The sequence below is a fragment of the Corynebacterium sp. HMSC077G07 genome (genome assembly GCF_001809225.1).
Classification (GTDB): domain Bacteria; phylum Actinomycetota; class Actinomycetes; order Mycobacteriales; family Mycobacteriaceae; genus Corynebacterium; species Corynebacterium jeikeium_D.
Map to the genome: position 1 here is coordinate 1 of NZ_KV796543.1, position 94,145 is coordinate 94,145.

Annotated in this window: 89 protein-coding genes, 2 tRNA genes and 1 other RNA gene; 50 read left to right on the forward strand and 42 right to left on the reverse strand. The window is 58.9% G+C overall.

What is annotated here, in order from left to right; genetic code table 11:
- Window positions 1–112 precede the first annotated feature (112 nt).
- On the forward strand, window positions 113–1,255 hold the full coding sequence (locus tag HMPREF2562_RS08630; protein ID WP_049171987.1) for an alpha/beta hydrolase: 1,143 nt from the start codon (window positions 113–115) through the stop codon (window positions 1,253–1,255).
- Window positions 1,256–1,387: 132 nt separating this feature from the next.
- Here HMPREF2562_RS08630 and HMPREF2562_RS08635 read toward each other — a convergent pair whose 3' ends face one another.
- From HMPREF2562_RS08635 to HMPREF2562_RS08645, 3 genes are all read right to left on the reverse strand, one after another.
- Window positions 1,388–2,029 (reverse strand): DUF3239 domain-containing protein, encoded by a 642-nt coding sequence (locus HMPREF2562_RS08635; protein ID WP_049171985.1) that lies wholly within the window; start codon window positions 2,027–2,029, stop codon window positions 1,388–1,390.
- 25 nt (window positions 2,030–2,054) lie between these two features.
- Window positions 2,055–3,758 carry a DNA repair helicase XPB gene (locus tag HMPREF2562_RS08640; RefSeq protein ID WP_070429506.1) on the reverse strand — a complete coding sequence of 568 codons (1,704 nt, stop codon included), beginning with the start codon at window positions 3,756–3,758 and terminating at the stop codon, window positions 2,055–2,057.
- Window positions 3,759–3,906: 148 nt separating this feature from the next.
- Window positions 3,907–6,423: a helicase-associated domain-containing protein gene (locus HMPREF2562_RS08645; protein WP_070549877.1), complete on the reverse strand. Its 2,517-nt coding sequence runs from the start codon at window positions 6,421–6,423 to the stop codon at window positions 3,907–3,909.
- Between the two features lie 74 nt (window positions 6,424–6,497).
- Between HMPREF2562_RS08645 and HMPREF2562_RS08650 the strand changes: the two genes are divergently transcribed.
- Window positions 6,498–6,686, forward strand: a complete 189-nt coding sequence (locus HMPREF2562_RS08650; RefSeq protein WP_016423317.1) for a hypothetical protein — start codon at window positions 6,498–6,500, stop codon at window positions 6,684–6,686.
- Window positions 6,687–7,125: 439 nt separating this feature from the next.
- On the opposite strand, the gene HMPREF2562_RS08655 is transcribed toward HMPREF2562_RS08650, so the two are convergent.
- Window positions 7,126–7,746, reverse strand: a complete 621-nt coding sequence (locus HMPREF2562_RS08655; RefSeq protein WP_016423316.1) for a transglycosylase family protein — start codon at window positions 7,744–7,746, stop codon at window positions 7,126–7,128.
- 870 nt (window positions 7,747–8,616) lie between these two features.
- Between HMPREF2562_RS08655 and HMPREF2562_RS08660 the strand changes: the two genes are divergently transcribed.
- On the forward strand, window positions 8,617–9,048 hold the full coding sequence (locus HMPREF2562_RS08660; RefSeq protein ID WP_070545904.1) for a cold-shock protein: 432 nt from the start codon (window positions 8,617–8,619) through the stop codon (window positions 9,046–9,048).
- Between the two features lie 72 nt (window positions 9,049–9,120).
- Here the strand turns inward: HMPREF2562_RS08660 and HMPREF2562_RS08665 are convergent, their stop codons facing one another.
- Window positions 9,121–9,615, reverse strand: coding sequence for a DUF2771 family protein (locus tag HMPREF2562_RS08665; protein WP_049193037.1), 495 nt, complete (start codon window positions 9,613–9,615; stop codon window positions 9,121–9,123).
- A 122-nt stretch (window positions 9,616–9,737) separates the two neighbouring features.
- Window positions 9,738–10,898 carry a glutaminyl-peptide cyclotransferase gene (locus HMPREF2562_RS08670; protein ID WP_070549878.1) on the reverse strand — a complete coding sequence of 387 codons (1,161 nt, stop codon included), beginning with the start codon at window positions 10,896–10,898 and terminating at the stop codon, window positions 9,738–9,740.
- Between the two features lie 23 nt (window positions 10,899–10,921).
- Here HMPREF2562_RS08670 and HMPREF2562_RS08675 point away from each other — a divergent pair, with 23 nt between their 5' ends.
- From HMPREF2562_RS08675 to HMPREF2562_RS08685, 3 genes are all read left to right on the forward strand, one after another.
- Complete coding sequence (locus HMPREF2562_RS08675) at window positions 10,922–11,614, forward strand: DUF3027 domain-containing protein (protein WP_224433761.1); 693 nt, start codon at window positions 10,922–10,924, stop codon at window positions 11,612–11,614.
- A gap of 158 nt (window positions 11,615–11,772) precedes the next feature.
- Window positions 11,773–13,287 (forward strand): NCS2 family permease, encoded by a 1,515-nt coding sequence (locus HMPREF2562_RS08680; RefSeq protein ID WP_016423312.1) that lies wholly within the window; start codon window positions 11,773–11,775, stop codon window positions 13,285–13,287.
- 9 nt (window positions 13,288–13,296) lie between these two features.
- A complete protein-coding gene (locus HMPREF2562_RS08685; RefSeq protein WP_070545908.1) occupies window positions 13,297–14,169 on the forward strand; it encodes a TrmH family RNA methyltransferase in 873 nt (290 codons plus the stop codon).
- Between the two features lie 3 nt (window positions 14,170–14,172).
- Here HMPREF2562_RS08685 and HMPREF2562_RS08690 read toward each other — a convergent pair whose 3' ends face one another.
- From HMPREF2562_RS08690 to serC, 3 genes are all read right to left on the reverse strand, one after another.
- Entirely contained in the window at window positions 14,173–15,069 is an 897-nt protein-coding gene (locus tag HMPREF2562_RS08690; protein WP_246815957.1) for a DUF6928 family protein, read from the reverse strand.
- Window positions 15,070–15,093: 24 nt separating this feature from the next.
- Entirely contained in the window at window positions 15,094–16,218 is a 1,125-nt protein-coding gene (gene sepH, locus HMPREF2562_RS08695) for a septation protein SepH (RefSeq protein WP_083295721.1), read from the reverse strand.
- 141 nt (window positions 16,219–16,359) lie between these two features.
- Window positions 16,360–17,496, reverse strand: a complete 1,137-nt coding sequence (gene serC, locus HMPREF2562_RS08700; RefSeq protein ID WP_070549879.1) for a phosphoserine transaminase — start codon at window positions 17,494–17,496, stop codon at window positions 16,360–16,362.
- Between the two features lie 725 nt (window positions 17,497–18,221).
- Here serC and HMPREF2562_RS08705 point away from each other — a divergent pair.
- Together HMPREF2562_RS08705 and HMPREF2562_RS08710 are read left to right on the forward strand one after the other, a co-directional pair.
- Window positions 18,222–19,517 carry a citrate synthase gene (locus tag HMPREF2562_RS08705; RefSeq protein ID WP_016423307.1) on the forward strand — a complete coding sequence of 432 codons (1,296 nt, stop codon included), beginning with the start codon at window positions 18,222–18,224 and terminating at the stop codon, window positions 19,515–19,517.
- Between the two features lie 215 nt (window positions 19,518–19,732).
- Window positions 19,733–20,092 (forward strand): FKBP-type peptidyl-prolyl cis-trans isomerase, encoded by a 360-nt coding sequence (locus HMPREF2562_RS08710; protein WP_005511805.1) that lies wholly within the window; start codon window positions 19,733–19,735, stop codon window positions 20,090–20,092.
- A gap of 249 nt (window positions 20,093–20,341) precedes the next feature.
- On the opposite strand, the gene HMPREF2562_RS08715 is transcribed toward HMPREF2562_RS08710, so the two are convergent.
- Window positions 20,342–21,823, reverse strand: a complete 1,482-nt coding sequence (locus tag HMPREF2562_RS08715) for a carboxyl transferase domain-containing protein (RefSeq protein ID WP_070429963.1) — start codon at window positions 21,821–21,823, stop codon at window positions 20,342–20,344.
- A gap of 108 nt (window positions 21,824–21,931) precedes the next feature.
- Between HMPREF2562_RS08715 and HMPREF2562_RS08720 the strand changes: the two genes are divergently transcribed.
- Window positions 21,932–22,918, forward strand: coding sequence for a ribokinase (locus HMPREF2562_RS08720; protein ID WP_070549880.1), 987 nt, complete (start codon window positions 21,932–21,934; stop codon window positions 22,916–22,918).
- 92 nt (window positions 22,919–23,010) lie between these two features.
- Here the strand turns inward: HMPREF2562_RS08720 and HMPREF2562_RS08725 are convergent, their stop codons facing one another.
- Genes HMPREF2562_RS08725 through HMPREF2562_RS08740 form a run of 4 tightly spaced genes read right to left on the reverse strand, consistent with a single transcriptional unit; the run spans window position 23,011 to window position 26,074 of the window.
- Window positions 23,011–24,276, reverse strand: a complete 1,266-nt coding sequence (locus HMPREF2562_RS08725) for an ABC transporter permease (protein WP_070549881.1) — start codon at window positions 24,274–24,276, stop codon at window positions 23,011–23,013.
- Complete coding sequence (locus HMPREF2562_RS08730; protein ID WP_070545916.1) at window positions 24,273–25,178, reverse strand: ABC transporter ATP-binding protein; 906 nt, start codon at window positions 25,176–25,178, stop codon at window positions 24,273–24,275. The genes HMPREF2562_RS08725 and HMPREF2562_RS08730 overlap by 4 nt, the downstream gene beginning before the upstream one ends.
- A 60-nt stretch (window positions 25,179–25,238) precedes the next feature.
- Window positions 25,239–25,808, reverse strand: a complete 570-nt coding sequence (locus HMPREF2562_RS08735; RefSeq protein WP_070545918.1) for a hypothetical protein — start codon at window positions 25,806–25,808, stop codon at window positions 25,239–25,241.
- 2 nt (window positions 25,809–25,810) lie between these two features.
- Window positions 25,811–26,074 (reverse strand): helix-turn-helix transcriptional regulator, encoded by a 264-nt coding sequence (locus HMPREF2562_RS08740; RefSeq protein ID WP_070549882.1) that lies wholly within the window; start codon window positions 26,072–26,074, stop codon window positions 25,811–25,813.
- A gap of 133 nt (window positions 26,075–26,207) precedes the next feature.
- On the opposite strand from HMPREF2562_RS08740, the gene HMPREF2562_RS08745 reads away from it, so the two are divergent.
- The 6 genes from HMPREF2562_RS08745 to gcvT all read left to right on the forward strand — a co-directional run bounded on the left by HMPREF2562_RS08745 (window position 26,208) and on the right by gcvT (window position 34,094).
- Complete coding sequence (locus HMPREF2562_RS08745; RefSeq protein ID WP_070549883.1) at window positions 26,208–27,074, forward strand: aldo/keto reductase; 867 nt, start codon at window positions 26,208–26,210, stop codon at window positions 27,072–27,074.
- A 61-nt stretch (window positions 27,075–27,135) separates the two neighbouring features.
- Complete coding sequence (locus HMPREF2562_RS08750; protein WP_048733677.1) at window positions 27,136–27,888, forward strand: enoyl-CoA hydratase; 753 nt, start codon at window positions 27,136–27,138, stop codon at window positions 27,886–27,888.
- A 41-nt stretch (window positions 27,889–27,929) separates the two neighbouring features.
- Window positions 27,930–30,383: an HAD-IC family P-type ATPase gene (locus tag HMPREF2562_RS08755; RefSeq protein ID WP_049171348.1), complete on the forward strand. Its 2,454-nt coding sequence runs from the start codon at window positions 27,930–27,932 to the stop codon at window positions 30,381–30,383.
- Between the two features lie 226 nt (window positions 30,384–30,609).
- A complete protein-coding gene (locus HMPREF2562_RS08760; RefSeq protein ID WP_016423298.1) occupies window positions 30,610–30,987 on the forward strand; it encodes a DUF485 domain-containing protein in 378 nt (125 codons plus the stop codon).
- A gap of 2 nt (window positions 30,988–30,989) precedes the next feature.
- Complete coding sequence (locus tag HMPREF2562_RS08765; RefSeq protein ID WP_070549884.1) at window positions 30,990–32,642, forward strand: solute symporter family protein; 1,653 nt, start codon at window positions 30,990–30,992, stop codon at window positions 32,640–32,642.
- Window positions 32,643–32,921: 279 nt separating this feature from the next.
- A complete protein-coding gene (gene gcvT, locus HMPREF2562_RS08770; protein WP_070549885.1) occupies window positions 32,922–34,094 on the forward strand; it encodes a glycine cleavage system aminomethyltransferase GcvT in 1,173 nt (390 codons plus the stop codon).
- A gap of 185 nt (window positions 34,095–34,279) precedes the next feature.
- On the opposite strand, the gene HMPREF2562_RS08775 is transcribed toward gcvT, so the two are convergent.
- Window positions 34,280–34,915, reverse strand: coding sequence for a hypothetical protein (locus tag HMPREF2562_RS08775; RefSeq protein WP_048733659.1), 636 nt, complete (start codon window positions 34,913–34,915; stop codon window positions 34,280–34,282).
- Window positions 34,916–35,196: 281 nt separating this feature from the next.
- Here HMPREF2562_RS08775 and HMPREF2562_RS08780 point away from each other — a divergent pair, with 281 nt between their 5' ends.
- The gene (locus tag HMPREF2562_RS08780) at window positions 35,197–35,772 is read left to right on the forward strand and encodes an RDD family protein (RefSeq protein ID WP_070545928.1); all 576 of its coding nucleotides are present in this window, start codon (window positions 35,197–35,199) and stop codon (window positions 35,770–35,772) included.
- A 14-nt stretch (window positions 35,773–35,786) separates the two neighbouring features.
- Here the strand turns inward: HMPREF2562_RS08780 and HMPREF2562_RS08785 are convergent, their stop codons facing one another.
- Both HMPREF2562_RS08785 and HMPREF2562_RS08790 read right to left on the reverse strand, forming a co-directional pair.
- Entirely contained in the window at window positions 35,787–36,647 is an 861-nt protein-coding gene (locus HMPREF2562_RS08785; RefSeq protein WP_016423293.1) for a siderophore-interacting protein, read from the reverse strand.
- 197 nt (window positions 36,648–36,844) lie between these two features.
- Window positions 36,845–36,917, reverse strand: a tRNA-Arg gene (locus HMPREF2562_RS08790).
- Between the two features lie 275 nt (window positions 36,918–37,192).
- Between HMPREF2562_RS08790 and HMPREF2562_RS08795 the strand changes: the two genes are divergently transcribed.
- Together HMPREF2562_RS08795 and cobF are read left to right on the forward strand one after the other, a co-directional pair.
- Window positions 37,193–37,474, forward strand: a complete 282-nt coding sequence (locus HMPREF2562_RS08795) for a cg0963 family protein (protein WP_016423292.1) — start codon at window positions 37,193–37,195, stop codon at window positions 37,472–37,474.
- On the forward strand, window positions 37,425–38,273 hold the full coding sequence (gene cobF, locus HMPREF2562_RS08800) for a precorrin-6A synthase (deacetylating) (RefSeq protein WP_016423291.1): 849 nt from the start codon (window positions 37,425–37,427) through the stop codon (window positions 38,271–38,273). The genes HMPREF2562_RS08795 and cobF overlap by 50 nt, the downstream gene beginning before the upstream one ends.
- Before the next feature lie 30 nt (window positions 38,274–38,303).
- Here the strand turns inward: cobF and HMPREF2562_RS08805 are convergent, their stop codons facing one another.
- From HMPREF2562_RS08805 to HMPREF2562_RS08815, 3 genes are all read right to left on the reverse strand, one after another.
- Entirely contained in the window at window positions 38,304–38,705 is a 402-nt protein-coding gene (locus tag HMPREF2562_RS08805) for a hypothetical protein (protein WP_042388876.1), read from the reverse strand.
- A gap of 117 nt (window positions 38,706–38,822) precedes the next feature.
- Entirely contained in the window at window positions 38,823–40,610 is a 1,788-nt protein-coding gene (locus tag HMPREF2562_RS08810) for an acetyl/propionyl/methylcrotonyl-CoA carboxylase subunit alpha (protein ID WP_042388874.1), read from the reverse strand.
- A 421-nt stretch (window positions 40,611–41,031) separates the two neighbouring features.
- Window positions 41,032–41,916 (reverse strand): sulfurtransferase, encoded by an 885-nt coding sequence (locus tag HMPREF2562_RS08815; protein ID WP_070549886.1) that lies wholly within the window; start codon window positions 41,914–41,916, stop codon window positions 41,032–41,034.
- Window positions 41,917–42,279: 363 nt separating this feature from the next.
- On the opposite strand from HMPREF2562_RS08815, the gene HMPREF2562_RS08820 reads away from it, so the two are divergent.
- Complete coding sequence (locus tag HMPREF2562_RS08820; protein WP_016423287.1) at window positions 42,280–43,338, forward strand: Cj0069 family protein; 1,059 nt, start codon at window positions 42,280–42,282, stop codon at window positions 43,336–43,338.
- 66 nt (window positions 43,339–43,404) lie between these two features.
- Here HMPREF2562_RS08820 and HMPREF2562_RS08825 read toward each other — a convergent pair whose 3' ends face one another.
- Entirely contained in the window at window positions 43,405–44,007 is a 603-nt protein-coding gene (locus HMPREF2562_RS08825; RefSeq protein ID WP_016423286.1) for a Maf family protein, read from the reverse strand.
- A 159-nt stretch (window positions 44,008–44,166) separates the two neighbouring features.
- On the opposite strand from HMPREF2562_RS08825, the gene HMPREF2562_RS08830 reads away from it, so the two are divergent.
- The gene (locus HMPREF2562_RS08830; RefSeq protein ID WP_042388872.1) at window positions 44,167–44,379 is read left to right on the forward strand and encodes a helix-turn-helix transcriptional regulator; all 213 of its coding nucleotides are present in this window, start codon (window positions 44,167–44,169) and stop codon (window positions 44,377–44,379) included.
- A gap of 2 nt (window positions 44,380–44,381) precedes the next feature.
- Entirely contained in the window at window positions 44,382–44,924 is a 543-nt protein-coding gene (locus tag HMPREF2562_RS08835; RefSeq protein ID WP_016423285.1) for a hypothetical protein, read from the forward strand.
- 136 nt (window positions 44,925–45,060) lie between these two features.
- On the opposite strand, the gene HMPREF2562_RS08840 is transcribed toward HMPREF2562_RS08835, so the two are convergent.
- The 3 genes from HMPREF2562_RS08840 to HMPREF2562_RS08850 form a co-directional block, all read right to left on the reverse strand.
- Window positions 45,061–45,321 (reverse strand): acyl-CoA carboxylase epsilon subunit, encoded by a 261-nt coding sequence (locus HMPREF2562_RS08840; protein ID WP_016423284.1) that lies wholly within the window; start codon window positions 45,319–45,321, stop codon window positions 45,061–45,063.
- Entirely contained in the window at window positions 45,318–46,946 is a 1,629-nt protein-coding gene (locus HMPREF2562_RS08845; RefSeq protein ID WP_016423283.1) for an acyl-CoA carboxylase subunit beta, read from the reverse strand. The genes HMPREF2562_RS08840 and HMPREF2562_RS08845 overlap by 4 nt, the downstream gene beginning before the upstream one ends.
- Window positions 46,947–47,051: 105 nt before the next feature.
- On the reverse strand, window positions 47,052–48,692 hold the full coding sequence (locus HMPREF2562_RS08850) for an acyl-CoA carboxylase subunit beta (RefSeq protein WP_049171320.1): 1,641 nt from the start codon (window positions 48,690–48,692) through the stop codon (window positions 47,052–47,054).
- A gap of 126 nt (window positions 48,693–48,818) precedes the next feature.
- On the opposite strand from HMPREF2562_RS08850, the gene HMPREF2562_RS08855 reads away from it, so the two are divergent.
- The 4 genes from HMPREF2562_RS08855 (at window position 48,819) to purE (ending at window position 52,058) form a co-directional block, all read left to right on the forward strand.
- The gene (locus HMPREF2562_RS08855) at window positions 48,819–49,676 is read left to right on the forward strand and encodes a biotin--[acetyl-CoA-carboxylase] ligase (protein ID WP_049171316.1); all 858 of its coding nucleotides are present in this window, start codon (window positions 48,819–48,821) and stop codon (window positions 49,674–49,676) included.
- Between the two features lie 6 nt (window positions 49,677–49,682).
- Entirely contained in the window at window positions 49,683–50,144 is a 462-nt protein-coding gene (locus HMPREF2562_RS08860) for a YdbT family protein (protein ID WP_049171313.1), read from the forward strand.
- 30 nt (window positions 50,145–50,174) lie between these two features.
- Entirely contained in the window at window positions 50,175–51,464 is a 1,290-nt protein-coding gene (locus HMPREF2562_RS08865; RefSeq protein ID WP_080969567.1) for a 5-(carboxyamino)imidazole ribonucleotide synthase, read from the forward strand.
- A 117-nt stretch (window positions 51,465–51,581) separates the two neighbouring features.
- Complete coding sequence (purE, locus tag HMPREF2562_RS08870) at window positions 51,582–52,058, forward strand: 5-(carboxyamino)imidazole ribonucleotide mutase (RefSeq protein WP_049171375.1); 477 nt, start codon at window positions 51,582–51,584, stop codon at window positions 52,056–52,058.
- Between the two features lie 20 nt (window positions 52,059–52,078).
- Here purE and HMPREF2562_RS08875 read toward each other — a convergent pair whose 3' ends face one another.
- The 7 genes from HMPREF2562_RS08875 to rpmB all read right to left on the reverse strand — a co-directional run bounded on the left by HMPREF2562_RS08875 (window position 52,079) and on the right by rpmB (window position 56,596).
- Window positions 52,079–53,689 (reverse strand): FMN-binding glutamate synthase family protein, encoded by a 1,611-nt coding sequence (locus HMPREF2562_RS08875; RefSeq protein WP_049171310.1) that lies wholly within the window; start codon window positions 53,687–53,689, stop codon window positions 52,079–52,081.
- A 53-nt stretch (window positions 53,690–53,742) separates the two neighbouring features.
- Complete coding sequence (locus tag HMPREF2562_RS08880; protein WP_049171307.1) at window positions 53,743–54,468, reverse strand: TIGR03089 family protein; 726 nt, start codon at window positions 54,466–54,468, stop codon at window positions 53,743–53,745.
- Between the two features lie 47 nt (window positions 54,469–54,515).
- Window positions 54,516–55,451 (reverse strand): AEC family transporter, encoded by a 936-nt coding sequence (locus HMPREF2562_RS08885; RefSeq protein ID WP_049189712.1) that lies wholly within the window; start codon window positions 55,449–55,451, stop codon window positions 54,516–54,518.
- A gap of 165 nt (window positions 55,452–55,616) precedes the next feature.
- Window positions 55,617–55,868: a 30S ribosomal protein S18 gene (gene rpsR, locus HMPREF2562_RS08890; protein WP_005511410.1), complete on the reverse strand. Its 252-nt coding sequence runs from the start codon at window positions 55,866–55,868 to the stop codon at window positions 55,617–55,619.
- A gap of 14 nt (window positions 55,869–55,882) precedes the next feature.
- Entirely contained in the window at window positions 55,883–56,188 is a 306-nt protein-coding gene (gene rpsN / locus HMPREF2562_RS08895; RefSeq protein WP_005511414.1) for a 30S ribosomal protein S14, read from the reverse strand.
- 3 nt (window positions 56,189–56,191) lie between these two features.
- A complete protein-coding gene (gene rpmG, locus HMPREF2562_RS08900; protein ID WP_005511413.1) occupies window positions 56,192–56,356 on the reverse strand; it encodes a 50S ribosomal protein L33 in 165 nt (54 codons plus the stop codon).
- A gap of 3 nt (window positions 56,357–56,359) precedes the next feature.
- Window positions 56,360–56,596, reverse strand: coding sequence for a 50S ribosomal protein L28 (gene rpmB / locus HMPREF2562_RS08905; protein ID WP_016423274.1), 237 nt, complete (start codon window positions 56,594–56,596; stop codon window positions 56,360–56,362).
- Between the two features lie 456 nt (window positions 56,597–57,052).
- On the opposite strand from rpmB, the gene HMPREF2562_RS08910 reads away from it, so the two are divergent.
- From HMPREF2562_RS08910 to HMPREF2562_RS10800, 7 genes are all read left to right on the forward strand, one after another.
- Window positions 57,053–57,319: a type B 50S ribosomal protein L31 gene (locus HMPREF2562_RS08910; protein WP_005511390.1), complete on the forward strand. Its 267-nt coding sequence runs from the start codon at window positions 57,053–57,055 to the stop codon at window positions 57,317–57,319.
- Between the two features lie 21 nt (window positions 57,320–57,340).
- On the forward strand, window positions 57,341–57,514 hold the full coding sequence (rpmF, locus tag HMPREF2562_RS08915) for a 50S ribosomal protein L32 (RefSeq protein WP_005511439.1): 174 nt from the start codon (window positions 57,341–57,343) through the stop codon (window positions 57,512–57,514).
- Window positions 57,515–57,756: 242 nt separating this feature from the next.
- Window positions 57,757–58,449 carry a response regulator transcription factor gene (locus HMPREF2562_RS08920; RefSeq protein WP_005511429.1) on the forward strand — a complete coding sequence of 231 codons (693 nt, stop codon included), beginning with the start codon at window positions 57,757–57,759 and terminating at the stop codon, window positions 58,447–58,449.
- Window positions 58,449–60,005 carry a sensor histidine kinase gene (locus HMPREF2562_RS08925; RefSeq protein WP_049189711.1) on the forward strand — a complete coding sequence of 519 codons (1,557 nt, stop codon included), beginning with the start codon at window positions 58,449–58,451 and terminating at the stop codon, window positions 60,003–60,005. Before HMPREF2562_RS08920 ends, HMPREF2562_RS08925 begins: the two co-directional genes overlap by 1 nt.
- A 158-nt stretch (window positions 60,006–60,163) precedes the next feature.
- A complete protein-coding gene (locus HMPREF2562_RS08930; RefSeq protein ID WP_070549887.1) occupies window positions 60,164–61,483 on the forward strand; it encodes a S1C family serine protease in 1,320 nt (439 codons plus the stop codon).
- 72 nt (window positions 61,484–61,555) lie between these two features.
- A complete protein-coding gene (locus tag HMPREF2562_RS08935) occupies window positions 61,556–62,125 on the forward strand; it encodes a MogA/MoaB family molybdenum cofactor biosynthesis protein (RefSeq protein ID WP_126108175.1) in 570 nt (189 codons plus the stop codon).
- 2 nt (window positions 62,126–62,127) lie between these two features.
- Entirely contained in the window at window positions 62,128–62,352 is a 225-nt protein-coding gene (locus HMPREF2562_RS10800; RefSeq protein WP_049189709.1) for a hypothetical protein, read from the forward strand.
- A 59-nt stretch (window positions 62,353–62,411) separates the two neighbouring features.
- Here the strand turns inward: HMPREF2562_RS10800 and mscL are convergent, their stop codons facing one another.
- The 3 genes from mscL to HMPREF2562_RS08950 form a co-directional block, all read right to left on the reverse strand.
- Window positions 62,412–62,828 carry a large-conductance mechanosensitive channel protein MscL gene (mscL, locus tag HMPREF2562_RS08940; RefSeq protein ID WP_049189708.1) on the reverse strand — a complete coding sequence of 139 codons (417 nt, stop codon included), beginning with the start codon at window positions 62,826–62,828 and terminating at the stop codon, window positions 62,412–62,414.
- Window positions 62,829–63,079: 251 nt separating this feature from the next.
- Window positions 63,080–63,625: an SAF domain-containing protein gene (locus tag HMPREF2562_RS08945; protein ID WP_224433571.1), complete on the reverse strand. Its 546-nt coding sequence runs from the start codon at window positions 63,623–63,625 to the stop codon at window positions 63,080–63,082.
- A gap of 105 nt (window positions 63,626–63,730) precedes the next feature.
- Complete coding sequence (locus HMPREF2562_RS08950; RefSeq protein ID WP_049189707.1) at window positions 63,731–64,405, reverse strand: 5-formyltetrahydrofolate cyclo-ligase; 675 nt, start codon at window positions 64,403–64,405, stop codon at window positions 63,731–63,733.
- Between the two features lie 132 nt (window positions 64,406–64,537).
- Here HMPREF2562_RS08950 and HMPREF2562_RS08955 point away from each other — a divergent pair, with 132 nt between their 5' ends.
- The 6 genes from HMPREF2562_RS08955 to HMPREF2562_RS08980 all read left to right on the forward strand — a co-directional run bounded on the left by HMPREF2562_RS08955 (window position 64,538) and on the right by HMPREF2562_RS08980 (window position 70,447).
- Window positions 64,538–65,512, forward strand: coding sequence for a UTP--glucose-1-phosphate uridylyltransferase (locus tag HMPREF2562_RS08955; protein WP_016423265.1), 975 nt, complete (start codon window positions 64,538–64,540; stop codon window positions 65,510–65,512).
- A gap of 80 nt (window positions 65,513–65,592) precedes the next feature.
- Window positions 65,593–66,864 carry a molybdotransferase-like divisome protein Glp gene (gene glp, locus HMPREF2562_RS08960; protein ID WP_005511382.1) on the forward strand — a complete coding sequence of 424 codons (1,272 nt, stop codon included), beginning with the start codon at window positions 65,593–65,595 and terminating at the stop codon, window positions 66,862–66,864.
- A gap of 30 nt (window positions 66,865–66,894) precedes the next feature.
- Window positions 66,895–67,527: a GNAT family N-acetyltransferase gene (locus tag HMPREF2562_RS08965; RefSeq protein ID WP_070549888.1), complete on the forward strand. Its 633-nt coding sequence runs from the start codon at window positions 66,895–66,897 to the stop codon at window positions 67,525–67,527.
- Between the two features lie 173 nt (window positions 67,528–67,700).
- On the forward strand, window positions 67,701–68,972 hold the full coding sequence (gene glpR, locus HMPREF2562_RS08970) for a divisome protein SepX/GlpR (RefSeq protein WP_016423263.1): 1,272 nt from the start codon (window positions 67,701–67,703) through the stop codon (window positions 68,970–68,972).
- Between the two features lie 236 nt (window positions 68,973–69,208).
- Window positions 69,209–69,613 (forward strand): DoxX family protein, encoded by a 405-nt coding sequence (locus HMPREF2562_RS08975; protein ID WP_038629133.1) that lies wholly within the window; start codon window positions 69,209–69,211, stop codon window positions 69,611–69,613.
- A gap of 51 nt (window positions 69,614–69,664) precedes the next feature.
- On the forward strand, window positions 69,665–70,447 hold the full coding sequence (locus tag HMPREF2562_RS08980) for a zf-HC2 domain-containing protein (protein WP_016423261.1): 783 nt from the start codon (window positions 69,665–69,667) through the stop codon (window positions 70,445–70,447).
- Here HMPREF2562_RS08980 and HMPREF2562_RS08985 read toward each other — a convergent pair.
- A complete protein-coding gene (locus tag HMPREF2562_RS08985; protein WP_371325811.1) occupies window positions 70,444–71,940 on the reverse strand; it encodes a dolichyl-phosphate-mannose--protein mannosyltransferase in 1,497 nt (498 codons plus the stop codon). The genes HMPREF2562_RS08980 and HMPREF2562_RS08985 overlap by 4 nt on opposite strands.
- A gap of 85 nt (window positions 71,941–72,025) precedes the next feature.
- On the opposite strand from HMPREF2562_RS08985, the gene rsmI reads away from it, so the two are divergent.
- Both rsmI and HMPREF2562_RS08995 read left to right on the forward strand, forming a co-directional pair.
- Window positions 72,026–72,937 carry a 16S rRNA (cytidine(1402)-2'-O)-methyltransferase gene (rsmI, locus tag HMPREF2562_RS08990; RefSeq protein ID WP_049171286.1) on the forward strand — a complete coding sequence of 304 codons (912 nt, stop codon included), beginning with the start codon at window positions 72,026–72,028 and terminating at the stop codon, window positions 72,935–72,937.
- A gap of 160 nt (window positions 72,938–73,097) precedes the next feature.
- On the forward strand, window positions 73,098–74,774 hold the full coding sequence (locus HMPREF2562_RS08995) for a BCCT family transporter (protein WP_049171282.1): 1,677 nt from the start codon (window positions 73,098–73,100) through the stop codon (window positions 74,772–74,774).
- On the opposite strand, the gene HMPREF2562_RS09000 is transcribed toward HMPREF2562_RS08995, so the two are convergent.
- Window positions 74,771–76,012, reverse strand: a complete 1,242-nt coding sequence (locus HMPREF2562_RS09000; RefSeq protein WP_049171279.1) for an aminodeoxychorismate synthase component I — start codon at window positions 76,010–76,012, stop codon at window positions 74,771–74,773. The two genes, HMPREF2562_RS08995 and HMPREF2562_RS09000, sit on opposite strands and share 4 nt — an antisense overlap.
- Before the next feature lie 115 nt (window positions 76,013–76,127).
- Here HMPREF2562_RS09000 and metG point away from each other — a divergent pair, with 115 nt between their 5' ends.
- From metG to HMPREF2562_RS09030, 6 genes are all read left to right on the forward strand, one after another.
- Window positions 76,128–77,954, forward strand: coding sequence for a methionine--tRNA ligase (gene metG, locus HMPREF2562_RS09005; RefSeq protein ID WP_049171277.1), 1,827 nt, complete (start codon window positions 76,128–76,130; stop codon window positions 77,952–77,954).
- A 15-nt stretch (window positions 77,955–77,969) separates the two neighbouring features.
- On the forward strand, window positions 77,970–78,794 hold the full coding sequence (locus HMPREF2562_RS09010) for a TatD family hydrolase (protein ID WP_049171274.1): 825 nt from the start codon (window positions 77,970–77,972) through the stop codon (window positions 78,792–78,794).
- Window positions 78,795–78,961: 167 nt separating this feature from the next.
- Window positions 78,962–80,113 carry a resuscitation-promoting factor gene (locus tag HMPREF2562_RS11145; protein ID WP_276257241.1) on the forward strand — a complete coding sequence of 384 codons (1,152 nt, stop codon included), beginning with the start codon at window positions 78,962–78,964 and terminating at the stop codon, window positions 80,111–80,113.
- 65 nt (window positions 80,114–80,178) lie between these two features.
- The gene (gene rsmA / locus HMPREF2562_RS09020) at window positions 80,179–81,093 is read left to right on the forward strand and encodes a 16S rRNA (adenine(1518)-N(6)/adenine(1519)-N(6))-dimethyltransferase RsmA (RefSeq protein ID WP_049171269.1); all 915 of its coding nucleotides are present in this window, start codon (window positions 80,179–80,181) and stop codon (window positions 81,091–81,093) included.
- Window positions 81,094–81,117: 24 nt separating this feature from the next.
- Window positions 81,118–81,633 carry an NUDIX hydrolase gene (locus HMPREF2562_RS09025; RefSeq protein WP_049171266.1) on the forward strand — a complete coding sequence of 172 codons (516 nt, stop codon included), beginning with the start codon at window positions 81,118–81,120 and terminating at the stop codon, window positions 81,631–81,633.
- Window positions 81,617–83,446, forward strand: a complete 1,830-nt coding sequence (locus tag HMPREF2562_RS09030; RefSeq protein ID WP_049171263.1) for an ABC-F family ATP-binding cassette domain-containing protein — start codon at window positions 81,617–81,619, stop codon at window positions 83,444–83,446. Before HMPREF2562_RS09025 ends, HMPREF2562_RS09030 begins: the two co-directional genes overlap by 17 nt.
- A 29-nt stretch (window positions 83,447–83,475) precedes the next feature.
- Here HMPREF2562_RS09030 and HMPREF2562_RS09035 read toward each other — a convergent pair whose 3' ends face one another.
- The 3 genes from HMPREF2562_RS09035 to HMPREF2562_RS09045 all read right to left on the reverse strand — a co-directional run bounded on the left by HMPREF2562_RS09035 (window position 83,476) and on the right by HMPREF2562_RS09045 (window position 87,039).
- Window positions 83,476–84,444 carry a cation diffusion facilitator family transporter gene (locus HMPREF2562_RS09035; protein ID WP_070549890.1) on the reverse strand — a complete coding sequence of 323 codons (969 nt, stop codon included), beginning with the start codon at window positions 84,442–84,444 and terminating at the stop codon, window positions 83,476–83,478.
- 20 nt (window positions 84,445–84,464) lie between these two features.
- On the reverse strand, window positions 84,465–85,232 hold the full coding sequence (locus tag HMPREF2562_RS09040) for an alpha/beta hydrolase family protein (protein ID WP_049193066.1): 768 nt from the start codon (window positions 85,230–85,232) through the stop codon (window positions 84,465–84,467).
- Between the two features lie 163 nt (window positions 85,233–85,395).
- The gene (locus HMPREF2562_RS09045; protein WP_083295722.1) at window positions 85,396–87,039 is read right to left on the reverse strand and encodes an AbgT family transporter; all 1,644 of its coding nucleotides are present in this window, start codon (window positions 87,037–87,039) and stop codon (window positions 85,396–85,398) included.
- A gap of 178 nt (window positions 87,040–87,217) precedes the next feature.
- On the opposite strand from HMPREF2562_RS09045, the gene smpB reads away from it, so the two are divergent.
- Entirely contained in the window at window positions 87,218–87,721 is a 504-nt protein-coding gene (gene smpB / locus HMPREF2562_RS09050) for an SsrA-binding protein SmpB (RefSeq protein ID WP_038626299.1), read from the forward strand.
- A gap of 28 nt (window positions 87,722–87,749) precedes the next feature.
- Here the strand turns inward: smpB and HMPREF2562_RS09055 are convergent, their stop codons facing one another.
- Entirely contained in the window at window positions 87,750–88,337 is a 588-nt protein-coding gene (locus HMPREF2562_RS09055) for a DUF3887 domain-containing protein (RefSeq protein WP_049171250.1), read from the reverse strand.
- A 165-nt stretch (window positions 88,338–88,502) separates the two neighbouring features.
- Between HMPREF2562_RS09055 and ssrA the strand changes: the two genes are divergently transcribed.
- Window positions 88,503–88,887: a transfer-messenger RNA gene (gene ssrA, locus HMPREF2562_RS09060) on the forward strand.
- Between the two features lie 73 nt (window positions 88,888–88,960).
- On the opposite strand, the gene HMPREF2562_RS09065 is transcribed toward ssrA, so the two are convergent.
- A complete protein-coding gene (locus tag HMPREF2562_RS09065) occupies window positions 88,961–89,800 on the reverse strand; it encodes a GDSL-type esterase/lipase family protein (protein ID WP_048733544.1) in 840 nt (279 codons plus the stop codon).
- Window positions 89,801–90,062: 262 nt separating this feature from the next.
- Complete coding sequence (locus tag HMPREF2562_RS09070) at window positions 90,063–90,644, reverse strand: PPA1309 family protein (protein ID WP_016423245.1); 582 nt, start codon at window positions 90,642–90,644, stop codon at window positions 90,063–90,065.
- A gap of 151 nt (window positions 90,645–90,795) precedes the next feature.
- Here HMPREF2562_RS09070 and HMPREF2562_RS09075 point away from each other — a divergent pair, with 151 nt between their 5' ends.
- On the forward strand, window positions 90,796–93,783 hold the full coding sequence (locus HMPREF2562_RS09075; RefSeq protein WP_070549891.1) for a UPF0182 family protein: 2,988 nt from the start codon (window positions 90,796–90,798) through the stop codon (window positions 93,781–93,783).
- A gap of 184 nt (window positions 93,784–93,967) precedes the next feature.
- A tRNA-Met gene (locus HMPREF2562_RS09080) sits at window positions 93,968–94,041 on the forward strand.
- Window positions 94,042–94,145 lie beyond the last annotated feature (104 nt).

Consider the following 94,145-nt stretch of genomic DNA (forward strand, 5'->3'; position numbering starts at 1 on the left):
GCGGCCCACTTTTGTTTTACCCACAGGTAAACGGAATTAACTAAGCGTCGATCGGATCCTCGGTTTCCTCTTTTGGTGAATCCTCGTTGGCTCTCTGTGGCAGACTGTCTCTATGACTAATCAGACACCTAACTCCGATGTGGTTAACCTCGCTTCTTCTGAGGACGAGGCTCAAGACAACTTCACTCCCGTAACGACCGAAGAAGGTAAGCTACAACAGCTTATTGAATGGCTCGAAGAACACGTCTCGGCCTATTCCTACTTGAGCGAGGTTGTCCCCTTGGGTGCCTCTGAGGAAGACATTAAGAAGGCTCGTGCGTCAGTCAATGACCGCGGCGCTCGTATGCCAGACGCCATTATTCACGGTTCGATGATGGTCCTGGGGGCGGCTGTCAACCACTCTTCGCCATACCTTGCGTATGCCGACGGCAAGGTAGAGGTGACGGATACGACGGTGGGGGATAGTCCTAGCGTTCCGGTTCGGGTTTTTGTCCCGCAGGATCCAACCGGGTCTGTGGTAGTTGCTGCACACGGCGGCGCTTTCTGGATGGGTGACGGCAGTCTGCGTGAGAATTCCTTCGGCCCAAATATGGCTGCCCTGGCAGCCCGATCGGGCGCAATTGTTGTGGATGTGGATTACCGTCTCGCGCCAGAGCATAAAGTATCTGAGGCCGTCAATGACATCGCGCGGGTAGTCGCATCTGTTGCAGATGATTCGTTGCAGCTTCAAAAATTGGGTGCAATGCCCATCAGTGATCAGAACCCGATAGTTCTCTATGGTGTCTCTTCAGGCGGCCACAACGTTGTTTCTGCGGTGGACCAGATTAGTCAAGACACTCCGGTTGCTCTGTTGCTCGTTGCCCCGGCTCTAGACCTGCGTGGTGCTCCTGCGGTGTGGTTGCAGGCATTCTTCGGCACCTCTGATGATTCGGCAAAGGAAGTGTCACCGGGATTGCATGAGCCGTCGCGAAGCATGCGTGTCCACGTTCAGGCGGCCTCCCGCGATACTGTCGTTCGGCCAGCTACCGAGTACCTGAAGAAGGTTGAGGAGGCAGGGGGAGAGGCCTCTCAGGCGGTATTCTTGGCGACTCACCAGATTGCGGTTCCAAAGGTTCAGCGAGAACAGATTACGGACGCGGCGCGGTTCATTCTAGAGGCCACTCACACGGAACGTGAGCTGCCAGAGGATCCGGCAGGTGAATACGATAAGGAAGCGATCGACCGGCAGAACGAAGAGTCATGGGGCAAGAGCTAGTCAATCCGTTTCAGTTCCCAATGGCGCTCTCGCCGTGCATGTGAGCACCGCGGAGGGGGCGCTGCTAAGGGAAATCGGGGGCGGGTCTAGAACAGTTCAGTGCCAAAATGTCGGGGGCTAACAGCCCCCGGACTAGTTCAGCGGCAGGAGGTTGCGCTTCGTTGCGTGTACCTCTTCCACCCGGTCGATGTTGCGTTCGAGCACATTCCAATCGTTGACAGGAATATTGCGCTGGGCTTGGGCAATGATTGACTTGTCTGGAGTGGACCACGCGAGCGGCACTGGGGTGATCTCGTCGTAGAACTCGGTGCGGCTCTTGTGTGTACCGGCCACAGCAACAGCTGGCACCTTCGCGCCCACGCGGCGGGGGACACCGGAAATCGTGGTGACCGTACGTGTAGCCAGGGCCGGGACGGGCTCGCCATCGGAGGGGTTTTTACGCATGTCCACCAGGGTCATCAGCACCATGGTCCGCTCATCCACACGCGCAATCATGGCCGGAACCAGCGGGGATTCGTCGTAAAGCTCTTGCGGATCCTTAATTGCGCGTCGCACCTGGAAGGTAACGCCGACGTAGAGAGCCGCGAGGGCGAAAAGCACAACCGCGCTGCCGATAACAAACGGCGTGCGGTCGAAAACTATTAGAACCAGCACAGCGCCGACGAGCAGCAGAGCAGAGAAAATGCCGGAGGAGATGAGCAGTCGGCGGGCATCGCGGTAGTACTCGTTGTTGGCGTTGGTGTGCTCGCGGTTGACGGGGAAGTGAAAGTTCATGGCAGTCCTTTAGTTATCCAGTTTTCTAGGATTCCGAGCTAGCGGTGGAATCACCGGGCAGGGAGGGCCCGAGGTACTCATCAGCGTCGACGATTCGGTAGGCGTAGCCCTGTTCCGCCAGGAAACGCTGGCGGTGAGCTGCGTATTCGGTATCGAGCGTATCGCGAGTCACCACCGAGTAAAAGACGGCGCCACCACCATCGGACTTCGGGCGCAGGAGACGCCCCAGGCGCTGTGCCTCCTCCTGTCGGGAACCGAAGGTGCCGGAGATTTGCACGGCGACAGAGGCTTCGGGAAGGTCGATGGAAAAGTTCGCAACCTTGGAGACCACCAGCGTGTTGATCTCGCCGCGCCGGAACTTCCCAAAGAGCTCCTCGCGTTTGGCGTTGGACGTCTTTCCTTCGATGACGTCGACGCCGAGCTCTTCGCCGATCTCTTCGAGCTGATCCAGGTAGGCACCAATCACCAGAGCGGGTTCGCCCTCGTGTCGGGCAAGGATTTGCTTGACGACGGGAATCTTCGTCGGCGTCGTTGCGGCCAGACGATACCTGTCGGAGGCCTCAGCCGTGGCGTAGAGCATGCGCTCGGACTCGGTTGGGGTCACGCGGACCTCAACGCAGTCAGCCGGTGCGATCCAGCCCTGGGCTTCGATGTCCTTCCACGGGGCGTCGTAGCGCTTCGGGCCAATCAGGCTGAAGACATCGCCCTCGCGGCCATCTTCGCGCACCAGGGTAGCGGTGAGCCCCAGTCGACGGCGCGACTGCAGATCCGCGCTCATTCGGAATACAGGAGCGGGCAGGAGGTGGACCTCGTCATAGATGATGAGGCCCCAGTCGCGGGAATCGAATAACTCGAGTGCGCGGTATTCTCCCTTAGTCTTGCGCGTGACCACTTGGTAGGTCGCAATGGTGACGGGGCGAATTTCCTTCTTTTCGCCGGAGTACTCGCCGATTTCGCCCTCGGTCAGCGAGGTGCGTCGCAGCAGCTCGTCGCGCCATTGCCTGCCGGCGACGGTGTTGGTGACCAGAATCAACGTGGTGCGCTGCGCGTCTACCATGGCCGCTGCACCGACGATTGTCTTGCCTGCGCCACAGGGCAGCACCACGACGCCGGAGCCGCCTTCGCGGAAGGAATCAGCCGCCATGCGTTGGTAGTCGCGCAGTTCCCAGGTGTCGTGGCCTCCGGTGCCCTGATCCTGCCAAGCGATGGCGTGTGCCTCACCGTCGATGTATCCGGCGGTGTCATTGGCAGGCCAGCCGACCTTCAGCAGCTCCTGTTTGATTCGGCCTCGCTCGGAGGGGTGCACGGTCCAGGTGTCGGCATCGATTTGCTCACCGAGCATCGGACGAATCTTTTTGTGCTTGGTCACCTCGGCCAGTACCGCAGGGTCGTGTGAAACCAGAATAAGGCCGTGAGCTGGGTGCTTGGTCAGGCTCAGGCGACCGTAGCGGTCCATGGTCTCCGCGACGTCGATAAGCAGCGGCTGTGGGACGGGGAACTTGGAGAAGCGCTCGAGGACGTCGACCACCTGCTCCGCGTCGTGACCGGCGGCGCGGGCATTCCACAGCGCCAGCGGGGTGATGCGGTAGGTGTGCACATGTTCAGGAGCACGTTCGAGCTCCGCGAACGGTGCCAGCGCCGCGCGTGCCGCATCCGCCTCCGGATTATCGACCTCCAGCAGCACCGTCTTGTCCGATTGGACGATCAGCGGACCCGTACCGAAACCCATTATTTCCTCGCCTCGCAGACATTCGACCAAAAATAAGCTAAAGGTCAATTCTGCCACGATTACGCAGAAGATGCGGCACGGGCTCGAATCATCCCGAACCGCCACATTCGCTTCTGCATCGCTTTACGACGGTCCGCGCGCCCGCCGCCTAGTCGACAGGATGTACTTCGGTAATGCGATGCAGCAGGAAGCGCAGCACTTGGCTGGTGGCCGGGTCGATTGCATCGACCTGCCCACCGGAGACTGTGACTGGGCGCACGCGCTTGCGGCCGGGTTTGCCGTTGCGGTCAACGTAGCTCAAATACAGGTCGTCACCGTGGCGAGCCGCGCGCTGCAGGAGCTTGAATGCTTCGGTGCCGGAGGCGTAGTCGCTCGTGCCACCGGTGCTAGTGCTGGCACCGGCAGCTGTGCCCGTACCTGTCGTCGAATCCGCAGCCGAGTCAGAGACCCCAGCAGTGCTGCCACTGGCCGTAGCGCCACTGGAACTACCGGCGTGCTCAGCAGCACGGTTGCCATCGGCAATAGCCGTCAACGCCTGGCTGATGCGTTCCGGTTCGGGCATCGTTGTACGCGCAGTGGGCACCGGAGCTGGCGCCTCAATGCGGCAGGGAGCGAGACCGAGATCCAGCACCAAACCCTCTGCATCTTCGGCGATGATGGAAAAGCCCGCATTTCTAGCGGTCTCAATCACCTGGGCAAGCGGGGCCTGGCTAATTAGCACCGTTTCGGCAATCTTCCGCAACGCCAGGCTTTGTCCAGCTTGGTGACTCTGGAATGAGGCCAGCAGGGCCGGGTCGTCACAGCGGATAAACGAAGCTGCGGGGCCACCGCGGAGACGACCGTGGCGGCGGGCGACGTCGTCAAGCAAATAGGTAATGGACTGCGGCACCTCGCCGACGGCGTAGCGCGAAAGAAACTCCGAGATATCGGCGGCATTGATGCCGGCGTCGAGGGCATCGCGAAGGCTGTCTTCGGTCACGCGGTAGACGCTGGCGAGGCCGGGAGATTCCAGCTGCGCAATCGAACTGAGCATGCGTTCCATCTCCGGGGATGCGGGGCCCGGTACGACGATGGTGTTGTCCGCCTGAACCATCAGGTACGAGGCGTTCGGCGGCAAGAGGTTGTTACAGGCGGCACGCAGATCGTCGAAGGCCTCGGCGGTGCCGGATTCGATGAGCGCGACCGTGGCTTTGCCGACCTCGCTAAGGCCGACGGAAATTGTTTCCACGCCCGGGTCCCGCACGACGATGCCGAGGGCGACCAGCTCGTCGACCACGCCACTGAGCGTCTCGTCCGTGCACCTCGCGTTGGTAATCGGGTAGTAGTAGGCGGCGCATTCACGCAGGTCAGCCAGAGCAACGATGTCGTTGTCGCTTGCCGACGACGCCACCTGCGCACAGCAGGCCAGCACCATTTCCCGGATTGACGGTACCCCGGAGAGCCGAGCTTGTGGGGAGAGTAGAGCAATGCGCTTGCCTTCCTCATTGAGCTGGTCGACCCGCCAGGGAGCTGCGTCGCTAGTGCGAGTGCCGACCGTCAAACTCACCCACCGGTCAACCAGGTCGGCGTCGAGGAAGCCGTCGGCTGCCAGCGTGGGGGCGAAATAGTCACCACCGCTGTCGTGCAGTGGCAGCGGATGTGGAGTACCGACATGAACCAGGCCCGCTGCACTGAGATTAGCCACGCCGCGAGCCAACTCCGAGATGTCGACGCCGAGCTCCTCGATGAGACTGCGGGTTTCCCGCACTCCGATGACACCGTTTTTCAAGGTCGGCGCGGGGTCGGTTCCCAGCAAGTCCAGCAGGTCAGTCGCCTGTCGCAAAGTTTCCCAGGCAGTGGCGGCAGCACGGTCGTTACCGCTGGCGATCGCGTGGGTAGCGGGGGTTTCGGGGCGCAGGGGGACGTCGTCGTCGGCAAGCCCGACTCCACGCATAAGCGCGCGAACGGTGGCGGGCAGGCGGACGGTGCCCTCGTCGATGCGTTCGAGCAGGCCGGCGTTGATGAGCGCTGGGACCGGCAGTGAAGGGTCGGCATCCGGATGAGCGTCCTTTGTGACGCCGAGCCCTCCGGAGTTGGCGAGGGTATCCAGGAGACGCTGCTGCCTGTCTGTGACCTCGGTGAGTGCCGTGCGTAGCTGGCTGCGGCTGGGGCCATCGGGATTGGGCAGAAGATACCAGCCAGGTGGCAACGAGGTGGCGACCTCATCGCTGAGGCAGAAGTAGTCCTGCCAGGGCAGAGGCTTCTTGCGGGTGGACTTGCCGGTGAAGGTGCCGCGGGGGCCGGGACCGTTGCCCCAGATGAGTCCGTATTCGCGCAGGGTATCGAGGCTTGTCCGAATATGCGTGGCCGTGGGCCGTTGATTGGCGGGAACCTCTGCTCGAGAGAGTAAGTCGAGAATGTAGTCGATGAGGGCGTCCGCAGTGACGGGTTCGGCGTCAGCACCGAGGTCGGCGGCGGCCTCAATGCAGGCGAGCTCCAGTGCGGGCAGTCTGGTCAGCGCGCGGGAGACAGAAGCGCGGAGCTGGAGCCTTGCCGCTAGCACCTGGGAAGACTTCGGCGGTGGCGACAGCGCATCGGGGCGATTGCTGAGGATAGTGCCCACAAATTGGTCTGGTTGACCTGCCAACCAGTCGGAAAAGAGTGCAAAGGGGGTGGTGCTAGTCATGACAATCCCCACTTTAGTGAGATTTAAGGAGGGGAGAAGGTGACTGGGGAGAAAATTTTTGGGATAATCTCAGCATGGCTAACGTTGCAAAGAAATCCTATGTCGATCCCGGCTGGCCGAAGGACCTCGAGCCTGGTCAGCACGCTGTTACTGAACTGATTGCTCACCACGCTGGTGCAGATTCGCCTTTCGGCGACATTGAGTTCCCGGTTGATCCGGAGACTCTGGGTTACGTGCACCCGACCACGGTGATTAACAAGTAATCTTTTAGGTTCTTAGCAGAGCTACATCTGCTGGAGGCCCGCAGCCGTGACTGCTAGTTCAGTCATGGCTGCGGGTTTTCACATCTGTGGCCTCGGGGCGGGGGCTTGAGTAGGGGCGCTTGAAGTGGGGGCTTGAAGTGGGCGGGGGCTTATTCAAGCCCGTTTCCGGTTAATCCACCGGAATGGCCCCATGGATGCGGGCTGCAAATGTGAAACTGTGTAAGTTTATGACACTTTCAAGCCATTTTTCGGGCCATTTTTGTCATAAACGCAGTCACTAACTCGCGTTGGCACGCCGTTGCCAGCCATAAACGCAGACAGTAATTCACGCAGTCACTAACTCGCATTGGGTCGGCACCGCCAATCTGCGGAAGGCAAAAAGTAGCCCCGAGGGGATTACCCTCGGGGCTACTGTGATGAGCTGGCTAGCTCGAAAGTCTTAGATCAGACCCTGCAGCTTCGACAGGTCGAACGGAATGGCTGCGACCAGTTCCTGCGGGAGCTCAACCTCGCCGGTCAGTGCACGGAACTCAGCGATGAGTGCCTGAGCGTCGGACAGGCTGTCGACGTTGGACAGGCGGTCAGCGAACTGCTGAACCAGGTCGGTCTTGGAGTCGGAAGCAGCAGCTGCCGGAGCGGCCTGTGCGCGAACAGGAGCGGAGCCCTGGCTCGGGTGCGGACGATCGGTCGGGCCGGAGGAGAGACCCAGGCTTGCGGAGCAAGCCGGCCATGCGCCCCAACCCTGCTGAGCCAGGACCTTCTCAGCAACGTAGATCTGCTGCTCGCGGGAAGCCTGATCAGCGGTCGAAGCGAACTCGTTACCACCGAAAGCGTTCCAGGTGCTTGCGGAGAACTGCAGACCGCCGTAGTAGCCGTTTCCGGTGTTGATGTGCCAGTTGCCACCGGACTCACACTGTGCCAGGCGGTCCCAGTCGGAGTCCGGAGCTGCAGAAGCGGTCGGTGCGAAGATAGCGGCACCGGCACCGAGGATTGCGCCGGTCAGTGCAACCTTTGCCGAAGTGGAAGCGAAGGTGTTGGTCTTAGCTGCGTGGCGAGCCATATGAAAATTTCCTTTTCGTCGATTTTCTTTGTGGCGCCAGTGGGGCTAATGCAACCCCATCTCACTCTTATGGAAAGTTCTTCACGTTGTTGATAACGGGCCGATGTCATCGCACTGGAGTGAGATGAAGGCGATCTATGCGACTTCGTCCGTTAAACGCGTCGATTGCACACCGTAGCGGTTGATAACGAAATAGTCACGCGAATCGCCGGATTCTTAATTTTGAGCGCAGGTGGGAAATATACATAAAAGTAGGTGAAACTGCAGGTAAAAGACGTGACTGTTATTGGTGTTGTGTAAGTTAAAACTTCAAAATGTGATAAAGCTCACGTTATCGTCTTGTTATTTTTCCGGTTTTGGCGCGCCGCATGCACTGAGAAGGATGGCCATAAGAGATAGCCATAAAGAACCAACGCTGGCAGTTAGTTGCCGTCTCGGTGCGTCAATCCGCGAGAGTGCTCGCTTCACACAGATCCGTCTTCCCTTTATGTCCCCATCTATGGGTATAATTGAGTTCTTTAGGTAATCGGAGGTGACGTGCACATGCACGCCGCTACCGCTGCCGCCACTTCGCACTAGTAAGCAGTAATAAATAATGTGTTCCCGGTTGGAGTGCGTCCTGTTTTGGTCGCACCTTAATTAAAGGAACACCATTAAGACAGCACCCGGCCTGGCATATCCTCGCGGTCCTGTCTGGCCAAGCTCGCCCCGAGCGAGCCTCTAACTCTGGCCATTTGTGCGTGCGAGGACGGTGGCAAATGCGGAAGAATTGCATCTCCGATCCGAAGACCCCGAAGGGCAGTCACCGCTGCACAAGGGGAACGAGGTTGAGTGCCCCCAGTCACAGGGCACGGGAAGGTTAGGTGGAAAGTGCCCATCGGTAAGGTCAGGTGGTACGACAAGGATCGCGGTTTTGGCTTCGTTTCGAATCCGGACGGTGAAGATGTCTACATCGGCAGGAACGTGCTGCCGAAAGGCGTGGAAGAACTCGTAACTGGTCAGCGCCTGGAGTACGACTACGCTGACGGCCGCCCAGGCCCGCAGGCTCTCCGGATCAAGGTGCTCGACGAGGGACCGCGCGGTGCCCGTCACCGCCGTGGCGGGGCAGGTGGGGGCGCAGGAGCCCGTCGTCAAGCAAAGAAGCACAGCCCCAGCGATCTCAACGGCATGATTTCGGACATGATTTCCATGCTGGAGTCGACGGTGCAGCGTGACCTGCGCGCCGGGCGTTACCCGGAGCGTAAGGACGGCCACCAGATGGCTGAAGTCCTGCGTGCGGTCGCGCGCGAGCTGGACTCGTAAGTCGGTAGAAGATGTGAAAAACGCCCGCTCACGAAGGTGGATAACCTCAGTGAGCGGGTGTTTTGCTGTGCTTTACGACTGTTCGTTGACGATCGACCAAGTAATACCGTAGGTGGTCTCTTCACCCTCGGAGTTCTTTCCGATGAGCGCGGTGGAAACCTCCACGACCCCGAGTGGGGTGCGTTTGCCGGCAACAGCTGCGGAGCCGGCGATGGTCTCGGTCGTGGCTTCGCCCGGATCCTTGCGAGAGGTGGAGTTGACCGCATCGTCGGAGAAGAAACGCTGCAGAGTCCAAGAGTTAGAGCCAACAGTGGAGCCGACGTTAACCTCAGCTGTCTCCTGCTCGCCCAGGGAGATCTTGGCGGCGTTGGCCTCAGTCGTGGTGCAGGCATTCTTCTCAAAGAGGTCGCAGACACGGTAGGGAAGAACCTCTGTGGTTTCGCCGTCCTGAATGACCTCGATGGACAGCGCGTGCGGGTCGTCGATTGCCTGGTTGGTCCACTTATTGACGGCAAGGACAATGCCGGTGACGACAAGACCCACCACGACAATAGCGCCGACAACCATGAACGCCTTACTATTCTGTTGCCAGCGGCGCCTACTCGATCCCATCAACTCTCACTTCCCGACATTCGTAACGGAATTGAAGCTACGTTCAGTCACACTAGCCGTTCTCGGGCTAGATACTGCTATTCACTCACGGTAACACGGTAGGCCGTGGGCCATTTCTTCCCTGTGAGCAGGAACTGGCGGGGGCCATTGGGGGAGGTAGAGGAAGAATCCGGCAATAGAGCAATGCCGTTGAGCACATCAATACTGTTTTGCTCTGCCGGGGAGAGCTGCGCGTACAAGTCGCGGAAGAGCTCGGTGGCATCGACGATGCCTGTGACCTTTCCGTCTTCCGGGTTGATGCGGTAGATGAATGGACTCTGCCAGACGTTGGCCCAAATCTCGCGGTGCGATTGCGGGGAGTTTGGTCCGTCCGCGTTGCTCTGGTTGTTTGAATCGCTCGTGTCCGCTGGTGCTTCGTCCGGAGCTGCGTCCGGGGCTATGTCGGTGTCGACAGTGACGCACTCGAGTTCGTTGAGCCACGTTGTCTCTGTACCTGCTGCAGTGACGGGCAGTTGACGCTGGGAAGAGAGGTCATCGGGGGCGCGGAAAGTGAGGGTGCCACTGCCGTCGGAGGTCACGATGGTGTCCTCGAAGGAGCACGCGCCCCAGCCTTCGGTGTCGAAGGGAACCTCGCGACGCTGCTTGAGAGTAGCCGCGTCGCGTTCAATGGCGCGTCCTTCCTTCCACGTCAGCTGCCACACGGTATCTCCATGACGGGTAATCCCCTCGCCGAAGAGTTCAGGCTGTAAATCTTCCACGTTGGTCGGCTCGGCTGCAGAGTTGTCGAGCCACTGCGGTAATCGGTAAATCTGGGACTCACCGTAGAGGCCGGTGCCCATCAACAAAGAACCATCGGGTTCGAACTCAAGGCCCTGGACAAAAGGCGCAGCGACATTCTTCTCCGTGGGAAGTGGTGGAGCCAAGACAGGATAGGACTGCTCGATGGCCAGTTTCAGTGTCGGAACGTCACCGAGCCCCGGCACCTTATCGGCACCGACCAGCTCGGAGGGATTAACCGATGCCGAAGTCGACCTTGGGGCGGTGCCGGAGTTCGAGTCCGCACTAGCTCCACTAGAAGGGGCCTCGCCTGAGGGATCGCCACCTGAACCAGTTTCAGCCGCACAGCCGGCCAATAGGGCGGCAGTTGCCACGGAGAGGATGGCAGCTCGGACCGTCGTAAAGCGTGATGAGTGGAAAGGGCGGGCGAGTTTTGCATCGCCCGACGGGAATCTGTCCATAGCTTCACTCTAGGATAGGAAACGTGACTGAAAATCGACGACGTTCCCGAAACAGCCGCCGACGGGGGAAGGTGATGAATCACCAGGCGGTCGACACTGCCCGTACCGCGATTGAAGAGCTCGGGGAGGGGCCTGCCGGCGCGCACACCGGTGTAAGTGTCGTAGGCGAGGGCGTTGCGGTGCATCGTTTTGCGGCTGACCTGCCCGGATACAGGGGCTGGGAGTGGCATGTGGTGGTCGCGTGCGCGCCGGGCACTCAACAGGCGACGGTCAGTGAAGTGGCTCTTGTCCCTGGCGAAACCGCGCTGCAGGCGCCTGAATGGGTGCCCTACGAGGAGCGGCTGCGCCCCGGTGACCTCGGTCCACGCGATTTGTTGCCGGCTGCAGTGGGAGATGAGCGACTCGACGGCGATGACTTGCAGACCCGCACCTTGTCGGCGCGTGGTGTGGAAGACACCGAGCAGCGTTGGGAAGAGGGCGATACCGGCCCCGAGAGTGACTTTGCTCGGGAAGCATTGCACCGTTGCCGAACCTGCGCCTTTATGGTCCCGCTGACCGGGCCGCTCGGTAAGAACTGGGGCGTGTGCGTTAACGAATGGACATTCGATGCCACGGCCGTAAGCTTTGACCACGGCTGCGGTGCTCACTCAGCTATCCCGGAAGTAACGGGGCAGGGTGCACCGGTGGCGGAACCCTACCAGGATTCCCACCTGTAGCTTTCCACCTAGGCAAACGCGATGACGAAGAAGGTGCAGTTTCGACGCCACCGTGGCCCCAGAGACTGCACCGTTACGGTTTTCGGCACAAAAATTCCGCTCTGACACGGATAAACACGTGACACGGATAGTAAAGAGACTCTAGAGAGGCATAAAAAATGGACAAAGGTACGTCCACCTCTGCAACATCCTCAGATGAGGCGAAGGACTCCAAGCCTGCACGGAAGGGGAGCCATCTTTCGGCAGTGGACCGCTATTTTCACATCACGGAGCGCGGTTCGACGACCGTGACCGAGATTCGCGGTGGCGTAGTGACCTTCTTCGCGATGGCCTACATCATTCTGCTCAACCCGCTGATCCTCGGCAATATCGAGGATGTCAACGGCAATAGCCTGGGGATACCACAGGTCGCTGCTGTCACCGCGCTCGCCGCGGGTGTCATGACCATTACTTTTGGTCTCTTTGCCAAGTACCCCTTCGGCATTGCGACGGGCCTGGGCATCAACACCCTGGTTGCCGTGACATTCGTTGCTAACGAGGGGCTGGCCTGGGAAGAAGCGATGGGCCTGGTCGTGCTGGACGGGGTGATTATCGTGCTGCTGGCGCTGACCGGATTCCGCACAGCTGTCTTCCACGCGATTCCGTCCGATATGAAGGCCGCGATGAGTGTGGGTATCGGCCTATTCATTGCCATGATTGGTCTGGTCGACGGTGGCCTGGTTCGCCGTATTCCCGATGCCGCTGACACGACTGTCCCGGTGCAGCTCGGCATCAATGGTCAGATTGCCTCGTGGCCGACCGCCGTGTTCGTCCTCGGGCTGATTATCTGCGGCATCATGGTTGTCCGCAATATTCCAGGTGGCCTGTTCATCGGCATCGTGCTGAATACCATCATTGCGCTCGCAGTCGAGGCCTTGACGGATGCGGGCCCCTCCTTCGCTGATGGCAAGCCAGTGCCGACCGGTTGGAATCTCGCGGTACCGACTCTGCCGGACCGCGTAGGCGGCATGCCGGACTTGTCCCTCGTTGGAGCTGTGGATCTTTTCGGATCCTTTGCCCGCGTCGGTGCCCTCAGCGCCACCATGCTGCTGTTTACCTTGGTCCTGGCGAACTTCTTCGATGCCATGGGCACGATGACTGGTCTGGGCAAGCAGGCCGCACTTGTCGATGAAGACGGTGTGCTGCCGGACATGAAGCGCGCACTGGTTGTCGAAGGCACCGGTGCCATTGTCGGTGGTGCAGTCAGCTCCTCGTCGAACACCGTCTTTGTGGACTCCGCAGCGGGCATCGCCGATGGTGCACGCACTGGCCTTGCCAACATTGTCACCGGCATCCTCTTTCTGGCAGCGATGTTTTTCACCCCGCTCTATGAAATCGTGCCCATCGAGGCTGCCGCGCCAGTGCTGGTCATCGTCGGTGCCATGATGATCGGGCAGATTACCGAGATTGATTTCACCCGTTTCGACATCGCACTGCCGGCATTTTTGACTATTGTCACCATGCCGTTTACCTACTCGATTGCAAATGGTATCGGCATCGGTTTCATCACCTTTGCTGCGATGGCTATCTTCTCGGGTCGTGCCAAGTCCGTACATCCGCTGATGTGGATTGTCTCCGGCCTGTTCATCATCTACTTCGCCGCCGATCCGTTCACCGCTCTGCTGGGCGGCTAAAGAGTTTCCATGAGTACCACCACATCCCTCGAACGCTTTGCGCCCATCGTCGTCGACGATCCCGCCGACAGCCGTCTCGATGACATCCGCAACCTCAACAAGTCCGATTCCCGCCCTGATTTGCCCGGTGGGAAGGGGCTGGTCATCGCCGAAGGCACGCTCATTGTGCCGCGGTTAGTGCGCTCACGCTTTCCGCTCCGCGCAGTCTTTGGTACTCGCCAGAAGCTCGCATCGCTTGCCGACGGACTGACCGCGAGCGAGGCCGCTATTGCGGAAACGGTGCCCTGGTTTGAACTCGACCGCGAGGTTCTGGCCGCAGCGGCCGGATTTGATCTTCACCGCGGCCTTCTGGCCACCGCTGACCGCGCGCCGGAGCTATCGGTGGACCAAGTTCTGAGCGGAGCCACCACCTTGGCCGTGATGGAGGGAGTCGGTGACCACGAGAACATCGGAGCCCTGTTCCGTAACGCGGCGGGCATGGGCGTGGATGGGGTCGTCTTCGGCGCGGCCTGCGCCGATCCGCTGTATCGCCGCAGCGTGCGCGTTTCCATGGGGCATGTGCTGACAGTCCCATTTGCGACTCTGCCCGGTACTACGACCACCTGGCAGCGAAGCCTGGACCAGCTCAAAGAGCAGGGCTTCCGCGTGGTGTCGATGACCCCTGCGGGCACGGTGGACCTGTGGGATGCCATGGACACGGACAAGGTCGCGATTCTCGTTGGCGCTGAGGGGCAGGGGCTTACCGAGCACGCGATGGCAGCCACCGATGTGCGTGCTCGCATTCCCATGTCACCGGGAACTGACAGCCTGAATGTGGCTACCTCCGCGGCGATCGCGTTCTACGAGCGACTGCGCGTTCAGTCGCAGCGCGCAGGGCGGTAGAAACTATTTCCCGAACTTGCCTCGCGCCCGCTGCCAGGTGCGGCCAGCGAAGTTCTTGGCCTTAGCCCCAAAGCGACTGAGCTCCTCCAGAAAGTCTCGGTTCGGCTCTGCGTTGTGAACTTCGTAGTCGTCGTAGGCGCGGTCAAGCTCTGCGCCAGACTCGGACGAACCCGGCTCACCCATTAGCCCGCGTGGACTACGAGACGTCGAATACGAAGCCCCGGGAGCCGCACGACGGCCATCCACCGCAAAACCACTAACAGGGATATCGGTAGCGGGCGAATGCGGGTCGAATCCGAGCCAGTCGGTGATGACGGCGTCGGCAAGCTCTGCCGGAACGAACGGCAAACCGACCCCCTCGCGTGGACGTGAACCCGTACCTTCGAAAGCATCGGGCAGCGGGCGGTGCTTGCCCGCCCAGAAGCTGCCCTCTGCGGGGCAGGGAAGACCGATGTCTTCCAGTGTGCGGTAGCGAGTAGCGGAGAAAGCACGCTTGAGCTCACCATCGTGCCAATGCGCAAAGGCACCGAAGCCCGTGGATTTATTCGACACACTCGCGTAGACGTCCGTGGCGGCAATCTCCTGGCGCAGACGAGGCGACAGCTTGGACAGCTGCGAGACATCATCGAGAACCGTCTGCAGTACGGCAACGCCCTCAAATCCACCGATGTAGTATTCACCGTCACCGGTTTCCGCCGAGCGGTTGAGCGGGAAATCACCAATCGGTGTTACCGGCAACGTCGAGTCATAGAGAGCTAGGAAACGACGCCCGAAACCGCGGTCATGCTGAACACCTGTCTCCAGGGTCGCAGCAGGGTCATTGGTGCTGATAAACCAAATCGTGACTACACCGCGGCGAATCGCGGAGAATTCGAAATCAGAAGCGTTGCCACTGGTCATGGAGCTCATTGTCGAGGGAAACTCCTACTTCTTCGGGCCGTTCGGACGTACGCCGAGTAGCACATCCTCCCACGACGGCATGACAGTCTTCTTCTTGCGCTTCGGCTGCTCCGCGTCCGGGTGCTGCAAGAACTCCGCCTCGTCAACATCGTCGTCGACGTCGCTTTGCGACGGAACATCCTGCTCCCCGTGGCCTCGCTGCGGCTCCGCCGAAGACTGCCATGCGGCTGGCATCTCAGAGGTATCCGCGGTATCAGCAGCTCGATTGGCCTGCGGAGCCAAGTCTCGGTTGCGGCGGGCAAAGTCGGGGTCAATCAGCTCTGCTGCCAGCTCATTGCGAGCAATGGTGAGTGCGGAAAGTCCCTCCGCCTGGTAACTCCACTCAGCTACGTTGGTGGTGTGGCCGACATTCCAAGTAACCGTCACAATCCACTGTCCACTCGGGTCGCGGTAGGCATCCCACGAGGCATCGGCGAGTTCCTGGCCACGAGCGGCAAAAGCGGTGGCGAGAATCTCCCACAGGGACAACTTGGCCGGGCCATCAATGCGACGTGGCTTCGACTGCTTGCCGAGCTCCGCAATACGTGCGCGCTCTGCAAGCACCGGGTAGGCGAAGGACTCAATCTTGCGCGGCTGCATGCCGCTGTACTCAATGAGCTCCTCCACCGTCTGACCGCTGCGAATGCGGTCCTGAATTTCGCGCGGCGACAAAACTACGCGAGGCTCTTCCAGAACAGGCTTCGGCGCCGTTGGAGTCTTCTTCGGTGCCCCGCCTGCCGTAGCGGAGTTGCCGGCCGCCTCGCTGCCTTCGGCCGCGTCGCCGCTTGCGGTGGTGGCTTCCGCTGTGCTGCCACTAGTGGAACTTCCGTCGGTGGAGCCCCTCTCTGCGGTAGCACTCTCCCCAGAGCTACCGCTGGCAGTGGCGGTGGCGGCGCTGGATCCGTCGGCAAGCGATGCGGAATCAGCTGCAGCAGGGGAACCGGCGGCATCGGCGAGCTCGAAGTGCTCGACCAGGAAAGTGCGCAGGTTCTCGTCGAGAGGCAGCGTGAAGCGAAGTCCCTCCTGCCGTTCCTGCTCGGTGATATCGGCGGGAACGAGAATCAGTGAATCGGTCACATCGCCGTCCAGAACGGGCTTCAGCTCCCTCATGCGAGAACCTCCTTGTTGGTCGACGTTATAAGTAATGCTCACTAATCATGGTAAACGACAAAACTCCCGCGTCACGGACAAATGGGGCAATGCCCTTGCGCGTGGCGCGGGAGTTATGCGGCTGAGGCCGGTATTTGGCTGTTACTTTGCAGCGTAGCCGTTGTCCAGAACCCAGTCGATAGCGCCAGTCAGACGACGGATGTCCTCCGGGTCGATGGCCGGGAACATACCGATGCGCAGCTGGTTGCGGCCCAGCTTGCGGTACGGCTCGATGTCGAGGATGCCGTTGGCGCGCAGAACCTTGGCAATCTGTGCGGCGTCGATGTTGTCCTCGAAGTCGATGGTGCCGACGACCAGCGAGCGCTTTGCAGCATCGGTGACGAACGGAGTTGCCTCCGCGCGGTTCTCAGCCCAGTTGTAGAGGTGGGAGGAGGACTCGGTGGTGCGGGCAACCATGCCGTCGAGGCCGCCGTTGGCGTTCATCCACTTGACCTGATCAGCCAGCATCAGCAAAGTGCCGACGGCCGGGGTGTTGTAGGTCTGGTTCTTGCGGGAGTTATCAACGGCAGTCTGCAGGTTCAGGAAAGCCGGGATGAAGCGGTCGGAAGAATTGATCTTCTCAATACGATCGATGGCAGCCGGGGACATTGCAGCCAACCAGATGCCGCCGTCAGAAGCGAAGCACTTCTGCGGGGAGAAGTAGTAGACGTCAGCCTGGGACATGTCGACCGGGAGGCCGCCGGCACCGGAGGTGGCATCGATAGCCACGAGCTGGCCCTCGGAGCCTGCCGGGCGGGTGACCGGAACCATGGTGCCGGTGGAGGTCTCGTTGTGAGCCCAACCAATAAGGTCAACGCCCTCTTCGCCAGCGACAACCTCAGGTGCGGAACCCGGCTCTGCTTCGATGATCTGCGGAGCGTCGAGCCACGGAGCCATCTTGGAGGCCTTGGCAAACTTGGAGGAGAACTCACCGTAAGTCAGGTGAGCGGACTTCTTCTCGATGAGCCCAAAGGTGGCAGCATCCCAGAAAGCGGTTGCGCCGCCGAGGGACAGGACAATCTCGTAGCCTTCCGGAAGCTGGAAGAGCTCAGCCAGACCCTCGCGAACCTCACCAACAACGTTCTTCACTGCCGGCTGACGGTGGGAGGTACCCATGATAGAGGTACCGCCGTCAACGATTGCCTGAATCTGTGCCGGGCGAACCTTCGACGGACCGCAACCAAAGCGGCCGTCGCCGGGCTGGAACTCTTCAGGGAGGACTGGGAATTGATCGCTCATATGAGGCGCAACCTTTCAAAGTGCATTCAAAGTGAAGCTTGATATACAGCCGTTGTCTTCAAACTCTAGCGGTAATCGGGGGTACTTATAGCAAAAGGGTGGGGTTCAATTGCCCCCGCTTCCGTACTTTGCATAACAAAACAGGGTGGATTGGCGTATTTGCAAAGTTTGCGAAGAATTTTTTCCAGTTTTGTTGGTGCTGAAAACTTGGCGGTGTGGGGCCTCGGGCGGGCGGCGAGGGGTGAATTATTGTGGATTTAGTCGATGTGTTTTCGGGCGTCGGCTCGATGGCTTTTGAACTTTTAAAGACATTGGCCGCTGAATGGGCTCCTGACCTCCTGATTAGTAAATGGGCAGTGACAACGTAATAAACCCGTTTTTTCCATTTGCATTTCGGGGTGAAGAGGGGTCAAGATTGGGTAAGCCCAGGCTGCCCGAATGGGGTAGAGGGTGTTGCACTGCTCACACTCTTTGATATTGTGTGTTCTAATCCACTGCAGGTGTCGGTTCTTTATGGTTACGACACGGTCGATGTGAACTAAGCAAACTTTTTTCACTGGGCAAGATGCAATGGAACGCAAATGTCGCGCATAATTGAATCATTGAAAACAATGCGACCCCGAAGGGGTGGCGTGGAGTTGGGAGGCAGCATGCTGTTTTCCGCTGTGCCTGCTTCCCCCGCACTCTGGAGTCGTTAAGAAGAATTTTTCTGTGAAAGGGAAGTTGTGGCTACTAAAGACGGCAAGGCTGTACTCCACTACCCGGGCGGCGAGTTCGAGATGGACATCGTCAAGGCAACCGAGGGTAACGACGGTATCGCACTGGGCAAGATGCTCCAGGAAACTGGACTGACCACCTTTGACCCGGGCTACACCGCCACCGGTTCTACCGAGTCCAAGATCACTTACATCGACGGCGGTAACGGCATCCTGCGCTACCGCGGTTACCCGATTGAGCAGCTGGCTGAGAAGGCTACCTTCAACGAGGTTTCCTACCTACTGATTCACGGCCACCTTCCGTCTGAGGAAGAGCTTGCGCAGTTCAACCACGACATTCGTCACCACACCCTGCTGGACGAGGACTTCCGTCGCGCATTCAGCATCTTCCCGCGTGGCGCACACCCGATGCAGACCCTGGCTTCCTCGGTCAACATCCTGGCTTCCTACTACCAGGACGAGCTGGATCCGCTGAACGAAGAGCAGCGCAACCTGGCTGCGGTTCGCCTGATGGCTAAGGTCCCGATGCTGGCTGCATACGCTTACCGCGCATCCAAGGGTGAGCCGTACATGTACCCGGACAACAACCTGAACGCTCGCGAGAACTTCCTGCGCATGATGTTCGGTTACCCGACCGCTGACTACGAGGTTGATCCGGTAGTGGTTGATGCTCTGGACAAGCTGCTCATCCTGCACGCTGACCACGAGCAGAACTGCTCCACCTCCACCGTCCGCATGGTCGCTTCCTCCGGCGCTTCCATGTTCGTCTCCATCGCTGCTGGTATCAACGCTCTGTCTGGCCCGCTGCACGGTGGCGCTAACCAGGCTGTTCTGGAGATGCTCGAGGACATCCAGCAGAACCACGGTGGCGACGCAACCGAGTTCATGAACCGCGTGAAGAACAAGGAGCCGGGCGTCCGCCTGATGGGCTTCGGTCACCGCGTCTACAAGTCCTACGACCCGCGTGCAGCTATCGCTAAGAAGACCGCTCACGAGGTGCTCCAGCACCTCGGCGGCGACGAGCTGCTGGATCTGGCTATGAAGCTGGAAGAGATTGCACTGGCTGATGACTACTTCGTCTCCCGCAAGCTCTACCCGAACGTTGACTTCTACACCGGTCTGATTTACCGCGCCATGGGCTTCCCGACGGACTTCTTCACCGTCCTGTTCGCCATCGGCCGCCTCCCGGGCTGGATCGCTCAGTTCAACGAGCAGGTCACTGACCCGGCATCGAAGATCAACCGCCCTCGCCAGATTTACACCGGCGAGACCGAGCGTGACTTCGTTCCGCGCGACCAGCGTTAAGGTTTTTAGCGATTACCGCGTAGGGGTTCCTCGCAGGTAACTCAGCATAGAAAAGTCCAGCGTTGAAAACGCGAAAAGGCGCGTACTAGCCTTCGAAAGGTTGGTACGCGCCTTTTATTTTTCCTAGAATTTTAAGAAGCCCCATTTGAGTTGGGTCCATTTAAGTTGGAATAATTGCCAGCTTTGATAAATGCCAACTGTGATAGGAGATTGTCTTGTCCAAGCCAGAACTCACTGCTAAGTCCGGTCCGGCTCCGACGGAACTCGTCATCAACGACCTCACTGTCGGTGACGGCAAGGAGGCCACCCCGGGTGCTCGCGTCGAGGTCCACTACGTGGGTGTTGACTACGAGACCGGTGAAGAGTTCGACTCTTCCTGGAACCGCGGCCAGTCCATCGAGTTCCCGCTGAACGGTCTGATTGCCGGTTGGCAGGAAGGCATTCCGGGCATGAAGGTCGGCGGTCGCCGCGAGCTGATTTGCCCGCCGGAGAAGGCTTACGGCCCGGCTGGTGCAGGACACTTCCTGTCTGGTAAGACCCTGGTCTTTGTCATCGACCTGTTGGACGTTAAGTAAAAGTCCGCATGCTAGCTCTGTTGGCCGGCTGAGCTTCGCTTCGCGGTTCCTGCCCATCCCTCCGTCGGCGGTTTGCAGGATTTCCGGCGAAGAAAGTGACTGCGTTTATGACACTTCAGGCGTGAAAAATTGCCCAAAAGTGTCATAAACTCAGTCACTTTCTTGCTTTCTGAGGTTGGGGTGGGGGCTGAAGGCCCAAACCAGCCCCAAACCAGCCCCACGCCAGTCCCACACCAGGCCCCAGCCCCCTTACTCGCCCAGCGCGAAGCGACGGTAGTGGTCGAAACGCTGCTCACGGCCAACGCGAGCCGGATTCTTCTCCAGCTCCCAGAGGGCGTGCTCGATAGCACTCAGAGCACGGCGGGGCAGTTCGGACGAATCCTCAGGTTCGGCCACAATCTCGTCGATAACCCCGGTCTTCAGCATGGCCTCGGCGCCAACGCCCTGCTCCTCCATCATTTCCGGGGCATGCTCGGTGTCTCGGTAGATAATCGCCGAAGCACCCTCCGGCGGCAACGGAGACATCCAGGCATCGTGCATTGCCAGCACGCGGTCAGAGGGCAGCATGGCCAGCGCACCGCCACCGCAGCCCTGGCCGAGAATGAGTGACACGGTCGGAACCTTCAAGTTCACCAGCGTGGTCAAGGTGCGGGCAATCTCGCCGGCCATGGCATTTTCCTCGGCGTCCTTGGTCAACTCAGCGCCTGGGGTGTCAATGACCGTGACCAGCGGAATGTTCAGGCTTTCCGCGATGCGCATCGCACGGCGGGCAAAACGCAGTGAGCCCGGCCCCATTGGATGCGTGCCCAGCGGCGGCTGGTTATGGCGATCCTGGGCGACCAGAATCACCGGCCGCTCACCAATCCGCGCCAGGCGAGCCCGAACCGACAGCGACTTGTGGCCATCGCCAGTGCCGGAAATCGGCACGGAGCAGTCGACAAGGGCATCGATAATGTCGCCGCCACCTGGACGAGAAGTATCGCGGGTGCGCAGGATAGCTTCCCAGGTATCGCGACCATCAATGGCTGCTACTGGCGGTGGGGTGGGTTCGCTGGGGTCTCCGTCGGCAAGCACGTCGATGGTGCGGCGGACAGCGCCGCGCAGACCTTCGAGCGGAATGATGCCGTCGATAATGCCCTGCTTGAACAGGTTCTCGGAGGTCTGAACGCCTTCGGGCATGGGTTCGCCGGTAGCCAGCTCGACGACGCGCGGGCCGAGGAAGCCGAGAAGTGCGCCGGGCTCTGCGAAGGTGAAGTGGCCTGCCGACCCCCACGACGCCATGACACCACCGGTGGTGGGATTGCGCAGGTACACCAGGAATGGCAAGTGAGAATCCTTGTGGCGCGCCACTGCGGTGGTAATAGAGATCATGAGCGCGAACGCCGCAGTGCCCTCCTGCATGCGAGTGCCGCCCGAGGTCGGGGAGAGCAACAGGGGCAGCTGCTCCGCAGTCGCGCGCTCGATGCTGCGAATAATACGACGAGCGGTTGCGGCGCCGATAGAACCGCCGAGGAAGCCGAACTCAGAACAGATGACGGCGACGCGCTTGCCGCCGACGGTGCCTTCACCGGTGATAACGGCCTCATCGAGACCGGTTTTCTCAGAGGCTCGGGACAGTGTGCCGCGGTAGGACTCGTCGATGTTGCCATGCTCGGGCGCGCCGTCCCAGGAGGTGAAACTTCCGTGGTCGAGGACGGTATCTATTACTTGTTGGGCGCTGATTCTAGCCATACCTCCACGGTAGTAAACAAGGGGTAAACCGGCTTAGTTGATGGTGGGCGGAAAGGGGTAGCGCTATTGTCGGAAAAAACGTGTCCGCACTACCGAGGAGTCGAACCAATGCCGATTACTGAGCGCCTCACCGAGCTGGCTGAACAGAGGCCAAACGTATGTGTCGTCGGTTCCATCAACGCAGACCTGACCGTCACCGTGAAGCGCCTGCCGCATGGTGGCGAGACTATCGAGGGCAGTCCTCTGCGCATTCTGCCGGGCGGTAAGTCGGCGAATCAGGCGGCGACGGCTGGAAGACTGGGCGCGGCCGTGGAACTGGTCGGCGCGGTCGGTTCGGATCCCAACGCACAGTTGCTGCGCGACGCGCTTACCGACGCTCACGTGGACATCTCTGCAGTTGAGACCGTCGACTCTGCCACTGGTACAGCCATGATTGTCGTTGATGATGCGGCGGAGAATTTCATTGTCATCTCCGCTGGCGCCAATGGTGAAGTCGATGCTGAGACGGTGCGCAGTCATGCGGACAAGATTCAGCGGGCGGGGTGCCTCGGTGTGTGTCTGGAGATTTGTGATGAGGCGGTCCTGGCCGCCGCGCAGATTGCCCACGATGCGGGTGTGCCGGTGGTGTTCAACCTGTCGCCGATTCGGGCGGTCAGTGAGGAGCTGCTCGAGCTGGTCGATGTCCTCATTGTCAACGAGCACGAACTCGCAGCCATCATCGGCTCCGAGCGCGCGGTCGCCGGTTGCGAGCACGGTCAGTGGGATGCGGTTGGGCGCGCGCTTGCCGACGAACACGGGATTTCCACGGCCATTGTCACACTTGGCGGGGAGGGGTCTGCGGTCTTGAGGACGTCGGAAAGCGAGGTGGCAGTCACTCGCATTCCGGCGCTGCCCATCGAGGTCGTGGATACCACGGGCTGCGGTGATGCGTACATGGGCACGGTCCTCACCGCGTTGGCCGCGGGCGATGATGTGGTGACGGCAGCTCGTCTTGCGGCGGTGGTCTCGGCTCATGCGGCGACAGGCGTGGGGGCACAGACCTCCTATGGCGAGACAGGAAAAATCGCGCAGTTTGCGGCGGACCATGGTCTATAAGGTGCGCTGAGCAAACTACGCGATTGACGAGTATTCGGTTTAGGTGACTGCGGCCGAAGGGGGCCACGCTCCTTTTTTGGGCAGGGCTGGGGCTAGCTCTTGGCCGTTAGGGCCTTCTTCCAGCTGACCGCGGCACCGGTGCGCAGGACATTGCGCGGGTAGATCCAGGCTGCGAGTGCGATGACTGCGGCTACTCCCACAACCATGATTAGCAGTGAGGCAACCAACTGGAGTGCGGAGAAATTGCCAACGGCATACTGCAACGGAGCGGTGGTGATGGAAACCGGCGGAATCCACGAGGCAATCTGCATGACGGTAGAGTCCAGCTTGCTCCAGCCAAACAGCGGAACATACATCGTAATCAGCGAGAACACCAGTACCGGCATCTGTGCGCCCTGGAAATCTTCCATACGGCTGACCAGTGATGCGGAGGCTGCATACAGCGCGGCGAAGAAGAAGTAACCGAGGATGAAGCACGGGACCAGCAGCCAGACTGCGGACCACGGGACATCGAAGCTCTCCGCCAATCCGGTAATCATGAGGGCAACTGCGGCGCTGGCGGTCAGCACACTCATCATGATGATGCCGGCCAGACCGGCGCCGAGGATCTTGCCGGCCAACAGGTGCGCCGGGCGGACTGTCGAGAGAATGATCTCGATGACACGGGAGGACTTCTCCTCGATGACGCTGGTGGCCACTGCGCCACCGAAGACGAGGATGGCGGTCATCATGACCATCACACCGATTAGCGTGATGAGCATCGCAGGCATCTTCTCGTCTTTTGCTTCATCCAGGGATTCCACCGACACGGCTGCGCTTTGAGTCTTGGAGAAAAACTCGCCGGGGTTGATTCCGTTTTCGCTGAGCAGCATGGCTTCGTTCTGTTTCTGCAGCGACTCCTGCAGCATTGGGGCTAGCCAGGATGGGGCGTCGTCGGCAAGCAGCTTCCACGAGCCCTCCTTGCCTTCTGCGGTGTCGGGGACGAGAGCGGCGTCGGCATCACCGTCGGTGACGGCAGCGCGAGCGGCCTTGTCGTCTGCCGCGGACGTAATCTCCAACGGTGACAGTGATGCCGTGGCAAATGCGCCGGCTGCGGCATCCGCACCTTCAGCATCTTTCATTTCGGCGGTGGCGTCGGCGAGAGAGTCCGCGAACGGCGCTTCTCCGACGACCGCGATCTTGACAGCGTCATTATCGGACTTGGAAGTCATGTAGTCGGCAACGAAGATACCGCCGACGACCGCCACTGCCATGATGATGAGCGTGATCAGCGAGCTCTTCTTCAGTAGATGCTCGCGGAGTTCGCGGACGAAAACGGTCTTGACGGCCGTTGAGGCGTTGTAAGTGTTGGTGCTCATTGCTGTACGGCCTCCTGGTAGAGCTCGGTAAGTGGAATTTGCAGAGGTCCGAACGAACGGACCGTTCCCGCTGCCATTGCGCTGTGCAGTAGCTTCTGGTCGGTGTCGGCTGGGGCGTCGGAATCGAGGTGAACGACGGTGGAGCCGTGGGCCTCGCGCTCCACGCTTGTTACGCCTTCGACAGAGGTCGCCCAATCCTGGGACGCGCTATCGAGCTTGACGACGAAAGCCCGTGGACCACGTGCTCGGAGCTCATCAACGGTGCCTTCCACGAGCATGCGGCCGTCGCGGATGATGCCGACGCGGTCACACATACGCTCAACGAGATCGAGCTGGTGGGAAGAGAACACAATCGGGGTGCCTCGGTCGGCGTACTCCTTGAGTACGGAGCTCATCACCTTGACCGCAACTGGGTCGAGGCCGGAGAAGGGCTCGTCGAGGACGAGTACCTCCGGGTCGTGGACGAGGGAGGCGGCCAGCTGCACTCGCTGCTGATTTCCGAGCGAGAGCGTGTCGACCTTGTCGTTGGCGCGCTCAGTGAGACCGAGGCGCGCCAACAAGTTGTCGGCGTTGGACTCCGCGCGCTTGGTGGGCACACCGTGCAAGCGAGCAAAGTAGATCAGCTGCTTGCGGACTTCAGCCTTCGGGTAGAGACCGCGTTCTTCTGGCATGTAGCCAATCGTGCGGCGCAGCGAGTCATTCATCGGGGTATTGCCGATGCGCACTTCGCCTTTATCGGTGGCCAGCACGCCGAGGGCAATGCGCATGGTGGTGGTCTTGCCGGCACCGTTAGAGCCGACGAAGCCGTAGATTTCTCCAGGGTGAACTTGGAAGCTCATGCCACGGAGAACCTGCAGGTCTCCGTAGGACTTCTCAAGCCCGTCAAGAATGAGGCTGTTCATGGTGATCCTTAGATTGAGGAGTGAAGGGCAGAGGAGGGATGTGAGTTTTTTGAGCCAGTGCTAGTCGTCCCGCAGGTTCCAGGCATAGACGACGGTGGGAAGCGAGGAAATGTAAAGGAAAGCGATAATTCCGAAGATTCCGAAGCTGTACGGAATGTAGTGTCCCCAGTCAGGCTGCGCGTTCAGAACATAGGTGCCCACCAGAACTAGAGCGAGGAAGGACACTAGGCCGAAGTAGATGAAGCAGCGATATGTCAGCCCCCGCAGGTTCAAAATTTGTTCTTGCTGGTACTCGTCCAGCAGTGAGGTGGGTGCACTGTCGACCATGTCGACTGTGATGTTGAGGCTGGTCCAGACGACAATCACAATGAGGGAAATCACTGGCCAGAGCAGAGAAAGCCAGCCCGGGAAAATATCGGTCAGAGTGCCGAGAAGCGCGATGCCACTAATCAGCATCAGCACAAGGCATACCTCGAATGCGATGACCAGCTTTCGCCGCGCCGCCTGGTTGCGCCATTTGGGCAGCCAGCTCGACATCTGCTCGACGCGCTTTGTGTACTTCGCTTCGCGCCGAGCTTCTAGCTTCTCGAAAAAGCTCGGTGTTGCGTTTTCAGTCCGAATAGTTGGCATCGTTAGCTTTCCTTTCGGTATAGGGCAGAGGACATGGGCTTGAATTCCTCGCGAGAGAACACCGCCTCAACGGGGAGATCGAACACCGCGCAGATACGAAATGCCAGATCCAGGCTGGGGTAGTGGTCACCTCGCTCCAACGCACCAATCGTTTGAGGATTGACCTCTACTTGTTTGGCTAGTTCGGCTCGGCTGAGTCCGTGTTCTGCCCGCAGCACTGAAATTCTGTTGAATATCTGTTCTTTGGGTTTAACCTTTGGGGACACACCCCAAAGTGTTGTATAAACGCAACGTTCCGTCAACCGTTTGCAACAAAATGAATGGCAATCACTTTTTTAAATCGCAGGTCAGCGGGGCAGAAAAAATCTAAAAAATTTTCAGTCCGTACACTCGGTTGGCATGACCACACTCGATCTGAAGTACGATGCAGCGACAACCGGAATTGTCAACGTGGAAATGGTTGATGGTAACGCCATCCCGATTCTGGGGTTCGGTACCTACAAGCTTGACGATGAGCAGGCGCGCGAATCCGTGCGCTACGCCCTGGAAATCGGCTACCGCCACATCGACACCGCATCGCTCTATCGCAATGAGCGAGGGGTTGGGCAGGGTATTGCTGATGCGGTCGCTGCGAACGTCGTAAAGCGTGAAGATATCTTCGTGACCACGAAGGTCTGGAACGATGCGCAGGGGTCGGCGGCGACGCGCGAGTCCGTGCGGGCATCTTTAGAACGGCTCAGCCTTGACTACGTTGACCTGGTGCTTGTGCACTGGCCGGTGGAGAAGCAGGGGACGTTTGGGCAGTGTTTCGATACGCTGCTGGAGCTCAATCGTGAGGGGCTGATTCGCTCGGTTGGTGTGGCGAACTTTTACCCAGAGGTGCTCGACCAGCTCTCGGAGACTCCGGTGGTCAACCAGATTGAGCTGCATCCGCAGTTCCCGCAGAATGAGCAGGTTGAAGACGATCGTCGTCGCGGTATTGTCACGCAGGCTTGGTCGCCGTTGGGGCGCGCGAAGTACTTTGAGGGCTCGCCGATTGCTGAAATCGCAGATCGCCTGGGTAAAACTCCCGCCCAAGTTGCTATCCGCTGGCACCTTCAGCGTGGCATCGTGGCCATCCCGAAGTCGGGCACGCCGTCGCGCATCAAGGAGAACTTTCAGGTCACCGACTTTGAGCTCACCGACGAGGACATGGAAACGATTGCGTCGATGGCGCGTGCCGACGGGCGCCTGAGTGGCGACCCGCGGGTATTCGGCAACGAATAAGCGAATTTAGATTTGCTTATAGCCCCATCACTATTGGTGTTTCGCGGGTAGCCTAAATGCTATGACGAACCCAGCATCTGAAATCCGCGTCGAAGCCGACGGCGCAATTGTCACTATCACCATCGACCGAGATCATAAGCGCAACTCCCTGACTGCCGACGTGTGTCGTGACATCGCCGATGCGGTGGAAGCTGCCGCTGAGGTTCCAGAGCAGCGCGTTATCCTGCTGCGCGGCGAAGGCCGCGCTTTCTGTGCGGGCGCCGACCTGAGTGGCCAGCACCATGAAGATTCCTTCCACGAACAGCTCCGTCGAATGCTGCGCACAATCGAGGCCAGCCGTCTGGTGGTTATAGCGGATGTGCAGGGGCCGGCTGTCGGCGCTGGGATGCAGCTGGCGATGGCGGCCGATTTGCGCGTCGTGGGTGAGCGCGGCTGGTTTATGATTCCGCCGGTCAAGCTCGGTATCGCTGTCGATGCCTGGACAATTCGCCGCGTACGCGTACTCGTCGGCGGTGCCCGCGCCCGCACTATTTTGTTGGCGGCCGAGCGCATGGATCAGGAAGCCGCCCGCGGTTGTGGTCTGGCTTCCTACCTTGGTGGTCCGGACAAGGCGGAGGAGGTAGCGCTTCGTATCGCCACCTACGCGCCCCTGTCGCTGGCCTACCACAAGGCAGTGCTCAACGACGATGAGACACATAGCCCGTTGAAGGACTACCAGCAGGAGCTCTACGACACGGTGTGGGCTTCCGAGGATGCTGCGGAGGCATCGAAGGCGCGAGCCGAAAAGCGCGAACCAAATTTCATTGGCAAATAGGTCGAATAGGTTCAGCAATTAGGCGAATAGGGTAGGCAGGCATGGGCTCGTGGAAAACTCCCGACAGTGGTCTTACTCAACAGCAGGTCCAGCAACGCATCGAGTTGGGGCACGTCAACGAGCTGCCGCCAACATCCGGGCGCAGTGTGTGGGACATTATCCGTGCCAATGTGTTTACCCGGATTAACGGTATTCTCGCTGTGTTATTCGCAGTCGTGCTCTATACCGGCTCAATCGTCAACGGTGCCTTTGGTCTGCTGATTATCGCCAACTCTATCGTCGGCATCATCCAAGAACTGCGTGCCAAGCGCACACTGGACAAGCTTTCCATTGTCGGCCGTGCAAAACCCATGGTCATTCGCGACGGGGAGCCTGCTCGCGAGATCGACCGCGAGTCCGTCGTCCTCGACGATCTCATCGAGGTTGGTCCCGGTGACCAAATCGTCGTTGACGGTATTCTCCGCTACGCCTCTGACGTGGCTGTCGATGAGTCCTCTCTCACCGGTGAATCCGATGCCGTCGATAAGAGCGTTGGGGACATGGTCTACTCGGGTTCCTCGGTCGTGGTGGGGTCGGCGCGATATCAGGCCACCAAAGTGGGCAAGGAGGCTTACGCCGCCAAGCTCGCAGCTGAGGCCAACAAATTCACGCTGACTGATTCCCAGCTCTTCCGCGGCATCAACAAGATCCTGACCTACATTTCCTGGATTCTCATTCCCGTCGGCGCCCTGGCAATCTATACGCAGCTCTTTGTCGCCGGCGATGATTTCAACGATGCGCTGCTGGGGATGGTCGCCACGCTGGTGCCCATGGTCCCTGAGGGGCTTGTCCTCATGACCACCATCGCATTTGCCCTTGGGGTGGTGCGCTTGGGGCGACATCGAGTGCTGGTCAATGAGTTGCCCGCCATCGAAGGTCTCGCGCGTGTCGACACCGTGTGTGTCGACAAAACTGGCACGCTCACCGAAAATGCGATGCAGCTAGTGGAAGTCGACATCGTATCGGGTGACGGTACCTCCCGCGATGAGGTCGACTCCGCACTCATCGATCTGTGCAAGCTCGACGATCGTCCCAACGCAACGGCTCGTGCACTGCTCGATGGGCTTGCGGACGCAGGGGACGTCGTAAAGCATGAACAAGCCAGAACCCGCCCCTTTGCCTCGGCGAATAAGTGGTCGGCGCTGACGTATCACGGCGGTGCGACGTGGGTTTTCGGCGCGCCCGATGTGCTTGTCGACGACTCCGCGGTCGGCATGCAGAAAGCTCGGCAGCTTATGGAGGAAGGACTTCGTGTGCTCCTGCTCGCGCGGACATCAGTTGGGGCAGATGACCTGCCCGGCGGTGCGCTGCGGAAGAGTGGCGAGGTGGAGTTGGAGCCAGTCGCACTTGTCGTGCTGGGGCAGAAGGTGCGTTCAGATGCGGCGGACACGGTGGCCTACTTCTATGAAGAAGGCGTCGAGGTCAAGGTCATTTCTGGTGACAATGACCGCTCCGTGGGGGCTGTTGCACGTGAGCTGGAAATGGAGGGGGCTAACAATCCTGTCGATGCGTCTGAGCTTCCGGTCAGCCGCGATGAGAATAGCGAAGCCAAGCCCACCGAGATCCGCAACGAGTTCGCAGACATTGTGGAGTCGCGGCAGATCTTCGGCCGTGTCACGGCCGAGAATAAGCGCGATATGGTTCATGCGCTGCAGTCGCGGGGGCATCATGTGGCGATGACCGGTGATGGTGTCAATGATGTGCTGGCGCTAAAAGCGGCGAACCTGGGCGTGGCTATGGGCGATGGGGCGCCGGCGACACGTTCGGTTGCGCAGTTGGTGCTGTTGGATAATCGCTTCGCCGTGATGCCGATGATTGTGGCGGAGGGGCGTCGCGTCATTGGCAATATCGAGCGCGTGGCCAACCTCTTCTTGACGAAGACTATCTACTCGGTGGTGCTGGCGCTGGCTGTGGGGCTGTGGGGGATGGATTATCCATTCGAGCCGATTCATGTGACCATTACGGGATGGTTCACGATTGGAATCCCGGCCTTCGTGCTGTCGTTGGCTCCTAACTTGGAGCGTGCGCGCGATGGTTTCGTACGGCGCGTGTTGCGCTTAGCGATACCGGCGGGCATCACGGTGGGGTTGTTGACCTTCATGTTTTGGTTGTGGGCAAACCCGGGAGTCGACGCCAGCGATGCGGCACGAGGGGAGGCGTCTACTGCGACCCTCATTGTGCTGATTGTTTCGGCATTTTGGGTTTTGGTGGTCGTGGCTAGGCCATACACCTGGTGGAAGGTTCTGTTGCTGGCGGTATCGGCAGGAGCCTACCTGTTCATCTTCTCGGTTCGTTCAGTGGCCACAGTGCTTAATCTGTACTGGGTAGGGCGGGAGCTGTTGATTCCCGCGCTGATTGTGGGAGCCATCGGTGCGGGCATTATCGAAGCGCTGTGGTGGTGGCGTCAGAGTAAGCCATTGCCGGAAGAAGCGGAGAACACGAGTACAACGGCGTAAATGGGGGTAGTAAAAACGGCGCCTAAGTATGCAGGTAATGGCGTTTTTGGGGGTGCCTTAAGGCTCGCTGAGAAGTAGTTAGCCGCATTTAACTTCTTTGCTAACTGTGTTCCAGGTAACTTTGTTTCCACACATAATGAAAAATGTGGTGCATGGCACACCCTCGGGGTGGCTGTGCTGGACCTCATTACGAACACCTGCATAACTTCCTGGAAAGGATTAGCCCGTGTCCGCAACTCCCTTGCCGGCAGACCGGCATAAGCCACAGGCGGCCGAGTACCGCTACGTGCAAAACTCAGCGCAGTTCCAAGAGCTCCGCTCTACATTCCGTTCTTTCGCCATCCCGATGACCGTCGCAGGTCTGGTGTGGTACATCGCATTCGTTCTGTTTGCGACGTTCGCGCCAGACCTCATGGCGACTCCCGTACTAGGCAATATCAACCTGGGCATCGTCCTTGGTCTGCTTCAGTTCGTGACCACCTTCGCCATCACCTGGGTGTACATCAACTTCGCCAACAAGAAGCTCGAGCCGATGCAGGCAGAGCTGCGCGAGGCACTGGAAAGCGGAGAAATCGCTGAAATCGTCGCAAAGAAGGAGGCATAGGCATGCTGACTAGTTTCTTTGCTGCAGATGACACTGCAGCAGCAGGTAACCCGATTCTCAACATCGCGGTCTTCGTCGCCTTCATTGTTGCGACCATGTTCATCGTTACTCGAGTGGGCAAGGGCGGAAACAAGGGAGCATCAGACTTTTACACCGGTGGCGCACAGTTCTCCGGTACCCAAAACGGTCTTGCCATTGCGGGTGACTACCTCTCGGCGGCTTCCTTCCTCGGTATCGTCGGCGCCATCGCGCTGACTGGTTACGACGGATTCCTTTACTCCATCGGCTTCTTCGTAGCCTGGCTGGTCGCGCTGCTGTTGGTTGCAGAGCCGCTGCGAAACGTCGGTAAGTTCACCATGGCCGACGTGCTGTCCTTCCGTCTTAAGCAGCGCCCGGTACGTACTGCGGCTGCTATCTCGACCCTCGCGGTGACCCTGTTCTACCTCATCGCGCAGATGGCCGGTGCAGGTTCCCTGGTCGCCGTGCTGCTCAACATCCACGACTCCACTCAGCAGTCCATCGTTGTCGCAGTCGTCGGCATCATCATGGTTGCCTACGTCCTCATCGGTGGTATGAAGGGCACGACTTACGTGCAGATGATTAAGGCCGTCCTGCTGGTCGGTGCTGTCATCATCATGACCCTGATCATCCTGGTTGGCGTTAAGGGCAACTTCTCCCAGCTCCTGCAGGACGCAGTGGACATGCACGCAAGCTCGGATTACATCGCCGAGAAGGGCTACGAAGCCTCCGCCATTCTTGAGCCGGGTCTGAAGTACGGCGGCTCCTTCGTCCAGCAGCTGGACTTCATCTCTCTGGGCCTGGCACTGGTCCTCGGTGTTGCTGGTCTGCCACACGTGCTCATGCGCTTCTACACGGTGCCGACCGCAAAGGAAGCTCGTAAGTCCGTGACTTGGGCAATCATCCTCATCGGTGGTTTCTACCTGCTGACCCTGGTGCTCGGCTACGGTGCTGCTGCACTCGTCGGCCCGGACCGCATCATGGCCGCGCCGGGCGGGGCCAACGCTGCAGCTCCGCTGCTGGCCTTCGAAATCGGTGGCTCCATCTTCATGGCTGTGATTTCCGCAGTGGCGTTCGCTACCGTGCTGGCCGTGGTCGCTGGTCTGGCAATTACCGCTTCCGCGTCTGTCGGCCAGGACCTCTACCAGGCCGTGATTCGCAAGGGACAGGCCACGGAAGCCGAGCAGGTTCGTGTCTCCCGCATTACCGTTATCGTGCTGGGTGTTGTCGCCATTATCCTCGGCATCCTGGCCATGGGGCAGAACGTCGCCTTCCTGGTGTCGCTGGCCTTCGCAGTGGCAGCATCCGCAAACGTGCCGACCATCCTGATGTCCCTGTTCTGGAAGCGCTTCAACACCGCAGGCGCAGTTGCCTCCATGTACACCGGTGTCATCGCCTCGCTGGTTCTGATTATCTTCTCCCCGGCAGTCTCCGGCGCTGAGTCCTCGATGATTCCGTCCGTTGACTTCTCCTGGTTCCCGCTGACCTCGCCGGGTCTGCTCGCAATCCCGCTGGCGTTCCTGGCTGGCATCATCGCCACCTACATGGGTAAGCCGGATAACTTCGATGACCTGGCAGCTGAGATGGAAGTTCGCTCCCTGACCGGTGTTGGTACCGAGGCTGCGGTTGATCACTAATAACCACTGAGCCTTTGGCTGGCAACGCTGTCCGAACAGCTCGGCCAAACTCAATTAACTGAATAGACAAATGCAAAAGCCCCGTTATCGTCACTGGTAGCGGGGCCTTTGTGGTGGGCGCGGGGTCGTCGTCAAGCATGTGCGAATCAGTGCATGATAGTTAATGGACGGGCCTGTTGCCCTGGATCCGCAGGGGCTCGCGGAAGCGAGCACGGAGTCTTAGATATAAGGTGGGAAGGTAACAATCTGGTTTGCCCCACCGCAATAATTGGAGTGTGTATGACTGACAATTCTGGCGCTTCTGAGAACAACAATTCTTTCCGTAGCGCCCTGCATGATGAGCACGTAAGCCTTGGCGCAGAAATGCGCAATGTTGGTGGCTACGAAGTGCCGTTCCGCTACTCTTCGGAAATTGCAGAGCACAACGCAGTGCGTGAGGCCGTTGGTGTTTTCGACCTGTCGCTGATGGGTATCATCCGCGTCACTGGTGAGGATGCGGCGGCGTTCCTTGCACACTCCCTGATTTCGGCAATCAAGCCGCTGGCGTTGGGTCGTGCCAAGTACACCATGATTGTGCAGGAAGACGGCGGCATTATTGATGACCTCATCATTTACCGCCTCGGTAGTCACGAATTCATGCTGGTGCAGAATGCCGCAGCCGCTGAAGATGTGTACTCGACGCTGCGCGAGCGCGTTGGTGGCTACAACGTCGAGGTTGAGCGCATGAATGACAAGAATGTGCTCCTGGCCATTCAAGGGCCGAAGGCTGCGAAGCTTCTGCGCCGTCTGTTGCCACAGGATCTGCACGCGACTCTCGATGGCATGAACTACTACTCTTGCACTCTGCTCGAGGTCGCAGGTGTGGAAATGATTGTTGCCCGAACCGGCTACACCGGTGAGGACGGCTTCGAGATCTTCCCGCCGGCTGACCGCGCCGTCGAGGTCTGGCGTGCAATCATTGCAGCAGGTGGCAAGGTGGAAAACCCGGAGGATCCGGCTGACAACGGCGCTGACCTCGGCCTGCTGCCGTGTGGTCTGTCCTGCCGCGACACCCTGCGTCTTGAGGCTGGTATGCCGCTCTATGGCTACGAGCTGACTCGCGACCGCACTCCGCTGGAGGCCGGCCTGAAGTCCATCATGGGGCCGACCAAGGGGCAGTTTATTGGTCGCAACGCACTGATTAATCGTCCGCAGTCGAAGGAGCTACTGGTTGGTCTGCGTTTCTCCGGTGATGAAGCTCCCAAGCGTGGCACCAAGCTCATTGATGCGGAAGGTAACGAGGTTGGCGTGCTGACTTCCGCCAAGGTGTCGCCGACTTTGGGGCACCCCATCGGTTTTGCATACGTTCAGCGTTGGCAGTCCTCCACTGGCACGGAGCTGACCGTTGAAGGCGCCGACATTACCGCCACCGTCGTTCCGACGCCGTTCTACAATCGCCGTCACCGCAAGTAGGGGAGCGCGGGTGCTCCGCCGCATTGTGGCGGGCTCAGATCTGTTCAGGTTCGTCTCTTCGTATCTGTTGGGTAAATAAAAAATCCGCTGCAGTATTGTTGCAGCGGATTTTGGTTTTTAGGGCGAGCTAGCGCACCTTACCTAACTAAGTCCCGAGCCGACGAACCTCGCAGCCAGAGACGAACCTAGCGGAACAGGCCGGTGAGCCCATGATTATCTTCGCTTGGCTGCTCTTCCTGCTCCGATTCCGATTCTGTCGGCTCGCCGGAGGTTGTCGGAGTCGTTGAAGTATCGGGCGGCGTGGAAGTATCAGAGGTCGTCGAGCTCTCCGTCTCACTTGTCTCCGTTGTGCTCTCGCTCGGAGTCGTCGGCTCAGGTTCCTGAGGCAGTGGCTCAGTGGTCGTCGGAGTAGTGGAAATCCACATTTGCTGCGATGTCGGGTTCGCGGGGGTTTGCTGCAGCACCGTCCATACTTCCTGCTCGCCGACTTGTGCGCATTCAAGATTCTGGCCGTTGGCGCTCATTCGTATTTCCCCGGTCTGGTTCGGGCACAGCTGCCCGATGCGCGGCGTACCGCCTTCTCGAACCTTTGGTCCGGTCGTCGTCGGCGAACTCGTCGTCGACACCGTAGTAAGTTGGCTTGACGACGAGGTTTGCGTCGCGGCAACCTCCTCGCTTTCGCTGTTGGCGCAGCTGGTGGCCGTGGCTGCGAAGGTGAGGAAGCAGCAGGCCAGCGCCAGCTGCCGGCGGTTCTTGCGCCGGACGGCAGTGAGTTTAGGGTGCTGTACGGCTGACAGCTGAGTTCGCGTATTCACATCCATCTCACTTTCTGGGCTTCTCGGGCCTGCGTCGCGTGGTTTAATTCTCGGCTTTCTGGGGCGGCGTCTCCTGAAAAACCACTGGGGGTGCCAGCTATAGGGGAACTTGCCAAGTTATTGGCAAGGTAGTTGCTGACACCCAATAGATAGGTTGATTCAACCGGCAACTATACAGTCAACTTTTCGATTTGCATACTGGATGCTTCTAATCGTGGCAGAACGGGTGCGGTAGGGAAAGGCAATTCGTCTGTGAAGTCATAAGTGGTTTTGATAGCGTGTGTCCCATGTATCGGCGCACCCCGAATCGATTCCCCGTAAAGAGTAATGCGGATTTGTTCGCTCGGCGCAGTGGCGCGTGGATACTGGATTCGTTCCTTGTAGGAATCTTTGTTGCCATCATTATGGCACTTGGCAAACTTGCGTGGGAAGCAGCCATGGCGAACTGGGCGCTGCCGAGTCCGCCAGAGTTCAGGATTTTGTATGGTGTCATATTCCCAGCTGTCTTTTTCTTTGTGCGCGTGGTTGCAGAGGCTCGCGGTGAACAGACGTTTGGTAAAAGCGCATTTTTGCTACACGTTGTTCCAGCGCGGAAAGCAGACTCTGGGGCAACTCCGTTCGAAGTCGCTCAGCCAGAGGGAACATCGGAGCTCGAATCAGGAGACGATTCTTGGCACAGAGGTTGGCGGGCAGCGGTACGTAATTGTTACCTATTGTCGCTGATTTTCTTGCCTACGGGTTTTGAGCCAAACGTTGAACTGTTTTTTGGTGTCCTGATGATTTGGGTTGCTGTTTGCCGCTGGCACCCATTCGACTGGTTGGCAGGAAAACGCGTCGTTGTTGAAAGGCGTAGCGAGCGCTAACGTTCGAGCAAGCGTCAGGCCCTGGCTCTTTCCTCCTCGGCCTCAACCTCAGCGTTGAATTCTCGTTTAGAAGACTGCCACTGGTCTTCGGTCATACCGATACGCCAGTAGCCAGAAATGGAAACGTCTTTCTTCGGGATCTCAGATTCGACGAAGAGGAAGCGGCGCAATTCCTTGATCATCTCGGCGACACCGTGGATGAACCAGCTAGTTTTCTTACCTTCTGGAATGCCCGCCTCGCGCACTGCGCGGGATAGCTCTGTGCCGTGGGTTGCGCCGTTGCGGAGGACCCAATGGACTTCCACACCCTCTCGGGTTGGGAGCTCAAACTTCCGATCTTCGGACTCGATTTCGATGTATGCGGTTGCGGTCGTGCCTGCTGGGAGGTGCTTCAGTCCGGCGCTGATAGCTGGCGCTGCGGACTCGTCTCCGGCGAGTACAAAGTGTTCATATTCTGCTGCAGGTCCCCATGCGCCTCCTGGCCCTAAGAAGCCACGCTTGTCTCCGATTTCGGCTACGCGTGCCCACGGTCCAGCCAGGCCGGAATCGCCGTGGGTGACGAAGTCGACGTCAAAGTCGCCGGTTTCGGAGTCCACATTAATCAGAGTGTATGTGCGGGTGATTGGCAGTTTGTCTCGCGGCTGTTCGGCGCGAATTTTCGCAATATCGAACGGCCAGGAGTAATCAGCGTCCTCTGGCACAAACAATAATTTGATGTAATGGTCGGTAAACTCCAGCTCCTTGCCCACAAATGCAGGCGAGTTCATGCTCAAACGAACAAGGTCTGGGGAAATCTGGCGACGTCCAGTAACTGTTGCCTCGTGTGCCTTACGGGGCTTACGCTTCGGTGCTGCTGCTTTAGCTAGGCCAGCCATAGTTGTCACTGTCCTTCAACAAGTCTTGGGCTGTTTTGTACTGGCGGAAGTCTACACGCCACGTGATTAGGTAAGCCTAACACAAGTGTTTCTGGAAATTGCTGGGTGATGCGTTCTCAGGAGGGGGCGTAGTGGCCGGTCGTGAGAAAAACAAAGAACCCTCGCGCCCTATATGTAAAAGGTCACGAGGGTATTTGTGCCCCAGAGAGGAATCGAACCTCCGACACCGGCTTTAGGAGAGCCGTGCTCTATCCACTGAGCTACTAGGGCAATCATCTTCCGGGTAAAACAGCCGTGAAAACACATTCTCGGCGGCCGGAAAATTACTTCATCACTTTAACGCATCTGCGAGCTCTAGTGGCAATTGGGTCCTCGACCTGACACGCAAACATGCAGGAAGCTCGCTATTACCCCCATGTGCTTTTGTGCTCGGCGGTGCCGCCCGGAATCTGGCTAACATGGTTTATAACGAGCGACTTTCTTGCGCTTGCGGTCGCAACAGCGCTACTTATTTTCCGGTCGCTGTTTTGGAGGAGGATGACAATATGATTAAGCCAACTTTCACGGATGTCAACGGTGTCAAGATTAAGTGCTCCATGACCACGGACTCGGACAAGCCGCACCTTTTGGTTTCGCGCATGGAAGATGATGGCTCTTTGACTCCGATTCTGGAGATGAACGTGTACGACTCCAAGTACATGGCCAACGCTTGCGAGATTTACTTGAAGCAGGCCGCTTCGGCTAACCTCCAGGGTTCGATGGCTGGCCTGTCTCCAGATGAGATGGCTGAACAGTTCGGTTACGAGGGAGATCCGACCAATCACTAGTCGAAACGACGCCGCCCGCACTCAGGCCGAGAGCCCTGTATACAGCGGATATGTCGATGTAGACGTCATCGGAATCGGCGCCGGTAGTCCGAGCCACATTACGCTCGAGGCTATCGGCGCTCTTGCTGATGTCGACGTAGTTTTTGCTCTCGACAAGGGTGATGCCAAAGCGGACTTGTTGGCTGCGCGACAGGCGATCGTCGATAAGCATGCGCCGCATGTCGAACTCGTTACCGTTCCCGACCCGCCACGTGACCGCACGCCCGATAACTACGGCGCAGTCGTCCGTGACTGGCATCAGCGCCGTGCAGAGCTGCTTGCCGACGCCTTCGTCGCTCACCTCGGACGAGAGGGCAAGCGCCGCGGTGCGTTCTTGGTCTGGGGTGACCCCTCCTTGTATGACTCAACATTGCGGATTTTGCAGCGCGTCCGCGACCTTGGGCTGGACGTGCGCTCGCGAGTTATCCCCAGTGTGACGGCGATTTCCGCGCTGACCGCAGCGCATGGAGAGTGCCTGAACCAGATTGGTAAGCCGGTATTGATTACCACTGGTCGGCGCCTGGGGGAGCGTGCGCCTGGCATGGATGCGGTGGTGATGCTCGATGGCGGTGCAGCCTGGCTCGAGCACGCGGACCCGGAGGAAGAGATTCTCTGGGGTGCATTCCTGGGAACGGAGCTGGAGACGCTCCGCCGTGGTCGCGTTGGCGACGTCGGCGAAGAGATTGCGGAGCTGAAAAAGAAGCTCCGTGCGGAGCACGGTTGGATTATGGATATCTACCTGCTGCGTTCCGGCGCCTAGGACTGAGCAGTCGCAGCGGTGCCAGTTCGGCTAGCTGACTTTCTTGCCCAAGAAGCCCTCTGCCCATCGGTGGAGGGCTTTTTCGGCGGCTTCGACGCCGTCGGCGACGGTTACCTTGGTGAGGACCTGATCGTCGTTAGGCAACACGCGTGCGGGATCGCCTGCGGGACGGACGGTGATGCTGACGTGGTCGGCATTGATGACCTCGACGGTTGCTAGTGCGAGCATCTCGACGTTCGTCTGCTCAGCAACCGCAAAGCGGTAGGCGGTGTCGTTTTCCCACTCGGTGGTGGAGTTCCGAAGGAACTCGGCGACGGAGTCAGGGGCCAATTCTGTGAGTAATTGGGTTGCGACCGGGGCGTCATCGACGCGGGAATCGTGGCGCAGCGGACGGCAGTAGAAGCGGCCGGCATTTACTTCCATGGGTTCCATACCGTCCACTCTAGACGTCCTGAACAGTGTTTAAGGGCGCCGGGGGAGGGGCTGAAAAGAATCAAGCGGGGCTGGCTGCGAATCCCATCGCAACCAGCCCCGCTTAGAGCTTTAGAACTACTTCAGTTCCATCAGGACATCGCCCTTGCCGACACCTGAGCCAGCCTCGGTAGCCAGACCCGTGACAACGCCGTCCTTGTGAGCCTTGACTGGGTTTTCCATCTTCATGGCCTCAAGGACAACCACGGTGTCACCCTCGGAGACTTCCTGGCCCTCTTCGACGTTGACCTTAATGACGGTGCCCTGCATCGGAGCAACCACAGCGTCACCGGAAGCGGCCTTCTTGGAACCGCCAGCGCGCTTCTTCTTGCTCTTCTTCTTGGCACCAGCGTTGCCGCCGCCCAGAGCCAGGTCGCCCGGCAGGGCTACCTCGACGCGGCGACCGTCGATCTCGACGACAACCTTCTGAGCCGGAACGGTGTCGGTGTCAGCGTCGGAGTCACCGTCGTACGGAGCGATTGGGTTATCCCATTCCTCTTCAATCCACTTGGTGTAGACGTCAAACTTCTCGCCATCGCCGACAAACGCCGGGTTCTCCACAATGTGGCGGTGGAACGGAATGACCGTTGCCAGGCCCTCAACCTGGTACTCGGACAGAGCACGAGCGGAGCGGCGTAGGGCCTCTTCGCGGGTCTCGCCCCAAACAATCAGCTTGGCCAGCATGGAGTCGAACTGGCCGCCGATGACGTCGCCCTCCTTGATGCCGGTGTCCATGCGGACACCCGGGCCGGACGGTTCGACGTACTTGGTGATGGTGCCCGGAGCCGGCATGAAGTTGCTGCCGGCGTCCTCGCCGTTGATGCGGAACTCGAAAGCGTGACCGCGCATCTCCGGGTCTTCCTTGATGGACAGTTCCTTGCCTTCAGCAATGCGGAACTGCTCGCGGACCAGATCGAGGCCGGTAATTTCCTCGGTGACCGGGTGCTCCACCTGTAGACGAGTGTTGACCTCGAGGAAGTTAATCAGACCGTCAGCGCCAACCAGGTACTCAACGGTGCCGGCACCGTAGTAGCCAGCCTCGCGGCAGATGTCCTTAGCGGACTGGCGCAGGCGCTCATCCTGCTCTGGGGTCAGGAACGGAGCAGGTGCTTCCTCGACGAGCTTCTGGAAACGACGCTGTAGCGAGCAGTCACGGGTGGAGGCGACAACGACGTTGCCGTGCTTATCAGCGAGAACCTGGCACTCGACGTGGCGTGCCTTGTCCAGGTAGCGCTCGACGAAGCACTCACCGCGACCGAAGGCGGCAACGGCCTCACGGGTAGCGGACTCGTAGAGGTCAGCGACCTCTTCCATCTTGTGTGCGACCTTCATGCCGCGGCCACCGCCACCGAAAGCGGCCTTAATGGCGATTGGCAGACCGTGCTCCTTGGCGAACGCGACGACCTCGTCTGCATCCTTAACTGGCTCCTTGGTGCCTGGAGCCATTGGAGCGTCAGCCTTCAGCGCGATGTGACGAGCGGTGACCTTGTCGCCCAGGGCGCGGATGGACTCTGGTGACGGGCCAATCCAGATCAGGCCAGCGTTCTCAACAGCCTCAGCGAAGTCGCCGTTCTCCGACAGGAAGCCGTAGCCCGGGTGGATGGCATTAGCGCCGGACTTCTTTGCGGCGTCCAGAATCTTGTCGAAGACTAGGTATGACTCAGCGGAAGTGGTGCCACCGAGAGCAAAAGCCTCATCCGCCATGGTCACGAAAGGAGCGTCCGCATCCGGCTCAGCGTAAACGGCGACGGAAGGAATGCCTGCGTCCTTCGCAGCGCGAATAACGCGAACGGCAATCTCGCCACGGTTGGCGACGAGAACCTTCGTGATTTTTTCAGTGGTCTGCTCGGACACGAAATCCTCCATTTTTCGTGGGCACCCCGAGAATTGGCCCTCGGGGCAAGGTTGCGACAGTCATTTGTAGGAATCACAAGCAGCACTGCAGTTAACTGAGCGGTGAACCGCAATGCGGTTAACCACGCGGTAGCTAACAGCGTGTGACCCAATGTCTCCATTGTGTCACAGGTGCGGTAAGCAACCTCTTTTTGCTCGCTACATAAGGGGGTAGGGATTGTGGTCTTGAGCAGCGTTCAAGTGGTCGTGGGGGCAGCTGAAGTGGCTATTTTCCGCCCAAAAACCTAGGTTTGTGGTTAAAATTATCACCCAAGAGTGCAACTGCCGCCCCCTTGATTGGGGGCGGCAGGGGGAAACTAAATCTCCGATGTAGCGTCAGCCACTGACGCTGGAAAAAACGGTGGGGGAAGCGCCCACCGGTTGCATCGATCGCCTACAGGCTTCCCGGCTCCGAACCGTGGGCAATGGGCATGCCAATCATGTTGCCCCACTCAACCCACGAGCCGTCGTAATTGCGAACATTCTCGTGGCCGAGCAGGTGGTGCAGTACAAACCAGGTGTGCGCGGAGCGCTCGCCGATGCGGCAGTAGACAATCGCCTCATCTTCAAATTGGACGTGCGCGTAAATCTGCTCGAGCTCTTCGCGATCGCGGAAACGCGAGTTCGGGTGAACGGACTGATTCCATGGAATGTTTACCGCGGTTGGAATATGGCCACCACGCAGGACACCTTCTTGCGGGTAATCGACCATGTGGGTTCGCGCACCGGCATACTCCTCCGGAGTGCGTACGTCGATAATCGGAGCCTTTCCAATGAGCTCACGTGTGTCGCTGAAGTAGGCGCGCAGTGTCTTGTCATCACGCTCGACGACAGGGTAGTCAGTGCGTGGGTAATTGGGGACCTCGAAGCTCGTGTCTCGTTCTTCAGTCATCCAGGCATCGCGGCCACCGTTAAGCAGGCGCACGTCGGGATGCCCAAAAAGCTCGAAGACCCAGAGTGCGTAAGCGGCCCACCAGTTGGACTTGTCGCCGTAAATCACGACGGTGTCATCGCGCGAGATGCCCTTCTCACGCATAAGCTCGGCAAAGCCTTCGGCGTCGATATAGTCGCGCCGCACGGGATCGTTGAGGTCGTGATGCCAGTCGATGCGAACCGCGCCCGGAATATGTCCAATGTCGTAGAGCAGTGAGTCCTCGTCGGATTCAACAACGCGCAGACCGGGAGAGCCCAGTCGGGCAGCAAGCCAGGAGCTAGAGACGAGGCGCTCAGGGTGGGCGTACTGCTGGAACTGGGGGTGCGGGTCGTGCGGAACAGCCATCGGATACTCCCTTGGCGCAAGTTGGGTGGGTGGGACTTTCTGACGTTTATCGTCAATTGCATATCTAGTTTACGGGTCGCGTGGCGAACGGCGGAATAGTCCCCGGTGTGAGCGCTTTCCGACGGTCACAATTGCGTCCGCGGCCACCCTGGGATACGCCTCACAGTTGGGGGTAAAAGGAGTGTTTTCAGCGCGCTTGGAGTCCAGGTAGTGCCCTAAAATTTAGCTGAGAGTTAGCGCAAAAACTGTGTTGATTCGTATCACTGGAAAATGGGCTGAAATGGGCTATCTGCCTGGGTATTCGCTGCGTTACGGAGACAATTGAGTGCCGGAAGTCCATGTATTTTCTTAAAAGGAGTGCCTGTGCACAAGAACATTGTTGTATTCGAGATCGAGGGCGGCTCGGACAAGTACTTCGACGGACACCGCAAGGACACCATGCCAATCGTCAACGCTATCCGCGAAGCCGGTTGGTCCGCTGAGGTCGTCTACTACCGACCGGAGTGGAAGGACGACCTGTACGACTACGTCTCCCAGAACTTCGACGGCTACATCTCCCGCGTAAACCCGGGCAACATCCCGGGTGGTGAGAGGGGCTACTTCGAGCTTCTGACCAGTCTCTCGGTCGCTGGTTTGGTTGGTATGTCCACCCCGGGCGAGATGATGGCCTACGGCGCAAAGGACGCACTGGTCAAGCTCAAGGATACTGACCTGGTTCCGTCTGACACCGCTGCTTACTACGACGTCGAGGCATTCCACAGCACTTTCCCGACCTCCCTGTCCTACGGCGAGCGCGTCCTTAAGCAGAACCGTGGCTCCACCGGATCCGGCATCTGGCGCGTGCGCATCGCTGACGAAGAGGTTGCTAAGAACGTTGAGCCGGGCACCCCGCTGCCGCTAAACACCAAGCTGAAGTGCACCGAGGCCGTGGACAATCACACTGAGACTCGTGAGCTCGGCGAGTTCATGGATTTCTGCGACCAGTACATCATCGGCGATAACGGCATGCTTGTGGACATGCGCTTCATGCCGCGCATCACCGAAGGCGAAATTCGCATTCTGCTGGTCGGCCCGCACCCGGTCTTCGTGGTTCACAAGAAGCCGGCCGAGGGCGGCGACGCTTTCTCCGCAACCTTGTTCTCTGGCGCGAAGTACACCTACAACAAGCCGGAAGAGTGGCAGGACCTCATCGACATGTTTGCTGAGGCTCGCCCGGTCATTGCCGAGAACCTCGGTGGCGACAATATCCCGCTGATCTGGACCGCTGATTTCATGCTGGCAGACGGCGAGAACGGCGAGGACACCTACGTTCTCGGCGAGATCAACTGCTCCTGTGTTGGCTTCACCTCCGAGCTGGATATGGGTATCCAGGAGCTTGTTGCTCAGGAGGCCATCAAGCGCGTTGAGGCTGCTAACAAGTAGTCTCAACAGCTAGGAAAACCGCACCAAATTGGTGCGGTTTTTGCTTTTCGACGGTTCTTGCGATGCCTACCGATTCCAGAACTGGGAGACCGAATAGCCGTAGCGATACAGAGCTCGGCGCACGACAGGTAGCGACAGTCCGATCACACTGGATGAGTCGCCATTGATGCCATCGACAAACCAGCCGCCTAGAGCCTCCAAAGTAAACGCGCCAGCGCACTTCAGCGGCTCGCCCGTCGCAGCGTAGGCACGGATGTCCTCTTCTGGGACTTCAGCGAAATCGAGGGAAGTAATCGCCACCTCAAGGTGCTCGCCCTTTGGTGTCACGACACAGTGACCAGTAATCAGCTCAGCCGTCCGGCCACTCTGTTGATGCCAGCGCTCAATGGTCTTTTCTTCCGTGTGGGGCTTGCCCTGCAACTGCCCGTCGAGAAGCAGCATTGAATCCCCGCCAATGACAATGTCATTGGGGTAGGCCGGAGAGGCAGCGTGTGCCTTGGCCTGCGCGAGTTCCTCGACGATGCGTACCGGCGATGCGTCCGGAAGGGCTGTGATTACGGCATCCTCGTCGACGTTGGGCGCTACTGTGATGGGCTCGATGCCTGCAGAGCGGAGAATGTGCAGTCGCGAAGGGGAAGTGGAAGCCAAGACGATTCGGGGGCTGCTCATAGTTAGTGATTTTAGTGAGGGCGGAATCGTAAAGCCTAATTTTTGTGGCAAACATGCGTGGGGTTGGCCCGATTGTAAGAACAGGCAGATTTTTTTAGATGGCAGCTGCCTTCTAGTGATGTAAAGTAAAGTGGACATCAAGTTAAAGAAAGTACACAGATGAGTGGGGAAGAACGTTCGAACCAGGTCAGGAGATACCGACGCTGGTTGGAGCTGAGCCAAGCGGATTTAGCCGCGCAGGTGGAGGTCTCGCGGCAAACCATTGCAAATATCGAGCGGGGAAATTACTCGCCTTCGGTGTATTTGGCGTTGCGTATCTGCAAGGTCCTGGGAAAAACAGTCGAAGAAATTTTTGGTGAGGAAGGATACTGACAATGTCCTATGCGGATGTCGTAATTGAACGCAACAGCGCCACGGTGGACGATGAGTATCAGCAGATGTTGCTGCATAAGTCCTACACGTACGGGTTCACAATGATGATGTGGGCTAACTACGTGCTTGCAACGGTACTGATTTGGCTCATTCCAGAGCCAAAGATGGTGGGCGTGACAGTGGCAATCATCTTGATGCCGCTGGTTGGACTCCTGTTTTCGCAGCGGTGGTTGCGACGTCAAGTGCCAATGCCGAAGATTAATGGTCTTACAAAAGGCGAGATTGCAGCACTCGTAGCCGTCATTGGGCTGTGGCTGATTGGTTTTATCAGAGTGCAATTGCTCTCTGAGGCAAGCGCTGGTGGGGCACTATCGGAATCGTGGGGATTCATTGCCGGCGCTGTGGTGGGTGCTGCCATCGGTCTGGCGTTTGTGTATTTCCTGTTCAAGGTGGTGTGGCCGGTAGCTCGCAACCGTGATCAGCGTCGGCTGGACCGGGAGCTCGATGACGAGTTTGATGGCGAGTCGCTGGGTGAACAACGCTAGTAATAAGCAGTGGTCAAGGCTAAGGCAGTAACAAAAACCAAAGCGCCACCATCGGAAAACCCGATGGTGGCGCTTTGTGCTAGCGAATCGACGCAGCTAGCGTGCGGTAACGACTACGCGCTAAGCGGTAGCTGTACTAGTAGAAATGGACGTTGCGGAACGTGCCCGGTACGTGCTGGTGCGGCTGGTGGAAACCCTCTTCCAGCCGACCCCAGTTGTTGCGCGGGCCGCGGTCCTCTGGGGCGCCGCCGGCTGCTGCCATACCTGCGAACAAAAGCGCGAGCGTGGCAGTTTCAGCGTCAGACGGGTTGCCCTTGAGGACGGACATGAACGGTGCAGCCGGGGCTGTAGCGGCGTCCTTGTCTTCGGTTGCTGGGGTGTTTTTGGAATCGGTCACAGCGGAATGTTCCCATGCTTCTTGGCGGGTACGTTAACAACCTTGCGATCCAGTAGACGCAGACCCTCGATGATCTGGCCGCGGGTCTCGCTCGGCGGGATAACGGCGTCGATGAAGCCGCGCTCAGCAGCCATGTACGGGTTGACCAGGGTGGCCTCGTACTCTGCCTCGTACTCCTTCTGCAGTGCGACGACATCCTTGCCCTCGGCCGCAGCAGCCTTGAGCTCCTTGCGGTAGATGAAGCCGACAGCGCCGGAAGCACCCATGACCGCAATCTGAGCGGTCGGCCATGCCAGGTTGATGTCAGCGCCCATGTCCTTGGAGCCCATCACACAGTAAGCTCCGCCGTAGGCCTTACGGGTGATGACGGTAATCTTCGGGACGGTGGCCTCAGCATATGCGTACAGCAGCTTGGCGCCACGGCGGATGATGCCGTCGAACTCTTGGTTGGTGCCCGGCAGGAAGCCTGGAACGTCAACCAGCATGATGATCGGAATGTTGAAGGCGTCACAGGTGCGGACGAAGCGAGCCGCCTTCTCGGATGCCTTGATGTCGAGGCAGCCAGCGAACTGAATCGGCTGGTTGGCGACGAAACCGACCGAGCGACCCTCCACGCGACCGAAGCCGATGACCACGTTCTGTGCGTAGTCCTCCTGAATTTCCAGGAAGTCCTCGTCGTCGACCAGACGGGTGATGACGTCCTTGATGTCGTACGGCTGGTTTGGGGAGTCCGGAATCAGCGTGTCGAGCTCGAGGTCAGTCTCAGTGATGTTGTCAGCGATGGAGCCCTCGAACGGCTCAGCCTCCATGCGAGGAGCCTCAGCGCGGTTGTTGGACGGCAGGTAGCTGACTAATTCCTGAACGAAAGTCAGAGCGTCTTCGTCATCAGCGGCGGTGTAGTGCGAAGTACCGGAGGTGCTCATGTGAGTACCAGCGCCACCCAGCTCTTCCTGTGTGACCTCTTCGCCAGTGACGGTCTTAATAACGTCCGGGCCGGTGATGAACATCTTGGAAGTGCCATCGACCATGACAATGAAGTCGGTCAGAGCCGGGGAGTAGACGTGGCCACCAGCGCAGGCGCCCATGATCAGGGAGATCTGTGGAATAACACCAGAAGCCTGGGTGTTTCGGAAGAAAATCTGGGAGTAGAGGCCGAGGGAAACAACGCCCTCTTGGATGCGGGCACCAGCACCCTCGTTGATGCCGATAATTGGGACACCGGTCTTGATGGCCAGATCCATGATCTTGACAATCTTTTCACCGTAGACTTCACCGAGCGCGCCACCGAAGATGGCGCCGTCCTGCGAGAAGACACAGACCTGGCGGCCATCGATGGTGCCGTAGCCTGTCACAACACCGTCAGTGACAGGGCGCTTGGCGTCGAGGCCGAAGTTCTTGGAGCGGTGACGTGCGAGAGCGTCAACCTCCACGAACGAGCCCTCGTCCAAGAGGAACTCGATGCGCTCACGAGCGGTCATCTTGCCCTTGTCGTGGACGCGGTCAATGCTGGCCTGGCCCATTGGAGCCTGGGTCTCTGCGAGACGGGCTCGCAGATCGGCCAGCTTTCCAGCAGTAGTGGTCAAATCCGGGGTTTCACCGGTTGATGTATTTGCGGCAGTCGTCATACCAACTAGTTTACGTTTCGAAAACGGGGGGAGGTAGTTGGGGGCAATCGCTGTTAACAAAAGTAGGGGTAATGACTAGCTCGTTGTACAGCAAAAAGCCTGCTCTTACAGTGGAATATTGCCGTGCTTGCGCGCAGGCCACGGTACTTTCTTTGAAGTTAGCAGGCGCAGATTTTTTATCACTCGAGTTCGTGTCTCGGAGGGGAGGATGACTTCATCAATTAACCCCCGTTCGGCGGCACGATAAGGCGTGAGCATGTGTTGCTCGTATCCCATTTCCAGTTCAGCAATGAGTTCTTTCACACTCTCGGGAGTGCCAAATCTATCGGCCGCTGGGTCTGCTGCGAGAGCTGCTTCGGTGGCGGTTCGAATCTCGGCACGATGGAGGAAGCGTACTGCGCCTGAGGCGCCCATCACGGCGATCTGTGCCGTCGGCCAAGCCAGATTTACATCCGCGCCGAGCCCCTTTGATCCCATCACGCAATACGCGCCGCCATAGGCTTTGCGCATGGTGACGGTGATTTTAGGAACGGTTGCTTCTGCATACGCATAGAGCAATTTAGCGCCACGGCGCAGAATTCCCTGGTGTTCTTGATTTGAACCGGGGAGAAAGCCGGGTACGTCTACGAGAAAGACGAGTGGAATGTTGAAACAATCGCAGGTTCGGACGAATCGCGCGGCCTTCTCCGCTGCATCGATATCTAGGCAGCCCGCGAATTCCATGGGCTGATTAGCGACAAACCCAACAGATTGACCGTTGAGACGGCCAAGGCCAATCACGACATTGGCTGCTCGGTTTTCCTGGATTTCCAGGAACTCCGCATCGTCGCAAAGCGCGTAGATGACTTCGTGCACGTCGTACGGCGTGGATGGGCTGTCGGGAATGAGACTGTCGAGGGTGCGATCGGTGTCGGTGATTTCGTCACTGGCATCGGAATCCCAGCTGGGCGCGGGGGAGGTTGTGTTGTTGGGGAGGTAGTCGAGCAAATCGCAGACCCAGTCGAGTCCATCCTGCTCGCTAGCGGCGGTGTAGTGGGAGTTTCCGGCGATCTCCATATGGGTGTCGGCGCCGCCGAGCTCGTGCTGGCTGATTTTTTCGCCTGTGACTGTTTCGATTACGTCAGGGCCGGTGACGAACATACGGGAGTTTTCCTCCACCATGACAACGAAGTCCGTCAGTGCTGGGGAGTAGGCATTTCCGCCCGCGCAGGCGCCAAAAATGACTGAAATCTGCGGAATGACGCCGCTGGCGCGAACGTTGTGGTGGAACGTCTGGGCAATAAAGTCCAGTGAGACTGCGCCATCTTGGATGCGGGCGCCGGCACCTTCGTACATGCCAATAAGGGGGCGGCCGGTAGTGATGGCAAGTTCCTGAATCTTGACCATCTTTTCGCCGTAGACCTCTCCGAGTGCACCACCGAAGATTGTGCCGTCCTGAGAGAAGATGCAGACCTCACGGCCGTCTATGGTTCCCCAGCCGGTGATGATTCCGTCGGTCGCGGGGCGTTTGGCTTCCATCCCAAATGCGGTAGTGCGGTGGCGGGCTAGCGCATCAAATTCGACAAAAGATCCTTCGTCCAGCAGGTAGTCAATGCGCTCGCGGGCATTCATGCGCTCAGTCAGTTTGAGCTTGTCGTAGCCCCGCGACCCCATCGGAGTCAGTGCAGCAGTGCGTCGGCGTAGAAGGTCTTCATTGAGGAAAGCGGTGGTGTGTTGCTCCGCCGCCAAACGTGAGGAAATAGTCATGTTATGGAATGTAGTGTTTGGGAAGGAAAATAGTAAAGCAGGCGAGCTGTGATGATTCTCACGCTGTAGAGCTCTTGAGAAAGGTCACGACTCAGTGAATCCGGCCATGGCGCTAGACTGCTGTGCATGACCAACCCCAGGATTGTTGCTTCCCGCAAGCCTCTTGACGCCACGCGTGTGCGCGCAGCCGCGCCGGGCTGGAATTCCATTGAGGTTGTCGAAACCACTGGTTCGACCAACGCTGATCTTCGGAAACAGGCGGCACTGGGGCAGGTGGCAGATCTCAGTGCGCTTATCGCCTCGGAGCAGACCGCAGGTCGCGGTCGACTGAGTCGTAGTTGGACGGCCCCGAAGGGTGCGTCCATTGCACTCAGCGCGCTGCTGCGCCCGGAAGGGCTCGCACCCGAGCAACTGGGTCTGTTGCCGTTAGTCGCGGGCCTCGCAGTTGTCGATGCTGTTGTGGAAGTTGCGGGTCTTGCGCCTGAACGCGTTTCCCTGAAGTGGCCGAACGATGTCCTGGTTGACGGTCGTAAGCTCTGCGGAATTCTGGTGGAGGCCGCGTCGCTGACACCGCCAATTCTCATTCCGGGAATCGGCGTCAACGTTTCCCTGCAGGAAGATGAGCTGCCGGTGCCACACGCCATTTCGCTATACCTGGCGGGAGCGGAAAACCTCGACCGCGACGACATCTCCGCTGGTGTGCTGCGTGCGCTGGGACGTCGTCAAGCGCAGTGGCGAAAGGGCGATGCGGAGCTGCTGCGGGACTACGAGGCGGTGTGCGCGACCATCGGTTCGAACGTGCGCGTGGAGTTGCCGGGGGATCGCGTGCTGGTGGGCAAGGCGGTTGGCGTGCGTGCCGACGGCGAATTGATCGTCACCGATGAAGCTGGCACAAGTCACTTTGTTGCGGCCGGTGACGTGTTCCATGTTCGTGCCACTGACGGCGGCTATGCGTCCCCGCAGGCTGATTCGGAGCGGGGGTAGTGCTGTATGACCTTTCCCGATGATGAGTTGGACACGCGCGAGGCAATTCTGCTGGACACCAATCCAACTTTTGGTCGGCTGGTGTGGCCGCTCTTGGAACTCATGGTTATCACGGGCGTCTGCTGGTTGCTGATTGGTTTTATCGACGGCCCTGCGATTGCTCCGGGAGATCTGCAAGGTGTGCGTCAGCTGCTGCTCTTCGCGTGGCTGGGGCTTATTCTCTGGCGCGTCGTTCGTCCGGTACTAAGTTGGTTGGGGGAGCGGTTCGTACTAACTGATAGGCGAATTATTCTGCGCCGTGGCATTCTGCGCCCGCAGGTGGTCTCGATTGATCTGCGTTCGGTACGTGCGGTCAATCGCAAGGGCGGCGTGCTGTATCTGCACACCCGCAGTTTCGGCCCGCCGCTGGCTGTGGAAGATATTCCCAGCTCTCGTAAGGTGGCTAAGTTGGTCTCCCGGTTGACTTAGAATTTTGGGTCATAACCTACAATCAGGGGTGTGATTGCTTCGGATACCCCTGAAAACTCCACTAATTCCACTTCTAATTCCGCTGCAGCGCTAACTGCTGCGCAGCATCCCGCGCATGCTGATGGCGTGCCGGTTGTGGCGGTGATTGGTGACGGTCAGCTGGCTCGTATGATGCAGACTGAGGCCATTGAGCTGGGACAGTCCATCCGTTTGCTCGCCGGTTCGCCGGATGCTTCCGCAGCGCAGGTGTGTGCGGACGTTATCATCGGCGACTACCACGTCTGGGAAGATGTTGAGCGCGCTGTCGCCGGTGCGCAGGCCGTGACTTTCGACCATGAGCACGTTCCCACCGAATTCCTCAACAAGCTGACCGAGATGGGCTACTCGGTTCAGCCTCAGCCGTCGGCGTTGCTGTACGCGCAGGATAAGCTGCTGATGCGCCAGCGCCTGGAGGAACTGGGCGCTCCAGTACCTGCCTACGCTGCAATTGAGTCCGCCGAGGATGCCGAAGCATTCTTCGACCGCGTTGACGGTGCCGTCTGCCTGAAGGCTCGCCGCGGCGGTTACGACGGTCACGGCGTGTGGTTCCCGAAGGACCGCGAGAATCTGCGCACGCTTGTCGACGAGCTGTTGGGCAAAGATGTGCCGCTGATGGCCGAGCGGAAGGTCGCGCTGGTTCGTGAGTTGTCGGCCATGTGTGCGCGCACGCCGTCGGGCGAGGTCAAGGCCTGGCCGGTCCTCGAGTCCGTGCAGCGTGACGGCATCTGTGTTGAGGCAATCTGCCCGGCGCCAGGGCTTGCCGACGACCTTGCGAGAGCGGCCGAAAAGCTCAGTGTGACCATCGCTTCCGAGCTGGGAGTAACCGGCGCGCTGGCAGTTGAGCTGTTCGAAACCGTCGATGCTGACGGCAATCCGGAGATTTTTGTCAACGAGTTGGCCATGCGGCCACACAACACTGGTCACTGGTCGCAGGACGGCTGTGAGACCAGCCAGTTTGAGCAGCACCTGCGTGCAGTTGCTGACATGCCACTGGGTTCCACTCGCCCGACTGCGCCGGTGACGGTAATGGTCAATACGCTCGGTGGCGATGAGGCCTCGGATGTACCTATTTCACAGCGTTTTGCTGAGGTATGGCGTCGTTTCCCATCAGCGAAGATTCACTGGTACGGGAAGGATTGGCGCCCTGGACGTAAGCTGGGGCACGTCAACCTGTGCGGCTACGACGCAAGCCCGGAAGGCATCGCGGAGACCCGGCGGGTTGCCAACCTCGCTGCTGGCTACATCGTCGATGGCGTGTGGGCAGACGGCTACACCGCATAGGTGGCTGGCGCTGTATAAGAATTAGATTGCTATCTCAAGGAGACAACATTGGCTGAAGCAAACCAGGTGGCAAGCCCGAAGTTGGCCAACGTAACCGGTCCGCTGGTCGGTCTGATTATGGGGTCGGACTCGGATTGGCCGACCATGGAGCCCGCAGCGGAGGTCTTGGCTGAGTTCGGAATTCCCTTTGAGGTAGGTGTGGTCTCTGCACACCGCACTCCGGAACGCATGATTGACTACGCAAAGTCCGCCGCTGACAAGGGGCTGCGCTGCATTATCGCTGGCGCCGGTGGTGCAGCACACCTGCCGGGCATGGTTGCGTCGGCCACTCCGCTGCCGGTTATCGGCGTGCCACGCGCGTTGGAGAACCTGGAGGGTGTCGATTCCCTGCTGTCAATCGTTCAGATGCCGGGCGGCGTTCCGGTGGCAACCGTCGGTGTGGGCGGCGCTAAGAACGCTGGCCTGCTGGCTGTGCGTATTCTCTCGGCCGGTTACCCGGAGCTCATTGTGGCGATGGAGAACTACCAGGCCAACATGCGCGATCAGGTCCTGGAAAAGGACGAGCGTCTGCGCAAGAAGCTGATGGGTGAGTAGGGCGCGCAACCAGCCCCGAACTACCCGCGCATATGAACTGCGGGGTAGTGGAACGTGTCCGGGTCGGCGGTCTCCCAGGCTTCGGCCCAGTTGTGGAAGCGAGTTCCGCTCAGCAGCTCGCCTGGCTGCAGCCAGTTGTAGAGCTCCGCGTAGGTCTCACCGACCTGCTCATTGGTGCGCCGCAGCAGGTGGGACGGCCCCAGCTCAGAGAAGCTATTCAGGCCCATCGATGCCAATAGGCTAGCTGCTTCCGCGACCGTGGCATTGTGATAGTTGGCCACACGCTGACCCTTGTCGTCGACATCCAGGGCCTTCCACAGGCTCGGATCCTGGGTAGCCACACCCACCGGGCAGGTGTTTGTATGACATAGCTGAGATTGGATACAGCCGGTGGCCATCATCATGCCGCGAGCCGAGTTCACAAAGTCAGCACCGATGCACATGCGCTTCACAATATCGAAGCCAGTAATGACCTTGCCGGACGCACCGAGCTTAATGCGATCTCGCAGACCGGCACCTACGAGCGCGTTATGGACGAGAATCAGGCCGTCGGTAAGCGGCAGGCCAACGCGGTCGGAGTATTCCAGCGGTGCAGCGCCGGTGCCGCCTTCAGCGCCGTCGACGATGATGAAGTCCGGGGTGATGTTCTCTTCCAGCATGGCCTTGCACACGGCGAGGAACTCAAGCTGGGAGCCAACACACAGCTTGAAACCGACCGGCTTGCCACCGTTGAGCTCGCGCATGGTGCCCATAAACCGAACAAGTTCACGCGGGGTGGAGTAGACGCGGTGGTACGGCGGGCTCATCACACCCTTGCCAACTGGTACGTGGCGAGTAGCCGCGATTTCCTCATTGACCTTGTGACCTGGCAGCATGCCGCCGAGTCCAGGCTTTGCGCCCTGGCTAACCTTCAGATAGGTTGCCTTGACCTGCGGAATCTTAGCCTTTTCGCGGAAGAGCTCCGGATCGAAGTCGCCATCCTCGGTACGCGCACCGAAGTAACCGGAACCCAGCTGCCAATAGAGGTCGGCACCATACTTCAAATGGTAAGGGCTGATAGCGCCCTCGCCGGTGTCCTGTACGAAGTTGCCCAGCTTCGCGCCCTTATTCATTGCCATGACAGCGTTAGGGGACAGAGAGCCGAAACTCATGGCTGAGATGTTGAAGATAGACGCTGAGTACGGCTGGGCGCAGTCCGGACCGCCAATATCTACGCGCGGATCCTCGATGACGTGCTGGCTCGGCGCCATCGAGTGGCGGACGTACTCGTAGCCGGGCGCATTAATCTTTCGCTCAGTACCGAATGACTTCTTCGAGGACAGCCCCTTCGCACGCTCGTAGACCACGGTACGGGTATCGCGGTCGAATGGAGCGCCGTCGAAGTTGCGTTCGATGAAGTACTGCTGCATCTCAGGGCGAATGGTCTCACCCATGTAGCGCAGATGGCCGATGACCGGGAAGTTCCGCAAGATGGAGTGCTTCCTCTGAAGCATGTCATAGATAGCCACAACATCCAGGAAGAGGATGAAGGCCATCAGAATCCACCACCATGGGCTCAGATCCCATACAGCCAGTGCGCCCAAGACGTTGATGAGGGCGAGAATCGCAAGAATATATGGTCGGGTAATCACGGTTTCCAGGTTATCGCGACTACTTAGAGCGCTTCTCGACGGGACAGCTGCGACTAAATCACACGGGCTTTTTCGGCCGTAGAAATAGCAGTGACACGCTCGCTATCGCCACCGCGCACGACGACGGCAGCACCTCCACGAACCCAAGCCGACAGCACATTACATGCCCATTTATCTGCGGTGACCTGTGAAGAATCAGGCACCAGCCAGCCGTCGGAAACGACGCGGGAACCGGGCGTGAGCTGCATCTCGTCCGCATAATCGCCAGCAGATGAAAGCAGTTCTGCAGCCGACTTTTCCCCAATAACGGGGGTTTGGTCGGAGTCCGGGCCTGCGCCTAGATATGCGTCTGGGTGGAAACGAACTTCCGGACCAAAGTCAATGACTCCCGGTGGAATATCATCACCGCATTCCACGACACCGCGGCCAAAGGGATCGTCGGTAAGCACTGCGAGGTAGGCATCTGGGAACTTCTCTTCCCACGTGCTGACGTTGCTGACAGTGGTGAATACGACCAGCGGCTCCTCATCGCTAACGGTGACGCCAGCACGCTCGCAGCCCAGGATGATGCAGGCGGACTGCCAAATCAACGGCAAGTCAATCCATACTTGGTCTCCGGCGACGAGGTCGAACTCATCGTGCAGCATGTTGGCGATCTTGCTGGCCCAGTTGTCCAGAGTTTGGGCCGATAGATCAGTACGACCGCCGGTAGTTTCGTCATAACAGGTCAAACGAGGCACGGACGGGTCGGCCTCGAGAAGTGTCTTCAGAATCTCCACGCCTCCAAGGGTAACGAGATTCTCTCCAGGCCGTCGGGAAGAGTCCCCTAACTCAACAGCAGGGTGAACAAAAGGACCGTCGGCAAGCAGGCGATTGTCGTAATCACGCCACAATCGCGCGCCTGTTCAAGGTTCCGGCCGAAACGGGAGGCGAAGGTGTAGACGTTCTGGGCTGTCGGCAGGCCGGCGATAATCACAGCTGCCAGCAGCGCATGCCCGCTGAGACCAAAGACAAAATGGCCGAACAGGAGAGCCAGCGCGGGGTGCAGGAAAAGCTTCAGCGTAGACGCCACCACGACGGCGCGACGAGGGGAGCGGCCGGCTTCCATAAACGGCATGCCATGCAAACTAATACCGAAGGCCAAAAGTGCCATTGGCACCGCGGCCTGCCCCAATAGCCCCACTGGATGCGCTACGAACTGAGGTAGTTTGATAGCAAACGCATTAACCGCAAGTCCCACCATCGCCGCCAGAAAGATCGGGTTCTTCAGCGGTGCCATGATGACATTGCGCGGTCGGAAATGGCCGCGGTTAGTGAGGATTTCCAGCACGGTCATGGAAGCGGGCGCATAGAAGGCAATCTGAAAGATAAGGGCTGGGACGACGGCGGTAGCGTCGTGAAGCACTGCGACAGCGATGGGCACGCCGAGATTAGCGACGTTGTTGTAACTCGACGACATCGCGCCGACCACAGCATCGGCGCCGCGCTGTTTGAACATGGGTGCCACAAAGATCCGGTAAAACGCCGCCGTGCCAAGCGCCGACAGTGCCGCGACGCCAAACGCCGAACCGAAGATGCTCGCCGAATCCGCCGTCGCGAGCGTGTGCGCGAGCATGCACGGCATCGCAATCCAGAACACGACCATATTCAGGGTAAAAGATGCCCGCTTATCGACGATCTCACTGCGCCCAAACAACCAGCCAACAATGATCAGTACTGCGACGGAACCAAAGCCGGTGAATATTTCGGTGAGAGCGGGCATAAGTGCATATTTTAGACAATAAAAAACGGACCCAATCCAATCCCCTTGGTGGGGAAGGACTGAGTCCGTTTTACGCTGTTATCGCATGTATCGTCATGCGGCCAGCGCGTAAATAAGGCCTTTCGGCGGGTATTCGAATGATCGGCTCCCGCCGACCAGCCATCTTTAGCGGCTGGTGAACGGCAGGAGTGCCATCTCGCGGGCGTTCTTCACAGCGGTAGCGACCTGGCGCTGCTGCTGCGGAGTCAGACCGGTGACGCGGCGGGAACGAATCTTGCCACGGTCAGAGATGAACTGGCGGAGCAGGTTAATGTCCTTGTAATCAACCTTCTCAACGCCTGCGGCCTTGAGCGGGTTCTTCTTCGGGCGGCGGGACTGCTCCATCCGCGCCTTCTTGTTAGAGTGATTGCGCTTCATTGGTGCTCCTCGACTTACCAGCTGGACTTACGGACGCCCGGGAGTTCGCCACGGTGGGCCATCTCACGAACGCGGACACGGGACAGACCGAACTTGCGGAGGTAGCCGCGCGGGCGACCATCTGCAGCGTCACGGTTGCGGACGCGAATCGGGGACGCGTCACGCGGCTGACGGTTCAGCTCGTACTGTGCGTCCATGCGCTCTTCGTCAGTGGAGTGCGGGGACTTGATGATGCGCTTCAGTTCAGCGCGACGTTCTGCATAACGAGCGACGATTTCCTTGCGCTGCTCGTTCTTGGCAATCTTGGACTTCTTAGCCATGAATTAGCGCTCCTCGCGGAATTCGACGTGCTTGCGGACAACCGGATCGTACTTCTTAATGGTGATACGGTCCGGGGTATTGCGCTTGTTCTTACGGGTCACGTAGGTGTAACCGGTGCCCGCAGTGGACTTCAGCTTGATGATTGGACGAATGTCATTACGTGCCATTTTTTAGATCTTCTCCCCACGTGCACGAATCTGAGCAACAACAGCCTCGATACCGTACTTGTCGATGGTCTTCAGACCCTTCGGGGACACATTCAGAGTGATGTGACGCCCCTCAGAGGCGAGGTAGAACTTCTTACGCTGCACGTTGGGGTTCCAACGGCGCGACGTGCGCCGGTGGGAGTGGGACACGGTCTTGCCGAAAGACGGCTTGCGTCCCGTAACCTGGCAAATCGCCGACATAGGGATTCCTTTGCTTCCTTGCCGCCCAATGCCGACATCACTGGTGCGCCACGCCGGACTATTGAATAACCGAGGAATCCACCTGGCCTTTTCCGGGGCGCTGCCCACTGACACTCGACGCTGAGCGCGTAAACGAATAACTAGACAACAGCGAGAGAACAGTTTACACACGAGTTGCGGGATAACCTAATCGCTGTTCCACTGTGGTTTTCTCGGTGCGACTCTCGAGTGTCGTCATAGAGTTCGTGCTTGTCGACGGGCGTTAGTGCAGGGCCCTTTTTTAATTTTCGGGCTCGAGCCTGTAATATTCCATCGAGTGTCACATGCCGGTTTATAGAAATATTGACCCGGTGCGTGTCATTGTAAGTCGTGTTCGTACCCAACTCAGGCACGATTCTCTCACTCTTAGCTGGGGGAAAGCGACCTGAAGTTCAATCCTGAGGGAAACGAGAATTAATGAAGAAGGACATCCATCCTGATTACCACCCGGTGGTTTTCAAGGACGCAGGCACGGGTCACTCTTTCCTTACCCGTTCCACCGCCACCTCCGACCGCACTGTCGAGTGGGAAGACGGTAACGAGTACCCGCTGATCGTCGTTGACGTCACCAGCGAGTCGCACCCGTTCTGGACCGGTGCTCAGCGTGTCATGGACACCGCTGGTCGCGTCGAGAAGTTCCAGCGCCGTTACGGTAACCGCATTCGCCGCGCGAAGAAGAACTAAGAATAGGAGGGGAATAAGAAAATGGCAGTACCAAAGCGTCGCATGTCGCGTGCTAACACCCGCGCTCGCCGTTCCCAGTGGAAGAGCAACAACGTCGCTCTCCAGGAAGTCAAGGTAAACGGTCGCGTCTACAACGTTCCTCGTCGCATCGCCAAGGCTGTTCAGCTCGGCCTGGTTGACGTCGAGAAGTTCTAACGCGCATCTTTTAGGATGCTGACAACGTTCCTCGCTGAACCGAAGAGCGCTTCGAGCGCCCAGAGCGCGTTCAGTGTGTAAGGAACAGTTGATAAAGAGCTTTTTAAACCTCACCCCATCGCTTGTACTCGGCGATGGGGTGAGGTTTTTCAGTTCTATGGCCAGGTTTTATGGGAGCACTCTCACGAAGAATCTGTGTCACATTTACACTCACCTTATATTTTCAAGGCACAATGGGCAGTATGAAGATTTTGGTAGTTGATGACGATCAAGCGGTACGCGAAGCGTTGCGGCGATCGTTGACTTTTAATGGCTACACGGTCGAGCTCGCCGAGGATGGCGCAGAGGCCTTGGAAAAGATTGCCAAGGATCGTCCGGATTTGGCCATTTTGGATGTCATGATGCCGAAGCTGGACGGCCTGGATGTTTGCCGTCGGCTGCGCAGCGAAGGCGATGATCTGCCGGTCATGATGTTGACTGCACGTGATTCGGTCTCCGAGCGCGTAGCTGGTCTTGATGCCGGCGCAGATGACTACCTGCCCAAGCCGTTCGCATTGGAAGAGCTGCTCGCTCGTGTCCGTTCGCTACTTCGTCGTTCTGCTTTGGAAGTGCCTGCGATGGAGGATGCCGCAACTCTGCAGTTTGAGGATCTCTCCTTGGACCCGGAAACTCGTGAGGTCTTCCGCGGTGAACGCCGCATTAGCCTCACTCGTACAGAATTTGCGCTGCTGGAATTGCTGATGAGCAACCCGCGGCGTGTACTCTCCCGTACCGCCATCTTGGAGGATGTCTGGGGCTATGACTTCCCGACGTCCGGCAATGCGCTGGAGGTCTACATTGGTTACCTGCGTCGTAAGACTGAGGCAGAGGGAGAGCCGCGTCTGATTCACACCGTTCGTGGTGTCGGTTATGTGATGCGGGAGACCGCACCGTGATGTTGCGCCGTCGTCGTTCGACCGGCGGTGGCGTGCAATCAAATCAGCGTTCTGCCACGGAGGTCAATCCGGGGCAAGGTACCGTCGGTAAGCAAGAGAAGTCCGCGAATACTGAGACGATGGCAGGGGAATCGCTTCCCGGCCTGCCGCGGAGCTCGCGTATCCCTTCGCTGCGTTGGCGGCTGACTATTCTGACAGCGCTCATTGTGGCGATGTCGGTGGGGCTGATGACGCTGGCTGCATTTTTTACTGTGCAGGCAGCGCTATACCGCGAGGTGGACAGTAACCTCCGTAGCCAGGCGGAAAAGCTGCTGATGTCACCGTACGCTTCGGAGTTTGCCATTGGCCCCTCCTTTGAAGCGGACTCGAACAGGATTCTGAACCCCGATTTGGACGCGGTGTACTTTGCCCACGGCAGTGTGGCGGGCAAAGGCGGTGGCTCAATCTCTATTGGTGGCCCCGAACTTGCGGTGTTGCGGGGGAATCGACAGGAATCGATTCGCACCGATGAGTACAACGGCCGTCGTGTATACGCCGTCCGCTCCGAAGACGGTGCGACGCTGATCCTTTCGCAGGATCTGAGCTCGACGCAGTCGGTCTTGAAAGCGCTCAGTGCAGTGCTGCTGAGTATCTCTGCTATCGGAATCCTCTTCGCAATCGGATCAGGTATTACGGTGGCAACAACGGGTCTGCGCCCGGTCACTCGGCTGCGCATTGCTGCGGAGCGGGTGACGGAAACCGACGAGCTGCGCCCAATCCCTGTGGAGGGCGACGATGAGCTTGCGCGCTTCACCCGCAGCTTCAATGAGATGTTGGCTGCACTTCAAGCGTCGCGCATTAAGCAGGCGGAGCTGGTTGCAGATGCTGGTCATGAGTTGAAGACTCCGCTGACGTCGTTACGCACAAATATTGAACTGCTGATGATGGCCTCCCGTTCGGGAGCGGCAATCTCGGATGAGGATCGCGCGGATCTGGAAGCTGACGTCATCGCACAGCTGGAAGAGCTGTCGACGCTGGTCGGTGACCTGGTTGATCTGGCACGCGAAGATGGCCCGCAACAGGTTATTGAGCATGTCGATGTCGACGAAATCATTTCCACGTCGCTGGCGCGTGTTGAGCGTCGTCGTCCGGACATTACTTTCGATGTGCAGACAGCTCCGTGGTATGTCTACGGGGATTCGGCGGGTCTTGGTCGCGCAGTTTTGAACTTGATGGACAATGCTGCAAAGTGGTCGCCAGAAAATGGCACCGTGCGGGTTCGTCTGACGCCGCTCAGCGAGGTTGTTGCTGAATTCACGGTGGCGGACTCGGGGCCAGGTATCCCGAAGGAAGATCGAGACAAGGTCTTCGAGCGTTTCTACCGTTCCATTCAGTCGCGGTCGATGCCTGGATCCGGCCTGGGCTTGGCCATTGTGAAGTCGGTCATCGTCCGCCACGGGGGTACGATTACTGCCGATGAGTCCGATGATGGCGGTGCCTTGATGAGAGTAACGCTGCCGGGCAGTCCGCACAGCGGAAAAGGTGACGACTCCGATTCCGCTCAAGAGCCTAGCTAGAAACGCATAACCCCACGTCAAAGCTGATGTAATCCTCGCTGCGCGCAGCCTTTTAAGGAAGTGCGTGGCGGGGATTCGGTGTTTCATTCGGGGAATTTTCGGCGAGACTGCAGACTGCTCTCAGCCAATTGTTAGACAGACAGTGCAAGGTATTACGTATGAGCAACTCTTTCAACGATTCCTCGCGAGGAGATGAGCGGGGACACTACTCCTCGCAGTCTCACAACTTCAGCGAGAACCGTGCCATGGGGAATGCTGGTGAGACAAACCAGTTTTCTGCCGACGAGCGCGGCTGGGAGAATTCCCACTACAACACCATCCCGTCTCAGCCGAACGGCGCTTACGGAGGCGGTTCAGAGTGGGATGTTGCGGCCAATCAGCAGAAGACCAAGGGTGCCCAGGGGGCTAAGGGCATGGGGGCGCTGGCAGTCGCTGCCCTGATGCTGTGCTCGGCCGGTATTGGTGGCGGTGTCGGCGCATGGGTAGTTCACAACTCGCAGTCGTCGGCTCCCGCGGACAACGCGCTGGATAAGCCTGCGGAAACCCGTCAGGTAGCAGCAGCTGAGGGGTCCGTGGAGAAGGTCGCGCAGAAGGTCCTTCCCAGTGTCGTCTCCATCACCACTGTCTCGGAGCGGGGCACGGCGTCGGGCTCAGGTTCCATTCTGTCGTCCGACGGCCTGGTGCTGACGAATAATCACGTCGTCGCAGGCGCAGGTCCGGACGCACATATGGAAGTCCTGCTTTCCGACGGCACCACGCACCCGGCAACTCTGGTTGCAGGGGATGCAGCGACTGATATTGCCGTTATTCGAATTGAAGGTGTTAACGGGCTGCGCCCAATCTCTCTGGGTAACTCCTCGCAGGTCCAGGTTGGCCAGGAAGTGGTGGCCGTTGGTTCGCCACTGGGACTGACCTCCACTGTTACGCAGGGCATTGTCTCCGCTAAAAACCGTCCAGTGACCGCCGCTGGTGAAGACGGTCAGTCCTCGGTCATTGATGCAATCCAGACCGACGCGGCGATTAATCCGGGTAACTCCGGCGGAGCGCTAGTGGATATGGAAGGCAACCTCATCGGTGTGCCCAGCGTGATTGCCTCTAACAGTGAGGCATCGGAACAGGCGGGCAGCATTGGCCTTGGTTTCGCAATTCCGGTTAATCAGGCTCGTCGCATAGCGGAAGACCTGATTGATTCCGGTAAGGCGCGGATGCCTGTCATTGGTGCCCAGATTGATTCGCGTCCGATTGCACGTGGTGCACTGGTGCGAGAGGTAACGCCAGACGGCCCAGCTGATAAGGCGGGACTGAAAGATGGTGACCTGATTACCAAGGTTGATGACCGCACACTTGACAACGGCGTTGCACTAATTGCGGCTATTCGGTCGCATCGGATTGGGGATTCTGTCACACTTACAGTTACAGATGAGCGAGGCGGCAACGAGCGAACGGTCGATGTCACCTTGGTAGAAGCCCAGGATTGATAGGCAGCGTGGTGGAGCTAGTACCTCACCATCTGTAGAAGAGTTTTCGAGTGAAACTTCGAGTGAAAAGCTGTGGGAGAAAGCGAGATAGAGCAGATGAGTGAAACCGTGAGTACTGAGCCAAGTGACGTCAACCTCGCTGAGATGGAGCGTCTTATCAACGACGACGGCCAGGTTCGAAATGCGTTTGTTGTCCTCGTGGGCGACCATTTTGAGAACCCGGATGGTGCGGCTTCGCTCATGGTTGAGCTGTTGGAAGAAGACGGCTACTCGGTCGATGCTGTGGTCAGTACGGGTGCAGTGAAGCGTGAGATCCGGAAGGCCCTAGATACCGCTGTTGTCGGTGGCGCAGATTTGGTCGTTACGGTGGGCGGTGTTGGTGTTGGGCCTCGTGCGAAGACCCCGGATGCCACTCGCAAGGTTCTCGATGTGCGACTGCAGGGCATCGAGCAGGCTATTCGTAACTCCGGTATGGGAGCTGGCGCATTGGATGCCGGTCTGTCCCGCGGTTTGGCCGGTGTGTCCGGTCAGACAGTGATTGTCAATCTCGCGGAGTCTCGCGCTGCAGTGCGCGATGGCATGGCGACAATTCTCCCGCTGGTCTCACATGTGCTTGACGATCTCTGCCGCTGGAGCGTCTAGGAATGGGCGACGCTAAGCAGCCCAATCAGCCTGAGCAAGAGCAAGCCGCGCCGCGCAGTGGCAGCCGTAGGCAGCGTCGCCGCGCAGGTGCACCGGCGAAAAACTTTGCCCAGTCGCGCAGTGCGAAAACTGCGCGCACAGTGCACTATCACGATGAATCCCCGGAGGATGCTCGTGATTTTGATGCGGACTACTGGACAAAACAGCGCCCACCCCATTGGGGATGAGCGCTGTGTAAAAGCGTTAGTTCGCTTCTTATCGGAAGCCTGCAACTAGCAGCTAGAGGCTAGTTCAGCTCCGTCTTCGGCTTGCCGTTCTGCTCTGCCAGCAGGTCACGAATCTCAGTCAGCAGGTCAGCCTCGGTGACCTCCGGTTCAGCGGAGGTCTCCAGACGAGCCTCACGCATCGCGTTGAACTTGTTCATCGGAGCAACGATGACGAAGTAGACAACCGCTGCGACCAGCAGGAAGTTGATGACTGCGGTGATGACAGCTGCGAAGTCAAGGTAGGTCGACGGGTTGCCCTTGATGATTTCGAAGCCGAGGCCAGTGACCTCAGCGCCACCGATGGTGTTCAGCAGCGGCTCGAGCAGGCTGTCGGTGAAAGCAGTGACGATTGCGGTGAACGCAGCACCGATGACAACACCGACCGCCAGGTCGATGACGTTGCCGCGCATGATGAACTCTTTAAAGCCCTTAAGCATAGGAAATTTCCTTCTGTAGAAACGGAACAAACCAAACGAGACCTGTGAGTCATCGCGTTGCTCAGTGCAGGCCCCTACGATTTCAGAGACGGGGCAGTGCGATGTCTGGCAGTGCCACTCTTCTTAGCTCTCATCGTAGTTTTGAATTGCCTGTCCATTGTATCCCTTCGCTAAGTTATGGGACAAGTCAACTTTATGCGAAAAACACTGTTCAGGACCATAAAATCTTTGAACCAGTGAGATTTTGGTCACTAACCCGCGAGTAACAGTGTGAGCGGAGATGCTAGCGATGTCGCAGCCACCACCTCCGCGGCGCCGGTGGGCAGAGCGACCAAGACCACCTCATCGTCGACGATGTTGACCACCCTTGCCCCGTGTGCAAGCGGCGCCGCCACCCCGCGCTCATCCGCTGTCGACACAATATCCACGCTGTCACCAGTGCGAAGAGCGGACACAATGCCCGCATCAGTCAACGTGATGGCAATAATTTTGCTTTCCGACGTCCCCGTCAGCGACTTGGCAAGTGACGGGCCGACCATTCGCTGCTCTGTAATTATCTCTCTCGGTGACATGCCGGTGGCCAGGGTGCGTCCCCGCACAGAGGCGATGTCCGTTACGGCTCCACCGGGAACGAGCTCCCGGGGAATGTCCTTGAAAGCCACATCTTGTTCTGCCACCGATGCGCCAGCCGCAATGGATTTGGCGCTAACCACTACCCGAATATGGCCGCTGCGGGGTGTCAATGACTCCACCGCCGCCAGGCCGACTGCGCATAGGAAAACAGTGAGGGCAACCATCCGCCGAATAGTTGTGGGGCGGAGCTTTCGGAATGGACGCGGAAACCGGGACGAATATTTTGGGCTCATATTAAGTTAGGCGCGAAAATCCCGGAATCGGTTCCATTAAATCTGTGAAATCCCCGCTGGCGTGATCACATAATCGGCAGGAATGTCGTGCTCATCGTAGGCAAGCTCCGTGCGCAATTCGGTGTCGAAAACCGCAACAGCGATGACCGCAGTTCTCGCTCCATCCGTATCGTCGTCGCGTCGAGCGAAAACCAAGCTGCGATCGTAGTAACCAGCGCCACGCCCTAACCGCATCCCGGTTGCGGGGTCGGCCGCAACTGCCGGCAGGATAATGGCGTCGGCAACACCCAGCTCAGCTGGGTCAGCAGAGTCTTCCACCGAAACAGGTTCTAAGAGTCCAAATCGGCCCTTGTGGAAGCTGCCGTTGTAGTAACCCCAGTGCAGCGGTTGTGGTGGACCGGGCGGGCAGACGGGAAGCAGAATTCGTGCTCCGGGAACCGCGTTGGCCAGAGCTTCCACAAAGCCCTGGCCGGGCTCACCACCAGTCGAACTAGAAACGCTTGCGCCGGGTTCGTCGCCAGCGGGGACATAGGCGGCAATGATGGGTTTTGCGAGGTCGCCGACGGTATTGGATAACCATTCTTGCAACCGCTGTACCAGTGCTTCGTCGTCAAGCATGCGCTCACGCTGCCCCTTGGCGGCGCGTGCGGCGAGTACCTCGTGCCGTGTGCGGGCTTTGAAATCAGACGTGGTTTCGGGAAGCGGAGCCATACCTGCAAACCTACTCTGTCAGGTAGGGGAGCGACCTCTGTCGTCAGCGCAGGAGAAAATTTCTGATTAATGCGTTGAAAAAGCGGGGTCAGCCTCCGAGCAAATGGAAGTTATATAGGTATCGTTGCCATTATGGTCTCATCGTCTAAAGAGTCTGGTTCGGACATGACTACTCCGGTTCGAACTGTCATCGTTCCTGCCGCGGGCATGGGTACGCGATTCTTGCCTGCCACCAAGACAGTGCCGAAAGAATTGCTGCCCGTAGTTGATACGCCGGGCATCGAGATGATTGCTGAAGAGGCCGCCGCCACTGGTGCGCAACGCCTGGCTATTGTCACAGCGCCGAGTAAGGATGGCGTGCTTGGGCACTTCGACCCGCGCCCGGACCTTGAGCAGACTCTCGCCGAGCGCGGCAAGGACAAAATTGCAGCGAAGGTACGCCGCGCCACCGAGGTTATCCGCGTCGAATCCGTTGTCCAGGATCGACCGCTGGGCCTGGGGCATGCGGTGCTGGTCGCAGAGCCGCTGCTCGAAGACGATGAGGACAGCGTTGCTGTCATGCTTCCCGACGATCTCGTGCTCCCAGTGGGCGTGATGGATCGGATGACGGAAGTGCGCGAGCGCTTTGGTGGTTCGGTGCTGTGTGCGCTGGAAATTCCTCACGAAGAGGTCTACAACTACGGTGTCTTCGATATCGAGGACGCTACCCCGGCGGAGTCTGGTGAGCTCGGTGCAGACGCAGCCGACGCTGATGCCTGGGACGATGTGAAGCGAGTCAAGGGCATGGTGGAAAAGCCGGATCCTGCGGATGCTCCATCCAACTTCGTTGCAGTCGGACGTTACTTGCTCGATCGCGCCATCTTCGATGCGCTGCGCCGCATCCCGCGCGGTAAGGGCGGCGAGTACCAGCTCACCGATGCAATTGAGTTGCTGATTCAAGAGGGGCATCCGGTTCATGTGGTCGTTCACAAGGGGTTCCGCCATGACCTGGGAAATCCTGGTGGCTTCATTCGTGCTTGCGTAGACTTTGGACTCAGGCATCCGGACTACGGCGAGGGGCTGCGCGACTACATGCAGCAGCGTCTGGCGCAGGATGAACAGGCTTAAAGCCTTTTTTATAGAGGCTTGTACTGAGAAGCTGAATAGCCATAAAGCGCACCGCGGGTTGGTGCCGAGGAAGGTAAAACATGCGTTCTGTGGAAGAACAGTTGGCGGCAATCACCGCACACGCTGTGATGCCTGATCCTGTGCGCGTTGCTATTTCGGAATCCCTCGGCATGCTGTGCGCTGAGGATGTCATCGCTGAGCAGCCGTTACCGGGATTCGTGCAGTCAGCAATCGATGGTTATGCGGTGCGCGCTGTCGATATCGTCGGCGAATCTGGTTCTTTACCTCCGGATGCGCGTCAGAGTGATGTTGATTTTCGCGAGGTTGAGCTACCTGTTGTCGGTGAGGTGACAGCCGGATCTCACCATCCGATGCGGCTACAGCCGAAGCAGGCCGTGCGCGTACAAACTGGTGCGCCGCTGCCATCGCTTGCCGACGCCGTCGTGCCCCTAAACTGGACCGACCGCGGTGGCCGTCGAGTTAATGTTCTCCATCCGGTCTACTCCGGTGACTTTGTGCGCAAGGTCGGTGACGACGTGCAGCCGGGTGACGTGGCGGTGTCCTTGGACTCGGTGATTTCGCCGTCACAGGTTGGATTGCTGGCAGCGGTGGGGCGTTCGAAGGTTTTGGTGCACCCCAAGCCGCGTATGTCCGTGATTTCCATTGGTAATGAGTTGGTCGATGTTGACCGCACGCCGGGGCTCGGTCAGGTCTACGACGTCAACTCCTACGCGTTGGCAGCAGCCGGCCGCGATGCCGGGGCCGAGGTACACCGAGTGGGTATTGCCACCGGTGAGCCCCGTCGCATCCGAGAAATCATCGAAGGCCAGCTCATTCGCAGTGAGCTCTTGGTCATCACGGGGGCTGTCGGCGGTGCCGCGGGTGAGCAGATTCGCCGTGTGCTGGCTGAATTGGGCGAGGTTGATGTTTCCCGCATCGCTATGCATCCTGGTTCGGTCCAGGGCTTTGGTCTGCTGGGAGATGACAAGATTCCAACGTTCCTCCTGCCGTCGAATCCGGTCGGCGCATTGGTCGTTTTTGAGGTCATGGTTCGTCCCCTCATTCGGCTGGCGTTGGGTAAGCGCAATCCCCGCCGCCGCGCTGTCACAGCTCGTGCTGTCGGCCCGATCGAGTCGGCGGAGAAGCGTCGCGGGTATATCCGTGGCCAGCTCATGCGTGACCGTGAGACCGGCGAATACATGGTGCAGCCGCTGGGAGGTTCCGGCGGTGCACAAGCCCACCTATTGGCCGGTATGTCGGAAGCCAACAGCCTCATCGTGATTCCGGAAGACGTGCTGCACGTGCGTCCGGGAGATGTAGTTGACGTGCTGTTCATGGCGCGCCAGGCCTAACCTCACTCCACTACCGCGAGTATTGTTGCTGTGCGTACTTCTCGTCTAGTAACCAGTGGCGGCCGAGTCCGCCTGCGTGTGCCAGAGCGCTCTGATGCCTCTGCATGGCGGGCACTGCGGCTGCGTGACGAGCCCATTTTGCGCCCCGTGGAGCCAACCCTCGAGGACGACTGGGATAACGCCCACAGGGCTTCTGTTTTCCGCCGTAACCTGCGCAGTTGGCGTCGTTCAGAGGCTGCGGGAGACATGATTGTCTCCACCATTGAGGTAGACGGCCAGTTCGCCGGCATGCTCACACTCGGCGGTATTACGCCTTTCCCCGTCGCTCACGCATGGATTGGCTACTGGGTCGGCAGCGGCTTTACATGTGGAGGGGTCGCCACTGCGGCAGTGGCGTTGGCGTCGGATTATGCCAAGAGAGTTGGCGTCCACCGAATTGAAGCGACTGTGTTGGACAGCAATGTCCCGTCGATACGCGTGCTGGAAAACTGTGGGTTCGAGTTCGAAGGCGTGGCGCGGGAAGCCTTCCATATGGATGGCGCGTGGCGCGATCATCTGACCTATGCGCGGGTGGGGGAGGACAGTGCAGTGGACCTCATCGTGGCGAGTGGTCGCGCGCAATATGAAGAGGCGGAGAAATACCCACCGCAACGGCGCGCCTGAGTAGTCTGAGTAACACACGCCGATAGGGTGATGACAACTCTACTATTGGGCGAATTCGCTCTAGATACGCTGACTGCCTTCGCAAATGCCTCTGTGGAAGGGCATGTGGGTGGCGTATTTGGGCCGGGGAGAGACGGCGAAACCCCGGGCGAAATCGCAAGGAGACACAAAATATGTCAACTTCACTGTTGCTGATACTCATCGTTGTACTGTGGCTGTTTGTGCTGGCCCCGCTGGTGGTCAATACGCGCAAGCCGATCCGTCGTACCTCCGATGCGCTTGGTAAGACCCGCGTGCTGCATCGTGGTGGCGAGGAGTTGGCCACGACGCGCCGCCGTCCGTCTTTTAAGGAGTCGGACGTGCGCGTGGCCGAAGAAGTCGACGATTCTCTCGAAACCGTTGACGCGCAGGTCGACGATGACTTCGATGTCAGCGACGTGCTTATCGACGACACCGTGGACGAGGCGGCCGATCCGGCCGTCGTCGACGGCGATATCGTCTACGAGCTGGAAGCGGCAGATGCAGAGGAGGAGACCCCGCAGGCGGATGATTCCGCTACCGAGGAAGCCACTGCTGAGTCTTCTGACCGCTCTGACATGGACGTGTCCGATGATGAGTCTGCAGACCAGTCGCTGCAGGCTGTCGTTAATGACGAGGATGCTGAATCTGACTCCGCCGTTGCCTCCGCCGAAGGTGACGTGGTTCGTGCAGATGAGTCCTCTTCCGATGTGAGCGTTGACGTTCGCCGTCAGTTTGTCGACGCCGATGACTTGATGTTCGAAGATGCCGTTGAATCTGACGCTGATTCCGGTGCCGCGGCTGACGCTGAGCACGCGGACGCTGAGGCTCTCTCTGAGACTGAAGAGGCAGCAGACACCGTAGACGAGCAGGCGGAACCCGACGAGACCGTCGAGGACGACAGCGACCACAGTGTCGAGTCCAACGATGACGCAGTCGCTGTCGATGACACCTTGACCGAAGATGATTACGCGTTCGCTGAGAAGCGCCGTGGTCGTGGTGGGTTCGATCCGATTTCGGATGCCCAGTACGCTGAGACTCGCTTTGCCCGCCGCCGCCGTTCGGTTGCTGGGCTGGCAGCGTTCATCGCGGTCACGGTCATCATCGCTGCTTTCGCCGGTGGTTGGACCTGGTGGATTCCACTGGTCGGTGTCGGCTTGATGACCCTGTATCTGGTCAACCTGCGCCGCACCGTGCGTGCAGAGCAGGAACTGCGGGCTCGCCGAATTCGCCGTATGAAGATGGCCCGCCTCGGCGTGCGTAACCGCGAGGATGATGAGCTGGGAATTCCACAGCGTCTGCGCCGTCCGGGCGCGGTAGTGGTCGAGCTTGATGATGAGGACCCGGATTTCGCAGATCTGGCCTACACTGACTACCGCTTTGATGACGACGATTATGACGAAATGCCACAGGCTCGTGTGAGCTAGTCCTGTGAACTGAGCCGTAGAACAACCTTAAAGTTGTCTGAGCACGTCAGCGCGATTTTTTGTTAGAAACTCGGCCTGTTACGATGTCACTACCTAAGACATGACACACCGGGTGTGTTTGGCGGAAGGCTTCTCCCGAGGGGTTGGGAGAAGCCTTTTTGCATGTTTAAGTCGCTGGCCTCTCGCAGCCGCAGTGCTACCGTGTTTTGACCGTGCCGTCGGGTAGCATGTCCCTCATGGATCGACCGGTAATGCGCGATATCGCGCTCGTGATTCTCCGCCTGATACTCGGAATTATCTTCATCTGCCATGGCTGGGACAAGATTTTTATCACCGGTATCGACAAGACGACCGGTTACTTTGTTGCCGCGAATATCCCGCAGGCGCACTTGACGGTCTGGGTTGTCGCTCTAGTCGAACTGGTCGGTGGCGCGTTGCTGATTCTGGGACTCTTGGCACCGACGGTGGCGATGGTCTTCATCATTGAGATGATTGGTGCCTGGTGGTCGATGCACTTGGGCAATGGCCTGTTTATCCGCGACAACGGTGCGGAGCTTGTGATGTCGCTCATCGGTGGTCTGGTGATGATTTTCGTTTTCGGGGCTGGCCGTTTCAGTTTGGACAGGCAGTTCATCAGGTAAGACCTCATTAGGTACAACCCCCTTAAGAGTTAAAGGCGGTGGAGATCCCCCGTGGAGTGCGAGGAAATTCGCGCAGCATTGTCAGCTCGCCTCGATGGCGAGCAGGCAAGTATTGCCGATGAAGTCATCGATGCCCATCTTGGGGCCTGCGAGGAGTGCCGAGCTTGGTACGAGCGAGCGGTGCGGCTGAACCGCGCCCTTACGGTTGGGCCTGCCGATGGCATGCCGGAGATTTCCACGGATGATCTCTCGGAGCGCATTTTGGTCTCTATCGAACCGGAGCGCCGCCGGCGTGAGCGCGCTTGGCTGCTCATGGCCGGCACCGCCCGCGGGGTGCTCATTGCACTGGGCCTTTGCTGGGCGGTCTGGGGGATTGCGACACTGGTCGACGCCTCCGGCATGATGACGCTCGGACTTTCCTCGACGCAGCCGCAGGGCGGTGCAGGAATCGCGACAAGCACGGAAGCGCCTATCGACGGTTCCACTGCCACTGTTGACCCAATGGAGCTCGGAGCACGCCTTGCCATCCAACTCGCGGCAATTCGGCTTGCGTTGGCAGTGGGATTGTTCTGGGCTGCCTGGCGGCCACGCGCTGCCATGGGCATGGCGCCGGTCTACGGTGCCGTCGCCACGTTCAGCATCGGTTTTGGTATTCGTGACATTCTCATCGGTGCTCAGGGAGCATCAGAGATCGCTGGCCTGGCCTTGATGTTTGTCTCCGCTTTGACACTGGCCGTTGTGTGGCTGGGCGGTTATACGCCGACGGCAATCGCACAGGCATGGCGAGCCGCCTCCGGGTTGCCGGTCACAGGCGTGCCACCACAGCGGGACTAGCTCCAGGACGGCAACCAGAACCGCCAATCGAAGTGGTTGAGAGGCAGCGGGTAGCCGGTCAAAATCGGCAGCCAGAACACAAACGCGGCCACCACTAGTGCGGCGTGTGCGCCAACTATTACCAACCCCACCGGCTTATCGCGAGGCCACCAGTGTGAGAGATCGTCGGCAAGCAGAGCAAAGGCGATGAGTACAAATGGAATCAGCGCGGTGGCGTAGAAGAAGTACATCTGACGGTCGTAGCCGATGACCCACGGCAGCCACGAGGCGAGGAAACCGATGACTGGCAGTGCGTAGCGGCCGTCGCGGCGGCCGAGCCAGCGCCATGTGGCCCACAGGACCACGGGGACCAGCAACCACCAGATGGGCGGGGTGCCAAAGAGCATCATCCAGCCCTTGCACTCCTGGCCACCACTGCAGTTGGTTTCGGTGGAGTAGTAGAGCATTGGCCGCCAGCTGACCAGCCACTCCCAGGGCTTGGACTCCCAAGGGTGTTTGTGGCCATTAGAGGTGGTCAGCTCGGCGTGGAACTTCAGCACGCTGTTCTGGTAGTGCAGGTAGTTCTGCACGGCCTCGGGAAGCCAGCCGGTGCCGGGGAGTCCCGTATCGCGCTCTTCGGGCGAGACATGGCGATAGACCGACGTTTCTTCGGCGAACCAGGAACGCCAACTTAAGAAGTAAACGCCCAGCGGGACCACCACCAGATCACGCAATGCCGGGGCGGTATCGCGGGCGAGTGCGCCGAGCACGGGTTTGCGCGCACCGGCATTCTTGCGTGACACCAGATCCGTGAAGACGGACCACAGGCCGAATGCGGCCATGTAGTACAGACCGGACCACTTCACCCCGGTGGCAAGCCCCAGCATGATGCCGGCGAGCAGTCGCCACCAGCGATAGCTGAGATAGGGGCCGAAACTACCGAGTTCCGTGGCGGATTCCAGGCGCTTGCGGGCATCGGCCTGGTCAATGAGAAGTGCCCACGCGGCCGCGATGATGAAAAAGGTCTGAATCATATCCAGCATGCCGACCCGAGAGGAGACAAACAGCACTCCGTCGGCAAGCGCGTAGAGACCAGCAATACCCACTGCCAACCGCGAGCCGCGAGAGATGCGTCGGACGATGTCCATGAGCAGCAGGATAACCAGCGTGCCACACACCGCCGACATAAATCGCCAGCCCATTGGTGAATAACCGAAGATCCACTCGCCCAAGGCGATGACCTGCTTGGCCACTGGCGGATGCACAATCAGACCGTAGCCGGGATTGTCCTCGATGCCAGACGAGATGGGGTCGCGCGTGGACTCCAGAATCTGCCATGCCTGCGGCACATAGTGCTTCTCATCGAAGAGCGGGGTGCCATTGTCGGTCTTGGCAGCAAGCCCGATGAAACGCGTTAGCGCTGCGACGATTCCGAGAACCACAAAAGTGGCGGTATCCCATTTGTCCCACCGCCGCAGTGGCGGCAGCGGGGGAACCGGGGGAATCGGGCGCAGGAAACGCTTTTTCGCGCGGCGCTCGGTTTCCGGTGGTGGGGTTAAAGCGGCATCGGTCACGAATGTCAGTTTAAGCTATGGAATCATGACGCATTCGGCATCGAACTTCCAACCGCACGAGAACGAGCCCCTCAGCGAGGCTACGACGCTGGCTCCCGGCATCACTCTGGTGGCAACGCCGCTGGGCAATATCGCCGATGCCTCCGACCGCTTGCGCGGTGCGCTTATCGACGCCGATATCATCGCCGCGGAAGACACCAGGCGGGCGCGCAACCTAGCCACAGCGCTGGGCATTTCCCCCAAGGGGAAGTTTGTTTCGAACTTCGATCACAACGAAGAGAGCCGCACTGAGTCGCTGATTCAGGCGGCGAAGGCGGGACAGAAAGTCATTGTGGTGACCGATGCGGGGATGCCGGTGGTGTCAGACCCCGGCCTGGCTGTGGTGGCGGCTGCTCACGACGCGGGTGTGCCGGTGTCCTGCGTACCGGGGCCGAGCGCGGTGACTACCGCATTGGCTCTCAGCGGGTTGGGCGTCGGCCACTTTTGCTTCGATGGTTTTGCACCTCGTAAACAGGGGGCGCGCCGGATCTGGCTGGAATCACTGAAGACAGAGAAGCGGGCCTGTTGTTTCTTTGAGTCGCCGCATCGGTTGGCTGTTACGTTGGCCGATGCCGCGGAGATTTTGGGTGAGGAGCGGCGCGCGTCGGTAAGCCGTGAGCTGACCAAGCGTTTTGAAGAGACTCGCCGTGCGACGCTGGGAGAGCTGGCTGCGTGGGCGGAGGAAGGTGTCCGCGGCGAAATTACGGTGGTGATTGAGGGTGCGGGGCAGCAGGCGACGGAGGTATCCACGGAGGACTTGGTTGACCGCGTGGAGGAGCTTGTGGCTGATGGCATGCGGCTGAAGGATGCCGCGAAGCAGGTTGCGGCAGAGGCTGGAATGACAAAGCACCGTGATCTCTATCAGGCGGTTTTGGCTGCTCGTGAGGGAAATCGTTAGCCGATTGTTACTTTGTGCCAGAAAATGTTCCAGCGCACGCCAGTGAACAGGGTAAACGCTGTTATTGGGAGTTTTGTAATTCAGACGGGAAATGAGGAAAACCTGAGAGAATCCACATCCTGAGTTGAAATCCCAGGTCAATGGTGGACATGGTGGAGGAATGACGAATCCACCAGAGCATGAAATACAACAAGAAGTAGGGGAGTCAGTCGTCGGCGAAGTCAGGGCCGACGATTCTCACGCTCCCGTGAACCTCGGGGTTACCATCCCCGCCGTTGTCGCAATTCTGGCAATCATCGTCTGGGGCCTGGCGTGGCCGGATAGTTTCTCGACGTTTGCATCTAGCTCTCTGAACTGGGTCGTGGAGAACATCGGCTGGCTGTTTATCTTGGCCAGTACCGTCTTTGTCTTCTTCATTGTGTCCATCGCGATTTCCAAGTTCGGTCACATCCGCTTGGGCAAGGACAACGAGAAACCAGAGTTTTCCACGCCTAGCTGGATTGCGATGATGTTCGCCGCCGGTATGGGCATCGGTCTGATGTTCTACGGTGTCGCTGAGCCGCTGACCTTCTATCGCGATGGCGTGCCGGGCCACCAGCCGAAGGAAGTCGGTACCGCCATGGCTTCGACGATGTTCCACTGGACTCTGCACCCGTGGTCGCTCTACGCCATCGTCGGTCTCGCAATTGCTTACTCGACCTACCGCCTCGGCCGAAAGCAGCTGATTTCGGCGGCGTTCATCCCGCTCATCGGCGCGCGTCGCGCTGAGGGGCGGTTGGGCAAGCTTATCGACGCGCTTGCGATTTTTGCCACCGTCTTCGGTACGGCAGCCTCTCTCGGTGTGGGCGTACTTCAGATTTCCGCCGGTTTGGAAATCAACGGGTTCAACGCCATCAAGGGCGCACCTTTGTGGATTGGTCTTATTCTCGTTCTGGGCTGTGCCTTCTTGGTCTCTGCACTGTCGGGCGTGGGCAAGGGAATTCAGTACATCTCGAACTTCAACATGGTTGCCGCAGGTCTGCTGGCTCTGCTGGTGTTGGTCCTCGGCCCTACCGTGGTGATTCTGAACCTGATTCCGACCTCTATTGGCAGCTACCTGGATTCCTTCTTTGAGATGGCCTCCCGCTCCAGTGCTTCCGCTGACGGCACCGCCGGTGAATGGCTCTCTTCCTGGACAATTTTCTACTGGGCCTGGTGGATCTCATGGTCGCCGTTTGTCGGTATGTTCATCGCACGTATTTCTCGCGGCCGTACTATCCGTGAGTTCGTCTTCACCGTCGTCGCCGTTCCGTCGATTGTCTCTGCAGTGTGGTTCTCCATCTTTGGTGGCACCGCCATTACCCACGAGCAGCAGGGTGCGTCCATCTACGGTGACGGTTCGGCCGAGAGTCAGCTGTTCAATCTGCTGGAATCCTTGCCGGGTGGCGCGATTACCTCCGCTATCGCAATGATTCTGCTGGCTACCTTCTTCATTACCTCGGCAGACTCCGCCTCCACGGTGATGGGTACCATGAGTCAGTTCGGTCGACTCACAGCGTCGCGCACGGTCACTGCTATGTGGGGTATTTTCACCGCTCTGATTGCCATCGTCCTATTGGTCACCGGTGGCAGCGATGCCCTGTCGAACCTGCAGAACATCACCATTTTGGCGGCAAGCCCGTTCGTCATTGTTATCTTGGCGCTGATGGTTTCGCTGGTTAAGGGGCTTTCCGACGATCCGATGTACCTCGATGACAAGGAACAGCGTCAGTTTGCCCTGCGCATGGCTCGTGAGCGCCGCTTGGCGGAAGCGGCCGAACAGCGCGAGCGCCGCCGTGCTCGTAAATTGCGCAACTAGCTTTCCAACAGCAGCGGTGCGGCCTTGGCCTCAATCTCGGCCCATTCGCCCTCGGGTGTAGACCCGATGGTGATGCCACCGCCGATGCCAGCTTCGACCCGAACTCTCCCCGAGTTCGGGTCTTTTGTGTACTCAGCGGTACGAATACCGACATTGAGCTCAAGTGCATCACCGTGGGCCGCACCAATCGCGCCGCAGTGAGCGCCACGGGGTTCGGGTTCCCACTCGCGCAGAAGCTCAATTGCTCGCAGCTTCGGTGTACCGGTGACTGAGGCCGGTGGGAAGCAGGCTTCGATTAGTTCAGCGTGGCTGAGCTGATCGGGAAGTTCCGCGGAAACTGTGGAAAAGAGGTGCCACACGCCCGGTGCCGGACGCACACTGAGCAGGTCTGTGACCTTCACGGTGCCGGTCTTGGCAACTTGACCGAGGTCATGGCGCACCAGGTCGACAATCATGATGTTCTCGGCGACATCCTTGTCGCTGCGCAATAACTCGTTCGGGGGCCGGCCAGCGGGAATCGTGCCTTTGATGGGAGTTTCAGTCACGCTTGTGCCTGCGCGGATGAGGAACTCCTCAGGACTCAGCGAGGCCAGGATTGGAATTCCAGCGTCGAGGTTGCCGGGCAAGAATGCTGCTCGAGCCGGCTGATACCGCGCCACGCGGGAGGAAAACCACGCACCGGCGTGGGCTAGTGCAGAGTCGCTCGCTGCCAGCTCCGCGTGAAAGCGTGTGGAAATGCAGGTTTGGTACACCTCGCCTGCGGCAATTGCCTCCTTACAGTTTGTCACCGCAAGCTGGTGGTGTTCTCGGTCGCCCTGATCCCACTCCAGTGGTGTGGCCGCGGGGAGCGCGTCGGCACGCGTGTCTTCGTGCGAGTAGTTGATGGCCTCCTGAAGGGCTTGGAAATCCGGATTGAAGGGGTCACCGGTGCCGGGGCCGTCGAAATGCCACGTGCCGTCGTCGGCAAGCAACGCGACGCAGGTAGCGACCCCGTGCGCGCTGGTGCCGGAGTAGGGGCGGAACCCAAAGATCCACGCATCGGGGTCGGGGATGGTGAAAAGCGCTGCCGACTCGCAGGCAGTGAGCTCGACGTTGGCGGCGAGAACCGCGCGATAACCGAACCAGGAGCCGATGAGCGCGGCGGGACGATGACCGGCAGCGATAAGACGCGCCAGCGCAGTGGTCGCACGCGAAGTGAAGTCAGCAGCCGAGCCGGAGGAGGTAGACCGAGTGGACATAGGACATAAGCGTAGTGACTGCGCGAGCGCGCGATGACGCTAGGGGACAGTTCTTGGAAGACTTCATGAGGGCACAGTTCATCGTGATGGTAGGTCATCTATTACCCTGTTAAATATGTCTCGCATTTTCACAGCAGTTGCGTGGCCGTACGCTAACGGTCCGCGACATATCGGCCATGTTGCAGGTTTCGGTGTCCCCTCGGACGTTTTCGCTCGCTACCAGCGAATGATTGGCAATGACGTGCTGATGGTCTCCGGTACTGATGAGCATGGCACGCCACTGCTTGTGCAGGCGGAGAAGGAAGGCGTTTCTGTCCAGGAATTGGCCGACCGTTACAACCGCCAGATTGTGCAGGACCTCGCGGGTCTGGGGCTTTCCTACGACCTGTTTACGCGCACAACCACGCGCAACCACTACGCCGTTGTCCAGGAGCTCTTCCGTGGGCTCTACGAAAACGGCTATATGGTCAAGCAGACCACGATGGGTGCGATTTCCCCGTCGACCGGTCGCACCCTGCCGGACCGTTACATCGAAGGTACCTGCCCAATTTGTGGCGCTTCCGGTGCCCGCGGCGACCAGTGCGACAACTGCGGTAACCAGCTTGACCCGGCCGATCTGATTGATCCGGTGTCGAAAATCAACGGCGAGACCCCGAAGTTCGTTGAAACTGAGCACTTCCTGCTAGACCTGCCGGCTCTGGCAGAGGCCTTGACCGAGTGGCTGCAGGAGCGCAAGGACTGGCGCCCGAACGTGCTGAAGTTCTCCCTGAACATCCTGAAGGACATCCGTCCGCGTGCAATGAGCCGTGATATTGACTGGGGTGTGCCGATTCCGCTGGAGGGCTGGTCGGAAAACGGGACGAAGAAACTCTACGTTTGGTTCGACGCCGTCGTCGGTTACCTATCCGCTTCCATCGAGTGGGCCTGGCGCATTGGTGACCCGGAAGCGTGGCGCAAGTGGTGGAATGACCCGGAGGCGCTGTCCTACTATTTCATGGGCAAGGACAACATCACCTTCCACTCCCAGATTTGGCCGGCTGAGCTGCTGGGCTACCGTGGCGAGGGCTCCCGCGGGGGCGAGGTCGGGGAGCTCGGTGAGTTGAACCTGCCGACGGAGGTCGTCTCCTCGGAGTACCTGACCATGTCGGGCTCGAAGTTCTCCTCTTCCAAGGGCGTTGTCATCTATGTGAAGGACTTCCTGGCGGAGTTTGGTCCGGATCCGCTGCGCTACTTCATCGCGATGGCAGGCCCGGAGAACCAGGACACCGACTTCACCTGGGATGAGTTCGTCCGCCGCGTGAATAACGAGCTGGCCAACTCCTGGGGCAACCTGGTCAACCGCACCGTGTCCATGGCTTTCAAGAACTTCGGTGAGGTGCCAACTCCGGGCGAACTCACTGACGCTGACCGTGAACTGCTCGACCTGGCTGAGCGTTCCTTCGCCGAGGTCGGCGACGCGCTTGCGCTGTCCCGCTTCCGCGCCGGTATCACCGCCGCCATGCACTTGGTCGGAGAGGCCAACGCCTACATTGCTGCGCAGGAGCCGTGGAAGCTGGCGAAGGACGAGTCCCAGCGCGAGCGTCTCGCCACCGTGCTGTGGACAGCACTGCAGGTAGTCAGCGACGCCAATGTGCTGCTGACCCCGTACCTGCCGGAAAGCTCGCAGAAGGTCTTCGAGACCCTGGGCGGCGAGGGGATCTGGGCCGCAATGCCAGAAGTCCAGGAAGTCCAGGACGACATGCCGGTCGAACCGGTCGGCGCTGACCTGCCGGCAGAGGGTAGGAGCTACCCAATCATCACCGGTGACTACGTCAATCAGAAGGCCGCCTGGCGTCGCTTCGACATTGAGCCGGGTACGGCGCTGGCCAAGCCGAAGCCGATTTTCACCAAGCTCGACTCTGAGTTGGCTGAGCACGGCCCCGAGTGGGCACAGGTGAAGTAGGGGCTCAGTAGAGGTATGGGAAAGCGCAAACGCAAGATTGCAGAACCCGCGGAGTATCTCACTCCGCTGTTTGACGCCCACACGCATCTCGCGTCCTGTGGGGCGCAAACTCCGGAAGAGATTGCGGCGCTCATGGACCGGGCCGCCGCAGCGGGCGTCGTCGGAGTCTGCACGGTCGGCGATGGCATGCCGGAAACCGAACTGGCCTTTGCCGCTGCGCACGCGCACCCCAACGTCTGGGCCGCCGCCGCCATCCATCCGACGCGCGCGCACGAGCTTGACGACGACGCCAAGGCCCGCTTAACCGAAATGGCTGCCGACCCCAGGGTTGTGGCCGTGGGGGAGACGGGATTGGATTGGTACTGGCTGGATTCCCTCGACGGCTGCGCGTCGAAGAGCGAACAGCTGGCTGCGTTGCAGTGGCATATGGAGCTCGCAGCAACCGTCGGCAAGCCGTTGATGATTCATAACCGCGACGCCGATGAAGACCTGATGGCGGCGTTGGACGGCTACGACAATACGGTCATTTTGCACTGTTTCTCTTCGCCCATCGAGGTTGCCCGCGAAGCCATTGCACGCGGTTACCTGCTGAGTTTTACCGGCAACGTGACCTTCAAACGCAATGATTACCTGCGGCAGGCTGTGGCTGAGGCGCCGGCGGAGCAGCTGCTGGTGGAAACCGATGCCCCGTACATGACCGCGGAGCCTTTCCGAGGTGCGCGCAACGAGTCCACTTTTATCGGTCATCAGGCGCGTGCGATGGCCGCAGCCCGAGAAATCGGGGCGGAGGAGATGGCACAGATTTTGACGGATAATGCACGTCGGGTGTACGGCATTTAAGCACGTGCTGGCGTATTGCCGCCCCTGAGCTGTGGAAATGCAGCCGGGGCGGTTTGTTGTATTTCCCGTCACTTTTATCGATATATTTTAGACAACACTGAATCTTTACCGTACTGTTACAAACTGTATTTCTTTCATTTGCTAGCTGCCCCATCCTCCGAAAGGCTGTGACGAACCCCGTGAGTGCTGCGAAGAAGCGTCATCTCAATCGTGCTAATGACGGAGTCTCCACTTCGTCCAAGATTGCCGCAGGCGGTCTGGTCGCTGCTGTTGCTCTGGGTGGTACTGTCGCAGCATCCAACTATGACACCATCACCGTCGAAATCGACGGTAAGGTTGAGCAAATCGCAACCTGGTCCAAGGATGACAAGGCCATTCTAGAGAAGGCTGGTGTCGAAACCACCGGCGGAGACTTGGTTCAGCGTCAGGGCGATCTCACGGACGGCGGCAAGCTGGTCTACCGCTCTGCCAAGCCAGTCACGATGATTGTCGATGGCAAGCCGCAGGAGCACAAGACCAATGCCATCACTACCGATGAGCTGATTGAAGGTCTGAAGAAGCAGGGGCTCATCTCCGATAAGGACAAGGTCGAGGTCGAAAAGGGCGAGATTTCCGCTAAGGGAGTCGAACTCGACGTCGTTCGTGCCAAGAATATTGTGCTTCACGACGATGCCAAGGACATCGACCTGACCGTCCCGGCTATGACCGTCGGAGATGTGCTGGCTCAGCGTGGCATTGAACTGCGTGAAGACGACACCGTTGAGCCGGGTCTGGATGCTCCGGTCACCGAGGGGATGCGCATCGCTCTGTCTCGTCTGATTGATAAGACCATCACCGAGACTGAGGAGATTCCAGCTCACGAGAACATCATTGAAGATGATTCGATGTTCGAAGATGAGCGCATCGTTGAGCAGGAAGGTGAACCGGGCCAGGTAGAGCGTCAGGTCAAGGTCACCTCTCGCGATGGTGAAGAGCTCGGACGCGAGGTCCTGGAAGAAAAGGAGCTAAAGGCTCCGGGTATCTCCACTATTCGCCAGGGCACTAAGTCCCGCATTGCAGCTCCGGCTGCCGGCTACGGCGTGTGGGATCAGCTGGCTCAGTGTGAGTCCGGCGGCGACTGGGCTATCGATACCGGTAACGGTTTCTCCGGTGGTCTGCAGTTCACCGATTCCACTTGGGCAGCTTACGGCGGTACTGAGTATGCACCGCGTGCATCGCAGGCTTCCCGCGAGCAGCAGATTGCTGTCGCTGAGCGTGTCCAGGCTGGTCAGGGTTGGGGCGCATGGCCCGCTTGTACCGCTTCCATGGGGCTTCGTTAAAGCTAGTTCCGTCTAGCCATAACGAGCTAAGCCTATTTTTTGTGTTGACCCCGTAGTATCTAACTGTGACTAAAGCAGAAGTTTCTTTCTTGGGGCCGGTCGAAGTACGCGACTTGGCGGCGCAGTTGGATATTGTCCCGACGAAGAAATTGGGGCAGAACTTCGTCCACGACGCCAACACCGTGCGTCGAATTGTCGCTGCGGCGGACTTGCCGGAGGATTCCTACCCTGTTGAGGTTGGCCCCGGCTTGGGCTCGCTGACCCTCGGGCTGCTCGAACACTGCGGCCGCGCGGCGGCTGTTGAAATCGATTCGCGGCTGGCGGCGCGTCTGCCCCAGACAGTCACTGAGCGCGCCGAGGGCTGCGCACTTGAGCTCATTGAGAAAGATGCGCTGAAGGTCAGCCGCGAGGACTTTCAGACTGCCCCAGATGCGCTGGTGGCCAATCTGCCATACAACGTTTCTGTACCGGTGCTGCTGCACATGCTTGCCGAGCTGCCCACCATCCGTCGCGTGCTCGTGATGGTGCAGTCTGAGGTCGCTGACCGGCTGGCGGCTCAGCCGGGCTCCAAGATCTACGGTGTCCCCAGTGTCAAGGCCGCCTACTACGGCACAGTGCGTCGCGCCGGTGCCATTGGTCCGCACGTCTTCTGGCCGGTCCCCAAGGTTGATTCCGGGCTCGTTCGCATTGACTGCTACGCTCGCTCCGACGCTCCAGAGAACTCCAAGACCGCCGATGCCCCCGAGGCCCCGTGGGAAATCTCGCCGCAATTCCGCGCGCGCCTTTTCCCGCTTATCGACGCTGCTTTTGCGCAACGCCGCAAGACCCTCCGGGCGGCCCTATCGGGGATTTACGGATCTGGTGCCGCAGCCGAAGAGGCGCTTATGGCAGCGGGGATTGACCCCAAGCAGCGAGGAGAGAAGCTTGAAATTGCCGATTTCGTTCGTCTCGCTGAGGTCTCACGAGACCAGCGCTTTTAATAAAGGACAGGCAATCTTTCCCCCATGCACCGTGACGACACCCCCAGTAGGGCCGAGATCGGCCGGCGCGAACCGCGCAGCCTGGCTTGGACTAAGTTCTGGCCTGACGACGACGGCTGGGTGTGCAACTGCATAGTTTTCCGCGGTGACCGCTTGCTGCTTCTGCTGCGTGAATACGAGGGCTTCCTCGGGGGCCAGTGGGATTTGCCCGGTGGCAAGCTAGACGCGGGGGAGGAGCCCGTGGAGGCCGCTGTGCGCGAACTGCGTGAAGAGGCCGGCTTGCGCGCAGCGGAGGTCAGCGAATTTGCCCATTATTCCAATCCGGACTTGGGCGGGGAGAATTTCCGCTTCCACACGGTGACCTTTCTAGTACGCGAGGCCGACGACACGCAGAATGTCCAGCTCAGCGGCGAGCATCCGGAATTTAAATGGGTAACCCGAGAGCAGTTCGATGAGCTGCCGGTGGCCTGGTATGTCCGGCGTGTGCTTGGCAACGTCGAATGGGGCACAATAAATACTCATCATGGCGAATCTGATTAATTGCGAGAATATTTCTAAGTCCTTCGGGCTCAAGACTCTGCTCGACGGCGTCAGCCTCGGTGTTCAAGAGGGCGACCGCATCGGTGTTGTCGGTTTGAACGGTGGCGGCAAGTCCACACTGCTGAAGATTCTGGCAGGCGTGGAGCCAGCGGACTCCGGACGTATTTCGCGAGCCAACGACATGGCCATGGCGCATGTCACCCAGGGCGCCGAGCTCGACCCGAATTCCACCGTGTTTGAGTGCGTCATTGCACCGCTGGGACTCGCTGAACACGAGTGGGCGGGTAACGCTTCCATCCGCGAGGTCCTCGATGGCATCGGTATCAATGACCTCGGTATGGATACCAAGGTCGCCAATCTCTCCGGTGGTGAGCGCCGTCGCGTTAACCTGGCGGCCGCGCTGGTCCGAGATCTGGATCTGCTCATTCTCGATGAGCCAACGAACCACCTCGATATTGAGGGTGTGCAGTGGTTGGCCGATCATGTTCTTTCGCGCCGGGCAGCCCTGGTCGTCGTCACGCACGATCGTTGGTTCCTGGATACCGTTGCCACGAAGACGTGGGAAGTCCACGATGGCACCGTCGATTTTTACGATGGCGGTTACAACGACTGGACGTTCGCGCGTGCCGAGCGTGCGCGCCAAGCCGATGCCGCCGAGCAGCGTCGCCAGAACCTTGCGCGTAAGGAACTCGCGTGGTTGCGCCGGGGTGCGCCGGCCCGCACCTCGAAGCCTCGCTACCGCATCGAAGCAGCTGAGGCTCTCATCGCCGATGTCCCGGCGCCGCGTGATTCCGTGGAGTTGATGGCGTTTTCGCAGCGTCGACAGGGCAAGGTGGTCGTAGAGCTAGAGCATGCGTCCCTGGAAACGCCCGATGGTAGGGAATTGCTTAACGACGTCACGTGGCGTCTGGCCCCCGGCGAGCGCATTGGCCTGGTCGGTGTCAACGGCTCGGGTAAGACGACTTTGTTGCGCGCATTGGCGGGAGACTACCCCTTAAGCGATGGCAAGCGGATTGAGGGCAAGACGGTGCGTCTGGGTTGGCTGCGACAGGAGCTCGATGATCTGCCGCTGGATATGCGTGTGCTCGACGCTGTGGAGGACGTGGCGACCTACATTGACCTGGGCAAGAAGCAGATTAGCGCCTCGCAACTGGCGGAGCGACTGGGTTTTTCCCCGAAGCGGCAGCGCACCCCAATCGCAGACCTCTCCGGCGGTGAGCGTCGCCGCTTGCAACTCACACGCGTGTTGATGAGTGAGCCGAACTTCCTGCTGCTCGACGAGCCGACGAATGACCTGGATATTGACACGCTGCAGGAATTGGAAGACCTGCTGGACAATTGGCCGGGCACGTTGGTGGTCATCTCGCACGACCGCTACCTGATTGAGCGTATTGCCGACTCGACCTGGGCCCTCTTCGGCGATGGCGAGCTGACGAACTTGCCAGGCGGGATTAGTCAGTACCTCCAGCGTCGCGCACAGCTGGCTGACTCGGCCGCTAGTGGTGGTGCCTCTCAAGCAAATGCCGGTAGTCCGCAGACCCGTGGCGCAGCTTCAGAGGAGGATACCTCGAAGCTCTCGGCTGCGGAAGCTCATGCTGTCCAGAAGAAGATGAGTGCTCTGGAGCGGAAGATGGCGAAGCTCAGCCAGCAAGAAAGTGAACTGCATGCGCAGATGGCGGAAGCGAGTGCTGATGTAGCCAACTTGGACACACAAAAGCTGGCGGACCTCGATCGCCGTGCTGCGGAGGTGGTTGAGCAGAAGGCAGAGCTGGAGATGGAGTGGCTGGAGCTAGGGGAGCAGCTCGAGGGCTAGCATCTTACTTCAGCTACTAGCCGAACATTTTAGGTATGAGCCGGGTACTCGTGGTCAGCGTGCCCGGTTCTTTCAATTTGCACCGTGGCGTGTTCAATCCCGTGGACGTCGTGAAGCAGTGCCTGCGCGCGGTCGAGCAATGCGTGCTCGTCGCCGTTGGGGAGCGTGTCGCAGCGCACGAGATGGACAGATGCCAGTAGGTCGCTGCCGTTGAGGGACCAGACGTGGAGATCGTGGACATCGACCACTCCGTCCAAGTCAGACAGGTCAGCAGTGATTCTCTCAGTGTCGACGCCCTTCGGGGTGTACTCCAGCAACACGTGGAGACAGTCGCGCACCAGAACGGCGGCTCGGGGGACGATGAAGAGCGCAATCACGATAGAGACCACCGAGTCGATGGCAGTCCAGCCGGTGTATGCGATAGCGATAGCGGAGATAATGACGGCGACCGAACCAGCGGCGTCGACAAGCACGTGCAGATACGCGCCGCGGACGTTGACGCTTTCCTTGGCAGCACCTGCGAGCAGAAACGCCGCAATCACATTGGTGAGCAGGCCGATGACTGCGATGATGAGCATCGACGTGGTTTGAATCTCAGATTGCTCCACTGACCCGAATCGCCGGATTGCGCCCCAGAGAATCACAGTGGCAATGATGAAAACTGTCAGACCGTTGACGAGAGCAGTCAGAACCTCAACACGACGGTACCCGTACGTCGCGCGGTGATTGGCTCCGCGCTGGGCGATAGCCAAACCGGCAACTGCCATCAGCAGGCCTGCGGAGTCCGTCACCATATGGCCGGCATCTGCCAGCAACGCCAGCGAACCCGAAACCAAGCCACCGATGAGCTCGGCGAGAAATACGACAAGAGTCAGACCCGCAGCCACGAGCAGGCGACGGGCAGGAGTATTCGCGGGGTCAAAATGAGCGTGGTCATGACCGTGACCGTGTGAGTGACCGTGGCCGTGCGAGTGGCCAGAGTGTTCAGTCGTGTCCATAACCCCTAATGGTAACAGGGTTATTCAGCCTCCGGAAGATAGCTATCCGCCCACGCATAAATCAGGTCAGCAGCGCGCGCGGCGGACTTAGCGCGAGTGAGCAAGTGGTCCGCGCGATCCAAGCTCATCAGAGATTTTGGATAGCGAGATACCTGGAAAATCTTCTGGGCGCTATCGATACCAACAGTCTGGTCGGTCGGGGAATGCAGAATAAGCAGCGGCTTGCGCAGCTGGCTGAGATAAACCTCCGGGTTGTAGTCCGCCAACACTTCCAAGAACTCACGGGAGATGGGAATGCCACGACCTTCAATCTGCAGAACCTGCGTGCCGTGCTCATCGACCGTCGAAATGTCACCGGCGATGCGCACAATCGAGTGTGCCGGATCGAAGGGTGCACCGATTGTCGCAACCGCCTTGACCTTCGGCATATCGTGGCCGGCGTTCAGCGCCGCTGCACCACCGAGCGAGTGCCCAATCAGTAGCGCGGGGGCCTCAAATTCTGCCTCCATGAACTCGTAGGCGGCCTTAAGATCATCGATGTTGGTCTGGAACGTCGTCTCACCGAAATCACCAGTGGACTGCCCGAGGCCAGTGAAGTCGAACCGGAATGCCGCAATGCCCTTCTTCGCCAGCGCCTTACAGGTGCGTGACGCGCCGGGCACCATCCGATTACACGTGAAGCAATGACCAAATAGCGCCCACGCGCGTGGCTGACCGTCCGGCAAATCAATTGATGCAGCCAGAGTCTCGCCGGTCGATCCCGTAAATTTTAGGTGCTTTGTTGGCATAGGTTATATCCGCGTCTCAGTGTGTGCTCAATGTGTGTACGTTTTCGCTTTACGACGCCCATTGTGGTGGCGACCGTACGCAATATTAAGCCCGGGTGCCACAAATAAGTGAGGGATTGGGCGAAAAATTCGACCAATCCCTCAATCTCCTAGTGGCTGTGAGTTAACGCACCGGAACCCCTGGCCCCAGCGGAATGCCCGCGAGGTACCACACGACAAAGAATAGGAACCAGCCCACCATCATGCACAGCGAGTACGGGATGGCCAGCGACATCAGCGTGCCGACACCCGCAGGCTTGTAGTACTTCTGCAGGAAAGTCAGCGCCAGCGCGAAGTACGGAGACATCGGTGTAATGATGTTGGTCGGGGAGTCACCAATACGGAATAGCTGCTGGGAGACCTCTGGGGAGACGTTGACGTACATCAGCATCGGCACAACGACCGGCGCCATCAGAGCCCACTGTGCGGAGCCCGAGGTAATCAGCAGGTTGAGAACAGCCACCATCAGGACGAAGGCAGCAAAGAGCAACAGCGGCGGCAGATCCGCCTTGGTCAGGAATTCGGAGCCCTTGATAGCGGTCCACTGACCGATATTGGACCACTTGAAGTAGGCCGTGAACTGCGAGACGGCGAAGAAGAGCACCATCATTGTGGTCAGTGTACCCAGGCCACGTTCCATGAAGGCGGGCACGTCTGCAGAGGAGGTGATGGTTTTGGCACCGATGCCGTACGCAATGCCGACCACTGCGAAGAAGAGGGCGATGGACGCCACGACGTCGGTAAGCAGCACGGAATTCAAGATGCCGTCGCCTTCGCCGCGCAGAGGCGAACCCGGGATGAACAGGGCAGCGAACCAAAGCGCCAGGAAGATGACAGCGGCGATGTTGCCGTAGCGGAGGCCACGTCGTTCGGCATCGTTGAGGATTAGCTTGTCGCGGCCATTGCTGGAGCTGCTAGATGCGGTGTTCCGCTCCTCCTTCTTGGCGTTTTCCTCGGCAGCTTCCTCCGAAGCGCCCGGTTTGGTGAATTCCGCGGCATCGTGGTCAATGTGGTCGTCGTGGACGGTCTTCTCCACGTGCTTGGTAATAAACAGTTCAGTAACGGCGGTAATAATCAGAGCCAGCACAATCGACGAGGCCATAGTGAAGAAGTAGTTGGCCAGCGGTGAAACTACGTATTCCGGATCCACGAAGTGCGCTGCATGCGTGGAGATACCTGCCAGCAGCACATCGGTGATGTTGAGCACCAGTGACGAATTGAACCCGGCCGACGAGGCGGCAAAGGCGACCATCGCACCGACAATAGGGTTACGACCAACTGCGGCGAATGAGGCGGCACCCAGCGGAATGAGAATCACGTAGACGGCATCAGAAGCGATTGAACCAGTCACGCCGGCCAGTGCAACAATGAATGTCAGCAGGACAGGGGAGTGCACCTTGGAAATTGCCGCGCGGATTGCCGAGCCGATGTAACCGGAGTACTCCGCAATTGCGACACCGAGCATGCACACCAGAATCAGGCCAACTGGTGCGAAGTCCGTGAAGTTCGTTACCGCCTCAGAGACCATCTTTTGCAGGTACTCTGCGGTAGCAAGGCTTTCCACCTCGATGATGTCACCCGACGCGGGATCCTTGGCCTGCATACCCGCAGCCTCACCGAGCCACGAAGAAACGATGACTACACCGGCAAGAATCACGAATAGCCAAAATGGATTTGGCAGTGCGTTGCCGATACGTTCCAGTGTTGCTAGGAACCCCTTTGGCTTCGGTGGCGCTTTGTCCGGTTCCAACGTTTTTGACTGTCCCATATATATAAATCCCTCTGTGTTAGACGTTGGTAAAAGGTTAGGGGAAAGTAAGTTGCGTCACAACGTAAAAGGCCAGAGGCATATGTATGTCGGGTGCGAGCAGGCGCATAAGGGAAAGTTAAGGGAATAGCTAGGGAATAGCTGTAGTGCACCTTCTTCGACTAGAGTTAATCAGGTTATGGGCAAGAAGAAGTCGAAGAAAGAAAAGGTCAGCGCCAACAACGCGGTGGTGGCCACCAATCGTCGTGCCCGCCATGACTACAACATTCTGGACACCTACGAATGCGGTGTCGTTCTCGTGGGCACTGAGGTCAAGGCGCTGCGCGAGGGCAAAGCATCGCTTAATGACGCCTTCGCGACCATCGACGACGGCGAAGTGTGGCTCCGCGGGCTGCATATCCCGGAGTACTCCTACGGTTCGTGGACTAATCACTCACCGCGTCGCTCGCGCAAGCTGTTGTTGCACCGCAAGGAGATTGACACCCTGTGGGGCAAGGTCCGCGATGGCAACAACACACTTGTACCCCTGAAGCTGTATTTCACCGACGGCCGCTTGAAGGTCGAGCTCGCACTCGCCCGCGGTAAGCAGGATTATGACAAGCGCCAGGACATCAAGCGCCGCACGGAGGAGCGCGAAGCTACTCGTGCGCTGGGCCGTCGTGTGAAGGGCATCAAGGGGTAAAAGAGGTCTTCATTAGAAGAAACCCTTTTTAGAAGGGGAACTCAGTCGCATCGACTGGGAGGATGAGTAGGCCAATGACGTTTTCGTGACGGTCAAAGGCAACTCGAGCCATCCATTCGCCAGCCTCATGTTTGAGGGTGGTGATGACGAGACTTGTGCCGAGAATCTTCGACAGGAGTTTCTGCGAGGTCGGTTCCTTAGTCCTGGTTCCCCCGAGGCTGGTGACTTGGGTGTCGTCGAAAGATTCGAACGCCCCAGTCTCGGTGAGAACATCTTCCCAGACAGAGTAGATAGTGGACCAGGGGAGATCCTTCCGGAGCTTTGGGGAAATCATGCTTACGGTTTCTGCTTCTTCGCCGTTGATGATGTGGCGAAGGAATTTTTCGCCGAGCTCGGCGATATGTGTAGTTTTTGTGGCAGTCATCAATTCTCCTGAAACGGGGTTTTGGACACTTCCGAACCGCTTGAATGCCGCTTGCCGGGAGATATTGAGTACATTTCCAATCTCTGCCCATGAATGGCCCGCTGCGCGAGCCTGCGCCACGGCATCTTCAAGTTCTTGTTCGGCAATGTTCGTTGCTTGCAGTCGGTGACGGATTGTCGTCAATGGATCCATGACTGCAGTCAACCATTGGTTGACGTCAGTGTCAACCCGGAGTTGACATTCGGGGGGGGGGCTGTGGGCCTTGCGGCGAAGCTTGTTGACTTTTCCCGTCGTAAAGCGTTATTCTTGAACATCCTTTGAGCGCAACGCACTTTCCCGTGCTCGAAGGCATTGTATGGGGCTGACATGGTTTCGACACCGTACAGTGAGCCAGGGGAAGCGTGCCGGTGCAGGCTAGAGACCACCGTTTAAGCGTCGTAGCAACTGATTAAGCGCCGAGAACACTCAGCGCGACTACGCTCTCGCTGCCTAATTAAGCGACTAGCGTGTCTGTCAGACCGGGCTTGCCCTTTGGTCCGGACCCTGGCATCGACTTAAAAGGGCTCGCCCGATGGGTGTGCCGTAAGGCTCATCGGGGATCTTCTTACTTGCGGCTGGGCCCGTCATTCGGACATGTTTGCCTGAGCCGAAGGGTCGAGTAGAGGCGATCGTGCGAACTGCGCACGGAGAAGCCCTGGCGAGTTGGCGGTGGACCCGAGTTCAATTCTCGGCAGCTCCACAAATGGAAATCCCCGGTCATTACGACCGGGGATTTTTCGTTGTACTTGAAGACGTCTGAGCGACGTCGAAAGACCTTAGAAGGTGCTCTTGTAGACGTTGGCGATAGTGGTGCCAGCAACTGCCGAACCGTGGAAGGTCGGGTGGTTGGTCATGTTGTAGGAAGCAACATCGGTATCCAGAATTGCGGAGACCTGACGCTCACCGTCCGGACCGCACATTGCGACGTCGATGTTGGTGACCTCCTTCATGTTGACGAAACCGATACCGGATTCAGCGGCAGCACGCATCTGGCGGTTCTGCAGAGCCATCTCAAAGTGGTGCATACCGGCAGCCGGAATGTGCGGTGCAAAACCTGCGGCGTTAACCGGGCAAGCGTAGTGAGTCGGGTCATTAGAGGTGAAAGCCGGGTAACCAATCAGCATGACGCGAGCAGTTGGGTTAGCGGCCTTGATCTTCTCCACAGCGGCCACAACGTTGGTGGTGTACAGGTCATCCTGAACCGGCATTGGCAGCACAGCGCCCTGCATCGCGTCATTGGCGCCAACGTAGATGGTTACTAGCTGGGTAGCCGGGCCGAGGGAGCCCTGAGCGATGGCGTTGTCAACCTGGCCCATCAGGGACTTCTGCGGCTGAGTCGGCATGAAAGCGGTAGTGCCGTTGCAGGAGTAGTCGTGCAGTTCAAGACCAGTCTCACGAGCAACGTGAGAGCCGATGTTCGAGACCGAAATCGGGCAGCCACCACGGCCCGGTACGGCTGGATCGGACTGACCCGGGTTAGCAGCGAAGGAATCGCCGAAGGCAACGTAGTTACCAGTAGGAAGAGCGTTGGCAACACCACCGGTCAGGAGGGAGGCTGCCAGCGCAGAAGCTGCAGCTGCCGAGGCTGCTGCACGGCGAACAACGTTGTTCTTCATAATTAAAAACCTCTTAGTTGAAAACCTATAGAAGGAAAAACTCGCGCTACACTCGCGATTTCTTCGCCACAGACCGTCCCTGGAAGAACCAAGTCCGACAGAACCAAGTCCGACAGAACCCTGAGCGGATACTTAGAGACGCGCCTTTATCACTTTGTTATACAACTAGGTTCTAAGTCCGATGTCAACCGGAATCAGCTAGTTATATGTATATTCGGCGCTTTCAATACCTCTTTTTGTCTCTTATCGCTGGTAGGTGGATTTATGAGGCGCTTCCGAACGTGGAATACAACGCAGCGATGACACCATCGGCTACCCCAGAACCATCTTTTAGCTCAATCTCATCTTCAGCAAAGGGCCCACGCTCATCCAGTTCCGCCTCTGTGGGGCGAGGTTGGATCAGTGTTAGGTGTGGACCTTCGCTGATAACACCACTGAAAAGACGTGCCTGGCGAGCCGCCTCACCATCCGCCTGTGCCCGCACCTCGTCCAGGGATGCACCCTCAAAGCTGTCCGCCTGCTCCGGAGCGATGACCATTATTTCCTGCGCTAACACGGCACCGACGACACCTGCCGGCCACGATGTCCGAGCGATAAAGTCCGCCAACTCAGGGCTACCGCCTTCAATTCCCTCGGGGAGGGGTTCCTGCGCAACGACAGTCAATGGGGCGCTGTCAATCAGCTCGTCGGCAAGCACGTCGGCAAGCGCGGCGGTGGGGACGAGGGCGAAGAGGCTCGGAGCGCGGTCCCAACCTTCGGTGTGGACGTATTCGACAGCTTCGCGCACGGCGCGATTGAGTGCCTGCTGGCTGAGATGAGTCTGAGTGCCGTTGTTTTCGCTCATGACGCTTGACGACGCCCCTTTCCTGGCAACGCTGTATTAACAGCATCCTTAGTCAAATGTTAGGAACTTTATTTAGAGTAGATGACAGATAAGCGTACGACCGACTTACCAGCTCGCTGGCAAGTCAAGCTCAACTCGAACAGGAGAGACGTTGTCTCTAAACCAGACTCGACCGAGACGATCGGCGGGTGGCCGACCGGGGGGGCTGGCAATTACCGTGTTGGTGATTGCCGCGCTGACCTTTGTTATTCCAATCGCCGTCAATTTTTATACGGACTTTCAGTGGTTCGGTGAAGTGGGGTATCGAGGGGTATTCGCCACCACGTGGCTCACTCGTATCGTCCTGTTTATCACTGTAGGCCTGATAACGGGCGCACTGACATTTCTATCTATGTGGCTGGCGTGGCGCTCGCGGCCCGTCGACCTCGGACTGACGGATCCACGCAGCCCGCAGGCAGTGTACCGACGGATGGCTGAATCCGGTTCGAAGTCGATGTTCACCACGCTGCCCGTTGTATTCGGCGTACTCGGTGGCCTTGTGGGGCAGGGTAATTGGCAGACGGTGCAGCTGTTCTTAAATCGGCAGTCCTTCGGTGAGACTGACCCGCAGTACGGCAAGGACTTGGGCTTCTATGCATTCCAGTTGCCGCTGTGGTCGTACATCATTTCGACGCTGGTTGTCCTGGTAGTTATTGCGTTCCTGCTGTCGCTGGTGACGCATTACTTCCTTGGTGGCATCCGCCCAGGTAACCCGACTACAGGGGAGAAGACCCGCGTTTCCAATGCGGCTCGTGCGCAGTTGGCGTGCTGGGCCGGTGTTTTCATGCTGCTCAAGGCTGTGTCTTACTGGCTGGACCGCTATGAGCTGCTGAATAACAAGCAGAAGACCTTCACCGGTGGTTCCTACACCGATATCAATGCGCTGCTGCCGGCGAAGATTACGCTGCTGGTCATCGCAATCGTCGTGGCCGCTGCATTCTTCGCGGCCATTTTCCTGCGCAATCTTTCGATCCCGGCGTTTGCCACCGTGCTGATGTTGGTTTCCGCAGGTCTGATTGGCGTGGCCTGGCCGATGGCAGTTGAGCAGTTCTCAGTTAACCCGAACCGCGCTTCCAAGGAACGCGAATACATTGCGCGCAATATTGAATCGACGCGCTACCACTACGGGCTTACTGACGACAAGGTGAAGGTTGAGCGCGACTGGGGTGTTCCGGCTGAAAAGGAAGGCGATAAGGAAGCCGCGAAGGAAGGTGCGGACTCGATTTCCCGCGATGCTGCGACGCTGGCCAATATCCGAATCCTGGATCCGGAAGTGCTGCCACGTACCTTCACGCAGCAGCGCCAGCTGAAGAACTTCTATGGTTTCTCCGATCCGCTTGCCATTGACCGCTACCAGATCGATGGTGCGTCCCGTGACTTCATCGTCGCTGCTCGTGAACTGAACCCGCAGACGCTGCAGGGTAACCAGACTGACTGGATTAACCGTCACACGGTCTACACCCACGGCAATGGTTTCGTTGCTGCGCCGGCTAATAAGGTCGACGAGGTTGCCTCCGAGTCCGGTTCCGCCCGCGGCGGTTACCCGCTGTATACCGTGGCTGACCTGTTCGAGTCCGAGGACCCGAACGGCATGAACCTGAACCTGAAGCAGCCGCGTATCTACTACGGCCCGGTTATCGCCAACAGCGATGCCGACTATGCGATTGTTGGCGGTAACGGTGACGGCAAGGACTATGAGTACGATGCCGACGGCCGTAACTTCACCTACGACGGTGAGGGCGGTGTTGGCGTAGGCGGGCTTGCCAGCCGCATGATTTTCGCCACCCGTTACCAGGAACTCAACATCCTGCTGTCCGACCGCATTGGGCCGGACTCCAAGATCATCTACAACCGCGATCCGCGTGACCGTGTTCAGAAGGTCGCCCCGTGGCTGACCACTGACACCAAGACCTATCCGGCTGTAGTCGATGGCCGTATGAAGTGGATCGTCGACGGCTACACCACGCTGGCCAAGATGCCGTACTCCCAGCGCATGAGCCTCCAGGAAACCACACAGGACTCCATTAACCCGGATGGCACTCCACGCCCGCTGCCGAACAGCGAGGTCAGCTACATCCGCAACTCGGTCAAGGCGACCGTCGATGCCTACGATGGCACCGTTGAGCTCTACGAGTTCGATGAGAAGGATCCGGTGCTCAAGGCCTGGGAGGGTGTCTTCCCGGATGTGGTGAAGCCAAAGTCGGAGATTTCCGAGGAGCTGCAGGAGCACCTGCGCTACCCGGAGGACTTGTTTAAGGTTCAGCGTGAGCTGATGGCCAAGTACCACGTCAGCGATCCGGGCGTGTTCTTCGCCAATGACTCCTTCTGGTCCGTCCCGTCCGATCCGACCGCGCCGGAAGAGCAGAACCTCTCCCAGCCGCCGTACTACGTTGTCGCTTCCGATCCGAAGACCGGAAAGCCGAGCTTCCAGCTGATTTCCGCCTTCCGCGGTCTGGAGCGCGAGTTCCTCGCCGCCCAGATGAGCGCTTCCTCCGATCCGGAGACGTACGGTCAAATCACCATCCGTGCCCTGCCGACCAACACCCAGACCATGGGTCCACGGCAGGCGCAGGACACGATGATGTCCGCAGATGAGGTCGCCCAGGACCGTACTCTGCTCGAGGGCACGAACGTGGTCACCAACGGTAACCTGCTGACGCTGCCGGTCGGCGATGGCGAGATTCTCTACGTCGAACCGGTCTACACCCAGCGCAAGGGCCAGGAGACCGCATTCCCGAAGCTGCTGCGTATTCTCGTCGCTTACCGCGGTCAGGTGGGCTATGGCGCCACGGTCACTGAGGCTCTGAGTCAGGTCGGTATCGATGCTTCCGCCGCGACCAAGGTCCGCGGTGAGGAAGAGACTGAGGAGCAGTCGGCGGATAAGGACAAGGATGCCGCCGACGCTGAGTCCGACGACGAGGCACCGAAGGAAGAGCGCAAGGTTGATGTCGCCGCGCGTGACGACGCCGCTCGCCGTATCTCCGACGCACTGCAAAAGCTTAACGACGCACAGAAGAACGGTGACTACGCGGCACAGGGCCAGGCACTTGCCGAGCTCGACCGCGCTGCCGCTGACTACCAGAAGGCCAACGGCCAGTAAGACGTGCAACGAGTAGTTAACCGAGAATCATAGGTTTCTATGGTCCGAAGACTCCCCAGGTTGTAGCGAAACCGGCTATGACCTGGGGATTGGTCTTTGTTGGGAGCGTCGTGCTACAGTTACTTCTCGTTGGTCAGAGAGACCAGCGCCCGCTGTGAGTGCTTGTAAAAGCCAGGACAGTTGACGCGGGGTGGAGCAGCTCGGTAGCTCGCTGGGCTCATAACCCAGAGGTCGTAGGTTCGAATCCTGCCCCCGCCACTAAGAAAAGACCCCTACCGGTGCAAACGCCGGTAGGGGCTTTAGTTATTTCTCTTAAGGCGCACGTCCTGGGAGGGTTAAGTAAAGAAAAGTGTGTCTTTTCC

What these genes read in the sequence shown, in the direction of transcription:
- HMPREF2562_RS08715 (WP_070429963.1), bottom strand. Translation starts at nt 21,823, where the DNA reads ATGGCTAGAATCAGCGCCCAACAAGTAATAGATACCGTCCTCGACCAC.
- HMPREF2562_RS09045 (WP_083295722.1), bottom strand. Translation starts at nt 87,039, where the DNA reads ATGGGACAGTCAAAAACGTTGGAACCGGACAAAGCGCCACCGAAGCCA.
- glp (WP_005511382.1), top strand. Translation starts at nt 65,593, where the DNA reads ATGCGTTCTGTGGAAGAACAGTTGGCGGCAATCACCGCACACGCTGTG.
- HMPREF2562_RS10800 (WP_049189709.1), top strand. Translation starts at nt 62,128, where the DNA reads ATGGGCGACGCTAAGCAGCCCAATCAGCCTGAGCAAGAGCAAGCCGCG.
- HMPREF2562_RS08725 (WP_070549881.1), bottom strand. Translation starts at nt 24,276, where the DNA reads ATGAGCACCAACACTTACAACGCCTCAACGGCCGTCAAGACCGTTTTC.
- HMPREF2562_RS08645 (WP_070549877.1), bottom strand. Translation starts at nt 6,423, where the DNA reads ATGACTAGCACCACCCCCTTTGCACTCTTTTCCGACTGGTTGGCAGGT.
- HMPREF2562_RS08835 (WP_016423285.1), top strand. Translation starts at nt 44,382, where the DNA reads ATGTCCTATGCGGATGTCGTAATTGAACGCAACAGCGCCACGGTGGAC.
- HMPREF2562_RS08950 (WP_049189707.1), bottom strand. Translation starts at nt 64,405, where the DNA reads ATGGCTCCGCTTCCCGAAACCACGTCTGATTTCAAAGCCCGCACACGG.
- HMPREF2562_RS08685 (WP_070545908.1), top strand. Translation starts at nt 13,297, where the DNA reads ATGAGTACCACCACATCCCTCGAACGCTTTGCGCCCATCGTCGTCGAC.
- HMPREF2562_RS08680 (WP_016423312.1), top strand. Translation starts at nt 11,773, where the DNA reads ATGGACAAAGGTACGTCCACCTCTGCAACATCCTCAGATGAGGCGAAG.
- HMPREF2562_RS08885 (WP_049189712.1), bottom strand. Translation starts at nt 55,451, where the DNA reads ATGCCCGCTCTCACCGAAATATTCACCGGCTTTGGTTCCGTCGCAGTA.
- HMPREF2562_RS08855 (WP_049171316.1), top strand. Translation starts at nt 48,819, where the DNA reads ATGACCAACCCCAGGATTGTTGCTTCCCGCAAGCCTCTTGACGCCACG.
- gcvT (WP_070549885.1), top strand. Translation starts at nt 32,922, where the DNA reads ATGACTGACAATTCTGGCGCTTCTGAGAACAACAATTCTTTCCGTAGC.
- HMPREF2562_RS08975 (WP_038629133.1), top strand. Translation starts at nt 69,209, where the DNA reads ATGGATCGACCGGTAATGCGCGATATCGCGCTCGTGATTCTCCGCCTG.
- HMPREF2562_RS08845 (WP_016423283.1), bottom strand. Translation starts at nt 46,946, where the DNA reads ATGACGACTGCCGCAAATACATCAACCGGTGAAACCCCGGATTTGACC.
- HMPREF2562_RS08780 (WP_070545928.1), top strand. Translation starts at nt 35,197, where the DNA reads ATGTATCGGCGCACCCCGAATCGATTCCCCGTAAAGAGTAATGCGGAT.
- HMPREF2562_RS08635 (WP_049171985.1), bottom strand. Translation starts at nt 2,029, where the DNA reads ATGAACTTTCACTTCCCCGTCAACCGCGAGCACACCAACGCCAACAAC.
- purE (WP_049171375.1), top strand. Translation starts at nt 51,582, where the DNA reads ATGGGGTCGGACTCGGATTGGCCGACCATGGAGCCCGCAGCGGAGGTC.
- rpmB (WP_016423274.1), bottom strand. Translation starts at nt 56,596, where the DNA reads ATGTCGGCGATTTGCCAGGTTACGGGACGCAAGCCGTCTTTCGGCAAG.
- HMPREF2562_RS08720 (WP_070549880.1), top strand. Translation starts at nt 21,932, where the DNA reads ATGCCGATTACTGAGCGCCTCACCGAGCTGGCTGAACAGAGGCCAAAC.
- HMPREF2562_RS08750 (WP_048733677.1), top strand. Translation starts at nt 27,136, where the DNA reads ATGACGAACCCAGCATCTGAAATCCGCGTCGAAGCCGACGGCGCAATT.
- HMPREF2562_RS08795 (WP_016423292.1), top strand. Translation starts at nt 37,193, where the DNA reads ATGATTAAGCCAACTTTCACGGATGTCAACGGTGTCAAGATTAAGTGC.
- serC (WP_070549879.1), bottom strand. Translation starts at nt 17,496, where the DNA reads ATGAGCGATCAATTCCCAGTCCTCCCTGAAGAGTTCCAGCCCGGCGAC.
- HMPREF2562_RS08805 (WP_042388876.1), bottom strand. Translation starts at nt 38,705, where the DNA reads ATGGAACCCATGGAAGTAAATGCCGGCCGCTTCTACTGCCGTCCGCTG.
- HMPREF2562_RS08815 (WP_070549886.1), bottom strand. Translation starts at nt 41,916, where the DNA reads ATGGCTGTTCCGCACGACCCGCACCCCCAGTTCCAGCAGTACGCCCAC.
- glpR (WP_016423263.1), top strand. Translation starts at nt 67,701, where the DNA reads ATGTCAACTTCACTGTTGCTGATACTCATCGTTGTACTGTGGCTGTTT.
- HMPREF2562_RS09065 (WP_048733544.1), bottom strand. Translation starts at nt 89,800, where the DNA reads ATGAAGAACAACGTTGTTCGCCGTGCAGCAGCCTCGGCAGCTGCAGCT.
- HMPREF2562_RS09000 (WP_049171279.1), bottom strand. Translation starts at nt 76,012, where the DNA reads ATGTCCACTCGGTCTACCTCCTCCGGCTCGGCTGCTGACTTCACTTCG.
- HMPREF2562_RS08920 (WP_005511429.1), top strand. Translation starts at nt 57,757, where the DNA reads ATGAAGATTTTGGTAGTTGATGACGATCAAGCGGTACGCGAAGCGTTG.
- HMPREF2562_RS09040 (WP_049193066.1), bottom strand. Translation starts at nt 85,232, where the DNA reads ATGCCAACAAAGCACCTAAAATTTACGGGATCGACCGGCGAGACTCTG.
- HMPREF2562_RS08670 (WP_070549878.1), bottom strand. Translation starts at nt 10,898, where the DNA reads ATGGACAGATTCCCGTCGGGCGATGCAAAACTCGCCCGCCCTTTCCAC.
- HMPREF2562_RS08765 (WP_070549884.1), top strand. Translation starts at nt 30,990, where the DNA reads ATGCTGACTAGTTTCTTTGCTGCAGATGACACTGCAGCAGCAGGTAAC.
- HMPREF2562_RS09030 (WP_049171263.1), top strand. Translation starts at nt 81,617, where the DNA reads ATGGCGAATCTGATTAATTGCGAGAATATTTCTAAGTCCTTCGGGCTC.
- rpsR (WP_005511410.1), bottom strand. Translation starts at nt 55,868, where the DNA reads ATGAAGCGCAATCACTCTAACAAGAAGGCGCGGATGGAGCAGTCCCGC.
- HMPREF2562_RS08690 (WP_246815957.1), bottom strand. Translation starts at nt 15,069, where the DNA reads ATGACCAGTGGCAACGCTTCTGATTTCGAATTCTCCGCGATTCGCCGC.
- metG (WP_049171277.1), top strand. Translation starts at nt 76,128, where the DNA reads ATGTCTCGCATTTTCACAGCAGTTGCGTGGCCGTACGCTAACGGTCCG.
- HMPREF2562_RS08775 (WP_048733659.1), bottom strand. Translation starts at nt 34,915, where the DNA reads ATGGATGTGAATACGCGAACTCAGCTGTCAGCCGTACAGCACCCTAAA.
- HMPREF2562_RS08825 (WP_016423286.1), bottom strand. Translation starts at nt 44,007, where the DNA reads ATGAGCAGCCCCCGAATCGTCTTGGCTTCCACTTCCCCTTCGCGACTG.
- HMPREF2562_RS09070 (WP_016423245.1), bottom strand. Translation starts at nt 90,644, where the DNA reads ATGAGCGAAAACAACGGCACTCAGACTCATCTCAGCCAGCAGGCACTC.
- HMPREF2562_RS08995 (WP_049171282.1), top strand. Translation starts at nt 73,098, where the DNA reads ATGACGAATCCACCAGAGCATGAAATACAACAAGAAGTAGGGGAGTCA.
- cobF (WP_016423291.1), top strand. Translation starts at nt 37,425, where the DNA reads ATGAGATGGCTGAACAGTTCGGTTACGAGGGAGATCCGACCAATCACT.
- HMPREF2562_RS08730 (WP_070545916.1), bottom strand. Translation starts at nt 25,178, where the DNA reads ATGAACAGCCTCATTCTTGACGGGCTTGAGAAGTCCTACGGAGACCTG.
- HMPREF2562_RS08655 (WP_016423316.1), bottom strand. Translation starts at nt 7,746, where the DNA reads ATGGCTCGCCACGCAGCTAAGACCAACACCTTCGCTTCCACTTCGGCA.
- mscL (WP_049189708.1), bottom strand. Translation starts at nt 62,828, where the DNA reads ATGCTTAAGGGCTTTAAAGAGTTCATCATGCGCGGCAACGTCATCGAC.
- HMPREF2562_RS08785 (WP_016423293.1), bottom strand. Translation starts at nt 36,647, where the DNA reads ATGGCTGGCCTAGCTAAAGCAGCAGCACCGAAGCGTAAGCCCCGTAAG.
- HMPREF2562_RS08650 (WP_016423317.1), top strand. Translation starts at nt 6,498, where the DNA reads ATGGCTAACGTTGCAAAGAAATCCTATGTCGATCCCGGCTGGCCGAAG.
- HMPREF2562_RS08810 (WP_042388874.1), bottom strand. Translation starts at nt 40,610, where the DNA reads ATGGAGGATTTCGTGTCCGAGCAGACCACTGAAAAAATCACGAAGGTT.
- rpmF (WP_005511439.1), top strand. Translation starts at nt 57,341, where the DNA reads ATGGCAGTACCAAAGCGTCGCATGTCGCGTGCTAACACCCGCGCTCGC.
- HMPREF2562_RS08955 (WP_016423265.1), top strand. Translation starts at nt 64,538, where the DNA reads ATGGTCTCATCGTCTAAAGAGTCTGGTTCGGACATGACTACTCCGGTT.
- rpsN (WP_005511414.1), bottom strand. Translation starts at nt 56,188, where the DNA reads ATGGCTAAGAAGTCCAAGATTGCCAAGAACGAGCAGCGCAAGGAAATC.
- HMPREF2562_RS08745 (WP_070549883.1), top strand. Translation starts at nt 26,208, where the DNA reads ATGACCACACTCGATCTGAAGTACGATGCAGCGACAACCGGAATTGTC.
- HMPREF2562_RS08930 (WP_070549887.1), top strand. Translation starts at nt 60,164, where the DNA reads ATGAGCAACTCTTTCAACGATTCCTCGCGAGGAGATGAGCGGGGACAC.
- HMPREF2562_RS08830 (WP_042388872.1), top strand. Translation starts at nt 44,167, where the DNA reads ATGAGTGGGGAAGAACGTTCGAACCAGGTCAGGAGATACCGACGCTGG.
- HMPREF2562_RS08860 (WP_049171313.1), top strand. Translation starts at nt 49,683, where the DNA reads ATGACCTTTCCCGATGATGAGTTGGACACGCGCGAGGCAATTCTGCTG.
- HMPREF2562_RS08850 (WP_049171320.1), bottom strand. Translation starts at nt 48,692, where the DNA reads ATGACTATTTCCTCACGTTTGGCGGCGGAGCAACACACCACCGCTTTC.
- HMPREF2562_RS09055 (WP_049171250.1), bottom strand. Translation starts at nt 88,337, where the DNA reads ATGGATCCATTGACGACAATCCGTCACCGACTGCAAGCAACGAACATT.
- HMPREF2562_RS08640 (WP_070429506.1), bottom strand. Translation starts at nt 3,758, where the DNA reads ATGGGTTTCGGTACGGGTCCGCTGATCGTCCAATCGGACAAGACGGTG.
- sepH (WP_083295721.1), bottom strand. Translation starts at nt 16,218, where the DNA reads ATGAGGGAGCTGAAGCCCGTTCTGGACGGCGATGTGACCGATTCACTG.
- HMPREF2562_RS08925 (WP_049189711.1), top strand. Translation starts at nt 58,449, where the DNA reads ATGTTGCGCCGTCGTCGTTCGACCGGCGGTGGCGTGCAATCAAATCAG.
- HMPREF2562_RS08735 (WP_070545918.1), bottom strand. Translation starts at nt 25,808, where the DNA reads ATGCCAACTATTCGGACTGAAAACGCAACACCGAGCTTTTTCGAGAAG.
- HMPREF2562_RS09035 (WP_070549890.1), bottom strand. Translation starts at nt 84,444, where the DNA reads ATGGACACGACTGAACACTCTGGCCACTCGCACGGCCACGGTCACTCA.
- HMPREF2562_RS08630 (WP_049171987.1), top strand. Translation starts at nt 113, where the DNA reads ATGACTAATCAGACACCTAACTCCGATGTGGTTAACCTCGCTTCTTCT.
- smpB (WP_038626299.1), top strand. Translation starts at nt 87,218, where the DNA reads ATGGGCAAGAAGAAGTCGAAGAAAGAAAAGGTCAGCGCCAACAACGCG.
- rpmG (WP_005511413.1), bottom strand. Translation starts at nt 56,356, where the DNA reads ATGGCACGTAATGACATTCGTCCAATCATCAAGCTGAAGTCCACTGCG.
- HMPREF2562_RS08755 (WP_049171348.1), top strand. Translation starts at nt 27,930, where the DNA reads ATGGGCTCGTGGAAAACTCCCGACAGTGGTCTTACTCAACAGCAGGTC.
- HMPREF2562_RS08945 (WP_224433571.1), bottom strand. Translation starts at nt 63,625, where the DNA reads ATGGTTGCCCTCACTGTTTTCCTATGCGCAGTCGGCCTGGCGGCGGTG.
- HMPREF2562_RS09010 (WP_049171274.1), top strand. Translation starts at nt 77,970, where the DNA reads ATGGGAAAGCGCAAACGCAAGATTGCAGAACCCGCGGAGTATCTCACT.
- HMPREF2562_RS08665 (WP_049193037.1), bottom strand. Translation starts at nt 9,615, where the DNA reads ATGGTTGTCGGCGCTATTGTCGTGGTGGGTCTTGTCGTCACCGGCATT.
- rsmI (WP_049171286.1), top strand. Translation starts at nt 72,026, where the DNA reads ATGACGCATTCGGCATCGAACTTCCAACCGCACGAGAACGAGCCCCTC.
- HMPREF2562_RS08910 (WP_005511390.1), top strand. Translation starts at nt 57,053, where the DNA reads ATGAAGAAGGACATCCATCCTGATTACCACCCGGTGGTTTTCAAGGAC.
- HMPREF2562_RS09025 (WP_049171266.1), top strand. Translation starts at nt 81,118, where the DNA reads ATGCACCGTGACGACACCCCCAGTAGGGCCGAGATCGGCCGGCGCGAA.